The sequence below is a fragment of the Roseivivax sp. CAU 1753 genome (assembly GCF_054482575.1).
Genome location: NZ_JBTLRF010000005.1, coordinates 1 through 115,343, shown reverse-complemented (window position 1 = coordinate 115,343; position 115,343 = coordinate 1). Strand labels below are relative to the sequence as shown.

100 protein-coding genes, 2 tRNA genes and 1 other RNA gene (1 of these 103 running past the window's edge) are annotated in these 115,343 nt (G+C 65.2%); 46 read left to right on the top strand and 57 right to left on the bottom strand.

The genetic code is table 11. The features are described 5' to 3' along the window. The 6 genes from ACXYMN_RS12140 to ACXYMN_RS12115 form a co-directional block, all read left to right on the top strand. Nucleotides 1-102, top strand: the 3' portion of a protein-coding gene (locus ACXYMN_RS12140; RefSeq protein ID WP_459013937.1) for an Hpt domain-containing protein. 255 nt of this gene lie to the left of the window's left edge; 102 of the gene's 357 nt are visible here — the last part of the coding sequence; its start codon lies off the left edge, out of view; the stop codon is at nt 100-102. Further along, the gene (locus ACXYMN_RS12135; protein WP_459013935.1) at nt 95-1,600 is read left to right on the top strand and encodes a response regulator; all 1,506 of its coding nucleotides are present in this window, start codon (nt 95-97) and stop codon (nt 1,598-1,600) included. Before ACXYMN_RS12140 ends, ACXYMN_RS12135 begins: the two co-directional genes overlap by 8 nt. Nucleotides 1,601-1,604: 4 nt before the next feature. Further along, nucleotides 1,605-3,173 carry a response regulator gene (locus ACXYMN_RS12130; protein ID WP_459013934.1) on the top strand — a complete coding sequence of 523 codons (1,569 nt, stop codon included), beginning with the start codon at nt 1,605-1,607 and terminating at the stop codon, nt 3,171-3,173. 165 nt (nt 3,174-3,338) lie between these two features. Further along, nucleotides 3,339-4,544 (top strand): bifunctional helix-turn-helix transcriptional regulator/alpha/beta hydrolase, encoded by a 1,206-nt coding sequence (locus ACXYMN_RS12125; RefSeq protein WP_459013932.1) that lies wholly within the window; start codon nt 3,339-3,341, stop codon nt 4,542-4,544. 132 nt (nt 4,545-4,676) lie between these two features. Then, nucleotides 4,677-5,279: a WYL domain-containing protein gene (locus ACXYMN_RS12120; RefSeq protein ID WP_459013931.1), complete on the top strand. Its 603-nt coding sequence runs from the start codon at nt 4,677-4,679 to the stop codon at nt 5,277-5,279. A gap of 22 nt (nt 5,280-5,301) precedes the next feature. Continuing rightward, nucleotides 5,302-5,967, top strand: coding sequence for a hypothetical protein (locus ACXYMN_RS12115; protein WP_459013930.1), 666 nt, complete (start codon nt 5,302-5,304; stop codon nt 5,965-5,967). Between the two features lie 28 nt (nt 5,968-5,995). Here the strand turns inward: ACXYMN_RS12115 and ACXYMN_RS12110 are convergent, their stop codons facing one another. The 12 genes from ACXYMN_RS12110 to acuI all read right to left on the bottom strand — a co-directional run bounded on the left by ACXYMN_RS12110 (nt 5,996) and on the right by acuI (nt 19,996). Continuing rightward, the gene (locus tag ACXYMN_RS12110; protein WP_459013929.1) at nt 5,996-6,253 is read right to left on the bottom strand and encodes a hypothetical protein; all 258 of its coding nucleotides are present in this window, start codon (nt 6,251-6,253) and stop codon (nt 5,996-5,998) included. Nucleotides 6,254-6,415: 162 nt separating this feature from the next. Continuing rightward, nucleotides 6,416-7,030 carry a YcbK family protein gene (locus tag ACXYMN_RS12105; RefSeq protein WP_459013927.1) on the bottom strand — a complete coding sequence of 205 codons (615 nt, stop codon included), beginning with the start codon at nt 7,028-7,030 and terminating at the stop codon, nt 6,416-6,418. A 662-nt stretch (nt 7,031-7,692) separates the two neighbouring features. After that, nucleotides 7,693-7,782: transfer RNA gene (locus tag ACXYMN_RS12100), tRNA-Ser, on the bottom strand. A 159-nt stretch (nt 7,783-7,941) separates the two neighbouring features. Further along, entirely contained in the window at nt 7,942-8,661 is a 720-nt protein-coding gene (locus tag ACXYMN_RS12095; protein ID WP_459013926.1) for an alanyl-tRNA editing protein, read from the bottom strand. Nucleotides 8,662-8,674: 13 nt separating this feature from the next. Continuing rightward, a complete protein-coding gene (locus ACXYMN_RS12090; protein ID WP_459013924.1) occupies nt 8,675-11,182 on the bottom strand; it encodes a DUF3772 domain-containing protein in 2,508 nt (835 codons plus the stop codon). Next, nucleotides 11,179-12,207, bottom strand: a complete 1,029-nt coding sequence (locus ACXYMN_RS12085; RefSeq protein WP_459013923.1) for a cysteine synthase A — start codon at nt 12,205-12,207, stop codon at nt 11,179-11,181. Before ACXYMN_RS12085 ends, ACXYMN_RS12090 begins: the two co-directional genes overlap by 4 nt. A 62-nt stretch (nt 12,208-12,269) precedes the next feature. Continuing rightward, nucleotides 12,270-13,385 (bottom strand): gamma-glutamylcyclotransferase, encoded by a 1,116-nt coding sequence (locus tag ACXYMN_RS12080; protein WP_459013922.1) that lies wholly within the window; start codon nt 13,383-13,385, stop codon nt 12,270-12,272. 1 nt (nt 13,386) lies between these two features. Then, complete coding sequence (locus tag ACXYMN_RS12075) at nt 13,387-13,827, bottom strand: TrgA family protein (protein WP_459013921.1); 441 nt, start codon at nt 13,825-13,827, stop codon at nt 13,387-13,389. Nucleotides 13,828-13,834: 7 nt separating this feature from the next. Then, nucleotides 13,835-15,043 (bottom strand): class I SAM-dependent methyltransferase, encoded by a 1,209-nt coding sequence (locus ACXYMN_RS12070; protein WP_459013920.1) that lies wholly within the window; start codon nt 15,041-15,043, stop codon nt 13,835-13,837. Between the two features lie 106 nt (nt 15,044-15,149). After that, the gene (locus ACXYMN_RS12065) at nt 15,150-16,571 is read right to left on the bottom strand and encodes a cryptochrome/photolyase family protein (protein WP_459013919.1); all 1,422 of its coding nucleotides are present in this window, start codon (nt 16,569-16,571) and stop codon (nt 15,150-15,152) included. A 322-nt stretch (nt 16,572-16,893) separates the two neighbouring features. Beyond that, nucleotides 16,894-18,600 (bottom strand): BCCT family transporter, encoded by a 1,707-nt coding sequence (locus tag ACXYMN_RS12060; protein WP_459013918.1) that lies wholly within the window; start codon nt 18,598-18,600, stop codon nt 16,894-16,896. Nucleotides 18,601-19,003: 403 nt separating this feature from the next. After that, on the bottom strand, nt 19,004-19,996 hold the full coding sequence (gene acuI / locus ACXYMN_RS12055; RefSeq protein ID WP_459013916.1) for an acryloyl-CoA reductase: 993 nt from the start codon (nt 19,994-19,996) through the stop codon (nt 19,004-19,006). Between the two features lie 196 nt (nt 19,997-20,192). On the opposite strand from acuI, the gene ACXYMN_RS12050 reads away from it, so the two are divergent. The 8 genes from ACXYMN_RS12050 to ACXYMN_RS12015 all read left to right on the top strand — a co-directional run bounded on the left by ACXYMN_RS12050 (nt 20,193) and on the right by ACXYMN_RS12015 (nt 25,972). Beyond that, nucleotides 20,193-20,543 carry a DUF4345 family protein gene (locus ACXYMN_RS12050; protein WP_459013915.1) on the top strand — a complete coding sequence of 117 codons (351 nt, stop codon included), beginning with the start codon at nt 20,193-20,195 and terminating at the stop codon, nt 20,541-20,543. 188 nt (nt 20,544-20,731) lie between these two features. Further along, the gene (locus ACXYMN_RS12045) at nt 20,732-21,184 is read left to right on the top strand and encodes a DsrE family protein (RefSeq protein ID WP_459013914.1); all 453 of its coding nucleotides are present in this window, start codon (nt 20,732-20,734) and stop codon (nt 21,182-21,184) included. A gap of 26 nt (nt 21,185-21,210) precedes the next feature. After that, nucleotides 21,211-21,559: a transfer-messenger RNA gene (gene ssrA / locus ACXYMN_RS12040) on the top strand. Nucleotides 21,560-21,977: 418 nt separating this feature from the next. Next, the gene (chrA, locus tag ACXYMN_RS12035; RefSeq protein ID WP_459013913.1) at nt 21,978-23,216 is read left to right on the top strand and encodes a chromate efflux transporter; all 1,239 of its coding nucleotides are present in this window, start codon (nt 21,978-21,980) and stop codon (nt 23,214-23,216) included. 96 nt (nt 23,217-23,312) lie between these two features. Next, nucleotides 23,313-23,786: an SspB family protein gene (locus ACXYMN_RS12030; protein WP_459013912.1), complete on the top strand. Its 474-nt coding sequence runs from the start codon at nt 23,313-23,315 to the stop codon at nt 23,784-23,786. Nucleotides 23,787-24,032: 246 nt separating this feature from the next. Then, nucleotides 24,033-25,427: a class II fumarate hydratase gene (fumC, locus tag ACXYMN_RS12025; RefSeq protein WP_459013911.1), complete on the top strand. Its 1,395-nt coding sequence runs from the start codon at nt 24,033-24,035 to the stop codon at nt 25,425-25,427. A 147-nt stretch (nt 25,428-25,574) separates the two neighbouring features. Then, nucleotides 25,575-25,748 (top strand): DUF4169 family protein, encoded by a 174-nt coding sequence (locus ACXYMN_RS12020; RefSeq protein ID WP_459013910.1) that lies wholly within the window; start codon nt 25,575-25,577, stop codon nt 25,746-25,748. Next, entirely contained in the window at nt 25,745-25,972 is a 228-nt protein-coding gene (locus ACXYMN_RS12015; RefSeq protein WP_459013909.1) for a ribbon-helix-helix domain-containing protein, read from the top strand. Before ACXYMN_RS12020 ends, ACXYMN_RS12015 begins: the two co-directional genes overlap by 4 nt. Here ACXYMN_RS12015 and ACXYMN_RS12010 read toward each other — a convergent pair. After that, on the bottom strand, nt 25,962-26,675 hold the full coding sequence (locus ACXYMN_RS12010; protein ID WP_459013908.1) for an SIMPL domain-containing protein: 714 nt from the start codon (nt 26,673-26,675) through the stop codon (nt 25,962-25,964). The genes ACXYMN_RS12015 and ACXYMN_RS12010 overlap by 11 nt on opposite strands. Nucleotides 26,676-26,834: 159 nt before the next feature. On the opposite strand from ACXYMN_RS12010, the gene ACXYMN_RS12005 reads away from it, so the two are divergent. The 3 genes from ACXYMN_RS12005 to ACXYMN_RS11995 all read left to right on the top strand — a co-directional run bounded on the left by ACXYMN_RS12005 (nt 26,835) and on the right by ACXYMN_RS11995 (nt 32,662). After that, on the top strand, nt 26,835-29,951 hold the full coding sequence (locus ACXYMN_RS12005) for a hypothetical protein (RefSeq protein ID WP_459013907.1): 3,117 nt from the start codon (nt 26,835-26,837) through the stop codon (nt 29,949-29,951). 139 nt (nt 29,952-30,090) lie between these two features. Next, nucleotides 30,091-30,564 carry an Lrp/AsnC family transcriptional regulator gene (locus ACXYMN_RS12000; protein WP_459013906.1) on the top strand — a complete coding sequence of 158 codons (474 nt, stop codon included), beginning with the start codon at nt 30,091-30,093 and terminating at the stop codon, nt 30,562-30,564. A gap of 97 nt (nt 30,565-30,661) precedes the next feature. Further along, nucleotides 30,662-32,662 carry a monovalent cation:proton antiporter-2 (CPA2) family protein gene (locus tag ACXYMN_RS11995; protein ID WP_459013905.1) on the top strand — a complete coding sequence of 667 codons (2,001 nt, stop codon included), beginning with the start codon at nt 30,662-30,664 and terminating at the stop codon, nt 32,660-32,662. 82 nt (nt 32,663-32,744) lie between these two features. Here ACXYMN_RS11995 and ACXYMN_RS11990 read toward each other — a convergent pair whose 3' ends face one another. From ACXYMN_RS11990 to ACXYMN_RS11970, 5 genes are all read right to left on the bottom strand, one after another. Then, a complete protein-coding gene (locus ACXYMN_RS11990) occupies nt 32,745-33,254 on the bottom strand; it encodes a CarD family transcriptional regulator (RefSeq protein WP_459013904.1) in 510 nt (169 codons plus the stop codon). Nucleotides 33,255-33,549: 295 nt separating this feature from the next. Beyond that, nucleotides 33,550-33,888: a ferredoxin FdxA gene (gene fdxA / locus ACXYMN_RS11985; RefSeq protein ID WP_459013903.1), complete on the bottom strand. Its 339-nt coding sequence runs from the start codon at nt 33,886-33,888 to the stop codon at nt 33,550-33,552. Between the two features lie 50 nt (nt 33,889-33,938). Then, nucleotides 33,939-34,316 (bottom strand): RNA-binding S4 domain-containing protein, encoded by a 378-nt coding sequence (locus tag ACXYMN_RS11980; protein WP_459013902.1) that lies wholly within the window; start codon nt 34,314-34,316, stop codon nt 33,939-33,941. Between the two features lie 79 nt (nt 34,317-34,395). Beyond that, nucleotides 34,396-37,359, bottom strand: coding sequence for a helicase-related protein (locus tag ACXYMN_RS11975; protein WP_459013901.1), 2,964 nt, complete (start codon nt 37,357-37,359; stop codon nt 34,396-34,398). 24 nt (nt 37,360-37,383) lie between these two features. Continuing rightward, nucleotides 37,384-37,959 carry a tetratricopeptide repeat protein gene (locus ACXYMN_RS11970; protein ID WP_459013900.1) on the bottom strand — a complete coding sequence of 192 codons (576 nt, stop codon included), beginning with the start codon at nt 37,957-37,959 and terminating at the stop codon, nt 37,384-37,386. Between the two features lie 69 nt (nt 37,960-38,028). On the opposite strand from ACXYMN_RS11970, the gene ACXYMN_RS11965 reads away from it, so the two are divergent. The 6 genes from ACXYMN_RS11965 (at nt 38,029) to ACXYMN_RS11940 (ending at nt 44,987) form a co-directional block, all read left to right on the top strand. Beyond that, nucleotides 38,029-38,319 carry an SCP2 sterol-binding domain-containing protein gene (locus ACXYMN_RS11965; RefSeq protein ID WP_459013899.1) on the top strand — a complete coding sequence of 97 codons (291 nt, stop codon included), beginning with the start codon at nt 38,029-38,031 and terminating at the stop codon, nt 38,317-38,319. Beyond that, a complete protein-coding gene (locus ACXYMN_RS11960) occupies nt 38,319-39,293 on the top strand; it encodes an alpha/beta hydrolase (RefSeq protein ID WP_459013898.1) in 975 nt (324 codons plus the stop codon). Before ACXYMN_RS11965 ends, ACXYMN_RS11960 begins: the two co-directional genes overlap by 1 nt. Before the next feature lie 461 nt (nt 39,294-39,754). Beyond that, nucleotides 39,755-40,783 (top strand): ligase-associated DNA damage response exonuclease, encoded by a 1,029-nt coding sequence (locus ACXYMN_RS11955; RefSeq protein WP_459013897.1) that lies wholly within the window; start codon nt 39,755-39,757, stop codon nt 40,781-40,783. After that, complete coding sequence (locus ACXYMN_RS11950; RefSeq protein WP_459013896.1) at nt 40,780-42,378, top strand: ATP-dependent DNA ligase; 1,599 nt, start codon at nt 40,780-40,782, stop codon at nt 42,376-42,378. The genes ACXYMN_RS11955 and ACXYMN_RS11950 overlap by 4 nt, the downstream gene beginning before the upstream one ends. Before the next feature lie 216 nt (nt 42,379-42,594). Beyond that, nucleotides 42,595-44,406 (top strand): M3 family oligoendopeptidase, encoded by a 1,812-nt coding sequence (locus tag ACXYMN_RS11945; RefSeq protein WP_459013895.1) that lies wholly within the window; start codon nt 42,595-42,597, stop codon nt 44,404-44,406. A gap of 431 nt (nt 44,407-44,837) precedes the next feature. Then, nucleotides 44,838-44,987 carry a hypothetical protein gene (locus ACXYMN_RS11940; protein WP_459013894.1) on the top strand — a complete coding sequence of 50 codons (150 nt, stop codon included), beginning with the start codon at nt 44,838-44,840 and terminating at the stop codon, nt 44,985-44,987. Here the strand turns inward: ACXYMN_RS11940 and ACXYMN_RS11935 are convergent. After that, on the bottom strand, nt 44,980-45,249 hold the full coding sequence (locus ACXYMN_RS11935; protein ID WP_459013893.1) for a DksA/TraR family C4-type zinc finger protein: 270 nt from the start codon (nt 45,247-45,249) through the stop codon (nt 44,980-44,982). The two genes, ACXYMN_RS11940 and ACXYMN_RS11935, sit on opposite strands and share 8 nt — an antisense overlap. A 139-nt stretch (nt 45,250-45,388) precedes the next feature. Between ACXYMN_RS11935 and ACXYMN_RS11930 the strand changes: the two genes are divergently transcribed. Next, nucleotides 45,389-45,916, top strand: a complete 528-nt coding sequence (locus tag ACXYMN_RS11930; RefSeq protein WP_459013892.1) for a glutathione peroxidase — start codon at nt 45,389-45,391, stop codon at nt 45,914-45,916. Here the strand turns inward: ACXYMN_RS11930 and ACXYMN_RS11925 are convergent. From ACXYMN_RS11925 to ACXYMN_RS11895, 7 genes are all read right to left on the bottom strand, one after another. Next, nucleotides 45,897-46,142 carry a YdcH family protein gene (locus tag ACXYMN_RS11925; protein WP_459013891.1) on the bottom strand — a complete coding sequence of 82 codons (246 nt, stop codon included), beginning with the start codon at nt 46,140-46,142 and terminating at the stop codon, nt 45,897-45,899. The two genes, ACXYMN_RS11930 and ACXYMN_RS11925, sit on opposite strands and share 20 nt — an antisense overlap. A gap of 228 nt (nt 46,143-46,370) precedes the next feature. Further along, nucleotides 46,371-48,011, bottom strand: coding sequence for a choline dehydrogenase (gene betA, locus ACXYMN_RS11920; RefSeq protein WP_459013890.1), 1,641 nt, complete (start codon nt 48,009-48,011; stop codon nt 46,371-46,373). A gap of 119 nt (nt 48,012-48,130) precedes the next feature. Then, on the bottom strand, nt 48,131-49,597 hold the full coding sequence (gene betB, locus ACXYMN_RS11915) for a betaine-aldehyde dehydrogenase (protein WP_459013889.1): 1,467 nt from the start codon (nt 49,595-49,597) through the stop codon (nt 48,131-48,133). 2 nt (nt 49,598-49,599) lie between these two features. Beyond that, a complete protein-coding gene (betC, locus tag ACXYMN_RS11910) occupies nt 49,600-51,108 on the bottom strand; it encodes a choline-sulfatase (protein WP_459013888.1) in 1,509 nt (502 codons plus the stop codon). A gap of 162 nt (nt 51,109-51,270) precedes the next feature. Further along, nucleotides 51,271-51,468, bottom strand: a complete 198-nt coding sequence (locus ACXYMN_RS11905) for a hypothetical protein (RefSeq protein ID WP_459013887.1) — start codon at nt 51,466-51,468, stop codon at nt 51,271-51,273. Nucleotides 51,469-51,591: 123 nt separating this feature from the next. Beyond that, entirely contained in the window at nt 51,592-52,494 is a 903-nt protein-coding gene (locus tag ACXYMN_RS11900; protein ID WP_459013885.1) for a DMT family transporter, read from the bottom strand. Between the two features lie 45 nt (nt 52,495-52,539). After that, nucleotides 52,540-53,133: a LysE/ArgO family amino acid transporter gene (locus ACXYMN_RS11895; RefSeq protein WP_459013884.1), complete on the bottom strand. Its 594-nt coding sequence runs from the start codon at nt 53,131-53,133 to the stop codon at nt 52,540-52,542. A gap of 118 nt (nt 53,134-53,251) precedes the next feature. Between ACXYMN_RS11895 and ACXYMN_RS11890 the strand changes: the two genes are divergently transcribed. Beyond that, on the top strand, nt 53,252-53,992 hold the full coding sequence (locus ACXYMN_RS11890) for a YebC/PmpR family DNA-binding transcriptional regulator (RefSeq protein WP_459013882.1): 741 nt from the start codon (nt 53,252-53,254) through the stop codon (nt 53,990-53,992). A gap of 129 nt (nt 53,993-54,121) precedes the next feature. Here the strand turns inward: ACXYMN_RS11890 and ACXYMN_RS11885 are convergent, their stop codons facing one another. From ACXYMN_RS11885 to ACXYMN_RS11865, 5 genes are all read right to left on the bottom strand, one after another. Further along, a complete protein-coding gene (locus tag ACXYMN_RS11885; RefSeq protein WP_459013881.1) occupies nt 54,122-54,619 on the bottom strand; it encodes an asparaginase domain-containing protein in 498 nt (165 codons plus the stop codon). Between the two features lie 22 nt (nt 54,620-54,641). Beyond that, the gene (gene mltG / locus ACXYMN_RS11880; protein ID WP_459013880.1) at nt 54,642-55,799 is read right to left on the bottom strand and encodes an endolytic transglycosylase MltG; all 1,158 of its coding nucleotides are present in this window, start codon (nt 55,797-55,799) and stop codon (nt 54,642-54,644) included. Nucleotides 55,800-55,937: 138 nt separating this feature from the next. Then, complete coding sequence (fabF, locus tag ACXYMN_RS11875) at nt 55,938-57,197, bottom strand: beta-ketoacyl-ACP synthase II (protein WP_459013879.1); 1,260 nt, start codon at nt 57,195-57,197, stop codon at nt 55,938-55,940. 95 nt (nt 57,198-57,292) lie between these two features. Continuing rightward, a complete protein-coding gene (locus tag ACXYMN_RS11870) occupies nt 57,293-58,090 on the bottom strand; it encodes a glycosyl transferase (protein ID WP_459013878.1) in 798 nt (265 codons plus the stop codon). Nucleotides 58,091-58,289: 199 nt separating this feature from the next. After that, nucleotides 58,290-59,441, bottom strand: coding sequence for a hypothetical protein (locus ACXYMN_RS11865; protein WP_459013877.1), 1,152 nt, complete (start codon nt 59,439-59,441; stop codon nt 58,290-58,292). 441 nt (nt 59,442-59,882) lie between these two features. On the opposite strand from ACXYMN_RS11865, the gene ACXYMN_RS11860 reads away from it, so the two are divergent. Further along, nucleotides 59,883-63,767, top strand: a complete 3,885-nt coding sequence (locus tag ACXYMN_RS11860; RefSeq protein WP_459013876.1) for a hypothetical protein — start codon at nt 59,883-59,885, stop codon at nt 63,765-63,767. Nucleotides 63,768-63,785: 18 nt separating this feature from the next. Here ACXYMN_RS11860 and ACXYMN_RS11855 read toward each other — a convergent pair whose 3' ends face one another. The 4 genes from ACXYMN_RS11855 to ACXYMN_RS11840 all read right to left on the bottom strand — a co-directional run bounded on the left by ACXYMN_RS11855 (nt 63,786) and on the right by ACXYMN_RS11840 (nt 69,526). Further along, a complete protein-coding gene (locus ACXYMN_RS11855; protein WP_459013875.1) occupies nt 63,786-64,973 on the bottom strand; it encodes a hypothetical protein in 1,188 nt (395 codons plus the stop codon). A 156-nt stretch (nt 64,974-65,129) separates the two neighbouring features. Continuing rightward, nucleotides 65,130-66,758, bottom strand: coding sequence for a YecA family protein (locus tag ACXYMN_RS11850; protein ID WP_459013874.1), 1,629 nt, complete (start codon nt 66,756-66,758; stop codon nt 65,130-65,132). Then, nucleotides 66,755-67,549: a hypothetical protein gene (locus ACXYMN_RS11845; RefSeq protein WP_459013873.1), complete on the bottom strand. Its 795-nt coding sequence runs from the start codon at nt 67,547-67,549 to the stop codon at nt 66,755-66,757. The genes ACXYMN_RS11850 and ACXYMN_RS11845 overlap by 4 nt, the downstream gene beginning before the upstream one ends. A gap of 138 nt (nt 67,550-67,687) precedes the next feature. Beyond that, nucleotides 67,688-69,526 carry an ABC transporter ATP-binding protein gene (locus ACXYMN_RS11840; RefSeq protein WP_459013872.1) on the bottom strand — a complete coding sequence of 613 codons (1,839 nt, stop codon included), beginning with the start codon at nt 69,524-69,526 and terminating at the stop codon, nt 67,688-67,690. A gap of 321 nt (nt 69,527-69,847) precedes the next feature. Here ACXYMN_RS11840 and ACXYMN_RS11835 point away from each other — a divergent pair, with 321 nt between their 5' ends. From ACXYMN_RS11835 to ACXYMN_RS11820, 4 genes are all read left to right on the top strand, one after another. After that, nucleotides 69,848-71,545, top strand: coding sequence for a peptide ABC transporter substrate-binding protein (locus ACXYMN_RS11835; protein WP_459013871.1), 1,698 nt, complete (start codon nt 69,848-69,850; stop codon nt 71,543-71,545). Between the two features lie 104 nt (nt 71,546-71,649). Beyond that, the gene (locus ACXYMN_RS11830; RefSeq protein WP_459013869.1) at nt 71,650-72,687 is read left to right on the top strand and encodes an ABC transporter permease; all 1,038 of its coding nucleotides are present in this window, start codon (nt 71,650-71,652) and stop codon (nt 72,685-72,687) included. Then, nucleotides 72,680-73,660 (top strand): ABC transporter permease, encoded by a 981-nt coding sequence (locus ACXYMN_RS11825; protein WP_459013867.1) that lies wholly within the window; start codon nt 72,680-72,682, stop codon nt 73,658-73,660. Before ACXYMN_RS11830 ends, ACXYMN_RS11825 begins: the two co-directional genes overlap by 8 nt. Before the next feature lie 209 nt (nt 73,661-73,869). After that, the gene (locus ACXYMN_RS11820) at nt 73,870-74,922 is read left to right on the top strand and encodes a YeeE/YedE family protein (RefSeq protein ID WP_459013866.1); all 1,053 of its coding nucleotides are present in this window, start codon (nt 73,870-73,872) and stop codon (nt 74,920-74,922) included. Between the two features lie 170 nt (nt 74,923-75,092). On the opposite strand, the gene ACXYMN_RS11815 is transcribed toward ACXYMN_RS11820, so the two are convergent. From ACXYMN_RS11815 to ACXYMN_RS11800, 4 genes are all read right to left on the bottom strand, one after another. Continuing rightward, entirely contained in the window at nt 75,093-76,391 is a 1,299-nt protein-coding gene (locus ACXYMN_RS11815; RefSeq protein WP_459013865.1) for a DUF3422 family protein, read from the bottom strand. Nucleotides 76,392-76,665: 274 nt separating this feature from the next. Further along, on the bottom strand, nt 76,666-78,102 hold the full coding sequence (locus ACXYMN_RS11810; protein ID WP_459013864.1) for an NAD(P)(+) transhydrogenase (Re/Si-specific) subunit beta: 1,437 nt from the start codon (nt 78,100-78,102) through the stop codon (nt 76,666-76,668). Nucleotides 78,103-78,121: 19 nt separating this feature from the next. Beyond that, on the bottom strand, nt 78,122-79,696 hold the full coding sequence (locus ACXYMN_RS11805) for a Re/Si-specific NAD(P)(+) transhydrogenase subunit alpha (RefSeq protein WP_459013862.1): 1,575 nt from the start codon (nt 79,694-79,696) through the stop codon (nt 78,122-78,124). A gap of 123 nt (nt 79,697-79,819) precedes the next feature. After that, complete coding sequence (locus ACXYMN_RS11800; RefSeq protein WP_459013860.1) at nt 79,820-80,251, bottom strand: methyltransferase family protein; 432 nt, start codon at nt 80,249-80,251, stop codon at nt 79,820-79,822. Between the two features lie 301 nt (nt 80,252-80,552). Between ACXYMN_RS11800 and ACXYMN_RS11795 the strand changes: the two genes are divergently transcribed. Then, a complete protein-coding gene (locus tag ACXYMN_RS11795; RefSeq protein WP_459013859.1) occupies nt 80,553-81,305 on the top strand; it encodes an SDR family NAD(P)-dependent oxidoreductase in 753 nt (250 codons plus the stop codon). Between the two features lie 115 nt (nt 81,306-81,420). Here the strand turns inward: ACXYMN_RS11795 and ACXYMN_RS11790 are convergent, their stop codons facing one another. From ACXYMN_RS11790 to ACXYMN_RS11760, 7 genes are all read right to left on the bottom strand, one after another. Then, a complete protein-coding gene (locus tag ACXYMN_RS11790) occupies nt 81,421-82,197 on the bottom strand; it encodes a gamma-glutamyl-gamma-aminobutyrate hydrolase family protein (RefSeq protein ID WP_459013857.1) in 777 nt (258 codons plus the stop codon). A 66-nt stretch (nt 82,198-82,263) separates the two neighbouring features. After that, the gene (locus tag ACXYMN_RS11785; protein WP_459013856.1) at nt 82,264-82,692 is read right to left on the bottom strand and encodes a GlcG/HbpS family heme-binding protein; all 429 of its coding nucleotides are present in this window, start codon (nt 82,690-82,692) and stop codon (nt 82,264-82,266) included. 199 nt (nt 82,693-82,891) lie between these two features. Further along, nucleotides 82,892-85,042: a malate synthase G gene (locus ACXYMN_RS11780; protein ID WP_459013855.1), complete on the bottom strand. Its 2,151-nt coding sequence runs from the start codon at nt 85,040-85,042 to the stop codon at nt 82,892-82,894. A 90-nt stretch (nt 85,043-85,132) separates the two neighbouring features. After that, the gene (locus tag ACXYMN_RS11775) at nt 85,133-85,663 is read right to left on the bottom strand and encodes an adenine phosphoribosyltransferase (RefSeq protein WP_459013854.1); all 531 of its coding nucleotides are present in this window, start codon (nt 85,661-85,663) and stop codon (nt 85,133-85,135) included. 25 nt (nt 85,664-85,688) lie between these two features. Then, nucleotides 85,689-86,570, bottom strand: a complete 882-nt coding sequence (locus ACXYMN_RS11770) for an S-methyl-5'-thioadenosine phosphorylase (RefSeq protein WP_459013853.1) — start codon at nt 86,568-86,570, stop codon at nt 85,689-85,691. 494 nt (nt 86,571-87,064) lie between these two features. Further along, complete coding sequence (locus ACXYMN_RS11765; protein WP_459013852.1) at nt 87,065-87,814, bottom strand: EcsC family protein; 750 nt, start codon at nt 87,812-87,814, stop codon at nt 87,065-87,067. A 90-nt stretch (nt 87,815-87,904) separates the two neighbouring features. Then, the gene (locus ACXYMN_RS11760) at nt 87,905-88,390 is read right to left on the bottom strand and encodes a GNAT family N-acetyltransferase (protein WP_459013851.1); all 486 of its coding nucleotides are present in this window, start codon (nt 88,388-88,390) and stop codon (nt 87,905-87,907) included. A gap of 159 nt (nt 88,391-88,549) precedes the next feature. On the opposite strand from ACXYMN_RS11760, the gene ACXYMN_RS11755 reads away from it, so the two are divergent. Continuing rightward, complete coding sequence (locus ACXYMN_RS11755; protein WP_459013850.1) at nt 88,550-89,155, top strand: flavin reductase family protein; 606 nt, start codon at nt 88,550-88,552, stop codon at nt 89,153-89,155. Nucleotides 89,156-89,347: 192 nt separating this feature from the next. On the opposite strand, the gene ACXYMN_RS11750 is transcribed toward ACXYMN_RS11755, so the two are convergent. From ACXYMN_RS11750 to ACXYMN_RS11720, 7 genes are all read right to left on the bottom strand, one after another. After that, nucleotides 89,348-90,976 carry a SulP family inorganic anion transporter gene (locus tag ACXYMN_RS11750; RefSeq protein ID WP_459013849.1) on the bottom strand — a complete coding sequence of 543 codons (1,629 nt, stop codon included), beginning with the start codon at nt 90,974-90,976 and terminating at the stop codon, nt 89,348-89,350. Between the two features lie 250 nt (nt 90,977-91,226). Then, on the bottom strand, nt 91,227-93,464 hold the full coding sequence (ptsP, locus tag ACXYMN_RS11745) for a phosphoenolpyruvate--protein phosphotransferase (protein ID WP_459013847.1): 2,238 nt from the start codon (nt 93,462-93,464) through the stop codon (nt 91,227-91,229). A 148-nt stretch (nt 93,465-93,612) separates the two neighbouring features. Beyond that, complete coding sequence (locus tag ACXYMN_RS11740) at nt 93,613-94,848, bottom strand: aspartate kinase (protein WP_459013846.1); 1,236 nt, start codon at nt 94,846-94,848, stop codon at nt 93,613-93,615. A gap of 113 nt (nt 94,849-94,961) precedes the next feature. Beyond that, a complete protein-coding gene (locus ACXYMN_RS11735; RefSeq protein WP_459013845.1) occupies nt 94,962-95,132 on the bottom strand; it encodes a hypothetical protein in 171 nt (56 codons plus the stop codon). A 32-nt stretch (nt 95,133-95,164) separates the two neighbouring features. After that, nucleotides 95,165-95,620 (bottom strand): DUF1178 family protein, encoded by a 456-nt coding sequence (locus ACXYMN_RS11730; RefSeq protein WP_459013844.1) that lies wholly within the window; start codon nt 95,618-95,620, stop codon nt 95,165-95,167. A gap of 93 nt (nt 95,621-95,713) precedes the next feature. Next, nucleotides 95,714-96,934 (bottom strand): 3-deoxy-D-manno-octulosonic acid transferase, encoded by a 1,221-nt coding sequence (locus ACXYMN_RS11725; protein ID WP_459013843.1) that lies wholly within the window; start codon nt 96,932-96,934, stop codon nt 95,714-95,716. A 55-nt stretch (nt 96,935-96,989) separates the two neighbouring features. After that, nucleotides 96,990-98,141 (bottom strand): glycosyltransferase, encoded by a 1,152-nt coding sequence (locus ACXYMN_RS11720; RefSeq protein ID WP_459013842.1) that lies wholly within the window; start codon nt 98,139-98,141, stop codon nt 96,990-96,992. Nucleotides 98,142-98,605: 464 nt separating this feature from the next. On the opposite strand from ACXYMN_RS11720, the gene ACXYMN_RS11715 reads away from it, so the two are divergent. Then, a complete protein-coding gene (locus tag ACXYMN_RS11715; RefSeq protein ID WP_459013841.1) occupies nt 98,606-99,880 on the top strand; it encodes a hypothetical protein in 1,275 nt (424 codons plus the stop codon). Between the two features lie 150 nt (nt 99,881-100,030). Here ACXYMN_RS11715 and ACXYMN_RS11710 read toward each other — a convergent pair. Beyond that, a tRNA-Thr gene (locus ACXYMN_RS11710) sits at nt 100,031-100,105 on the bottom strand. 104 nt (nt 100,106-100,209) lie between these two features. On the opposite strand from ACXYMN_RS11710, the gene ACXYMN_RS11705 reads away from it, so the two are divergent. The 9 genes from ACXYMN_RS11705 to ACXYMN_RS11665 all read left to right on the top strand — a co-directional run bounded on the left by ACXYMN_RS11705 (nt 100,210) and on the right by ACXYMN_RS11665 (nt 106,521). After that, nucleotides 100,210-100,359: a hypothetical protein gene (locus ACXYMN_RS11705; RefSeq protein WP_459013840.1), complete on the top strand. Its 150-nt coding sequence runs from the start codon at nt 100,210-100,212 to the stop codon at nt 100,357-100,359. 4 nt (nt 100,360-100,363) lie between these two features. Further along, entirely contained in the window at nt 100,364-101,632 is a 1,269-nt protein-coding gene (gene murA / locus ACXYMN_RS11700; protein WP_459013839.1) for a UDP-N-acetylglucosamine 1-carboxyvinyltransferase, read from the top strand. Then, on the top strand, nt 101,629-102,090 hold the full coding sequence (locus ACXYMN_RS11695) for a DUF2948 family protein (protein WP_459013838.1): 462 nt from the start codon (nt 101,629-101,631) through the stop codon (nt 102,088-102,090). Before murA ends, ACXYMN_RS11695 begins: the two co-directional genes overlap by 4 nt. A gap of 151 nt (nt 102,091-102,241) precedes the next feature. After that, entirely contained in the window at nt 102,242-103,543 is a 1,302-nt protein-coding gene (gene hisD, locus ACXYMN_RS11690; protein ID WP_459013837.1) for a histidinol dehydrogenase, read from the top strand. Then, a complete protein-coding gene (locus ACXYMN_RS11685; RefSeq protein ID WP_459013836.1) occupies nt 103,540-104,430 on the top strand; it encodes a GIY-YIG nuclease family protein in 891 nt (296 codons plus the stop codon). Before hisD ends, ACXYMN_RS11685 begins: the two co-directional genes overlap by 4 nt. Nucleotides 104,431-104,617: 187 nt before the next feature. Next, nucleotides 104,618-105,097 carry a UPF0262 family protein gene (locus ACXYMN_RS11680; RefSeq protein WP_459013835.1) on the top strand — a complete coding sequence of 160 codons (480 nt, stop codon included), beginning with the start codon at nt 104,618-104,620 and terminating at the stop codon, nt 105,095-105,097. A 1-nt stretch (nt 105,098) separates the two neighbouring features. Then, the gene (locus tag ACXYMN_RS11675; protein ID WP_459013833.1) at nt 105,099-105,548 is read left to right on the top strand and encodes an arsenate-mycothiol transferase ArsC; all 450 of its coding nucleotides are present in this window, start codon (nt 105,099-105,101) and stop codon (nt 105,546-105,548) included. Further along, a complete protein-coding gene (locus ACXYMN_RS11670; protein WP_459013832.1) occupies nt 105,545-105,940 on the top strand; it encodes a ketosteroid isomerase-related protein in 396 nt (131 codons plus the stop codon). Before ACXYMN_RS11675 ends, ACXYMN_RS11670 begins: the two co-directional genes overlap by 4 nt. Next, the gene (locus tag ACXYMN_RS11665; RefSeq protein ID WP_459013831.1) at nt 105,940-106,521 is read left to right on the top strand and encodes a GNAT family N-acetyltransferase; all 582 of its coding nucleotides are present in this window, start codon (nt 105,940-105,942) and stop codon (nt 106,519-106,521) included. The genes ACXYMN_RS11670 and ACXYMN_RS11665 overlap by 1 nt, the downstream gene beginning before the upstream one ends. Nucleotides 106,522-106,568: 47 nt before the next feature. Here ACXYMN_RS11665 and ACXYMN_RS11660 read toward each other — a convergent pair whose 3' ends face one another. Together ACXYMN_RS11660 and ACXYMN_RS11655 are read right to left on the bottom strand one after the other, a co-directional pair. Then, nucleotides 106,569-106,712 carry a DUF2256 domain-containing protein gene (locus ACXYMN_RS11660; RefSeq protein WP_459013830.1) on the bottom strand — a complete coding sequence of 48 codons (144 nt, stop codon included), beginning with the start codon at nt 106,710-106,712 and terminating at the stop codon, nt 106,569-106,571. 63 nt (nt 106,713-106,775) lie between these two features. Next, on the bottom strand, nt 106,776-107,069 hold the full coding sequence (locus ACXYMN_RS11655; protein ID WP_459013829.1) for a hypothetical protein: 294 nt from the start codon (nt 107,067-107,069) through the stop codon (nt 106,776-106,778). Between the two features lie 153 nt (nt 107,070-107,222). Between ACXYMN_RS11655 and pepN the strand changes: the two genes are divergently transcribed. After that, nucleotides 107,223-109,805 carry an aminopeptidase N gene (gene pepN, locus ACXYMN_RS11650; protein WP_459013828.1) on the top strand — a complete coding sequence of 861 codons (2,583 nt, stop codon included), beginning with the start codon at nt 107,223-107,225 and terminating at the stop codon, nt 109,803-109,805. A 439-nt stretch (nt 109,806-110,244) separates the two neighbouring features. Next, the gene (locus ACXYMN_RS11645) at nt 110,245-111,120 is read left to right on the top strand and encodes a lysophospholipid acyltransferase family protein (RefSeq protein ID WP_459013827.1); all 876 of its coding nucleotides are present in this window, start codon (nt 110,245-110,247) and stop codon (nt 111,118-111,120) included. A gap of 118 nt (nt 111,121-111,238) precedes the next feature. On the opposite strand, the gene ACXYMN_RS11640 is transcribed toward ACXYMN_RS11645, so the two are convergent. Continuing rightward, nucleotides 111,239-111,865, bottom strand: a complete 627-nt coding sequence (locus ACXYMN_RS11640; protein ID WP_459013826.1) for a transglycosylase SLT domain-containing protein — start codon at nt 111,863-111,865, stop codon at nt 111,239-111,241. A gap of 392 nt (nt 111,866-112,257) precedes the next feature. Here ACXYMN_RS11640 and gatB point away from each other — a divergent pair, with 392 nt between their 5' ends. Together gatB and ACXYMN_RS11630 are read left to right on the top strand one after the other, a co-directional pair. Next, the gene (gene gatB / locus ACXYMN_RS11635) at nt 112,258-113,772 is read left to right on the top strand and encodes an Asp-tRNA(Asn)/Glu-tRNA(Gln) amidotransferase subunit GatB (protein WP_459013825.1); all 1,515 of its coding nucleotides are present in this window, start codon (nt 112,258-112,260) and stop codon (nt 113,770-113,772) included. A gap of 134 nt (nt 113,773-113,906) precedes the next feature. After that, a partial coding sequence (locus tag ACXYMN_RS11630) for a hypothetical protein (RefSeq protein WP_459013824.1) occupies nt 113,907-115,343 on the top strand: 1,437 nt, incomplete at its 3' end.

Sequence of the window (115,343 nt, the reverse complement as noted above, 5' to 3'; positions counted from 1 at the left end):
TCGGGCAACGTGACGAATTTTCCCGCACAACTCAGCCAGATTTCGGATGCCGCGGATACCGCCCTGTCCAACCTTGCCGCGCTTGATATCTCTGATGTCTGAGACCCGGTCCGCGCGAATACTGATCGTCGATGACAACCTCATCAAACGCAAGAAGATGCGGCTGGCGGTTGAAAACCTGGGATACCACTGTGAAACGGCCGAGGACGGGGCCGCCGGCCTGCGCACCATGCAGACAGGCGCGTTTGACGCAGTGCTTCTCGACATGTTGATGCCCGTGATGGACGGGTTCGAAGTACTCGAAACAATGATGTCCGACGACACGCTGCGCGATCTGCCGGTCATCGTCGTCTCTGACCTCGAAGGCGACACGAAGAGTGTGTCCGCCGCGATCGAAATGGGGGCAGAGGATTTCCTGCCGAAGAACTTCGACCCCGTGATCTTGAATGCACGCCTCAAGGCCTGCCTGCGGAAGAAGCAGTTCCGCGATCAGGAACTTGAATATTTTCGCCGGATCAATGCCTTGACCGATGCGGCCGAGCGGGTCGAGGCGGGCCGTTTCGACGCAGTCAGTCTGAACCTGGCCGAAGAGGCACGGAACAAGGATCCGATAGGCCGTCTGGCTCTGGTCTTTCATGGCATGGCCAGCGAGATCCATTCCCGCGAGGTCAAACTGCTGCGCCGCATCCAGACGTTGCAATGCAGTTTCATCCTGCTGATCTGCGGAGCGGGGGCCGGGTTGCTTCCGTCCCTGTCGCGCATGTCCGCGGGACTGGGCGCGAATCCGATCGGCATGGCCGTCTGGGTCGATGTGGCGGCGGCCGTCCTGTGCGGAATCGTGATCCTGTTCCGGGGCGGATTTCCAAGGCTGTCTCGCGGCGACGTGGCCTTTTTCATCGTCTGGGCCTTTGTCGTCGGCATCCTGCAGCATATCTCCATCTTTGTCTTTGCGGGCCATGTTGAGGCCACCTTCCTGACGCTGGTGTTGGCCCTGGAGGGGGTGATCGTCTTTTGCTTTGCCGCCGTCATGCGGCTCGAAAGGGCCGCGCCGCGACGGGTGGTTGGCCTGTTGGTCGGATTGGTCGGCGTCGGGGTCGGCCTGAATCAAAGGATGAATGGCGCAGGGATCGAGGCAAACATCTGGCTGTTCGCCGCGCTGTTGGCCCCGCTGCTGTATGCCTTTGAAACCATCGCCGTCGCCGCCAGGCGCCCGGACCATGTGGATCCGGTCTGTGCTGTCGGTATCATGTTCGGGTTCTCGGCGGTGATGGCCGCGGCCCTGAGTGTCACGACCGGCAACTTCATCGCGCCGGCGGCTTTGGCATCGCCCCTTGGGGGCCTCATCGCGATGCTGGCCCTTGTCACGGTGGTCGTGAATGTCAGCTTCTTCATCTTGCTCAAGCTTGGCGGCGGGGTGTTTACCAGCCAGAAAGCCTATGTCACGGCAATTGCCGGTGTGCTTTGGGGCATTCTTTTGTTGGGCGAGACCATGTCGCTGCTGGCATGGGCAGCCATCGCACTGGTCTTGATCGGGATGTACCTGGTGGAATCCAAGGCTTCGGACGGGCCGATCACGATCAAGCGCAAGTTTGAAGTCTGATGCCATGAACCCAGGCCGACCCGACCCAAAGGTCCTTGTCGTCGATGACACGGCTTTTAACCGCAAGAAACTGAAAGTGGCCTTGGCGGCCATCGGGTGTGATGCTGTCCTGGCCGAGAACGGTCAGGTGGCCCTGGATCTGATGCGCACCACAGGGTTCGATCTGGTCCTGCTGGACATCGTCATGCCGGTCAAGGACGGCTTCGAGGTGCTGCGCGAGGTGCGCGAGACCCCTGCCCTTGCCGAGGTACCGATCCTTGTCATCTCCTCGCTCGATCAGACCGACAGGATTGCCCTGGCGCTGGAGCTTGGCGCCATCGATTTTCTGCCGAAAATCGTCGCGCCGCAGATCTTCAAGGCGCGGGTTCTGGGCGCGATCGAGAAAAAGCAGCTGCGCGACTTCGAACTGTCATATTTCCAGGATGTGGGGCGGCTTACGGCTGCCGCCAACCTGATCCGCGCCGGTCAGACAGATCCCAAGACCCTGGACCTGGAAGCGGTCGCCCATAGGGGTGATGCGCTGGGAAATCTGGCACAGGTGTTCAGCGACCTTGCGGCATCGGTCTACCGGCGCGAAGTGGTGGCGCGACAACGGATCAATCTGCTGCAGGGTTGCCTGTTGCTGCTGATCATGGGGCTTAGCTGGGGGGCGGTTCCGGCATTGTCGAAGATCCTGATCGGCCCGACGGCGCTGAACCCGCTGGGTACAGCGGCCTGGGTCGCAGTTGTGACGGTTTTCGCGGTGGCCTGCGGTCTGGCCGCTCAGGGCATGCGTCCCCGGGCCACGCGATCCAAGGTCCGGTTCGGGCTGATCGCCGGTCTGTTTGCGGGCGTGTTGCCGCAAGTGGCCTTGTTCTGGGTGTCGAACCACGTTCCCGGTGTGGTGATTTCAAGCGCTTTGGCGCTTGAGTCGGTATTCGTCTTTTCAATCGCCGCAGCCATGCGGATCGAAAAGCCAAGTGCGGTCCGGCTGACGGGTCTTCTCTTTGGCCTGACGGCGGTGCTGCTGGTCATGTTCGGCACCGAGCGGACAGAGGATCTGGGCCCGCCGCTCTGGGTTCTGGCGGCGCTGATCGTGCCGCTCAGCTATGCCGTCGAGAGCATCCTCGTTGCGTCGATGCCCGAGGACCCCGCAACGTCTCCGTTCGAGCTGCTGTTCTTCATGATGTTCGGCTCTGCCTTTTGGGGATGGACGAGCGCCGTGTTGACCGGGTCAGTCCTGAGCCCGCTGTCGGCGGATCGATCTACCATCGCCCTGATCGCGACAATCGGGCTGATTTCTGCGGTCTCGAACGGATGCTACGTGTTTGCGATCCGAAAGATGGGCGCGGTCTTTGCCAGCCAGTACGTCTACGTCGCCACGATCCTGGGCGTCGGCTGGAGCATCCTGTTGCTGAACGAACGGCTGACCCTTTGGCTGTGCGCGGCATTGGGCTGCGTCATCTTCGGCATATTCATGGTGCGGCCCAAGGACACCCTGCAGTCGGAGCCCCCGGGCGCGCCGCCGGCGGACCCGGCGCCCGCGACGCCCGCCGCGATCGGTTCCGTCTGGGCAGACAGGACCGTGCGATGATGGACCGAGCGCTGACCCAATGCGCCGCAAAGCGCCGCCGCGATGGACGAAAGGCGCGGATTGCACTAGCTTTCTGCCAGATCTTCCCATTGTGGCGCATGGGCGCCTGCCGGATCGCTACCCGGCGGGGCGGAGCCAGTGACTCGACATGAGGGGGCCGCGACAGTGAGCAATCGGGAAAGCAGCGTTCCGCGGGTCGGCCGAGATCTGATTATCGACCGCATTTACGACGTCGCGCTGGAACCCGCGTTGCTGGACGATTTCATCGAGCTTTGGCACGACACCGATCTGTCGGCGCATTTTGCCGAAGGCGGCGCGGAAACGCCTGACGGAGAGGGCGACGCCTATCGGTCACATCTGGAACGTGCGCAAGGCATCATGCAGCTTGGTGAAAGCGCCCGCATCGATCTGGCGGAATATCTGCGCCCCTACAACAATCTTGCGGCCTTCGTGGTCGACAGATCGCTGTGGGTAAAAGCGACAAACCCGGGGGCGCAACAGGCCTTTGGGGCGACGACCGGAACAAGCCTGCATCAGCTGACCCTGCCGCCAGAACTGCGCGCAGCGCTGATCGGAACGATTCAGGAGATGATGCAGATCCAGGATGGGACGGAAAAGATCCTCAAGACGGACACCGCCACCAAGGGCAGCGCCATTCTCTTTCGCGTCATTCCGCTTGCGGACCGGGCAGAAGACGGGCCGCTTGCGCTTGTCGTGTCCACGCATTTTCATTGGCGCAAGGCTATCGGCGCCCTGCTGGGCGGCGTCTTCCAATTGACCGAGGCGGAACAGGACATCGTCCGGATGCTCGTCGCGGGTCAGGACACGAAATCCGTTGCCACGGATCGCGCGACCAGCGAAGGCACGGTGCGCGCGCAGATCAAATCCATCACGTCCAAGATGAACCTGCGATCCCAGACCGACATCGTGCGCTTTACCATGGCGCTCGGAGAATTCCCGAAAGGCGCCGAGGGCGAGAAAGAGAACGTCATCCTCGCGACCCCAACGGTGTCGGGAAACTGGCTGGAGGCGGAAGTCTGGAAACCGTTCCAGTCGCTGGCTCTGCCGGATGGCCGAAGGATGACTTATCACGACATGGGGCCACCCAACGGCAATCCGGCCGTTTTTTCCCACATGGGGTCCTGCATGGTGCGCTGGCCTCGTTCGATGCTGCGCCTTGCATTCGAGCTGGATTTGCGGGTGATCTGCCCGGTCCGGGCGGGGTACGGCCACAGCGATGGCCTGATCGCCACGGCCAACCCGATCAAGACCGCCAGCGAGGACACCGCTTTTTTGCTGGACAGCCTTGAGATTCAACGACTGCCTTATGTCGCGCAGGGATCCGATTTTCCCTTTGCCGTGGATCTTTAGGTCAGACGTCCCGGTCTGATCTCCGAGTTGCTGGGGTTCGGTGCCCGCCCCTGTTTGCCCGGCGGATTGCAGGTGAATGGCTCAGGGCGTTGGCAGAGATTTTTCCTGGCGAGTGCGCGACATGCCCCGCATATGGTGCAATTCGCCTCAAAGGCAGTGATGGCGATGTGCAAACAGATCGGCCCCGACGCCATGCTGCGCAAGTTGTGCAAGGAATCCCCCGCCGACCTCGCGCTTCTCGAAATCGAGGAAATGAACGAGGTTCAGGGCGCTGCGCCGCGTGTGATCGAGCCGCATGGCATGCTGCTGGGGCACCGCAGCTATCTCGTCGCACGCCAACCCTCGCGTGGAGAAGACATCCTGAACTTCCGCATGGATCGGATTCATGAAGCGGAGGTTCTGAACGAGAGCTTTCAGCTGGCCTCGGGTTTCTCCCTGGAGACCTATGCCGCTCAGGCGTTTGGTGTCTATCAAGACCCCGAACAATACGGCGAAGTCGTGTGGCGCTTTTCACCGGAAGCCGCTGAGCGTGCCGCCGAATTCCGTTTTCACCCGACCCAAGTTGTCGAGCCTCAGGACGATGGCAGCCTGATCGTCAGGTTCAAGGCGGCGGGCTGGCTGGAAATGGCATGGCACCTTTATCAATGGGGCGACACGGTGGAGGTGTTGGCGCCTGCGGGCTTGCGCGAATTGATTGCGGGCCACCAGAGGTCGGATTTCGACGCTCTGCCATGACGATATCGAACGGGAATTAAATATGAAAAACGGTCTTGATCATGCAGCCCTGAAAGCAAAACAACGCGCCATTCGCGAAGGTTTCCCCGAAACCATGGGGCTGCGCGCCCATCGCGCCATCAGTTGGATCGGTCGTGCCGAAGCCTGTGGCGAGGATGATGACGCGCGCTTCATTTTCCTGTGGATCGCATTCAACGCGGCCTATGCCGACGAGCAGGAGTTTCAGGCGGTCGCCCCGGGAGAACGCGCTGCTTTCGTCGAGTACTTTGGTCGGCTCGTGGCGCTTGATCAAGACCACCGCATCTACAAGGCGCTGTGGCAGCAGTTTTCTGGTCCTGTTCGGATGCTCATGGAAAATCGGTACGTCTTCAATCCTTTCTGGCAATACCACAATGGGATTGACGGGTTTGAGGATTGGGAGGATCGCTTCAAGACCTCAGCCCGCTCCTTTGCGCAGTCCTTCCAGGCCGGTGACACCGCACGCGTCCTGAGCTTCGTATTCGACCGGCTGTATGTTCTGCGCAATCAGCTCGTTCATGGCGGGTCGACCTGGAACAGCGGTGTGAACCGGGCGCAGGTTCGGGACGGCGCTGAGATCCTTGGGTTTCTGATGCCTGTATTCATCAACATCATGATGGACAACCCAAGTGAAAATTGGGGTAAACCGTTTTATCCCGTCGTCGAATAGGTCCGAAACTGACTAAGCTGATCACGTTTCAAGTGGATATGCACACCCGAGCCTGGTCCCTCATAGCAGCATAGTCCGCCATCATCTCGACAACGGCCGATCCGTCCGGCAGCATCGCCATTTCCCCGGCCGCCCGTGCCTGAAACTCCCTGCTGTATTCCACGACCGGCGGACATGCCGCCACGCCGACTGCTTCAAAACCCGCCGTCGCGCAGCCGGTCAACCAGCTCGCCCCGACCAAGAGGACGGCGAGCCGCAGCCTCCAGCATCCGACGTTGAATTTCATTGGCCTTCTCCCTGGTTTCAAGGCGTTCCGCCAGGCGACCGACGCGCTCACCGGTCCGGCGGATCGACTAAAGGAACAGGATGATGGCGAGGGCGATCGCACCGTAGTGCAGTGCGGCCCTCGCCCATGGAGTGGCGGCGATCCCGCCGAGAATGCTGGCGATCATCTCTGCCCCCGGCGCCAGTCATCAAGGCGCGCATAGATCGTGACCGCAATGCCAACCATCGCAACCGCAATGAACACCCAGCGAAGCGTGTCGAGATACGGGACGAGCGGAAGGATGGCCGTTTGGGTTTCGGTCAGGACGTTCTGCGCAACTTCGACCCCGGCCGCGCCCAATGTCGCGACACCGGCCGCCCCGCCACCTTTCATGGTTCGGCTCTGGGCCAGAACCTCCCGCGCGGGGGGCGTTTCCTCGGCGAAGGCCGTCGCCCGTACCGGGAAGCGTTCACCCCACTGTCGCGACGGGCCGAGGTCGACATGCATGAACCCTGAGCGCGGATAGAAGCCGAACCCAAGAAACCCCACTGCTCGTGCCGCCGCCTCGAAGGCCACCGGGACATGGTTTGTCATGGCGATGTCGAAGGCGGCGCCTTCCATGTGCTTTGAGCGTGTAGCGCCGCCGACGGCGCGGTTGTGCTCCGGGCTGCGATAGGCGGAGCGGACGATCAGTGGCTTGCCCAGCCGGTCGCGCAGCGCCTGCAGCTTGTCGAGCGCGGGCTCGTTGATCAGCAGTTTGCCGGTGCCGCGTGGGCTCCCTCTCTGCAGCGAATGCACCTCGGCCGTCCAACTCCTTAAGCGCGACGTGGAAGCCACCCAGCCCAGCGAAGAGGTCGACAAAATGGAATGCCTCTTCACTGGTTCCCATATTTTAGCCCCCTCCGTCTCTGCCTGATTGGGCGAGATTTCTCATCATTTGCTCAATAATCTACATAGCCCCACTTCATGTTGTATGTCCAACGGTCTGTTGATCAAAACGCAGACTTGACCACGTGAGATGCGGACAAAGATGTTTTTCTGGTTTCACGGCACGAGGCCAAGGCTTCCACGATACGCCGTTTTCAACTCGGTAGACTACTGGTCTAACGAAGGTTTGGAATCCGCGCTTACTTCTGATGCGGTGGAGTAGAAAATCCCGGCAACTTGATCGGCGCCGCCTGGTCAGTAAGTAGCGAACGTTCGATTTCGATTTCTTCTTGCCGAACGCCACCGACGTCGAAGTGCTCAGGTCATGGCTCCAGAAAATGCTTTATTGTCAGGGCTCTGAAAGAAATTCACCAAATGGGTGCAGTCATGAGGTTCGGAGAAAAGCCCGCCGAGAGAACGGGTTCTGCGCCGATTGCGGGCAAGGTGGTGTTCAGCCTGTTCGGCAAACCCCTTTGAAAACACGGTAAAATCCGGCCGCAGCCGGATCGGGAGAACGCTTTCGCGAAGGCAAGTGGCGGAGCGGAAGGGATTCGAACCCTCGAGACGGTCTCCCGCCTACACACTTTCCAGGCGTGCGCCTTCGACCACTCGGCCACCGCTCCGCGGACGCGTTTAGCGGAAAGGCGTGGCGGGGTGCAAGGGGCAGCGCCGTGGAAAATCGGCGAATTCTGTGCAGGTCAGCGTCGGGGCGACGTCGGGGCGGCGTCGGGCGGCATGTGGGGCGGTCTCCGGGGCAGCGTCCGACGCGGCGTCCGGGCGCGCTACGCGACCAGCGCGATGTGCACGCGGCGGTTCTGCCGGCCCTTGTTCTCGATCTCGCCCAGCCGCAGCGGACCGATCTCGCCTGTGGTGCGCACGTGGGTGCCGCCGCAGGGTTGCAGGTCGACCGTTTCCGCGTCGTCTCCGATCCTTACGAGGCGGATCCGCCCTGCCCCGCGCGGCGGCCGCACCGACAGCGTTTTCACCAGCCCCGGATTGGCATCCAGATCGGCGGCGTCGATCCACTCTTCGGTGACCGCAAGATCGCGCGCGATCAGCGCGTTGAGCGCGTCTTCCACCGCGTCCCTGTCCTCGGGCGGCTCGGGCATGGCGAAGTCGAGCCGTCCCTTGCCCGCGCCGATCTGCCCACCGGTCACCGGCAGCGGGATCACCACCGACAGCAGGTGCAGCGCCGTATGGATGCGCATATGCGCGTATCTGCGCGCCCAGTCGAGGCGCTGGGTCACCTCTGCCCCCTCGGGCGGCAGGGTCGCGGGTGCTGCGGGCACCAGGATCACGGTGTCCCGCGGCCCCTTGATCGCGGTGGCGATCTCGATCAAGCCGCCCACCCATTCGAGACTGCCGCTGTCGCCGGGCTGGCCGCCGCCGGTCGGGTAGAACACCGTGTCGGCGCAGATCACGCCGCCCTCCTCGGTCAGTCCGGTCACGCGGGTCCGCGCTTGGCGCAACTCCGGGTCGTCCCGGAACAGCAATCGGGTCATTCTTGCCGCCTCCTCAGTCTGCGTCCGCGTCCGCGTCGCCATCCGCATCGCCGTCGTCGTCGCGGCCCTTGCCGCCGCCGGTGCTGCGCGCCACGGCGCGATCGAGCGGGCCTTTCCCGGCCATGTCCCGCGGCGATTGCGTATCGGCGGCAAAGCCCGGGCGGTCTGCGTCGCCCTGCCCCGTCAGCGTCTCGGGGTTGCGCAGCCACAGATCGCGCTGCGGGATCGGGATGGCGATGCCTTCTTCGGCAAAGCGCTCCGCGATCTGGTGGTACATCTCGGTCTGCACCTCGAGTTTCTCGTTGATGTCGGTCAGGATCACCCGGATCTCGAACTCGATGCCATTCTCGCCAAAGCCCTGAAACAGGATGTAGGGCGCGGGGTTCATCAGCACCAGCGGATGCTCGCGGGCAATGCCAAGCAGCACCGAATGCACCTGCCGCGTGTCAGAACCGTAGGCCACCTTGACCGGCACGATCAGGCGACCCAGCGTGTTGCCGCGCGTGTAGTTGGTGACCGTGCCCGTCACCAGATCCGAGTTCGGCACGATGACGTCGAAGCGGTCGAAGGTCTCGATCCGGGTGGACCGGACCGAGATATCCTTGACGAAGCCCATGTTGTCGCCGACCGCGATCCAGTCGCCCTCGCCGATGGGCCTCTCGATCAGCAGGATGATGCCCGAGACGAAGTTCGACACGATGTTCTGCAGGCCAAAGCCGATGCCCACCGACAGCGCACCCGCGACAATGGCCAGCGATGACAGATCGATGCCCGCCGTGAAGAAGGCCAGCAGACCTGCGAAGAAGATGCCGACATACCCGACGCCCGCGACGATGGCGTTCTGACCTCCGATGTCCAGCTTGGTCTTCGGCAGCACCGCCGAGCGCAATCCGCTCTGCACGCCCCGGGTCAGCGCGAAGCCGATAAGGAACACCGCCAGGAAGGACAGGAAATCCGACGGCGAAATGACGCTATCGCCGATCTCGAAGCCGTTGAGAAAGGTCGCCCAAAGCTCGGTCAGGTCCGACACCCGCGCGCCCCAGATCAGCGCCAGCACCGGCATCGATGCCAGGATCAGCACGACGCCCGCGAAGACCGGGATCAGCGAATTGGTTTCCTGCGGCGGCTTGCCGGTCACCAGCTTGTAGAGGTCGCCGACAAAGCGCAGAAGCACCAGGATCGAGCCCGCCACCAGCATCGTCGCGATCATCGGGAAGGTCAGTTTCTGGGCCACCCGTTGCAGCCCCACCGCCGACGCCACCGGTGCGGCCAGCGCCGTCATGGTCAGCAGGCGGCCGAACACCCGCGCCACCCGCAGGCGGAAATGCATCGGGTCATGGTCGTCCTCGTTGCCGCTGTCGTTTTCCAGCCGCGCGCGGCGGAAGATGGTGCCCAGCCGGAACAGCAGCAGCGATGCGCTGGTGACGATGCAGAAGCTCAGCACCGCATTGGCCCCGTTGGAATAGGCATCCGCCCGCGACAGCAGCACCGTCAGCCCGCTCAGGATCATCAGGAACGACAAGGCCCCGAAGGAATAGCGCGCCTCGGTGCGCCGCGCCGCCTCGAGCGGCAACGTCGCCTCGTCGTCGTCGGGCGAAAAGGTCTGCAGCGCCAACCAGCGGATGAACACCACGATGCCCACCCAGACCGGCAGTTTCGCCAGCACCTGCTCGGCCCTTGGGCCGATGATCCCGGTCATCTGCACGCCAAGCGCGATCAGGATGATGCCGCCCAGCGGCAGGGCGATCATTCCCAGCGACGCAAGGAACCGCCAGACCCCGGTGCCGCGCCGCGCGGTGGTCCGGCGCAAATAGGATGTGCCACGTTCTGCCCAGGCCCGTCCGCGCGCCAGCAGGACAAAGCCGAACAGGCACATCGCCACCGCCAATGGCAGCCGTTCTTCCCGCTCGAGAAGCTCGTCCCATCTGATCTCCCGATCGGTCTCGGCGACGAAGGCCGCCATCGAGCCCACGACCGCGTCCGCCGCCTCGGTCCAGTGCGTCGGGTTGAAGGGCGACGGTCCGCGCCGGAACAGACGTTCCGCGGCCCGGGTGCGGATGGCGGTGTCGATTTCCTTGATGATGCCGTTGGCGCGGGTGAAGGCCTCGTCGGCGGCGACGATCGGGGCCTGCGCCGCGTTCAGTTGCCGGTTCAGCTCTTCGCGGCGATTGGCGATGTCCTGCGCTTCGGTCTTGCCCTCTTCGGGTGGCGGCCCAAGCGCATCGATCTGGCTTTGCAGCGTCGCGACGCGGGTCTTCTGCTCGGTCTGCTGCACATTGAAGCGGTCGCGAAAGGCCGCGACCTTGGCGCGCAGTTCCTCGAGGGTGGCGATCTCGGCGCCGCTCTCGGCCAGCGTCTCCTCGACGCGCGAGGCCACCTCGTCCCACTGTTCGAAGTTGATCTCGGGGCGCGTGCCGGACGACGCGGCAGCCCCTTCCGGCGGGGCCTGCGCGACCGCCGCCCCCGCCCAGATCAGCAGGATCGCGAACGCGTGGAGGCAGCGGGCCGCAAGGCGGCTCATACGTCCTCGAAGACGCCCGGGATCGACGCCGGCGCCCGGTCGAGCCAGGGCGGCAGCGGCAGCCCCTTGGCCATCAGGAAATCGGGATTGAACAGCTTGGACTGGTAGCGATTGCCGAAGTCGCACAGGATCGTGACGATGGTATGCCCCGGCCCCATTTCGCGTGCCATCCGCATCGCGCCCGCGACGTTGACCCCGGTCGAACCGCCCATCACCAGCCCTTCATGCTGCAGCAGGTCGAAGACGATGGGCAGCGCTTCGCCATCGGCGACGCGACAGACAAAATCCGGGGTAAAGCCTTCGAGGTTGGCGGTGATCCGCCCCTGCCCAATACCCTCGGTGATCGAGTCCCCGGGGTTGTCCTCGCCGGTAAAGATCTTGAAAAGCCCCGCGCCCTCGGGGTCGGCCAGACCGACCTTCACGCCCTTGGGTTGCAGCACCATGCCCACGCCCGCGACCGTCCCGCCCGACCCCGCGGCGCAGATGAACCCGTCGACGCGGCCGCTGGTCTGTTCCCAGATCTCGGGGCCCGTGGTCTCGATATGGGCCTGCCGGTTGGCGATGTTGTCGAACTGGTTGGCCCAGATCGCACCATGGGGTTCGGTCTTGGCCAGTTCCGCCGCCAGACGTCCGGAATAGCGCACGTAGTTGTTGGGGTTCTTGTAGGGCGCGGCCGGCACCTCGACCAGCTCGGCGCCCGCCAGCCGCAACATGTCCTTCTTTTCCTGGCTCTGCGTCTCGGGGATCACGATCACCGTCTTGAAGCCCATCGACGCGCCCACCAGCGCAAGCCCGATGCCGGTATTGCCCGCGGTGCCTTCGACGATGGTGCCGCCGGGCTCCAGCAGGCCGCGCTTGACCGCGTCGCGGATGATGAACAGCGCCGCACGATCCTTGACCGACTGGCCCGGGTTCATGAACTCGGCCTTGCCGTAGATGTGGCAGCCGGTGGCGTCGCTGGCCTGTCTCAGCCGGATCAGGGGGGTGCGACCGACCGCGTCGGCGAGGTCCTTGGCGATACGCATTGCGGCTCCTTCTCGATGTCCCGCTCGGTTGCCCATCGGTGTAGGGCGGCCTTGGCGGGAACTCAAGCGGATGCGCGCAGCCCGGCCCTTTCCCGCGCCAGCCACAGCAGCATCATGGCCAGCGGCCCGGCATTGATTTCACCCGTCTCGACCAGCGCCATGGCGCGGTCGAACCCGATGACGTGACTGCGGATATCCTCGTGCTCGTCATCCAGCCCGCCATGCATGACGTCCCGGTCTGACAGGTCCGCAAGCCCCAGGAAACAATGGAAAAATTCCGTCGAATAGCCGGGCGAGGCATAGACCTTCAGCATCGGGCGGATGTCGCGCAGGCTCAGATGCGCCTCTTCGACCGCCTCGCGCCGGGCCGCCTCGATGGGCGCTTCCCCGGCATCGACCAGCCCGGCCACAGGCTCCAGAACCCAGGGGCGCGGATCGTCGCGCATCAGCGGACCATAGCGGAACTGCTCGATCAACAGGACCTGGTCGGTGACCGGATCATAGGGCAGCACCAGCGCCGCATCGAAGGCGCAGAACGCCTCGCGGGTGACCTCTTCGGACTGGCCGCCGCGGAAATGCGGATACTGCACCGAAAAGCGGCGCAGACGGAAAAACCCGTCCCAGCCGCCCGGCGCATGGGCGAAACGGGCGATATCGGCCAGAGACATGGCGCTGCGCAACGTCGCCGGTGCCGCCTCCTGCGCCATCTGCCGCCCCCAGGCGCGGGCCGCGAAAACCGGCCAGAGCGCGTGTGCGTCCTCTGCCGTCTCGCGCCCGTGGCGGGCCATGATCTCGGCGGCGGCCCCGGTGGCGATGTCGCCCCAGCGCGCGGCCCAGTCGTCGATGTCGAACGGCGCATCGGGCTCGGGCGTGTGATCGGGAAAATAGACCCAGACCTCTTGCGGACCCTGCCCGGTGGTGACCGTGCGCGTCTCGGCACGGTAGCCAAAGCCCGCCTCGTAGAAATCCAGCCGCGCGGCCATCTCGGGGCCAACCTCGATCATCTGCCCGTGGGCCACATCGCCCGCCGCCCCGCGGATCACCGGATAGGCCGCGTTCTTGACCCAGTACACCGCATGATCGTCAAGCCGCGCCGGCGTCGTGTCCGCCGCGCCCCCGGCCACCACCGCAAACAGCGGCGCATGCCGCAGCGTTCCGTAAAGGAAATACCGGGTCACGTCAGCGCCAGTAGTGGCTTGAGATTTCGACCGCTATTCCGACGATGATCGCCCCCAGCACCAACAGGCCAAGCACGTTTGGCGTCAGCACGTAAGCGCCGTATTCGATGAAGTTGGCGATCGTGCTGTTGATCGCCTCGAAGATGTTGTCGAACTTCCGCTCCAGCGAATCCTCGACCATGGTGTTGACCGATTGCACAAACAGGCACGACAGCACCATCATCGTGGTGCCGGTGATGCCATTGGTGATCGCCGCCGACGTGCCGCCCCCGGCTCTGGCCCCGATCAGACGCCAGCCAAGAAAGAAGCCGACCAGTGCGTCGACCTCTGAAAACCAGCCGAAGACCGTGCTGGACGGCAACATCGGCTTGATCATTTCAGAGGCGGCATAGGCCAATGCCGCAAGCAACAAAGCCGCGACCAGTTTCGGTGCTGTTGGCATGACCCTCTCAACTCGGACGCTGCAACGTGATCTGCGTGACGTCGCAGTTTCCCGACGCGAATGTCGCGGCACAGGACGTCAGGTAGAAGTTCCACATGCGCCGGAAGCGATCGTCAAACCCCAATCGCTGCACCTCATCCCATTTTTCGTTGAACGTGTCGTGCCAGCGACGCAGGGTCTGCGAATAGCTCTCTCCGAACTCGACCGAACGGACGATGTCGAGGCCCGCGCGCCGGATCTCGTCGCGCAGCACCACCGGCGACGGCAACATGCCGCCCGGAAAGATGTATTTCTGGATGAAGTCCGGCCCGCGCTTGTAGACGTGCCAGCGGCGATGCTGGACGGTGATGATCTGCAGGGTTGCGTTGGCACCGGGCTTCAGGCGCTTCTTCACGGTGTCGAAATAGACCGGCCAGTATTTCTCGCCCACCGCCTCGAACATCTCGATCGACGCGATGCCGTCGTAGCTGCCGCGCTCGTCGCGGTAGTCCTGCAGCTTGAAATCGACCCGATCCTCGAGGCCCGCGCGGCGGATGCGGTCCCGGGCATAGTTGAACTGTTCCTCCGAAATGGTCAGCCCGGTCACCCGCAGCCCCCGCTCTTTCGCGGCATATTCGGCAAACCCGCCCCAGCCGCAGCCGATCTCGAGCACGTGATCCCCGGGCTTTGCCCCCATCTGGTCGATCATCGAGGCATATTTCTGCGTCTGCGCCCGTTCGAGGTCCTCCTGCCCGGTCTCGAACTTGGCCGAGGAATAGGTCATCGTGTCATCCAGCCAGAGCCCGTAGAAATCGTTGCCCAGATCGTAGTGATGCGAAATGTTCCTGCGCGCCTGCCGCTTCGAGTTGGACTGCCACCAGAAGCGCAGGTTTTCATACAGACGCACCAGCCCCATGCCGGGAAATCCGTCATAGATGTCCTCATTGTCCGCATGGACCAGATCCATGAAGCCCATCAGGTCCGGCGTCGACCACCAGCCGTCCAGATAGGCCTCGCAGAACCCCATGTCGCCCTCGCGGATCAGCCGGGCGAACAGATCGTCGTTATGCACCTGCAGAACCGCCACCGGACCGGGATTGCGGCCTTCGGCGCGAAACGTCCGCCCGTCGGGCAGCACGAAGTCGATGCGCCCGTTGTTCATCTCCCGGGCCATGGCAAAGACCTGCGGGAAATAGCGCGGCAGGTCCTGCTGGCCGGTTGTGTCGTCAAGGATCATGGCTCGGTCTCCGGTGTCACCCGCCGGGCACGCAGCGCCTTGGGTGATGAAATTCAATGATATGACGGGCGGATGCGTCCCCACAAGCCGGGCCCGCGCCCGCGGCCTAGAAGTCGCGGTTTTCATACGCCTCGAGCGCGCGCTTGCGGCCCTCGTCGGCCGCGACGATCGGCTCGGGGTAGTCATCCCCCGCCGACATCGGCCAGGACCGCGGGATCGCCTTGAAATAGCTCAGCGCGGTGTCGGGCGGGGTGTCCTGCCCCTCGGCGATCCAGCGGTTCACGTAGACCCGCTGCTTGTCGAAGCGGTCCAGCTGCGTCTCGGGGTTGAAGACCCGGAAATAGGGCGTCGCATCGGGGCCCGACCCCGCCGACCATTGCCAGCCCATCGCGTTCGAGGCCGGGTCCCAGTCGATCAGACAGTCCTCGAACCAGCGCTGCCCGATGCGCCAGTGGCACATCAGGTGCTTGCACAGATACGAGGCCACGATCATCCGGCCCCGGTTGTGCATCCGGCCCGTCACGTACATCTCGCGCATCGCCGCGTCGACGAAGGCCATGCCGGTACGCCCCTGCTTCCACGCCTTGACCTCGGCCAGTCGCTCGTCCTCGTTCCACGGAAAGGCGTTCCAGTCCTCGCGCCAGTTGTCGGTGGTGATGCGCGGCGTGTGCCACACCAGGTGATAGGCGAACTCGCGCCAGACCAGCTCTTTCAGAAAGGTCTCTGCCCCCGCCTTGCCCGCCGCGCGCGCCCGCACCCCGGCATGCCAGCACTGCGCCGGGGTGATCTCGCCCAGCGCCAGGTTCTCCGACAGGTTCGAGGTGCCGTCCTCGGCGGGCAGATCGCGGCCCGCGTCGTAATCGGCGACCTTGTGCGCCATGAAGACACCCAGCCGCGACTGCGCCGCCGCCTCGCCCAGCTGCACGTAGGGGCGCACCACCGCGGCCCCCCGGTCCATCGCCGCGCCAAGCGCCCAATCGCCCAGCGCATCGCTCCCGGGCCAGCTGTCCGGCGGCGCGATCGCCGCGGGCGCCGCCACCGGCTCTGCCACGTCGCGGTCCTTCACCGACCGCCAGAACGGCGTGTAGACCTTGTAATAGCCGCCCTGCTGGGTCTCGACGCTCCAGGGCTCGAACATCAGGTGCCCGCCGAAACTCTCGGCCCCGAGCCCCGCATCCTTCAGCCCCGACTTGACCCGCGTATCGCGCTCGACCGCGTCGGGGTCATAGGCCCGGGTCCAGTAGACCGCGCCCGCGCCGGTCTCGCGGGCCAGCGCCTGCAACACTTCCAGCGGCGGCCCCGCCCGCAAGACCAGCCGCGATCCCTTGTCCTCCAGCGCCGTGGCCAGCGCCCCCAGCCCCAGCCCCAGACGCCATTGCGGCGCGGTGCCAAGCCGGTCCACCAGGTCGTCGCGGATGAAAACCGGGATCACCGGGCGGCCGCTGTTCACCGCGGCGGTCAGCGCGGCATGATCCGACAGCCGCAGATCGCGACGATACCAGAGCAGGATGGGGGATACGTCGGACAAGGCGGCCTCTTCGGTCAGGGGGCATGCACGCACGGATCATACCGCACCGCAGGTTTGCCTTGCCAGACATAGCCCTGCGTCGCGAAGGTCAACCGGCTTGATGCCATTCGCCCCCTGGCACCGCGCCGCGGACCCGCATCGCTTCATCTTTCCCTAAAAACGCCCGGGGGGTGAATTGGCCGCCCGCGGCCAAGAGGGGGCCGGCAGCCCCCTTGCCCGCTCCCGGATCCGGCACGGATCCCGGGGCCAGACATGCATGCGGGGCCCCCCGGGGCCCCGCATTCGACATCCTCGAACGGCAACCTTGCCGGTGTTCCCGGGCTCAGTGCCTCTCGCTGCGCAGACCCTTGTAGATCGCGAAACACATGACCAGCAGCACGATGGTGAACGGCAGTCCGGTCGAGATCACCATCGCCTGCAACGACGACAGGCCGCCGCCCAGCAGCAGCGCGATGGCCACCGCCCCTTCCACCAGGCACCAGAACACCCGCTGCGGCACCGGCGCGTCGACCTTGCCGCCGGCGGTGATCGTGTCGATCACCAGGCTGCCCGAATCCGACGAGGTCACGAAGAAGACGATGACCAGGACGATGCCGATGAAGCTGGTGATCGAGGCCAGCGGCAGCGCCTCCAGCATGGCAAACAGCTGCAACTCCAGTGCCGCATCCTTCGCGGCGGTGTAGTTGTCGTTGACCACCTGGCTGATCGCGGTGCCGCCGAAGGTCGTCATCCACAGCACGCAGACAAGGCTCGGGATCAGCAGCACGCAGATGACGAACTCGCGCACCGTGCGCCCGCGCGACACCCGCGCGATGAACATGCCGACGAAGGGCGACCAGGAAATCCACCAGGCCCAGTAGAACGCGGTCCAGCCCTGCATGAAGTTGGTGTCCTGCCGCCCGAACGGGTTCGACAGCGCCAGCAGGTTGGTCAGATACGCCCACAGCCCCGAAAAGAAGCCGGTGACGATCTCGACCGTCGGGCCGACGAACAGCACGAAAAGCAGCAGCAGCGCCGCCAGTCCCATGTTGATCTCCGACAGCACCTTGACGCCGCCGTCGAGGCCGCGCAGCACCGAGACCAGCGCCACCAGCGTGATCACCGAAATCAGCACCACCAGAAGCGCGTTCGAATTGACCGCGCCGCTGTCCTCGGTGTTGCCGTAGGCGATCCCCCAGAGCGCGCGTGTGCCCTCTGCGGCGTCGCCCGACCCGAACAGCACCGTCAGCCCCGATGCCGCCTGCTGCGCGCCGATGCCCAACGATGTGGCCAGGCCGAACAGCGTCGCCAGCACCGCGATGGTGTCGATGACATGGCCGACCCAGCCCCAGACCGCCTCTCCGAAGATCGGATAGAAGGCCGAGCGGATCGAAAGCGGCAGGCCCTTGTTGTAGGAAAACAGCGCCAGCGCCAGCGCCACCACCGCGTAGATCGCCCAAGGGTGCAGACCCCAGTGAAAGATCGTCGCCGCCATGCCCAGCCGTGCCGCGGCCTCGGCGTCGCCGCCCGCAGCCCCCAGCGGGGCCCAGTCGGTGCGCGCCCCTGCCTCTCCGGCGGTGCCGCCCAGCGAGGACGAGAAATGCGACAGCGGCTCCGAGACGCCGTAGAACATCAGGCCGATGCCCATGCCCGCCGCGAACAGCATCGCGAACCAGCCGGGATAGGTGTAGTCCGGCGTCGCCTCGGTACCGCCCAGCCGGACCTTGCCCACGGGCAGCACGATCAGCGCCAGGCAGAACAGCACGAAGAAGTTGGCCGCGCTCAGAAACAGCCAGTCGAAGGTCGAGGTCAGCCACGGACGCAGCGCGCCGAAGACCGCCGCCGCCTGTTCGTCGAAGATCAGCGCGTAGAAGGTGAACAGCACCGTTCCCGCACCCGAGATCAGAAAGACCGGATTGTGGATATCGAACCCGATGGGGCCGATCGTGCCGTCGATATTGTCCTGTCCGATATCGTAATCGGTGTCGATCAGGTTGGTGTGTCCATCGGGCGTCGGTATGCCCTCCGCGACAATGTCGTCATTAGACATTTGGGAACTCCCTCTGTTTCCGTTCCTTGGCAGCGCTCGGCGTGTTCTGCGACGCCCGATGCCTGCCGTGTGACGCGGCCCGCCTCAGGCCGGGCCGGGCGGGACCTGCCCGTCAGAGCAGACCCCGGTGAAACCGGTCGGGACCGTCCGCATGCGACCTGTCGGCGTCACGATGCGATGCAAGCCCGGTTTCGTCCCGGTATCGTGCCGGTCGCGTGCCGTCTTCGTGCCGGTCGCGCACCGGTCGCGTGCCGTTTTCGTACCGGTCGCGTTCCGTTGCGACCCCGGTATCGTCCCGGTATCGTGTCGGTCGCGTGCCGGTGTCGTGGCTGATCCGGCAATGCGGCACCCCGCACGCGGTCCGCGCGCGGGGGCCCGCCTGAATGTGCCGAGCCTACCCGGCTCAGCCGCGCACGTCCACCAGCACCCGGCCCCGGACCTGGCCCTGCAGGATATCGTCGCCGAGCTTCGGCAGGTCCGCCAGGGTGGCGGGCTGGATCATCGCCTCGAGCTTGTCCATCGGCAGATCGCGCGCGATCCGCTTCCAGGCGCGCAGACGGTTGTCATAGGGCTGCATGACGCTGTCGATGCCCAGAAGGTTCACGCCGCGCAGCAGGAACGGCACCACCGTCGCGGGCAGGCCCGCGCCGCCGGCCAGCCCCACCGCCGCAACCGATGCGCCGTATTTCATCTGCCCCAGAACGCGCGCCAGCATGGCCCCGCCCACCGCATCGACGCAGCCCGCCCAGCGCTCTGCCTCGAGCGGGCGCTTGACGGTCTCGGCGATCTCTTCGCGCGGGACGATCTCGGTCGCGCCCAGATCGCGCAGGTAGTCGGCGCTTTCGGGCCGTCCGGTCACGCCCGCGACCTCATGGCCAAGCTTGGCCAGAATGGCGGTCGCGACCGACCCGACGCCGCCCGAGGCCCCGGTTACCAGAACCGGCCCCTGCCCGGGTTTCAGCCCGTGGTCCTCAAGCGCCATCACCGCCAGCATCGCGGTAAAGCCCGCCGTGCCCACCGCCATCGCCTGCTTGGTGCTCAGCCCCTCGGGCAGCGGCACCAGCCAGTCCGCCTTGACCCGCGCGCGTTCGGCATAGCCGCCCCAATGCACCTCGCCGACGCGCCAGCCGGTCAGCACGACACGGTCGCCGGGTTTGTAGCGGTCGTCGGTCGATGTCTCGACGGTGCCCGCGAAGTCGATCCCCGGAACATGCGGATAATTCCGTACAAGCCCGCCGCCCGGCCCGATGCACAGCCCGTCCTTGTAGTTCAGCGTCGAATACTCGACCGCCACGGTGACTTCGCCCTCGGGCAGGTCTTCAAGCGCGATCTCCTTGACCGCGGCGCTGGTCTTGCCGGTCTCTTCGTTCTTCTCGACAACGAGTGCCCTGAACATGACGTCCTCCCTTATCGTGTTTGCGTTCCGGATGGTTCATTCAAGATGGAGCTTCCGAAGTAACCCGTGCCGGTCGCAGCGACAATGGCCCAAACCCGGGACTTGTGTCGCGCGCCTCTCGTCACGGGCGACAACGGCGCTAGGTTGGCAGGCATAGCGGAAAAACAGCAAGCAAACAGCAAGCAAACGGTGGCCCATGATCGATCTCATCAACCTGACAATGGCCCTGGCCACCATCGCATTCGGCGCGTTCGGGCTGTTCGCGCCGGGCTACACGGCGCGGGTGCTCGACCTGGAATTCGGCGCGTCCGACATGGGCAAAAGCGAACTGCGCGCCTCTGCGGGCGGGCTGTTCATCGGTCTTGGCGTCGGTGCGATCCTGCTGGGCAACCCCATCGCCTACGCGATGATCGGGCTGGCCTATCTGGGCGCGGGAACCGGGCGGCTGGCGTCCAACCTGCTCGACGAGATGCCGCAACCGAAGGGCTGGGCGTTCTTCGCCTTCGAGGCGGTGTTCGCGGCCTGGCTGATCGGGGCCAATCTTTGAGCGCGTGCCGCCCCTCCCCAGGTCGCGATCACCGCGCGATCACCGCGCCATAACCCCGCCCGCACGACGACCCTAGCCCGCGCCGCCCCGGGCCATCTTTAAACATGAGAGTCTGGTGCATTAAACATAGACTGATGCGCATATTTCTATGTTAGTCTTGTCCCACTCGAAAAGGGAGGAGACCGACAATGACAAAATTCATCGCCGCGCTAAGCGCGCTTTTCTTCGTCATCGCAGGCCCGCTGATGGCCCAGCAAGACAACGGCTACGGCAAGCAGAAGGTCGTCTATCACATCAACTATAACGGTGGCGAAGGCGACAAGGCCTATCGCGGCGCGATGCGCAATATCCAGAACCACATCAACGCCGTGGGTGCCGAGAACATGGAGATCAAGGTCGTGCTGCATGGCAACGGGCTTGGCCTTCTGATGAGCGCCAAGGCCGACGAGACCTTGCAGACCCAGGTTGGCGGCCTGAAGTCGCAGAACGTGGACTTCGCGGTCTGCAACAACACCCTGCAGGGCCGCAAGATCAGCTATTCCGACGACCTCTACGACGTGTGGGAAGAAGACATCGTGCCTTCGGGCGTGGCCGAACTCTCGAAACTGCAACAGATGGGCTATACCTACATCAAACCCTGAGCCGGACAGCACCGCCGCCGGGAAACCGTCTTGAAATCCGGTGCCGGAATGTCCATGTTCCTACTGTCTCGCAAGGGACTATGGACATAAACGCGCTCGTAATAAGCGGATCGGACCCGGGGGCGGTACCCGGCGGCTCCACCAAATTTCCTTGTTGGGGGACCATGGGGCCGAAATAGGATCGACGAACGTCTAAAGGGGTTTGCTTTGTCTCGGTGAGGTACCACCGTTATCGGTCCGTAAAGCATAGTTGCCAACAACAATCATGCTCCGGTCGCCGTTGCTGCGTAAGCAGTAACAAGACCGAAACTTAAGTCCTGACCTCTAGCCAGGTCAGGCGGGGTTCGCAGGCACCTGGCAACAGAAGCCTGCACTTCATTCCCGCCTCTTCGCCCTGACGTGCCGCCCGCGCCCTCCGCCACACGTGCGCGCGCCGCGCTCCGCCCCCGCGCTCCGGCCCCGCGATCGGCGACCGGCAATCGGCAATTGACGCCACCGGCGCGGCCATGCTCTGTCCGGTGACGCATGCCCGTCCCACCGAGGAGCCCGCCTGATGTCCGCTGCCTTCGGCGATAGCGCCCCGCCGGTCTGCAAACCGGAAATGATCGGGCCAAAGACTGCGGTGAGCCGCAATTTCTAGACACTCAAAATCCAGCGACAGACGCAGGACCGGCGCATCCCCGCTGCCCGTACCCCCGGGTCCGGTCGCGCCCCCGTCCCTGACCCCTCGAAACGGCCCGTCTCAGCGCCGCGCCTGCCGCACCCGTCAACGTCCCGTCTTGGCCGTACAGCTATGCCCGCGCCCGGCCTGACCGACCTTGCCCGTGTCTTTCACCGCATCGGCTGGCTGTCCTTCGGCGGCCCCGCGGCCCAGATCGCGCTTCTGCACCGCGAACTGGTCGAGACCCGGGACTGGCTCGAGGAGCGCCGCTTTCTCGACGCGCTCAGCCTCTGCATGCTGTTGCCGGGCCCCGAGGCGATGCAGCTTGCAACCTATGCCGGATGGCGGCTCCACGGGGTGCGCGGCGGGCTGATCGCGGGCGGCCTCTTCGTGTTGCCGGGGGCCGCGGTCATCGCGGCGCTTGCGCTGACCTATGCCGCGCTTGGCACAGCCCCCGTCGCCGAGGCGCTGCTGCGCGGGGTGCAGGCGACGGTGATCGTGATCGTGGCGCAGGCGCTTTGGCGGCTGACCCGCAAGACCCTCCTCGGCGGTGCCCCGCTGGCGCTTGCCGCCTTCGCCTTTGTCGGCCTCTACGCGGCGCAGATCCCCTATCCGGCGCTGCTGGCGCTGGCCGCCGCAGTCGGGGCCTGGCTGTTCCGCACGCCGCTTGCCGACACCGTGCCCGCCCCCGTGCCCCGCATGGCGACCCCGACGCTTGTCATCGGCACGGCGCTCTGGCTCGCGCCGCTGGCGGTGCTCGCGCTGATCGACGCGCCCTTCCTGCTTGCCATTGCGGGCTTCTTCGCCAAGCTCGCCGTGCTCAGCTTTGGCGGAGCCTATGCCGCGCTGGCCTACATGGCGCAGGATGCCAGCTGGGTCACGCCCGCGGCGATGATCGACGCGCTGGGACTGGCCGAAACGACCCCCGGCCCGCTGGTCCTGGCGACGCAATTCGTGGCGATGGTCGCGGGGCACGGCGCCGGCGGCTGGCCCATCGCCCTTGCCGCCGGTCTGCTCACGCTCTGGATGATGTTCCTGCCGTCCTTCCTGTTCATCTTCGCGCTTGCCCCGCAGATCGACCGGCTGCGCCGCCTGCCTGCCCTGACCGGCGCGCTCACCGGTGTGACGGCGGCGGTGGTCGGGGTGATCCTCAATCTCGGCGTGTTTTTCGCGCTGCATGTGCTGTTCGCCCGGACCCGCTCCGCGACCCTCGGCCCTCTTGCAATCGAGGTTCCGGTCCTGTCCTCGCTGTCGCCCGGGGCGCTGGTTCTGGTGGCCGTCGCCGCCGCGCTGCTGCTGGGACGCCGGACCGGCATCCTGCCCGCGCTGATCGCGACGGCCACGCTTTCCGGCATCATGGCGCTGATCTGACCGGCGCTGTGCCCGGGTTTGCGATTTTGCGCCGGTCTGCCCCTTTTACTCCGCGCCGAATCCAATATGCTGGCCGGGTCACCCAAGGGAACCCATATGACCGGCGGCATCGATTACGGCAACCTCATGCACCGTGCCATGCGCGGCCTCATCCAGGAGGTCCTGAGCGACGTGGCCACCACCGGCCTGCCGGGTGAGCACCACTTCTTCATCACCTTCGACACCGGCCATCCGGATGTCGAACTCGCCGACTGGCTGTCCGACCGCTACCCGGGCGAGATGACGGTGGTCATGCAGCACTGGTTCGACGCGCTCGACGTAACCGACGAAGGCTTCTCGGTGACGCTCAATTTTGGCGATTCGCCCGAACGGCTGTACATCCCCTATGACGCGATCAAGACCTTCGTGGACCCGTCGGTCGAGTTTGGCCTGCGCTTCGAGACGCAGGAAAGCGACGACGACGACGATGCCGCCGATATCGCCCCGACCGACGACGCCGCGGGCGACGACGACGACGAGGCGGCCAAGAAAGACGCGGATGTCGTCAGCCTCGACAGCTTCCGCAAGTGATCCGGCACCGCCGGGCCGCGCGTTCCGGCCCTGCCGCGACGCACCTGCCCCCGGTCCTTCTCCTGCCCCCGGTCCTTCTCCTGCCCACGGTCCTTCTCCTGCCTGCCATCCCGCATCCCCGGACCTGCCCGCGCTGACCGCAGCCCCGGTCGCCCGCGCCGATCCGCCATTTCGACCTTTGCCTCCGCGCGCGACCGGGGTAGATGGCATACATACGTATACATTCCCCCGCGAAAGGATGGCTCCATGACCGCGACCCGCACCGAGACCGACAGCTTCGGCCCCCTTGAGGTTCCCGCCGAGAAATACTGGGGCGCGCAAACACAGCGCTCGATCATGAACTTCCCCATCGGCTGGGAACGCCAGCCGGTGCCGATCATCCGCGGCCTCGGCGCGATCAAGAAGGCCTGCGCGCTGACCAACGTGGAGCTGGGCGACATGGAGGCCGAGATCGGCCAGACCATCGCGGCGGCGGCGCAGGAAGTGATCGACGGCAAGTTCGACGACAACTTCCCGCTGGTGGTCTGGCAGACCGGCTCGGGCACGCAGTCCAACATGAACGCCAACGAGGTGATCTCGAACCGCGCGATCGAGATGCTGGGCGGCGAAATGGGCTCGAAGTCGCCGGTGCATCCCAACGATCACTGCAACATGGGCCAGTCCTCGAACGACACCTTTCCCACCGCCATGCATGTGGGCATCGCGCTTCAGGCCCGCGACGTGCTGCTGCCGGGCCTGCGCAAGCTGCACGCGGCGCTGGTCGCGAAATCCGGCGAGTTCGACCACATCATCAAGATCGGCCGCACCCACACGCAGGACGCCACGCCGCTGACGCTGGGCCAGGAATTTTCCGGCTACGCGCACCAGGTGGCCAAGGGTATCGCGCGCGTCGAGGCCTGCCTGCCGGACATCTACGAACTGGCCCAGGGCGGCACCGCGGTCGGCACCGGGCTGAACACCCGCACGGGCTGGGCCGAAAAGGTCGCCGCCCGCATCGCCGAGATCACCGGCCTGCCCTTCGTCACCGCCCCCAACAAGTTCGAGGCGCTGGCCGCCCATGACGCCATGGTGATGTTCTCGGGCGCGCTCAAGACCGTCGCCGCATCGCTCTTCAAGATCGCCAATGATATCCGGCTGTTGGGCTCCGGCCCGCGCTCGGGCCTGGGCGAGTTGATCCTGCCCGAAAACGAGCCCGGCTCCTCAATCATGCCCGGCAAGATCAACCCGACCCAGGCCGAAGCGCTGACCATGGTCTGCGCGCATGTGATGGGCAACGACGCGGCAGTGGGCTTTGCCGGCAGCCAGGGGCATTTCGAACTGAACGTCTACAACCCGATGATGAGCTACAACGTGCTGCAAAGCATGCAACTTCTGGGCGACAGCGCCTCGGCCTTCACCGACAACATGGTGTCGGGCATCCGCGCCAACGAAGTGCGGATCGGCGAGCTGATGCGCAATTCGCTGATGCTGGTGACGGCGCTCGCCCCGACCATCGGCTACGACAACGCCACCAAGGTCGCCAAGACCGCCCACAAGAACGGCACCACCCTGAAGGAAGAAGCCATCGCCCTGGGCTTCGTCGACGAGGCGACATTCGACGCGGTGGTCCGGCCGGAACAGATGATCGGTCCGAAAGACTAGGACGGGGGCGCGGGATGGCGGATCGCGCGCCGCGTATTTGGAAAATGGAAAGGCGGCAGGGCAGCGCGCTGTCCTGATGTCTTTCCATTTCGAAAATACGCAAATCCGCATCTGGCCAAACGCGCCGCGCTGGCTAGACTGCCGAGCATGGCCAAAGTCACCAACCTGAACCGTTTCCGCAAGTCCCGCGCGCGCGATGAAAAGCGCAAGACCGCTGACGAGAACGCGATCAGGTTCGGGCGGACGAAAGCCCGCAGGGGGCTTGAGGACGCCCGCGCCGACAAGGCCAGGCGCGACCTTGATGCGCACGAGCGCGAATGAGCGGTCGCCCGGTCAAGCGCTCTCTCACCCTGCGCGGCCATCGCACCTCGGTGTCTCTGGAAGACGCCTTCTGGCTGGAATTCCGCGACATCGCCCGCCGCGAGGGCAAGCCCGTCAATCGGCTGGCAACCGAGATCGATGCCGCGCGCGCCCTGGAGACCGGCCTCGCCTCGGCGATCCGGCTCTACGTGCTGGCAGACCTGCGGGCCCGGCTCAGGGAATGATCTCGAACACCATCCCGACCTGCGCGGAATATCCCGTCTCGCCCTGGGCCACCGGCACCGAATCCGCGGCCATGCGCATTTCCGCCATCGGCATCGGATAGGGCCGACCGCCGCCCTGTTCGGTGATCGACAGGACCTGGCCCAGCGTCACGCCCGCGGCCTCCGCGTAAAGCTCTGCCTTGCGCCGCGCGTCCGCCACCGCCCGTTTGCGGGCCTCGTCCAGCAGCGGCGTCTCGTCGGTCACGCCAAAGCTCAAACCGTCCAGCGTGTTGGCACCGTCGCCGGTGACCGCCCCCAGAATGTCGCCCAGCCGGTCGAGATCGCGCACCCGGACCGAGATCTGGTTCGAGGCCCGGAAACCGACAATCTCGGGCGGGCGACCGTCGTTGCGGTCATACCTGGTATAGACCGGATCCAGCGACAGACCCGAGGTCTGCATGTCGCGCGGGGCGATCTCGAACGCCGTGAGCCGTTCGAGGATACGCCCGGCCACTTCGGAGGTCGCGTCGAGCGCCGCCGTTGCCGTCTCTTCCTGCGCCATGACGCCAAGCCGGATCGTCGCCATGTCGGGCACGGCGGCGGCCTCGCCGGTTCCGGAAACGGACATACGCGCGCGGCTGTCCTCCTGCGCGAGACCGGGGCCCGCGGCCAGCAGCGACAGGGCGATGAGCGGACCGGCGAACGAGGTGACGAAACGACGCATGGGAACAACCTCCGGGACATGATGCGAATTATGCCGAGTGTTCCTGACAGGCGTCCGCGCTGCAAGCACCATTCGGCGGGTCGGCGCGTCTCTGCCTTAAATTGGCGCGACCTCAAGCGCGGACTCCCACGTCGTGGAAAGCGGTGTTAAAACACGGCCATGAAACCTGATTTCGCACTCAATCTGTCGTTCGACGGGATTACGCTGTTGCACCGGGTCCGGGGTGGCTGGGCCGCGCTGGACCAGGCTGGACTGGATGGCGACCTCGTCGCCGAAATGGCGCGCCTGCGTCACGCCGCATCCGACGCGGGTGCCGCCGACGGCGCGGTCAAGCTGATCATTCCCGATGACCAGATCAAGTTCCTCGACTGTCCCGCGCCGGATGCGGCGGCGGTGGACGAGGCCGCGCGTGCGGCGCTGGACGGCCAGACGCCCTATGAAGTCGACGAGTTGCGCATCGACGTGGCCCTGCGCGACGGTCGCATGCACGTCGCCGCGGTTGCACGCGAAACCCTGGAAGAGGCCGAGGCCTTCGCGCTCGAGCATGGTTTTGCGCCGGTGGGCTTTGTCGCCGCGCGGGGTGACGGGTTCGGTCGCGAGGTCGCGTTCGGAGCCGCGGACAGCTGGCAGGGCAAGCCGGCCAAGGCGGATTCCGCCCCGGTCCGGATCGTGCCGATGCCCGACCCAGTGCCAGACCCAGTGCCCGATCCGCAGCCAGAGCCGGATCCGCAGCCTGCGCCCGAGGTCGCGGCGCAGCCCGCAGATCGGTTCGCAGATCAATCCGAATCGCCCCCCGTGCCGGAACGCGCGCCCTCGGTCGGCGCGGCGTCGGCCACCGCGGCCCAAACCCGGCAGCCGGATACGACAGTCGCCCGTGACGCGTCGCCCGCCGGGGCGCTGACAACGGCCAAGGCTTCCGCCGCCCCGCCTTATCCGGTACGCGCGCGCCCGGCCGATCCACTGGCGCAGCCGCGCGGTCGCACACCGGTCGGACCCGCCGGGGCCCGGGCGACCGGCTCTGGCGGGCCGGATGCCGCGCCCGCCCTGGCCATGCCGGACACTGAACCAGACGCCGCGCCGGACGATTCACCCGACAACTTGCCCGACGACGCGCCCACCTTCGTGTCCATGCGGGCGCGCCGCGATGTTCCTCCGGCACCGAAGGCCCCGTCGGTCGATCTGCGCGCACCGGTCAGCGCGCCCGCGCCGCGCCTCTCGATCCGCCCGGTGGCCGCGGACCGAATCGGCAGCCCCGAAAGCCCGGACCCCGATGTGCTCGACAGCCTGACGCGCGAGCCGCCCGCGGCCCCCCCAGAGGTCGGCAGCGTCGCTGACACCGCCTCAGCCAAGGCCCCCGGCAAGGCACCTCCTGTGGCGGGCGTGTTCGCCAAGGCGGACAGCGATACAAGCGCCAGGCCGCGCAAGGATCGTATCCTCGGCAAGGTCGGCTTCGGCGCCGCGCAAATCCCGCCCGACGGGTCCGCGCCACCGGTGACCGCGCCGGTCGGGACGGCCATCGACAGTCCCGGTCTTGTCGCGGCAGCGGCGTCGGGTCTGACGAGCAAGGGTCCGGGCAGCGCGGGCCTGCGCCCCGGCATGGCGACCGACCCTGAGGCCACGCCGACCAGCGCCGCCGTGCCGACAGGCGCGTCCGCCCGGCCCGCCCCGGATTCCAAACCAAAACCGAAATCGAAGCTGCTGAGCGGGCTGTTCGCGGCCAAATCCAGGGCCCCGGTCGCCCCCTCGGATGCCGAGGCCAAGTCCAAATCCGACCTGGAAGCCGAACGGATGACCGTTTTCGGCGCGCGCCGGAAGGACAATTACGTCGGCGGCAAGCCCCGGTTCCTCGGGCTGATGCTGACCTCGCTTTTGTTGATCATCCTGCTGGGGGTGGCGGCCTGGGCGTCGGTCTTCCTCGAGGATGGGCTGGCGCGGCTGTTCCGCACCCCGCCGCCGACGGAACTGGCGGCGGTCCCGGACGACCCGCTGCCGGTTGTGCCTGTGGCGCCTGTGGCCTCCGTGCCCGCCCCCGTCGCCGCGCCAGAACCCGATGTCGCGGCCGAACCCATCGTCGCGCCCCCCGGCCCCATCGTCGCGACCCCCGGCCCCATCGTCGCGACCCCCGGCCCCATCGTCGCGTCCCCCGATCCCATCCTCGCGACCCCCGACCCGACAGAGCCGGTCCGCGAGGCCCGGCTGGTGCAGCCCGACCCCGACACCACCGCCGCCGCGCCCCTGCCCGGTCCGAGAGCCGCGCCGCCCCGCGGTCTGAATGCCGACGAGGCCGAGGCCACCTATGCGGCCACCGGCATCTGGCAACGCGCGCCCGAACCGCCGGTCGATATCCGCGAAAGCGACGCGGGCGACATCTATGTCGCGTCCATCGATCCCAACGTGCCGCAATTCGATGCCAACGCCCTGCCAATCGCCCCCATCGCGCGCGATCCGGCCTATGACGCGCCGCTGATCCCGGCCCCTGCGGGCACCGTCTTCGACCTTGACGAACGCGGCCTGGTGCGCGCGACCCCGGAAGGGGCCGTCAACCCCGACAGGGTGCGGATCTTCGCCGGGCTGCCGCCAGCGGTGCCGCCGCTGCGGGGCGATGACCTGCCCCCGGTGCTCGAGGCGATCCCGGAACGCGCCGACGGCACCCGCCCGATCACCACCGAGATCTTCCAGCGCTTGCAGCAATACAACACCTTCCGGCCCAATCCGCGCCCCGGGGATCTGCAGGAACAGAACGACCGCGCCAGCCTGACCGGGCTGTCGCGCCCGGAACTGGCCGAAATCAGCCCTGCGGTCCGCCCCGAGACGCAAAAGGCCGAGCTTGAAGAGGACATCACCGCGACGGCACAGGCTGTCGCGATCTCCGAGCGGCCGTCATCGCGCCCCGCCAACATGGAACGGCTGGTTGCGGCGGCACAGGCGCAGCAGGCGGCAGCGCAGGCGCAGGCCCCGAGGGCGCAGACGGCCTCGGCCTCCACCGCCCCGGCCCCGGTCGCGGCGCGCACCGTGGCCCCCAGCATTCCGTCGAATACCTCGGTCAGCAAGGCGGCGACCGAAAGCAACGCCATCAATCTGCGCAAGATCAACCTGATCGGCGTCTACGGCCAGCCGTCCAGCCGCCGCGCGCTGGTGCGGCTGTCGAACGGGCGCTATGTGAAGGTCGGGGTGGGCGACAGGCTCGATGGCGGGCGCGTCTCGGCCATCGGCGAGGACCAGCTGCGCTATACCAAGGGCGGGCGCAACGTGACCCTGGCCTTGCCGCGCGGCTAACCCCCGCTCCGCGCCCGGCGGGGTCAGGGCCGCCGCCCGCGCCGGTGCCGCAGGATTTGCCGCACCCCCGCCCGCTGCGACCCCGCCCGCCAAATGGAACCGGACCGAAAGCGCCAAGCGCGCGCGACGAGTTGAAATCATGCCAGATACCCGCATCGATCTAGACGACACCGACATCCGCCTGCTCGCGGCATTGCAGCAGGATGCCCACCTGACCGCCGAGACACTGGGCAGCCGCCTCAACCTTTCGGCCAGCCAGGCCGGTCGCCGCCGCCAGCGGCTCGAGAAGATCGGGGCGGTCCGCGCCTATACCGCGCAGCTCGACCCCGAGCGTCTGGGCCTTGCGGTGCAGGCCTTCATCCAGGTCAGTCTTGCCAGCCACGGCGCCGATCAGGCACGCGGCTTTGCCCGCCTCGTCGCCACCCGGACCGAGATCGTGTCGGCCTGGACCCTCACCGGCGAGGCCGACTACCTCTTGCGGGCCTATGCGCCCGACCTGCGCGGCCTGCACCGCCTGATCCATGACGTGCTGCTGCCGCATCCTTCGGTGGCACGGGTGCAAAGCCAGATCGTGATGGATCAGCTCAAGGCGGATGCACCCCTGCCGCTCTGACCCGAATCCGCCCCCGTGCGACAATTGCGACACGCGCGGCGCTTGCCCTTCCCCCTCGGGCACGCACAATAGCCCAAACCAAAGGAGCCGTTCGCCGATGGACGCATTTCTGTTCCAAGCCTCGATCTACCTGGCCGCCGCCGTCATCGCGGTGCCGATCGCGGCCAGGCTGGGGCTGGGGTCGGTCCTGGGCTACCTCGCCGCGGGGCTTGTGATCGGACCGATCTTCGGGCTTGTCACCGCCACCGAGGACCTGCAGCATTTCGCCGAGTTCGGTGTGGTGATGATGCTGTTTCTCATCGGGCTCGAGCTTGAGCCCCGCGCGCTCTGGGACATGCGCCACAAGCTGCTGGGCTTGGGCGGGCTTCAGGTCAGCCTGACCACGCTTGCGGTGATGGGGGCCGCGATGGCGATGGGGCTCGCCTGGCAGCAGGCGCTGGCGGTCGGCCTCATCTTCGCGCTGTCCTCGACCGCGATCGTGATGCAGACCCTGTCGGAAAAGCGCCTGATCCAGACCAATGGCGGGCGCTCGACCTTTTCGGTCCTGTTGACGCAGGATATCTTCGTCATCCCGATCCTGGTGCTGCTGCCGCTGCTGGCCATCGCCAGCCCCGCCCGGATCAGCCCCGATGGCTCGATCGACCGCACCCCTCCGGATGCCGCGCACCACACCATGAGCCTGGTCGAGGGCCTGCCCGGTTGGGGCGTGGCGCTGGTGACGCTGGGTGCCATCGCCGCGATCATCGTCGGCGGCTTCTACCTTGTCGGGCCGCTGTTCCGCTATATCCACCAGGCCCGCCTGCGCGAGATGTATACCGCCTTCGCGCTGCTGATCGTGCTGGGCATCGCCTTTCTGATGATCCTCGTGGGCCTGTCCCCGGCGCTAGGAACCTTCCTTGCCGGGGTGGTGCTGGCCAATTCCGAATTCCGGCACGAGCTTGAATCCGATATCGAGCCGTTCAAGGGCCTGCTTCTGGGCCTGTTCTTCATCACCGTCGGCGCCGGCATTTCCTTTGCCACCTTCTTTGCCGCGCCGCTGCTGATCCTCGGGCTGACCCTTGGGGTCATGGCGCTCAAGGGGGCGATCCTCTATGTGCTCGGGCGCGCTTTCGGGCTTAGGGGGGCGGATCGCTGGTTGTTCACGCTGGGCCTCGCGCAGGCCGGTGAATTCGGCTTTGTCCTGGTGTCTTTCTCGCTGCAACAGAACGTGCTGACCCAGGCGCTTGGCGAACGGATCCTGCTGATCGTGGCGCTGTCGATGCTGTTCACGCCGCTGGTCTTCATGGCCTATGAATTCCTCTCGGCCCGCATCAAGCGCGACGAAACCGCCTTCGAGGAGGACGAGATCGACGAAACCGCACCGGTCATCATCGCGGGCATCGGCCGCTTCGGGCAAATCGTCAACCGGATGCTGCAAAGCACCGGCTTTCCGACGGTGGTGATCGATCACGACATGGAAACGATCCAGACCATGCGGCGCTTCGGATTCAAGGGGTTCTTCGGCGATCCGACGCGCCCCGACCTGCTGCACGCGGCGGGCATCGATACCGCGCGCGTGCTCTGCGTGGCGCTGGACGACCCCAAGGCCACAACCAAGATCGTGTCCTACGCGCGCAGGCTGCGCGGCGACACGCTGCACATCGTCGCCCGCGCCCGCGACCGCACCCATGTCTACGAGCTATATCAGGCCGGGGCCGATGACATCGTCCGCGAAATGTTCGACAGCTCGCTGCGCGCCGGTCGCTATGTGCTTGAAAACATGGGCCTGACCGAGTTCGAAGCCTCTCAGGCGGAAAAGACCTTCTTCCATCACGACCGCATGACGGTGCGCGAATTGGCGCAGCACTGGAAACCGGGCGTGCCGTTCCACGAGAACGAACCCTATATCGCGCGGGCCAACGAGCTTGAGAAGGACCTCGAAACCGCGCTGCTTTCGGCGCTGGATTTTCAGCAGACCCGCAAGGCCGCGGCCAGTGCGGCAGGCGCAGACGGCACAGACGGCACAGACGGCACAGACGGCACAAACGCGCCGGACCAGACAGACGGGCCCGGCGCTTCCGGCACCCCGCCCGGCACCGTCGACAAGGTCAGCCCGTGAAAATGGCCGCCCCATGAAAAAGGCCGCGCCCGAACCGGGCACGGCCTGACTGTTTCACCGTCGCAGGGTCGCAGGGCAGACGTTACGCCGCGCGCGACACCAGCACGTCGTCGACCTGCTTGGCCGCCGCGACCTCGTCGCCACCGGACACGGCTGCGACTTCACGGGTCAGACGCTCGAGCGCGGCCTCGTAAAGCTGACGCTCGGAATAGCTCTGCTCGCGCTGATCGTCGCCGCGATGCAGGTCGCGCACCACCTCGGCGATCGAGATCAGATCGCCAGAGTTGATCTTCTGCTCGTATTCCTGCGCCCGGCGCGACCACATGGCCTTCTTGACCTTGGCTTTGCCCTTCAGCGTTTTCATCGCCTGGCTGACGACATCGGGCGACGACAGCGACCGCATGCCGACCTCGGTTGCCTTGTGCGTCGGCACGCGCAGGGTCATCTTGTCCTTCTCGAAGGAGATGACGAACAACTCAAGGGTGATGCCCGCGATTTCCTGTTCCTCGATCGACATGATCTGGCCGACGCCATGCGCCGGATAGACAACGTAGTCGTTGGGACGAAACTCGGACTTGTTTGACTTAGACATTCTGGTTCCTCACGCAGGGCGCGCATTCCAAGCCTTCCGGACCAAAACCCCCAGACGCAGAAAGAGAGCGGAAACGCGAATTTCCGTTCACTTCATGTCATCAAGGAGGTCACAGATGGATCGCAAGATCCAAATGCCGATATGGAGGCAGCGCTTTCATTGCCCTGATCATACCACAAAAATACACCCGTTCCCAGCGCCATGGACGGCGGGAACAATACGTTATGTGCCGGACAGTTACGCAGCGATCTTCATGCAAACCCGGCGCAACGGGGCGGGTTGCGGCGAATCGCCCTCAGCCGCCCTCGCCCGGCTTTTCCGAAAAGTACTTTTCGTACTTGCCCTCTTCGCCGTCGCGTTCCTCGGCCTCGGGCAGCGGGTCCTTCTTGGTGATGATGACCGGCCACATCTCGGAGTACTTGCGATTGAACTCTACCCATTTTTCGGCTTCCGGCTCGGTGTCCGGGCGGATCGCGTCAGCGGGGCATTCAGGCTCGCAGACGCCGCAATCGATGCATTCGTCCGGATGAATGACGAGCATGTTCTCGCCCTCGTAGAAACAGTCGACCGGGCAGACCTCGACGCAGTCGGTGTATTTGCAGCCGATGCAGGCGTCATTCACGATATAGGTCATGGGCAAGCGTCCGTTCTGGTGTCACGGCAGAGCTAGACCAAGCCCAACCATCATTCAAGCGCATCGCGGCGGGTTTGATCGAGAAGGCGGCGATCACGCTTGCTGGGCCGCCCGCCACCGTCAAAGCGCGGCACGTGCGGCACCGCCTCGCGCGGGCGGGCCTGCGGCGGGTCCAGATCGTCATACAGCAATTGCGCCTCGGGCGCGGGGCCGCGCCGCTGGCCCGGGGCCAGTACCCGGATGATGCGCACGTGATCGTCCTTGGGAAAGGTCAGAACGTCGCCCGGGGCCACCTGTGCGGCGGGCTTCGACACCGGCTGGCTGTTGATCCGTAGCCGGCCCGCCGACACGACCTTGGCGGCAAGGCTTCGGGTCTTGAAGAACCGCGCGTGCCAGAGCCACTTGTCGATGCGGATGCGGTCGGTCAAGGCCGCAATCCGCCTGCATGGCGCACCGCCTTGCCCCCGAGGGCCGTGTTCTGCCCTCCGGCCCCTGCGGGACCCGCGATCACGTCTTGCCCTTGAACCCCTGCAACGCGGCGGCGAAGGGGTTGTCCGGGTCGATCCTGTCCTTCTTGGCGGGCCGCGCCTCGAAGTTCTGCGGCTTTTGCGGCGCGGCACCCCGGGGGCCCTTGCCCTTGGGTTTGCCCTTGCCCTTGGGGGGACCGCCCCGGCCCCGGCCCGCGCCCTGACCTTTTCCCTGACCCTGCGGCTTGCCCTGCGCGCCGCCGCGTTGCCGGGTGCCCAGCCATGTGAAGGTATAGAACACCTCCATCTCGGGGCCGGCAATGGCGGTGTCCGGGGCCGTGCCGATGGGGGTTTCCGCATTCGGCATCTTGTCCACCGGTGCTTCGTCCTGCGGTTGCGCCGGTTCGGCGGCAATCGGGGCCACGCCGTGATCGGTGATCTGTTCGACCGCGTCTTCCGCCGTAACCGGGTCCGCGTCGGCCTCTCCGGTGATCGCACCGGGCGCAACCGCGTCGGGCTGACCTGCGTCAAAAACCGGCATATCCGCCGATGCCGCGCCGTCCGCCGGGGGCACCTCTGCCTCGCGCGCCGCGCCCTCGTCGGTCGGCACCACCTGATCGACGGCCTTCTGCTTGGTCCGCTCGCCCTTTTCGGCGCGGTATCCAAGACCTTCCATCAGATCGGCGAACTGCTCGAGCGTCAGGCCGGTGATCGACAGCATGTCGGCCTTGGCCTCGAAACCGCCGCGGCTGTCCTCGGTGCGCACCATGTCGGCCAGCCGTTCCAGCATGTCGATGCGGATCGCCCGTGCCCCGGCGCGCCGATAGCCCATCACCATGAACGCCGCGTCGCTTGTGCCCGCCGTCGCAGGCACCGTCACCAGACCCGGCGGCGGCGCTTCGGGGAAGACGTCATCGCCCTGCGCCAGGCTCCAGAGCACCAGACGCAACCGCGTCGGCGCGGGCTTCAGCAAGAGCGGCATGAACACCGTGAACTGGCCAAAGCGCAGCCCGTGCTTGCGCAGCGCGCCGCGCGCCTCCTGGTCCAGCGCCTTCACGTCGTCGGCCACCTGCGCGCGCGGCAGCACGCCCATCGCCTCGACCATGCGGAAGGCAAAGCCCTTGGCCAGACCCGTCAGCGTCTCGTCGCGCTGGATGTTGACCAGCGGTTCGAACAGGCTGGCGATCTTGCGGTCGATGAAATGCTGCAGACGCCGCTCGACCTTCTGACGCACATCCGCGCCCGCCTCGTCGTCGACAAAGGCCACGACCCTCGGCTTCAGCGCGTCGTCGCCCTTCTCGAGCTTGCCGACTGCCTCGGTGCCCCACATCAGGCCACCCTGTTCGGTATAATCGATCTCGGTATCGGGCGCATTGTAGAACCGGTCCGCGCGCAAATGAAAATGCGGTGCCAGGGCTTGCAACGACGCGGTCTTCAGCGTTTTCGCCTCCTGACCCTGCGCATCCTTGTCCTGACGGAATCGAAATCCTTCCAGGCGTCCGACGAATTCACCTTCGACGGTCACCTCACCTTTGTCGTTCACTTCGGCCAAAAGGGCCTCCTTTTGCTTCAACCGGCGAAGGAGGACACTCGTCCGCCGGTCAACGAATCGCTGCGTCAGCCGCTCATGAAGCGCATCCGACACCCTGTCTTCTACCGCCCGGGTGCGGTCGCGCCAATGCGTTTCGTCGCCAACCCAGCCCTTTCGCTGCGCGACATAGGTCCATGTGCGGATATACGCCAATCGTTTGGACAGCGTGTCGATGTCGCCTTCGGTCCGGTCGATCCGGTGCACCTGCCGCGCGAGGAAGTCGTCGGGCACCGCGCCCTTCTGGTGCAGATAGCCGAATATGACGTCCAGAAGGCCCGCATGTTCCGCATGGCTGATGCCGCGAAAGTCCGGGATCCGGCAGACATCCCACAACAGCTGCACCGACCGCGGGTCCGACGCCCGCGCCCGCACCTCGGCGCGCGTCGCCAGTTCCTTCAGCGCCTGCAGATCGTCCGCCTCTCGCGCCTTGACCAGCATCGGGTCGTCGGTGCCCACCTCGAGCGAGGCGACCAGCGCGTCGATCGAGCCGAAGGACAGCTTCGCGTTGCGCCAGTTCAGCTTGCGCAGCGGCGTGAAGCGGTGATTGCAGATCGCATCGACCGTGTCTTCGGACAGCGGCGGCGCCTCTCCGGTGACGCCGAAACTGCCATCGCTCATGCCGCGCCCGGCCCGGCCCGCGATCTGCGCCAGCTCGTTCGGCGCCAGCATCCGCATCCGCCGCCCGTCGAACTTGGTCAGCGATGAGAAAGCGACGTGATCGATGTCGAGGTTGAGGCCCATGCCGATGGCATCCGTCGCCACCAGATAGTCGACCTCGCCGTTCTGATAGAGTTCCACCTGCGCGTTGCGGGTGCGCGGGCTCAGCGCCCCCATCACCACCGCCGCACCGCCCTTCTGACGGCGCAGCAGCTCTGCAATGGCATATACATTCTCAACCGAAAACCCGACGATCGCCGATCTTGGCCGCAGTCTGCTTATCTTTTTCGAACCTGTATAGGTCAGTTGGCTCATCCGGTCGCGATGCATGAACTCGACGCCGGGGACCAGCTCCGCAATCGGTCCGCGCATGGTGTCGGCGCCCATGAACAACGTCTCGTGGGTGCCCCGCATGCGCAGCAGCCGGTCGGTAAAGACGTGCCCGCGCTCGGGGTCGGCGCAAAGCTGGATCTCGTCGATTGCGGCGAAGTCGGTGCCCATACCCTCGGGCATGGCCTCGACGGTGCAGACCCAATAGGCCGCCCGTGGCGGCACGATGCGCTCTTCTCCGGTGACCAATGCCACCACCCCCGGCCCCCGCGCCGCGACGATCTTGTCATAGACCTCGCGGGCCAGAAGCCGCAGCGGCAGGCCGATGATACCCGTGCGGTAGCCGAGCATCCGCTCGATCGCGTAGTGCGTCTTGCCCGTGTTCGTCGGGCCCAGCACGGCCGCGACGCGGGATTTCATTTCCATGAATGCGCCCTCTGCCGTCCCCGATCAGAGACGGGTTCCGTTTGCCGCGACATCGAGCCGCCGAAGCGCCTCTGTCACATCCTCGTCGAAGGGACGCAATGCCCCGGCTGCGGTAAAGGCGCGGTAGGCCAGTTCGGACCGGCCAAGCTGTTCGAGGATCGTGCCGAGGCCCTGCAGCGCGCCGAAGTGATTCGGATTGAGCGCCAGCGTGCGCTCCAGCGCATCCGCCGCCAGCCCGAGCCGTTCGTTCGCGTAATAGGCCTGCGCCAGCGTGTACCACCCCTCGGCGAAGTCGGGCGCATGGTCGGTCAGGGCCAAAAGATGATCCTCGGCATGGTCGAGCGCATTGATCTCGAGCGCGTCGCGGCCCCGCTTCAACAGCAGATCCATCGACGCGGACCCGGATTTCGACCATTCCAGCTGCACTTCACGCTCCAGCCGCTGTGCCTCGGCGGCGTCGGCGGCATCCGCCAGCGCGCGCATCAGTTCGGCGGCGCGGTCGCTTTCGGCCCCGGCATCGGTCTGCTGGGGTAAGGAATACATGACCAGCGCGACAAATGCCGCAACGATAGAATTGATCTTGAGGGCTGTCCTACTCATGGTGCCGAACAGATTAGCGCCCTGTTCGGGAAATGCCACCCGGACCGGATCACATGGAGGACAACGCGCATGAGCGATATCATCAACGAGGCTGTCGCGGCCCTGAACGAAAAGCTGGCCGGCCAGGACATCGGCGGCACCGCCAAGTTCGACATCCAGGGGGAAGGCGCTGTAATGATGGACGATTCCGGTGCGCGCGCCGCCGACGAGGAGGCCGACGTGACGATGACCGCAGACGCCGATACGTTCCGCCAGATCCTCGAGGGCGAGATGAACCCCACCGCCGCCTTCATGTCCGGCAAGCTGTCGATCGAGGGCGACATGGGCATGGCGATGAAGCTCGCGGGTGTGCTGGCCTGATGACCGAAGCAGCCCCCTTCCTCGCCGAACAGGCACAGGGTCCCGAGGGCGCTCATGCCGTCTGGATCCGGTCGGTCGATGACAAGCGGCTGCGTCTCGGGCACTATCCTGTGGGGGCGGGGCGGACCGTCAAGGGCACTGTCCTGCTGTTTCCCGGGCGCACCGAATACATCGAGAAATACGGGCGCACCGCGGCGGATCTTGCGGCGGGCGGCTATCACACGATCAGTGTCGACTGGCGCGGTCAGGGCCTGTCGGAGCGGCTTCTGGACGATCATCGCACCGGCCATGTCGACGTCTTCCACGACTACCAGCACGATGTCGACGCGGTGGTCGCCTGGGCCGAGTCCGCGGGCCTGCCGAAACCCTGGCACCTGATCGGTCACTCGATGGGCGGCTGCATCGGGTTGCGCGCCCTGGTCAACGACTTGCCTGTGGCCTCGGCGGTGTTTACCGGCCCGATGTGGGGCATCCGCATCTCTCCGGTGGCGCGCCCGGCCGCATGGGCGCTCAGCTGGAGCACGTCGCGCATGGGGCTCGGCCACACCATCGCGCCCGGCACTAAGCCCGAAAGCTATGTCGTCACCGAAGCCTTCGACACCAACATGCTGACCCGCGACCGCGACGCGTATGACTACATGCGCGCCCAGATCGCGGCAGAGCCGAAGCTGGCCCTCGGCGGCCCGTCCCTGCGCTGGCTCAACGAGGCGCTGCAGGAATGCCGTGCGCTGTCGCGCCTGCCCGCCCCCGATATCCCCTGCCTTACCTTTGTCGGCACCAATGAGCGGATCGTCGATCTGGCCCGGATCGAGGCGCGCATGCAGGCCTGGCCGCAAGGCCAGTTGATCCATATCCCCGGCGGCGAACACGAGGTGCTGATGGACACCCCCGAGGTTCGCGCCAGGATCATCGCCGAGGTGCTCGCGCTCTTCAACGATCTGGGCGAGGCCGCTGATCACGCCGCGACCGGTTGACCGCGATGGCTTGACCGGCCGACTGGCCAGGGCATGACCATGACGGACCGCCTGGCCACGCGTGGCTCCCGGCGCGTCCCGGATTGGCCAGTGCGCATCCGCAAAGCCCATTTGCCGCGGCAGCCCGACCGATCGCGATTGATCGAGGCGTGACCGCGACCGGCAGTCGGACCGCGCTTGGCCGAGGCACGCCCCGGAATGGCCAGGGCGCATCCGTACAAGTCCCATGGGCCAGAACGGGCAGGCCGATCGCGACGATCCGAGGCATGTCCGCAACGGATCGTCGGTTCGACGAACCGAGGCATGACCGCGACGGGTCGGTTGACCCGCCGTCCTGCCGACCGGCTCACCAACCGACCCGCCGGTCGCGATTGGCCAAGCCGCGATTGGCCCAGCCACTCCCGCGACTGACCTGCCGGCCGCGATTGGCCAAGCCACTCCCGCGCCCTATCTTTCCGCCCATGCATGACCCCGTCCTCACCTTCACCGATCGCGGCATTTACTGCCCCGCGGGCGATTTTCACATCGACCCCTGGCGGCCGGTGCCGCGCGCTCTGATCACCCACGGCCATGCGGATCACGCCCGCTCCGGTCACGCCAGCTATCTCGCGACCGAGGCAGCCGCCCCTGTCATGCGCTACCGCCTCGGCGATGTGCATCTCGAAACCATCGCCATGGGCGCATCCCTGCGTATCGGCGACGCCGATGTGTCGTTTCACCCGGCGGGCCATATCCCGGGCTCGGCGCAGATCCGCGTCGCGGTCGGCGGCGAGGTCTGGGTGGTCTCGGGCGACTACAAGGTCGCTCGGGACCGCCTGTCCGAACCCTTCGAGCCGGTGCGCTGCCACGCCTTCATCACCGAATGCACCTTCGGTCTGCCGGTCTTCAAATGGCGCCCCGAGGCCGAGGTCGCCGCCGAGATCAACGCCTGGTGGGCCACCAACGCCGCCGAGGGCCGTGCCTCGGTCCTCGGGGCCTATTCGTTGGGCAAGGCACAGCGCGTCCTGTCGCTCGTCGACCCCGAGATCGGCCCGATCCTGACCCACGGTGCCGTCGAGGCCACCAATGCGATCCTGCGCGATCAGGGTCTGCCCCTGCCCGCAACCACGCAGGTCACACCCGACCTTGACACGAAAAATCTTAAAAATCCGTTGATCGTCGCGCCGCCATCGGCGCTCGGCACGCCCTGGATGCGCCGTTTCGGCCCCGCAAGCCAATCCTTCGCCTCGGGCTGGATGGCCCTGCGCGGGGTGCGCCGCCGCCGCGCGATGGATCGGGGATTTGTGATTTCGGATCATGCGGATTGGGAGGATCTGCTCTGGGCGATCCGCGAAACCGGCTCGGAAAAGATATTTGCAACACATGGTTACACAGAGATCTTCACGCGATGGCTGAAGGCCGAGGGTTATGACGCCCATGTGCTCGCGACCGAGTTCGGATCGGAAGACGCCGATGAGGTCTCGCTTGAGACCGAAGAGGTGGCCCCGTGAAGGACTTCGCCGCCCTGTTCACCGCCATCGACCAGACCACCAAGACGACGCTCAAGACCCGCGCGCTGGCCGATTACTTCAGCCACGCGCCGGATGACGACAAGCTCTGGACCATCGCGCTCTTCTCGGGCCGCCGCCCGAAACGCGCGGTCAATACCACGCAACTGCGCAGCTGGGCCGCCGAACGCGCGGACATCCCCCTCTGGCTGCTCGAGGAAAGCTACCCCATCGTCGGCGATCTTGCCGAGACCATCGCGCTGGTGCTGCCGCCTGCCGAAGCGACCTCTGACAAATCGCTGACCCACTGGATAAATGAGCTTAAATCGCTCGCGCAGGTCGATCTGGACGATCGCAAGGCGCGGATCCTGGCCGCCTGGGACCAGCTTGACGCAACCGAACGCTTTCTCTTCAACAAGCTCATCACCGGCGGCTTCCGCATCGGTGTCAGCCAGAAGCTGATGACCCGCGCGCTGGCGCTGGCCACCGGTCAGGACGAGGCGGTGCTGGCCCACAAGCTCATGGGCAAATGGCTGCCCGGCGACATCACCTATTACGCCCTGATCGAAGCTGACGATCCCGCCGCCGACGCCTCGCGCCCCTATCCCTTCTACCTGGCCTACCAGCTTGACGATGGCCCCGAAGACCTCGGCCCGCCCGAGGATTGGCAAGCGGAATGGAAATGGGACGGCATCCGCGGCCAGGTCCTGCTGCGCGGCAACGATCACCATGTCTGGTCCCGCGGTGAAGACCTGATCACCGACCGCTTCCCCGAACTGGCCCGGCTGCGCGACTACCTGCCGGGCGGCACGGCGCTGGACGGCGAGATCGTGACCTGGGATGCAGACGCGGAAATGCCTATGTCCTTCAATACCTTGCAAGCCAGAATTGGCCGCAAGACGGTGCCGAAGAAGCTGCTGAAGGAGGCCCCGGTGATCCTTTTGGCCTACGACCTGCTCGAGGTCGACGGCACCGATCTGCGCGCCGCCCCCATGGCCGACCGCCGCGCGCGGCTCGATGCGATGCTCACGGGGCTGCCGCCCGAGGCTCCGGTGCGCCCTTCGCGCCTCATCGACTTCGCATCATGGGACGGGCTGGCCGAAACCCGCGCGGGGTCGCGCGACATGCGCGCCGAGGGGCTGATGCTGAAACGAAAGGACAGCCCGTACCTCTCGGGCCGCAAGAAGGGCGACTGGTGGAAATGGAAGCTCGATCCTTTGACCATCGATGCGGTGATGATCTATGCGCAACAGGGCCACGGGCGTCGCGCCAACCTGTTCACCGACTTCACCTTCGCGGTGCGCGACGGCGACGCGCTGGTGCCTTTCACCAAGGCCTATTCCGGCCTCACCGATGCCGAGTTCCGCCAAATCACTGCCTGGGTGCGCAAGAACACGCAGGCGCGTTTCGGCCCGGTCCGTCAGGTCACCCCCCAGCATGTGTTCGAGATCGCCTTCGAGGGTATCCACGAAAGCCCGCGGCACAAGTCCGGCGTCGCCCTGCGCTTTCCACGTATGTCGCGCTGGCGTCGGGACAAACCCCTGTCAGAAGCCAACACCCTGGACGATCTGAAAGCGATCCTCGCGGCTTACGGGTAGCCCCGCCCCGGCGGTGCGAATGCGTCACAGACGGTGTTTGCGTTTTTCTGGAAAGATGAAGCGAATTGGACAGCGCGCCACGGGCCATGCCGTGGCAATGGCCTGCCAGACCACCGCGCGCGGCCCGCATCCGCGCAAGAACGCGATCGCTGGCTCTTGAACCTGACCGCCGCGCGCGCCACGTTCTGCGCGACACATCCCCGAAGGAGAGCCCACATGACGATCCGCCCCGTTTTCGACGCCAATGCGACCCACGGGGGCAAGGACCTTGGCCCGCTGCCCGAATGGGACCTCTCGGACCTTTACGCCGACCCCGACGCGCCCGAGCTCAAGCGCGACCTCGACTGGCTTGAAGACGCATGCCGGAGTTTCGCCGCCGACTACGAAGGCCAGATCGACGGGCTCGACGCGGCGGGGTTCCTGACCATGATCGAGCGGCACGAGAAGATCGACAACATCGCGGGCCGCATCATGTCCTTCGCCGGGCTGCGCTACTACCAGCAGACCACCGCGGCGGAGCGTGCGAAATTCCTCTCGGATTGCCAGGAAAAGGTCACCGTATACACCACGCCTCTGGTGTTCTTTTCGTTGGAACTCAATCGCTTGGCGGACGACGCTTATGCAGCGCTGTTCGACGATGCGCGGCTCGCGCGCTACCGGCCCGCCTTCGACCGCATACGCGCGATGAAGCCCTACCAGCTGTCCGACGAACTGGAGAAGTTCCTGCATGACATGGGCGTTGTCGGCGATGCCTGGGAGCGGCTTTTCGACGAAACCATCGCCGGGCTCGAATTCGAGATCGACGGCGAAGCCATGGGCATCGAGGCCACGCTCAACAATCTGACCGAACAGGACCGCGCCACCCGCGAGGCCGCCGCGCGCGAACTGGCCCGCGTCTTCGGGGCCAATATCCGCACCTTTGCCCGCGTCCACAACACCCAGACGAAAGAGAAGGAAATCCTCGATCGCTGGCGTGGCATGCCCAGCCCGCAGACCGGGCGGCACCTGTCGAACGACGTCGAACCCGAAGTGGTCGAAGCGCTGCGCAACGCCGTGGTCGCCGCCTATCCGAAGCTGTCGCACCGCTACTACGCGCTCAAGCGCAAGTGGCTGGGGCTCGAGACGATGCAGGTCTGGGACCGCAACGCCCCCCTGCCGATGGAGACAACGCGCATCGTCAATTGGCAAGAGGCGCGCGAGACGGTGATGACCGCCTATGCCGAGTTCGACCCGGGGATGGCCAGTATCGCAGAGCCGTTCTTCACCAAGGGCTGGATCGACGCGGGCGTCAAACCCGGCAAGGCCCCCGGCGCTTTCGCCCATCCCACCGTCACCGACGTGCACCCTTACGTGATGCTCAACTATCTCGGAAAACCGCGCGACGTGATGACCCTGGCGCATGAGCTGGGCCACGGCGTCCACCAGGTCCTGGCAGCGGATCAGGGCGAGATGCTGGCCTCGACGCCGCTGACACTGGCCGAAACCGCGTCGGTCTTCGGCGAAATGCTGACCTTCCGTCGCATGCTGCGCAACGCCAAGGACGACGCCGAAAGGAAGGTCCTGCTGGCGGGCAAGGTCGAGGACATGATCAACACCGTCGTGCGCCAGATCGCGTTCTACGACTTCGAATGCAAGCTGCACGACGCCCGCCGCGGCGGCGAGCTGACGCCGGACGATATCAACGCGCTGTGGATGAGCGTGCAGGCCGAAAGCCTCGGGCCTGCCTTCGAATTCATGGACGGGTACGAGACCTTCTGGGCCTATATCCCGCATTTCGTGCACTCGCCCTTCTATGTCTACGCCTATGCTTTCGGCGACGGGCTGGTGAACGCGCTTTATGCCAATTACGAAGAGGCCCCCGAGGGCTTCCAGGAGAAGTACTTCGACATGCTGAAGGCGGGCGGGTCCAAGCACCACACCGACCTGCTCAAGCCCTTCGGCCTCGACGCCACCGATCCCGCCTTCTGGGACAAGGGGCTGTCGATGATCTCGGGCTTTATCGACGAGCTTGAGGCGATGGAGGACTGAGCTTCCGCCAGAATGGCCGCGCCAATCGCGCGCGCCGTTCTGCCGCCCTCGGCTCCTGCGCCAACAAACCCGCGCCGCGCCCCGGTCAAGGCGCGGCGCCAGGCCCCTTCATCTTTCCAAATAAACGCAAATCCGCCCCGGCCCGTCCGCGACAGGCCCGGGCCTTGCGCGCAAACTCAGGCCACGCGCGCCCTTGCCCGGCAGCCGCTCCAGCTCAGTCTCGACCCTACCGATCTCGTCGCGCTTGCCGGCAATCGCCGGGTTGCGCGCCTTGATATCGGCGCAGAACTTCGGTTTGCGAAAGGTCTGGCGCGGGTTGAAATGGGCCCGCAGCCGCGCGTGCTCGACCAGACCGCGGACGTCCGAGTTGCGGACCGTGTCGCCGACCTTCCGCGTCGAGACCCGCCCCCGTCGACAAAAGAAATGTTGCCTTGCCCCTGCAACTGCCTGCCTTTCCTGAGGTTTTCCTGCAAACCCGCAACAGCGTCCGGCCGGCGGGCAAGATCGCGCGGGGCAGTCGCGGCGCGGTCGTGGCGGTGCTGTTGCAAAAAGGGATCGCCTTGGTCCGCGCGGTTACTTGAGCTGACTGTCCTTGGACCCGCGCCGATTGACGCCGCCGCGCGGAGCGGCGCGGCCATCGCGTTCGGATTGGCATTCGATGCACAGCTTTACCCCCGGCAGCGCCAGACGGCGCTTTTCCGGGATCGCCTCGTCGCATTCGGCGCAATGGGTGCGGCTCTCGCCCACCGGGGCGCGGCGCGCCTTCATCCGCGCCAGCTCGTCGGCGATCGAGGCCTCGATCTGTTCGCCCACCGCGCCGTCGCGGCTCCATCCACCTGCCATCGGTCTGTCTCCGTTTCTCCCGCACCCGCCGCCCCGTCCAGAGGCCCGGGTCACGGTCGCGCAACGCCCTGCGTACATTGTGCCGGTTGACCCCGCGCAGCCCGCGCTATCTTGCCCTGCAAGACAGGAGATATTTCCGATGCGCGTTTTCGCAAGCCTCTTGACCCTGCTGCTGGGCACTTTGCCCGCAGCGGCGCTCGACTTTGCCTTCCCGTCCATCGACGGCGGCACACTGCACATGTCCGATTGGGAAGGTCGGCCCGTGCTCGTGGTCAATACCGCCTCGCGCTGCGCCTTCACCGGGCAATATGACGGGCTGCAGGCGCTCTATGATCGTTATCGCGACGCGGGCCTGATCGTGCTCGCGGTGCCGTCGGGCGACTTCCGGCAGGAACTCGGCAGCGACGACGCGGTCAAGGATTTCTGCGAACTGAATTTCGGCATCGACATGCCGATGACGACGATCACGTCGGTCCGCGGCGACGATGCGCACCCGTTCTACACGTGGTTGCGCGAGACCGCGAATTTCGAGCCCGCCTGGAATTTCAACAAGGTGCTGATCGGCCCCGAGGGCGCGGTGGTGGCCACCTATGGCGCCACCACCCGCCCCCTGAGCCAGTTGGTCACTGGCCGGATCGAGGCGTTGCTCAGCCCGCCACCTGGGTAAGGCGGGCGTAGATTTCGTCCTTCAGCGCCGCGCGCTGCTTGCGCTTGGCCACCTGTGTCGCATCGTCCACCGGGGTGATGTCGGTTTCGATCCGGTGGATCTCGGCATTGATCTCGCCATAGCTGTCGACGAGTTTCGCAAAATGCGCGTCCGACTGGCGCAGCTCGGAAATCCGGTCGCGGTGGCTGGGGAATTCCTCGGCAAGCTGGTGCGGGACATGGGTCATGATGTTGGCTCCTAGGGTTCGGGTCGCGGGCAACTTGCAACCAAGGGTCGCGCCCCGCCTTGATCGGGATCAAACCGCGCGGGTTTGTTGGCGCGACGCGTCCCATCCGGTAGCCCGGCCCGCAGAACGTTTTCGATGCCGGTGGTTTTCATGGATCGTTGGCGCGTGTCAAGTCGCCGCCAGACCCGCCCGCACCCTGCCCTGCACCCCGGCGGCCCCCGTTCCCGCCTAGCGCTGCGCCGTCTGCCACTGGGGATGCAGCCAGGGTTCGGCATTCTCCGCCGCCAGCCGCCGCCCCAGCACATGATCGGCGATCTTCTCGCCCACCATGATCGACGGGCCGTTCAGGTTGCCGTTGGTGATGCGCGGAAACACCGAGCTGTCCGCCACCCGCACCCCGGAAACCCCGATCACCCGACCCTCGGGATCGACCACAGCACCCGGATCGTCGGCGCGCCCCATCCGGCAGGTGCCGCAGGGATGATAGGCGCTCTCGGCATGGTCGCGCACGAAGGCGTCCAGTGCGGCGTCGTCCTGCACATCCGCGCCGGGCTGGATCTCGAAATCGACGAAGGGTTTGAAAGCATCCTGCGCGAAGATCTCGCGCGTCAGCCGGATGGCGCGGCGGAAATCGCGCCAGTCGTCGGGGTGGCTCATGTAGTTGAAGGCGATGCGCGGCGCGTCCTCGGGATCGGGCGACCTTAGCGTCACCGCGCCCCGCGATTGCGACCGCATCGGGCCCACATGCGCCTGAAAGCCGTGCCCCTCGGCGGCGGTCTTGCCGTCATAGCGCACCGCCAGCGGCAGGAAATGGTACTGCAGGTCGGGGTAATCGACACCCGCCGCGGACCGGATGAAGGCCGCGCTCTCGAACTGGTTCGATGCCCCCGGCCCGGTGCGGGTGAACAGCCAGCGCGCGCCCACATAGGCCTTGCCTGGCAGGTTCCAGTACCTGAACAGGCTGACCGGCTGGCTGGCCGCCATCTGGATATACAGCTCCAGGTGGTCCTGCAGGTTCCGCCCCACGCCCGGACGGTCGGCCACCACGTCGATGCCATGCGCCGCCAGATGCGCCCCCGGCCCGATCCCCGACTGCATCAGAAGCTTCGGCGAATTGAGCGATGACGCCGCCAGGATCACCTCGCGCGTGGCCGTCACCACCTCGAGGCCGCTGGCAAAGCGCACCTCGACGCCGCTGGCCCGCTTGCCTTCCATGACCACCCGCCGCGCGAGCCCGCGCACCAGCTCAACCCCCAGCTTCATCGCCGGGCGCAGATAGGCATTGGCCGCCGACCAACGCCTGCCGTTGCGGATCGTGGCTTCCATCGCGCCGAAGCCTTCCTGCTTCTCGCCGTTGTAATCCCCGGTCGCCTGGTACCCTGCCTGAAGTCCGGCCTCGACAAAGGCCCGCGTCAACGGATTGTCGCGCGGCCCCCGGCTGATATGCAGCGGCCCGTCGGTGCCGCGCCACCCGGCCTGACCGTCGCGCGCGGTCTCCATGCGCTTGAAATAGGGCAGCACATCCGTATAGCCCCAGCCATCCGCGCCCTGATCGCGCCAAAAGTCGAAGTCCTTCGCATGGCCGCGCACATAGACCATGCCATTGATCGAGGACGACCCGCCGATCACCTTGCCGCGCGGGGTCGCCAGCCTGCGGCCGCCCAGATGCGGCTCGGGCTCGCTCTCGTAGCCCCAGTCATAGCGCTTCATGTTCATCGGATAGGACAGCGCGCCCGGCATCTGGATGAACGGCCCGCCATCCCAGCCGCCATGCTCGATCACGATGACCGACCGGCCCGCCTCGGCCAGCCGGAAGGCCATGGCGCAGCCCGCGCTGCCCGCCCCCACGATCACGTATTCCGCCTGCATGTCTCGCTCCTTCGCGCGGTCCCGGCGCGGGTCAGGGATGGCCCTCCCGCGGCCACCGCGGTGCAAATTCCGGTTCCCGTCGCCGCCTCGAAGACGCCCGCCCGGGCGGATGAGAGGCCTCAGAACGGGGCCTCCACACGGCCCATCCGCACATAGACCGACTTCACCTGGCTGTAATGCTCCAGCGCCGCCTTGGCGTTCTCGCGTCCCACCCCCGACATCTTGACGCCGCCGAATGGCATCTCGACCGGCGCGTCGTTGTAGGAGTTGATGAAGCAGGTGCCCGCCTGCAACTGGCCGATCACCCGGTGCGCGCGGCTGATATCGCGGGTGAACACCCCCGCCGACAGCCCGAAGGGCGTGTCGTTGGCGCGCCGGATGGCCTCCGCCTCGGTCTCGAATTCGAACACCGCCAGCACCGGGCCAAAGATCTCCTCGCGGGCGATGGTCATCGCGTCGGTGACACCGTCGAACAGCGCCGGTGTGATCCAGTAGCCGTCCCGGTCCAGCCGCTTGCCGCCCGCGACCAGCCGGGCCCCTTCCGCCACACCCCTGGCGATATAGCCCTCGACGATCTCAAGCTGGCGGGCGCTGACCATCGGGCCGAAATTCGTGGCCTCGTCCAGCGGATCGCCGATCACCGCCCCATTCAGCCGTTCGGCCATGCGCGCGACGAAGCGGTCTTTCATCCCCTTCTGCACGAAGACCCGCGTGCCGTTGGAACAGATCTGCCCCGAGGAATAGAAATTCCCCAGGATCGCGCCACCGACCGCATCCTCGAGATCGGCATCGTCGAAGACCAGCATCGGCGACTTGCCCCCCAGCTCCATCGTCACGTGCTTGAGCTGCGCCGCCGCCGCCGCATAGACCTTCTGCCCGGTGGGCACCGAGCCGGTCAGCGACACCTTGTCGACGCGCGGATCGGTGGTCAGTGCCGCGCCGACCGGCCCCATGCCCTGTACCACGTTGAACAGCCCCGCGGGCAGTCCGGCCTCGTGCAGGATCTCGGCGACCTTGAGCGCGCAAAGCGGCGTGGTCTCGGATGGCTTGAAGATCATCGCGTTGCCGCAGGCCAGCGCCGGGGCCGCCTTCCAGCAGGCGATCTGCGTCGGATAGTTCCACGCGCCGATGCCGACGCAGACGCCCAGCGGCTCGCGGATCGTGTAGGCCCAGTCCGCGCCCAGCTGGATATGCTCACCGGTGATGCCCGCCGCGATGCCGCCGAAATATTCCAGCGCATCCGCGCCGCTCGTGGCATCCGCCACCAGCGTTTCCTGCAACGGCTTGCCGGTGTCGCGGGTTTCCAGCACCGACAGCGCGCGGTTGCGGTCGCGCAGGATCTGCGCCGCGCGGGTCAGCACCCGGCCCCTGTCGCGCGGCGACCATGTCGCCCAGTCCGCCTGCGCCCGTCGCGCCGAGGCGATGGCCTGTTCGATCACCGCATCGGTGGCCTGGTGCACCCGTGCGATCACCGCGCCGGTGGCGGGATAGATCACTTCGATCACATCGCCGCCCGTGTCCTCGACATAGGCCCCGTCGATGAAGTGGCTGGCTTGCGGCTGCGTGTCATAGATCGGATCGTCCATCGTCACTCTCCTCTCGGGAAGCGCTGCTTGGTCTCGACCTCGTTGAGGTCCATGTGGTTGCGCATGTAGCGCCGGGACGCATCCCGCAGCGGCTGGTAATCCCACGGATAATACCCGCCCTGCCGCAACGCGTCATAGACCACGAGCCTTCGCGCCTGGCTTTCGCGCACCTCGGCATCGAAGGCCTCCAGGTCCCAGCGCATCGCGGCTTCCCGGCGGAAGACCTCAAGCGTTTCCGCATGGGCCGGGTCGCCCGCCAAATCGGCCAACTCGTGCGGATCGGCCTCGATATCGAATAATTGCTCGGGGTCGAGCGCGCAATTGGTGTATTTCCACCGCCCCTGCCGCAGCGCGATCAGCGGCGAATACGACGCCTCGGCGGCGTATTCCATCGCCACCGGGGTCTTGCGCGCGCCGCCCTGCCCCAGCCGGACAAGGCTTTCGCCGGTGGTCCAGGGCATGACCTCATCCATCGACACCCCCGCCAGTTCGCAAAGCGTCGGGCAAAGATCGATGGTCGATACCGGCGTTTTCACAAGGCCCGGTGCCATATCCGGGGCCGCGATCATCAGCGGCACCCGCGACGACCCCTCGAAGAAGCTCATCTTGAACCACAGCCCGCGCTCGCCCAGCATGTCGCCGTGATCCGACACGAAGACCACGATGGCCTCCTGCCCCGTCCGGTCGAGCACGTCGAGAATGCCGCCAATCTTGGCGTCAAGATACGAGATGTTGGCGAAATAGGCGCGCCGCGCGCGGCGGATGTCGTCTTCGTGAATGTCAAAACCGCGCCAGTCGTTGGCGTCGAAAATGCGCTGCGAATGCGGGTCGTGCGCGGCATAGTCCAGCGCCGCCACCTCGGGCAGCAGATGGTCGCATGCCTCGTACAGGTCCCAGTATTTCCGCCGCGCCACGTAGGGGTCATGCGGATGGGTGAAGCTGACCGTCAGCATCCAGGGCCGGTCGTCCTGCCCGCGCGCCAGATCGTACAGCTTCTGCTCGGCCTCGAAGGCGACCGCGTCGTCATATTCCATCTGGTTGGTGATCTCGGCCACGCCCGCGCCGGTCACCGACCCCAGATTGTGATACCACCAGTCGATCCGCGTGCCCGGCGTGCGGTAATCCGGCGTCCAGCCGAAATCGGCCGGGTAGATATCCGTGGTCAGGCGCTGTTCGAAGCCGTGCAACTGGTCTGGCCCGACAAAATGCATCTTGCCCGCAAGGCAGGTCTGATAGCCCGCGCGGCGCAAATGGTGCGCATAGGTCGGAATCGAAGAGGCGAATTCCGCCGCGTTGTCATAGACGCCCGTCTCCGACGGCAGCGCCCCCGACATGAACGCCGCGCGGCCCGGCGCGCAAAGCGGCGAAGCGGTGTAGGCATTGGCAAACCGGGTCGACCGATCGGCCAGCGCGCGCAGATTGGGCGTGTGCAGCCAAGCGGACGGTCCGTCCGGAAACAGCGTTCCGGTCAGTTGATCAACCATCACCACAAGGATATTGGGCCGCGCCATACGCTCTCCTGCGAACACCGTGTCACAGAGAGGTAAATTGCCCTGATTGACTCGTCAATCAAATTCCCGGGGCGCCCACGCCCCCGGTGTCCGGCACCCAAAAAAACGCCCGGCGGCCAAATGGCTCCGGGCGTCAGGGTCCAGCAATATTCATGTGTGTTATCAGGCCTGTATCGTTCCAAGAATGCTCATCTGCGGCAGCCGCGCGACTTCATAGCCGATATCGGTCTTCCGCAGGTTGTAGCCAAAGCCGCGCATCCGGAACCGCCATTCGGTATCCGACAGCACCTTGGCCCGTTCGCCCAGGACGAAGCTGCGGATATCGTCGAAATTCTCGGTCAGTTTGTTATCTGCAAACATGGTGCATACTCCGTAAATCACCCGAGGACTTTTCCGTCCCCACGCTCCGAAGGTCACCCGCAAATGCGGCGAAAAGTTGCCGGAGCCGTGATCTTATCTGGAACGGAAACAGTTAATTTCCGGTCAATTCTTTGTTTCATGTGTATGCGGCATGATCGGTCGCGCGGCGCGGCGCGATTCCCGCCAAGTGATGAAGCTGACGGCGGCGATGATCAGCGTGCCACCGGCGATCACGAAGGGGTCCGGCGGCTCTGCGAAGAACACCGCGCCGATGATCACCGACCAGACCAGCTGCAGAAAGATCACCGGCTGGGTCACCGTGACCGGGGCGGCGGCAAAGGCCAGCGTCATGGTGAAATGCCCCGCCGTGGCAAAGAACGCCACCGCGAAAAGCACCGCCAGATCGGCCCGCGTCGGGGTCACCCAGTCCAGCAGCGCCAGCGGCAAGAGCCCGATGGTCACCGACACCGACAGGATCGCCACCACCACCGTCGCGGGCACCTCGTCCGACATGATCTTGGCGATCAGGTAGCTGCCGGCAAACACCGAGGCGGTGACCATCATCGCCAGATGGCCGGGATCGAGCGCCCGGAATCCCGGTCTCAGGATCACCGCCGCGCCGACCAGCGCCACGACGATCGCGGTCTGGCGCAGCAGCGCGATCCGCTCTTTCAGCAACACCACCGCCAGCACGCTGACGAAGACCGGCGTGAGGTAGTTCATCGCCGTGACCTCGGCCAGCGGGATGCGGGTCATCGCGAAGAACCAGAACGCCACGCCGACCGTGTGCAGCGCGCCGCGCAGCGCAAACAGCCGCCATTGCCGCGGGCTGAGCCGGACCGCCGACAGCGGACGCCACAGCGGGATCAGGAAGACCAGCCCCAGCAGATAGCGCAGAAACGCGCTCTCGGCGGCGGGGATGCGCCCGCCAAGGGTTTTGACAAGGGCGGTGACCATCACGAAGCACAGGCCCGTCACGATCATCCAGAGGATGCCCTGAAGCGGGCGCTGCGCTCTCTCGCTCATGGGCGGCATCAAGCGCGCCGGTCGGCCCGATTGCAAGGGGTCGGCTCAGGCAGAAACAAGCGACACCGCAATTGCATACATGGTCAGTCCGATCACCACGTCGAGCACCCGCCAGGCCCGCGGCCGGGCAAAGACCGGGGCCAGCGCCCGCGCGCCGTAGCCCAGCGAAAAGAAGAACACGAAGGACGCCGTCATCGCCCCCAGCGCGAAATGCAGCTGGCTGGGATACTGCGCCGAGATTGCCCCCAGCAGCACCACCGTATCGAGGTAGACATGCGGGTTGAGCCAGGTCAGCGCGAGGCAGGTCAGAAGCGACGCGCGCAGCGACGGGGCCGCCTGGCCCGCCTGCATCGCGTGCCCGCCGCGCCACGCCGACCAGAGCGCGCGGCTGCCATACCAGACCAGGAACGCCGCCCCGAAGAGCCGCATCGCGCCCTCGAGCCAGGGCGCGCGGTCGACCAGCGCGCCGAAGCCCGCCACCCCGGCGGCGATCAGCGCCGCGTCCGACAGCGCGCAGGCCAGCACCACCGGCAGCACATGCTGACGCATCAGCCCCTGCCGCAGAACGAAAGCGTTCTGCGCGCCGATGGCAAGGATCAGGGAAAAGCCGAGCGTGAAGCCCGCGATGGCAGATTGCATGGTGCCATGGATGGCGCGCGCGGCCCCCGGATGCAAGTCCGCCCTTGGGCTTGCCCCCGCCCCTCGACCTCCCCTATAGAGCGGCTGACCTTTCAGACAGGCTTGAGTGAGGCAGATCATGGCCGGCCATTCCAAATGGGCGAATATCCAGCACCGCAAGGGACGGCAGGACGCCGCCCGTTCGAAGCTTTTCTCGAAGCTCTCGAAGGAAATCACCGTCGCTGCCAAGATGGGCGACCCGGACCCCGAGAAGAACCCGCGCCTGCGGCTCGCGGTCAAGGAAGCCAAGTCGCAATCCGTGCCCAAGGACGTGATCGACCGCGCCATCAAGAAGGCCACCGGCGGCGACAGCGAAGCCTATGAGGAGATCCGCTACGAGGGCTACGGGCCGGGCGGCGTCGCGGTGATCGTCGAGGCGATGACCGATAACCGCAACCGCACCGCGTCGACCGTGCGCTCGACCTTCGGCAAGCATGGCGGCAACCTCGGCGAGACCGGGTCCGTCGCCTTCATGTTCGAACGCAAGGGCGAGGTGATCTATCCCGTCGATGCGGGCGACGCCGACGCGGTGATGATGGCGGCGATCGAGGCCGGGGCCGAGGATGTGGAAAGCTCCGAGGATGGCCATGTGATCTGGTGCGCCGATACGGATCTCAACGAAGTGTCGGGCGCGCTCGAGGCGCAGCTGGGCGAATCCGAGACGACGCGGCTGGTGTGGAAGCCCGCCACCACCACGGAGCTCGATCTCGACGGGCTGCAATCGCTGATGAAGCTGGTCGATGCGCTGGAAGACGATGACGACGTGCAGCGGGTGACGACGAACTTCGAAGCCTCCGACGCGGTCATGGCCCAGCTTTGAGCCGTCTGGCCGGCGGGTCGGTCGGTGCGAGGGGCCAGCCCCTCGCGCTCCCCGGAGTATTTTCGGTCCGATCGTGAACAAGGTCCGGGATTCGGAAGGCGCTGCCCCGCACCGGATGCTTGGCCTCGGTCAGGTGTCGAAGCGTCCCTGATCGACGTTCTTGTCAAGCGCCTCTGCCGCGAAGACCCGACCGTTCATCACCCCCCAGACGCCCGCGCCCAGGATCTGTGCCGCCACCACCGCGCCGCCGAGGTTGAAGTCGCCGTCCGACGCATGGAAGGAAAACGGCCGCATCGCGCCGGTCAGCACCACGGTCTTGCCGTGGCCCGCGAGCCGGGGCGCAAGGGCGCGCGCGGTCACGCCCATGGTGCCGGTGCCATGGGTGATCACGATGGCGTCTTCGGGCGCGCCCAGCACCGCTTCGGCGATGGCGCTGCGGTCGGCATCGTCGAAGTCCAAAGAATCCTTCAGCATCAGGGTCTCGACCGTCGGGAAGTGGCAGCGCGCGATCCGCAGCATCTCGGGCAGATGGGTCGTGCCGTCCTCGGCAAAGGCCAGGCCTTCGCCCGCAGCGTCGTGCACCTTGTCGAGGGTGCCGCCGGTCACGAGGATCCGCACAGGCGTCATCGGGTGCCCCGGTGTCGCGCGGTCACTGGCCCGCACGCTCTGCTTCGATCTGTCGCCAGCGCGCGACGTTCTCGTTATGCTCTGCCAGGGTCTCGGCGAAGGCATGTCCGCCGGTGCCGTCGGCCACGAAGAAGATGTATTCGGTGGTGTCGGGGTTGAGCGCCGCGCGGATCGACGCGCGGCCCGGATTGGCGATCGGCGTCGGCGGCAGACCGGTGATCACGTAGGTGTTGTAGGGTGTCTCGGCGCGCAGTTCGGACTGGCGGATGCCGCGGCCCAGCACACCCTCGCCGCCGGTGATGCCGTAGATTACCGTGGGGTCGGTCTGCAGCCGCATACCCTGCTCCAGCCGGTTGGTGAAGACCGAGGCCACTTGCGGGCGCTCTTCGGGGACACCGGTTTCCTTTTCGACGATCGAGGCGAGGATCAGCGCTTCGGTGGGGCTTTCGACCGCGACATTGTCGGCGCGGTTGGCCCATTCCTCGGAGAGGATGATATCCTGCGCCCGGCGCATCCGTTCGATCAGGCTGGCGCGGGTATCGCCGACCGCGACCTCGTAGCTGTCGGGCGCCAGAGAGCCTTCCGCCGGGACGTCGACGGTGCCTTCCAGCACATCGACCGCGTTCAGCTTGTCGATCACCTGCCAGCTGGTCACCCCCTCGGCGACCGCGACGCGGTAGCGCGTATCGGGGCGGCCGCGCACCGAGGTGTAGACCTCGGGCACCTCGGCATCGGCGACGCTGGGATCGAACTCGGCAATCTCGACGAAGCGCCCGGTGGCGGGGTCCAGTTCGCGGACCTCGACCTCGGCGGCGTTCACGCCGATGCGGTAGATCACTTCGGTGCCGCAGGTGGAGGCACCGCCCCGGGTGACGATATCGACGATCTCGCGCATCGATGCGCCCTCGGGCACCAGGTAGCTGCCCGCCTTCAGGTCCTGGGTCTTGTCGGCGTAATCCGCGCCCAGCCGGAACAGCGTGCCCGAGGACACCGCCCCCTGCGCGGCCAGATTGTCCGACACGCGGCTCATGTTGGTGCCGCGCGGCACCTCGAGGCAGATCGGTTCGGACAGCGGACCGGCGGAGTCGTATTGCGATTGTGCCCAGATCAGCATGCCGCCGAAAAGGAAAACGGCGACGACCAGGAAGGTCAGCGCGTTCGAGGCGATGTTGCGCCACATGTTTTGTGCCCTGCTCTCTTAACTCTCAAGCGCGCGAGGGGCCTGCCCGCGCGCGCCTGTCATCATTGTCTGTCAATTCGGCCCGGGGGAAGCCCGGTAGCCGATGCTGTGCGCGAAAACCGGCTTCGCGCGCGAAAATCAGCCGACCCTCGAGAAGACCACGCTGGCATTGGTGCCGCCGAACCCGAAAGAGTTCGACAGGGCGTGGACGATCTCGCGCTCGACCTTGGCATTTGCCGCGAGGTCCACCTTAGTGTCGACCGCGACGGTGTCGAGGTTGATGGTCGGCGGTGCCACCTGGTCGCGGATCGCGAGGATCGAGAAGATCGCCTCGATCGCGCCCGCCGCCCCCAGCAGGTGCCCGGTGGCCGACTTGGTCGACGACATGGTGACCTTGCCCGCCGCATCGCCCATCATCCGCTCGACCGCGCCCAGTTCGATCACATCCGCCATGGTCGAGGTGCCATGCGCGTTGATGTAGTCGATATCGGCGGGCGCGATCCCGGCGTTCTTCAGCGCCGCGCGCATCGACCGCTCGCCGCCCTCGCCGGTCTCGGAGGGGGCGGTGATGTGGTAGGCGTCGCCCGACAGCCCATAACCCGTCACCTCGGCATAGATCGTCGCCCCCCGCGCCACCGCGTGGTCGTATTCCTCAAGCACCACGACGCCCGCGCCCTCGCCCATCACGAAGCCGTCGCGGTCCGCGTCATAGGGGCGGCTGGCGGTTTCAGGCGCGTCGGCGCGCTTGGTCGACAGCGCCTTGCAGGCGTTGAAACCCGCGATGCCGATCTCGGAGATGGCGGCCTCTGCCCCGCCCGCGATCATCACATCGGCGTCGCCGTGCTGGATCAGCCGCGAGGCGTCGCCGATGGCATGCGCGCCGGTGGAGCACGCCGTCACCACCGCGTGGTTCGGGCCCTTGAAGCCGTACTTGATCGACACCTGGCCCGAGATCAGGTTGATCAGCGCGCCCGGGATAAAGAACGGCGACACCCGGCGCGGGCCCTTGTCGCGGATCAGAAGCGCGGTCTCGGCGATGGAGTTCAGCCCGCCGATGCCCGACCCGATCATCACGCCGGTGCGCAGGCGGTCTTCCTCGTCCTCGGGGGTCCAGCCGGCCATCTGCACCGCCTGTTCCGCCGCGGCGATGCCATACAGGATGAAGTCGTCCACCTTGCGGCGGTCCTTCGGGGCCATCCAGTCGTCGGGGTTGAACGTGCCCTCCGTCCCGTCGCCCCAGATCACCTCGCAGGCATAGGTCGTGGCCAGGTTCGAGGCGTCGAACTTGGTGATCGCCCCCGCGCCCGATTGCCCCGCGAGGATGCGGCTCCAGCTTTCCTCGACCCCCGTGGCAAGCGGTGTGACAAGGCCCATTCCGGTGACGACAACGCGACGCATATGCTGCCCTTTTCGTTGGCAAAACTTTCAGGGATCGCTCTTAACCCGCGCTCCGCGATGGGGCAAGGGCGTGCCCACGCCGCGCTGCGGCAGGATCATGCCCAGTCGGGGCCAAGATCCGCCGCCGCCCGCAGGATCCAGTGATCGCGCAGCCAGGCACAGGGCTTTGAATAGCGGATCAGCGACCCGCGATAGCCGTCGATCGCCTCGTCCATCTTCGGATGGCCGTGAAAACACACCACGCGCGCGGCCTCGGGCAACCTCGGCGGGCGCAGGTAATTGCCCGGGAACGGGTTGCAGTCATACTTGAACGACACCACCAGATCTTCGGGGATATAGCTGAACACGCCCCGCTCCATCGCCTTGTGGCTGGTATAGCGCTGCTCGGACCCGCGCGCGGCCTCGACCACCTTGTAGGGGTCCGCCGCCAGATCGTCGTAAAGAAACCCGTGCCGCGCCGGGTCGTAGCGAAAGACCGACCCGTGTCCGGTGGGCCGCCCCTTGCGCTTTTCGGTCCAGTCGTGGCGCATCGCCACGGTGCCGGGGGCCAGATCGAGGATCGGGGTCAGATCGCCGGTGATCACCACGTCGAGGTCGAAGCCCAGCACCGGCCCGTCGAGATCCGGGATCAGCCCCGCGCGAAACAGCGAGGTCTTGCGCATCGCCCCCTGCCGGTTCGCCACCGCCAGCGCGCGGTCCATCTCGGCGCGGAACGGCTCTTCGGGCAGGTCCAGCACCTCGATATCGGGATGCATCCCGCGCGCATCGTCGGTCATGCACATGAAGCGCACCGGCCGCCCAAGGTTCCGCCGCACGCCGGAATAGAGCCGGTTGACATATTCCGGCCCGAACAGCGTGCCCCACTTGATACAGATGATGTTGGCTTGGGTCATGGGGGGGGTTTAGCGGAGGGTGGCGGGCGGGGGAAGGTCCAGTCGCTCGCGGCCCATTGCCGACCTTCGACAAATGTTCATGATGCTGCAGCCGCAGCCCGCATTCCGGACATTCGCTGCAATAGCGAATCCCGAGATCTTCGTAATCACATGTCGCAGGTTGCGGAGGCACTCCCCGCAACCTCCAATCTCGTGGTCGTTATTCAGTCGACATCTTTGTCAGCCCTTGGCTGGCGTAGGCTTTGAGCATCATTTCCGTGTACTTAACGGTGCTTTTGGTGTGCTCACCCAACCCTGGCCAAGCAAAGGGCAACTCCCGCAGACAAAGCTCCTGATCAACACTTATCCCAAGTTGAGCCGCAACAGCGAGTGCTGAAACAGGTTCCTTGTGCTCCGGCCAAAGGTCTTCATCAAAAGTGATGCATACATCGTTGTCATCATGAACAAAGATATCGGCGAATAGAGCACCCAGCCGCTCGCTCACATTCGATGCATCCTCAACGAGAGCGCTTCGTATCAGGAGAGTCACCTTTTCTGCATCGAGTTCCAGTTTCAGTCGTGTATCCGCAATATCGACCACTAGCTCGGGCCTCCCCTGCTTCTCATTGTCAGCAAATGGCTTTGGCTGTGCATCAAGCTCTTCAAGCCACCAAGGACTTTCGAAAATATTGAGAGGAGACGCGTCACAACGTGGGCAATGCCAAAGACTCCTGGCAATCTGATCGCCAGTTATCGAAGTGTCGCAATGCAAGCAGAACCACTTATCTGCCTCAGACCCGTTTAAGGGATGACGGACAAGACCGTCTTTGTCTGGCTTTGTAGAACGTCTTGGCCAATCTGATGCTATTCCCGCACGAACCTGTTCCGCTCGTTTGATTGCGATGCCGAGCACTTCTTGCTGAAAAGCGGCTTCGTAGACTGGAGCCTCATGCTCAATCTGTTTTGCGATCTCTAGGAGAGGTTCCCCGTTTGGAGCTTCAGGCACATGAAGGTGCCAACCTGCCCCATGCATATGAACGTCGCCCATTGAAGCTGAGATAGAGTATTCGTGCCCATCAATGGTGCCGTGTTCAACATCTGTCTCGAAGACTGAGTCGCCAATAAATGACCCAGAACGAGGTCCACCAGCTTCATCGCCGGGCAGCGCTTCAATAAGCAATCTTTCAACGGCAGAAACATGCTCCTTTGTTGGGGTCCATCCGGCTCTATGTGCCTTGGTAACGTCGTTCCAGTGTGAAAAGCCCAATACTTCGGCAACCGTATCACGCGCTTTGTGGAGAGGTACCTGTCGAGCTCGCGCGTAGCGCTTGGACAGTTCTTTCAGTTTTTTTAGATAGTACGTCGGTTTCATGATCCATATCCGAACTGGATCCGAAAAGGTGCCCGCTGCTTATCGGACCCTGCCAACGGCATGGTATCCAAAAAAATCTATTCGCGTTGCTTTGCTTCGCATGGCGGACACACCGGCCTACGCGCTAGGCCAAGTGCATGATTGCCTGCTCGACCAAAAAGGTCAACCGGCATGTTCTACTCTCTGAGCGTGTTTGCCAATGCCACAGTGCAGCTTTGCCAAAGTGGACGTTGGTCTGAGTTGCTGTCATCGGAAAACTTCGAACTGAACACTGTTTTCTCAGCGGCCCCTCGATAGCAGTGGTAAGAGTAAACGAAAAATACTATCGTTCCCTTCCGCAGCCCGGCGCACATCAGATGAAATAACTATCGCTGAAACTCGGCTTGGCGAAGTTCTTGCAACTGAAACGCGACACAACGAGCAGCAAGTGATTTCGCAAAAATGAACGAAGACGATGACGTATTTAAGCTGATTTCAGACTTCATCAAAGGCAAGTCTGGCCGTCCTGACATGAGTGCTGCGCAGCTATCGGTGACGGGCAAGCTAAACACTGACGAAATCACAATGCCACAGTTGAGCAGGGACTACGGTGATTTCGCAGCAGAATACCCTGTAGTCACTCGGGCTATGAAGCACTGTTCACTTAGTTCTTGCCTGGCATGTTTTGGCGCGATGCTGACACTGCCTGAGTTCCAGTCTAACAATCGACGGCTTGAAATCCTTATCCACCTCGCGCTTATGTTCGCGCGGGGCCGGGTTGCATTAACTCCGGGAAAGGCCTCCGCTTGGTTTAACCAACTTGATGAAGGCACATGTGGCCGCGTGGAAGATCCTGCAGAGGATGTTTTCGTTGCTCCGGTTACGCTCTCGTCAGAATCCTTTCTGGTTTTCGAAGGCACCGCGGAAGGAAACGCATTTCAAACACAGGTTTTCCTGAATGCATTAGATGATATGCCCGATCGTGGAGCCTATCTCGCTTTAAAAAACTCGGTGCGGGCGATCTTGAGAGTATCTCAGACGATGGCTGAGCGAGTTGGCGTTGATGAGTTCCTCGTTGGGAACACAGTACCAGCTTCCAAAATTGGAAAGCCGGGCGCTGAAGTCTGGTCACAGCTGATGAAGAACGTCACCTTTTCGTTCGATGAGCTGGATGAAATTGGTGTCACAAGGCAAGAGCTACAGCCATTCATCATTCATGAAGATACCTTTGAGTTGTTAGACAAGCTCCAACCTGGTCACACCCCCGTCGAGGCGCATCCGGTTTATGAGACAAAGAAAGGTCTGATATTTTTTGCGCCAAGCGTCATAGGCTTGGCAATCCGCCATTTCATCATTGAGCAATGTATTGAAGCAGACATGCAAGAGGTTTTGCACGCCTCAATTGCAAATGCATATACACGTCTTTTCTCATCAGAGCCATTTTTGGGGGATACTCGACTTACGCCTCAACTTGCAAAACATGCTGGTCTATATGTGTCTCATGCCACGAAAGAAATCGACTCTGGCAGATACCTTCACGTTGTCTTCCTGGTCGATAGCTTCGACGGCTATGACGACGGCACTTTTGCAGGACACAACGACTTCGACAAGACGGCCGATTTTGTAAGACGCGCCATAGAGGAAGCACATAGCAAGGTTTCGGAAAGAGCGGGATATCGGGAGGCAATCACCCTTGTCATCGGCTGTGGCTGGGGGCGCGGATTTGGGTTTGGTTTGCATGAACTACCAGCAAACTGGCGCATTGAGATGATACCTGCCTTTGACGCTTTCACTTTGTCGCGTCTCCCTTCGTTTTCGCCATTGGAGATATTCCGTGTTTTGGATGCAAAGCGCTGCGCCGAAGCGATGGGTATCGAAATTCTAAATGCTAACGGATTACTGAACTTGTACGCGTGGATGAAGGAGAACCACGGGCATATTATTCCACATGAAAAGCTTCAGGACGATTTTCTGGATACTCCCGGAGGAAGCTTTCTTCATCTACCGATTAACTCAAATCTGAACCTGCGTCAGAGAGCAAATCTTGGCGCGCACATAAAAACGCTCAGACGTCCCGATGGAACGCTCTCGCGATTTAGGCGGAACAGTGGGACGCCGAGATACGGCACCGATGAGCTATCCCCCTTTTACGTTGACCTTGAAGGTATCGGCGGCGACTTGTGGAGATCAGTCTATCTAGGAAAAAAGGGAGCCTATTGGATTGAGGGCCGTGTCCCGCAAGGCACGGACGCTTCACTGAGCTACCACATGCTTGCGATGGTGATGCACTGGAGCGAGCAGGTTTTCCGACATTTGGATGAAGCAGTGATCACGGAAAACCTCAATGTCTGCCTTGAGGCCTTATTTGACGACCATGAAATGCCCATCGAGTCTACGACCATCCCCGATGAGAAGGAGATATCTAGCCTAGTAAGTGCGCAACCGATCGAAATAGCGGGATATACTGCTGCCAGAATTCAATTGCATGAGGGATATCTCCTCTCGGCGCAACGTCACGATAATCTCGGAGAACGGATCGTTGTCCGTGCAATGGTTTCCAGTATTCTTGGTCAGCTACAAGGCGCTCTTGGTGACGCGCAGACCGAGGATTTTGTAAGCGCCGTGATGCCCTCTGAGCATGCGAGGCATTTTCATGGCTTTACCGTACCAAACGTCCGAGATTTCGTTAGGGACGACCTGCCAAATTCAGTCGTCAAAATCACATCTCTGGATGATGCGCAGTCGCGCCTTGGTTTAGGTTGGAAGTGCCGTGACCCTTCGCAGGGCCTGTACATCAATGGACTTGAGGACTGCAAAACTTATCTACGCCAGCTGGTTCTTGCAGTTGTGAACGAACTTAAGGGCTCTCTTTCCGGATTTAACCGCTTTGAGACGATCTACGCCCTGCTTCTAAACCATGAAGCTGCGATGAAAGAATTTGAAACTTGGAGAAGAACCTTCGCTTCGGTGAATGCTCTGAGTACCATCGAGGGGGGTGCGACGGCTGAGGCGTCGGAATCGATTGCCAAACTGAATGCTGCGAGCATGGCTTCGAGACTGGTTGTGGAAGCTGCCGTATCAGAGTGCCCGCTTGAGGCTGGTTTGACCCCGGGGCGGTACGATCTCGCCCAACTTATGTCACGGGCCGCACTGCTTCATCACCTCGGAGGCTACTCGGTTGCTATGGAAGCAGGGATGATGCCTGCGGAGATAAAGATATCACCTGCAGGCGACGTAATGATGAATCATTCCTTCTCAGACAATATCATCACACCTTTTGGACAGAGCTTTCAGTCGCAGGCGTTACGCGATGCCGCTGATGCCTACGTCGAAAACTATGCTCAGCCAGGGGCTTCGGCAGATGATCACTCGAAATCGGACAAATTGGAGTTGGACGAGATGTTCGAACAGGCGTGGTTTGATGAATATGGTTCTTCCATTGACGAGATAGCAGCGATTATCGGCGGATTCGAGGCAATCGCACACACTGATCGGAAGGCAGTGATACCAATGCTGCTCTCCGAGCTAATAACACGTTTGGCAACCGACACGGGGCTAGAAGAAGAGCGTTTAAGAGTGTGCGTAGAACCGTTCCTCTTCACGCCGAGAGCATCATGGAACGATGTGCCGAAAGGTTTCGAGGAGTCGAGCTGGCACCCTTGGCGGTTCCAGCGCCAACTTTCAATAGTCTCACGACCGATTATCCAACTAGACACGGATGAAGATCCAACCTGCCTTATTGCTCCGGCAATGACATATATGCACATCCTGAAGTTCGTCTCCGATGCACGCCTCGGTGATTTTGATCAGAAATTCTTTCGTGCTGGCGGAAGCATGTTCAAGTGGATGGGCAGGATCAATGGCAGTGAGGGAGAGGAATTTAATAAATCGGTGGCCTCTGAGTTTCATCGCTGCGGTTGGGAGGCCAAGGCGAACCTGTCAGATGGGCAGATTTTCTCTCGTCCGAAGAAGCAGGGCTTTGGTGATGTCGATGTCTTGGCTTGGAACCAAGACCAGAGACGCGTGCTGATCGTCGAGTGCAAGGACCTTTCCTTCGCCAAAACCATGGGTGAAATTGCGTGGCAGCTGAGTAAGTACAAGGGCGAGATAAAGCCCAACGGACAACCCGACCTTCTTCGAAAGCATCTGAACCGCTGCGAAGAAATTGAAGAAAACCGCCAAGCGCTTTCGATGTTTGTCGGCTTCGAGGTGAGCACTATAGACCGGATTCTGCTCATGAGCCAAGCGACCCCCCTGCAGTTTGCGAAGTTTGGAGAGGAGAACAGCGTCGCCGTAGTAACGTTTCGGGAGATCGAACCGACTTTCGGCAGCGAAAGAAACGGTTGAGAGGCAACCATTAGTGATCTAGTGCGGAACGGATTTGAGCTCACCAGCGCTTTCCATGATTTCGCTCATTGCGGAAAACGTATTTGAAAGGCCATCAACGAGCTTTTCATAGATGTCAAAGAGCGATGCATCTGGTTCTAGCCCAAGGCGTCGTGTCACGGACTCCAGCTGAGGTGGATTTGATCCTGGCGTCAAATGCGAGTAGGCAACACGGAGGTCGTAGAGCACATAAAGCGGCGACATAATCGCCGCGACCTCTTTGCTTGATGCCATTGTTTCCAATATGGTCTGCAAACGCTTCAAACTCCCGGGCCCCAGAGCTTTCACTCCAAGGCTCTTTATGACTCTTTCGAGTGCAGCGTTATCCAGGGATTCCAAATAGACCTTGTTCAAGGTGTCAGCTACGTGACGCCGCTCTTTCGGAGTATCCACGACCGGCGGAGTGAAGGATAGCGCAAGATCATACGCTTCCGCCTCGAGGTGACCAAGTGCAACACCAAACCTAGCGAAGCTCTTATTCAGGAATTCAGAACGAAGGCGGAATAGTTCTTCCTCCTTGGCAAGTTCGGTGAACTTCACTTCTATCTGACCATCATAGAATTCGCTGCCTAGCGAATGATCTGAAGGAATGTTCTCTGAGCGCAGGTAATACTGCTCATTCTCGGGCAGCTTAGCGATATCTCCGAGCCACATGACGATATGACCGTGACGATTGAGACCAAAGCTTATGCTCTCCTCCTGAGTGTCAATCGATCCGTAGGTCGTTGATGCAAATTTCACGCTGTAGTCAGGAGAGTTGTCGTACTTCAGTAGCACACTGCGATTGAAAAACACTGGCTGCAGGAACCCTTCATCAAAGGAACGGTACAAACCAGGGATGTAGAAATAATCGTCCGGGTCAAAGAGAAAAGGTACATTGGTGAACCCGAATTTTTCGGTATGTTTCCGCCTTTTGACGCTGACCACTTTCGATGATCGCTCAAAAGCCTCTTTGTGGAGATTCACTATCGCAAAGCGTGAACCGTCCGGAAGCTGTTCATGGCCGCATTGTGGGCACCTTAGTACCGGTAGACCGCAAATTTTTATGGCGACTCCAGAGACAGTTTCATTGAAGTCGATAAATGAAAGTTCGGTGTGTGCATTGCAGTTGTCGCAATAGATCCGCTGAGGTACGCCGTCTTTGGGGATAATATCACTGATTTCCATAGTTCATCCGCCTATAAAGAACCATGCCGCACCGGCCAAAAACGGGTGTTCCGCAGTAGGCGAAAGCAAAGGACCTCTTGAATTCTCCTTTGCGGGGCAAAAATACCTCACAGAGGGCAGCAGTCAGAATGACATGACCAACCATATACTGCCCTCTTAGCGGCCGTGACATTTTTTGTATTTTTCACCACTGCCGCAAGGACACGGCTCATTTCGGCCCGTTTTCTTGGCCTTGAATGGCGCGGCGCTTTGGTCTGAATGGTTGAGCATCATTTTCCTGGCAGGTTGCGCCATTCGGGAGGCATCTTCGTATATGTGGGCATTTTCGGTAGTTCGCGACGTGGGAATGTGGACTTCAAATGATTTTGCTTCATGGTAAGTCCCATCGGCACTCACCTCCGCGAAAATACCTACGACGTTTTTAGCCTCTAGGGCCACTGCAACTGCGCTGGCTTTGCTGGTCACCTGTGCCCAATCCACTTGCTTTCTGAATTGCTGAAGCCAGACGAAGAGTGGGTCGCCATCACCGCCCAATGAAAAGTAGCGAAATGGGTGCTCGTTCAGGGTCTTCCGAAGATCGACCAGCATTTTTGCGAGATTGTTCTTGCCGTCACCCCCGAAATCGCGGATATGACTTTCCGCTGAAAGCCACCCGCTTGCTCGAGTGGCATCAATGGCGTCAAGAAGATTTAATACCTCAAGCGGGATATCCTGCGTTGGAAGCGCTTTGGTCTCCCAGTTTTCTCCTTCAAAGCACTTGTCAACGATCTCACTCATTCCATCCCACAAGACCATGCTGGCGTTGCCGTTTTTGAGCTGTTCAGCCAAATCGTGATCAAATCGATTTTTTGTCAGGTAAGCGCCAAGATGGTCGAATTCATCGAAGAGATGAGCACGGCGCATCCCAGCAACGGATTGCCGAACCTCCAGGTAGTGGGCAAAACAACCTGGCGTGGGTAAGAACCGCTTGAGCACGAATAAGTCGTCAATTGACAGCGAAATGAAAGCATGCTGCCCAAGCAACGGTTCGACTTGCGGCAGTTCCTTGCAGAATGTTGCGAGAGGCGAGAACGACTCTACGGTAAGTCCAATTGGCAACAGCACGCGATAGTCTGAGCGGCGAACACGTCCCCGTTCTTCGTACTTACCGGCGATACGTTGATAAAGCGGCACTTCGTCTGCAGAACTAAGGTAACGAAAGAAACGGTCGCATTGCTGATACGCCTTGAGCACCAAGTCTTGTACGGACTGAGCGTGGCGACCGAAATCTAGCGCAGGTGACGCTATGGTTGCAGCAGCTCCTGCTTTTGCTTCAACCAAAATAAGCACATCATCAATCAGGACTAGCGTGTCGTTTTCGGACCACTGCTTGGTAGCCGGATCCTTGTAATAGACTTCCTGAAGCACTTTGGCGCCTGGGAGTTGGGAAGAGAGAATATCGGCGAACGCTGCTTCGCTCATCAATTTTTGCCGATCTTCAAAGGTTTTCTTGTAGTCTGGTTTTCGTTGAAGAAGATTGAAGAGGAGCGCTCGATACCCTGCATCACGGGCGAAGCAAGGGTCCACGGCGTAGTAGTCAGATCCTAGTTGTACCAAAGGTTTTTTCCGGGCAGGCAGTGTCCGGTAGGGTGTTCCCGCGAAGTCGCCAGCAGCGAAAAACTCCGTTTCTTCTCCGCGACTGTAGGCCAAATCCGCCAGTAGAACCTGCGGGAGTTTGGTGTGACGGCTTACGTTGGCAATGCCACCCCGAAACATATCATCTATCGCTTGACCGGTGGCGTTCAATTGGTCTGCATTTTCTTTCCCCACGCTTCCATGATGTCTTCCAGAGGCTTTTCATTTGTATCTGCAAAAGCCTGCGCCGCTTGAAATTGCTTCATCATCTCTGAAATGGCGTTGGCATGCCCGGATCGTGTGGCATTGGCCATCGCTTGGAAGCCTTCGGCGATATCGTCTGCACCAACACCGTAGACCTCTTTCAGAACATCATCATGCGCTGCCAAGACGTAGCGGTAAAACTCCCCCTCTAAGACTTGGTAACGGTTTCCGCGCAACATGACCCACGTAGACTTTGCGCGAAATTCGATATCGGCTGTGTCAGGGCCGAATACGCCGGTCTTAGTTCCCGCTGATGAGACCATGGCGAAGAGCATCGCTTGCTCTCGCAATTTTCGGCTGAGTTGATACAGCTCGACGCACTTAGGTTCATCGAACTTCATGTCGTCGGGAGCAGACTCAGATGCAAGTACCGCGTGTACGTATTCAAGCAGAAATTGATTCTGGTTGATGAGGTCCTCTGGGCCATCGGCTCCAGGTTGTTCCTCGTCAGCAACCCCATCGTCTCCCATCGCTTTCAGCGTGTTCTGAGCGTAGATGTAGCCAAGTAGATCATGCGGAGGCATTGCCACTATCATTTCACGCATGTTGGCGGCAGTGGTCTGCATTTCTTTCAGAAGAGCGGCTTCAGCCTCTTTTCGTTCTTTTTCGTCCATCAAAAAGTTCACCGGTTGTATTGAAGAGGCAATTGAAAGAATTGGCACGCGTCGGTTTTGGATCTTGGCAAAATCCAGCGCCAAATGAAACGACTTAAGGGACTACTCGTGCCGCTCGTGGGTCGCCTTTGTACAAGAAGCTCTTATCGCCTTAGAAGAAGGTCCGCTTCTCCGCGGAGTTATCTGCGATTGGCAACTGCAGCGAAGGTCGGCTTCCCGCCCTCAATACCCCGACTCCGACACCAGCACCTTATGCCCCGGCCCTACCTCCTTGTACACATTTGCCACCGGCTCATACCCCACCGGATGAATGGGCGACGGGATCGGTTTGAAGTTCAGGTCGCGCTCTGACTTGCGGCGCGTGGGGTCGGCGATGGGCACCGCTTTCATCAGCGCCTGGGTATAGGGGTGCTGTGGGTCTTCAAAGACCTCGCGGCGGGGGCCAAGCTCCACGATGCGGCCCAGATACATCACGCCGACGTAATGCGACACCCGCTCGACCACCGCCATGTCGTGCGAAATGAACAGGAACGACAGCCCCATCTCGGCCTGCAATTCCATCATCAGGTTCAGCACCTGCGCCTGCACCGACACATCCAGCGCCGATACCGCCTCGTCCGCGACGATCAGCTTGGGGTTCAGCGCCAGCGCCCGGGCGATGGCGATGCGCTGGCGCTGGCCGCCCGACAATTCGTGCGGATAGCGCTGCATGAAGCTGCGCGGCAACTCGACCCGGTCGAACAGGTTCGCCACCTTGTCGCGGATGCCGTCGCGGCCCAGCCCCAGCCCGCCATAATTGTGCAACGGTTCGGCCACCTGATCGGACAGCTGCATCTGCGGGTTGAGCGACGCGAACGGGTCCTGAAAGATCATCTGCATGTCCTGCCGCGCCCAGCGCAACTCGGACGGCGACAGCGCCATGATGTCGGTGCCGTCCAGATCGACCTTGCCCGACAGGGGCTCTACCAGCCGCAGCAGCGACCGCCCCGCCGTCGACTTGCCGCAGCCCGATTCGCCCACCAGGCTCAGCGTCTGGCCCCGGTTGATGGTGAAGGACAGATCCTCGACCGCGTGCACATTGGCCACCGTGCGGCGGAAGAACCCGCCCTGCACCGGAAACCGCGTGGTCAGCCCCTCGACCGTCAGCAGCACCTCGTTGGTGCCCGGGATCGGCGACAGGTCCTGGTCGTCGCGCCCCACCAGCTTCATCGGCGCGGGGTTGTCGGTGCCCGTCATCTCGCCCAGCTTCGGCACGGCGGCCAGCAGCGCCTGGGTATAGGGATGCTGCGGGGCCGCGAAAATGTCGGCGACCGGGCCTTCCTCGACCTTCATGCCGCGGAACATCACCACCACGCGGTCGGCCATCTGCGCCACCACCGCCATGTCATGGGTGATGAACATCACCGCCGTGCCCGTCTCGCGCTTGAGCCGGTCGATCAGCGCCAGGATTTCCGCCTGGATGGTCACGTCAAGCGCGGTGGTCGGCTCGTCCGCGATCAGCAGGCGCGGCTTGCAGGCCAGCGCCATGGCGATCACCACCCGCTGCCGCATGCCGCCGGACAATTCGTGCGGATATTGCTTCAACCGCCGCTCCGGTTCGGGGATGCGGACCTGCTGCATCAGTTCCAGCGCCCGTGCGGCGGCCTCGTCGCGCGACATGCCGCGATGCACCCGCAGCCCCTCGGTCAATTGCCGCTCGACGGTGAAGACCGGGTTCAGCGCGGTCATCGGCTCCTGAAAGATCATGCCGATCTCGTTGCCCCGGATGGTGCGCATCAGGCCCTGCTCGGCGCTGGCAAGGTCCAGCGCGCCGCCCTCCTTGCGGTCGAAGATCAGCGTGCCGCCCGCGATATCGCCGCCGGAAAACTCGATCAGCCGCATCAGCGACAGCGACGAGACGGACTTGCCCGACCCCGACTCGCCCACCACGCAGACCGTCTCTCCGGGGTTGATGGTGAACGACACGTCCTTCACACCGGCCACGGTTCCGGCCTTGGTCTGGAACTCGACGCGAAGATTGTCGATCCGAACGATCGGTCCGGTCTCGGCGGTATCGAGCATGGGGGTGTTCCTTCGGGATTGTGCAGTGACCGCCAAGCCTAGGGAGAGAGGCGCGCGGCTGTCAAACCACAAGCCGTGTGGCGCGGCGAAAAATCCCGGCGCGCCGCCCCGGCAGGCGTTGGCGCCGCCCCGGCAGGCGTTGGCGCCGCCCCGGCAGGCGTTGGCGCCGCGATCATGACTGCCATAAAGGTCGCAAGGGTTGCATTTTGTCCGGCTTCGGTTTTCGATACCGCATTGCCCGGTGCATGGCAGTGCCGGTGCTTCGGTCAGATAACAAAAAAGCCCGGTGACATATCCGGAACCAACTTTGGAGAGACATCCATGAAACTCAGAACCCTGCTCATGGGGGCGGTGGCGGCCTCGGCATTTGCGCCCGCCGCCTTCGCCGAGCGCGGATCCGACGGCCAGGTCAACATCATCTACTGGCAGGCCCCGTCGATCATGAACCCCTACCTCTCGGGCGGTACCAAGGACGTCGAGGCGGCCAGCCTCGTGATCGAGCCGCTGGCGCGCTACAACGAGATGGGCGAACTGGTGCCCTGGCTCGTGGACGAGATCCCCACCGTCGACAATGGCGGCGTGTCCGAGGATCTGACCCAGATCACATGGAAGCTCACACCCGGCCTGAAATGGTCCGACGGCACCGATGTCACCTCTGCGGATGTGCAGTTCACCTATGAATACTGCACCGACCCCGATGGCGGCTGCGCGCAGCTGACCAAATTCGAAGGCGTGACCTCGGTCGAGACCCCGGATGCCCAAACCGTCGTGGTGACGTTCAACCAGCCGACGCCGAACCCCTATGGTCCCTTCGTCGGCGGCGAAAGCCCGATCATCCAGAAGGCCCAGTTCGAGAATTGCAAAGGGGCCGCGGCCTCGACCTGCACCGAACAGAACTTCAACCCGCACGGCACCGGCGGCTTTGTCGTCGCCGAGTTCAAGCCCAACGACGTGATCACCCTCGAGGCGAACACGCATTACCGCGACCCGGCCAAGCCCGCGTTCCAGACGATCAACTTCAAGGGCGGCGGCGACGCCACGGCGGCGGGCCGCGCAGTGATGGAAACCGGCGAGTTTGACTATGCCTGGAACCTGCAGCTGGCCCCCGACGTCATCGCGGCGATGGAAGCGGGCGGCAAGGGCACGCCGGTGGCGGGCTTCGGTCCGCTGGTCGAGCGGATCATGCTCAACCACACCAACCCCGACCCGGCGCTTGGCCCGGACGAACGTTCGGTGGTGCGTCCGCATCCGTTCCTTCAGGACCCCGCGGTCTACCAGGCGATGTCTATGGCCATCGACCGTCCGCTGCTGGTCGAGGTGGGCTACGGCAAGGCCGGCAAGGTCACCTGCAACTGGGTGCCCGCACCCGAAGCGTTCAACTCCGACAGCATGACCTGCGACACCCAGGACATCGCGGGCGCCAACGCGCTGCTGGATGAGGCCGGCATCGTCGACAGCGACGGCGACGGCATCCGCGAAAAGGATGGCGTGCCGCTGTCGATTGTCTACCAGTCGTCGACCAACGCGGTCCGTCAGGACTTCCAGGCGCTGATCAAGCAGTGGTGGTCCGAGATCGGCATCGAAACCGAGTTGCGCAACATCGACAGCTCGGTGTTCTTCGGCGGCGATCCGGGCAGCCCGGACACCTTCCAGAAGTTCTATGCCGACGTCGAGATGTACGCCAACACCTTCAACGGCACCGATCCGCAGGCCTATCTGGGCAACGCGCTCTGCGACAAGGCTCCGCGTCCCGAAACCCAGTGGCAGGGCGAAAACATCTCGCGCTTCTGCATGGAGGAATACGACGCGCTGCATGCCAAGCTGTCGAACACCGCCGACTTGGCCGAACGGTCGCGCATCGGGCGCGAGCTGAACGACATGGCGGTGCAGAACGGCGCGATGATCCCGCTGGTGCACCGTGGCCGTCTCTCGGCCCACGCCAACAGCCTTGGCGGCGTCAAGCTCAATGTCTGGGACAGCGAGCTGTGGAACGTGGCCGACTGGTACCGGATGGACTGATCGACATCTGGCGCGGGGTGTCATGCCCCGCGCCTCACCCCGTCAGGGCGGGTTCCGGCCCGCCCTGCCTGACCTCCCCGTCCCAGTGATCGGTCGCACCTCTCATGCTCACCTTCACCATTCGCCGACTCCTGCTGTCGATCCCGACGCTGCTGTTCATCAGCTTCGTGATCTTCATGCTGCTGCAACTGGCCCCCGGCGACCCGATGGCGCAGGTGCCGCTGACCGTCCCGGCCGAGGTCAAACAGAAGATGCGCGAGGCGCTCGGCCTCGGTGAGCCGCCGCTGGTGCAGTACTGGAAATGGATCGTCCAGGTCTTCTGGATCGAACCCAAGGTGCTGATCGACTACCTGACCAATTCCTCGACGCTGCTGGGCTGGCTGCCCGATACGTCGCTCTACAACGGCGAGCTGCGGGTGATCTCGTGGCAGACCCGCTCGCCGGTGATGGACATCGTGATCCAGCGGATCCCGCAGACCATGTGGGTGGTCGGACTGGCCTACCTCGTGGGGGTGCTGATTTCCCTGCCGATCGGGGTCTATTCGGCCTACCGGCAATATTCGGTCTTCGATCAGGCCGGCACCTTCGTGACGATGATCGGCTTCTCGATCCCGCCGTTCTTCACCGGCCCGCTGCTGATCGTGATCTTCTCGGTCTATCTGGGCTGGTTCCCGTCGATCTACGACACCACCCACGAGGTCACCGACTGGGCCAGCTTCCAGGTCCAGATCAAGCAGATGATCATGCCGGTGATGGTGCTGGCGCTGCAGACCACGGCGCAGATCAGCCGCTACATGCGCGCCTCCATGCTCGACAACCTCGGCGCGGATTACGTCCGCACCGCTCGGGCCAAGGGCCTGTCCGAGGCGGTGGTCGTCAATGTCCACGTGCTGCGCAACTCGATGATCCCCGTTGTCACCGTGATCGCGCTGGGGGTGCCCGCCATCTTCGGCGGCGCCATCATCACCGAGAACGTCTTCAAGGTGAACGGCATCGGCCAGCTTCTGATCACCGCGCTCTTCGCCAACGATCTGCCGATGGTGATGACGCTGACATTCATTTTCGCCTTCCTCATCGTGATGTTCAATCTCGTCGCCGATGTGCTCTACGGCGTGCTCGACCCGAGGATCCGCTATGACTGAACCGGTCCCCGCCTCCCCCGCAGCCATCGAAGCGCTGAAGGACGAAGGTCCGACCACGCCGCCGCACAGCAAGTCGCGCGACGTCTGGAACCAGTTCAAGAAGCACAAGGGGGCCATGGTCGGCGGCGGCTTTCTGGCCTTCATCACCCTCGCGGTGCTGCTCGGCCCCTATATCTGGACGCTCGATCCGCAGAAACTCGACATCCGAAACAAGGACCTGCGCCCGATCTACACGGCCCTCTGGGACGCCGCGGCCAAGACCACCTGGGCGCATCCCTTCGGCACCGACAACCTCGGGCGCGACCAGCTGGCGCAGATGATCTCGGGCGGGCGGGCCTCGATGGCGGTAGGCTGGGCGGCGATGATCCTGTCGCTGGTGATCGGCACCGCGGTCGGCGTCGTGGCGGGCTATTTCAAGCGCGTCGACGGGCTCTTGATGCGGATGACGGACCTGTTCCTGTCGCTGCCGATCCTGCCGCTGCTGCTGGTGGCGGTGACCCTGTTCCGCCAGCCCCTGCGCGCCAATTTCGGCCCCGAGGGCGGCATGTTCATCCTGATCGTGACAATCATCGGCATCACCTCGTGGATGCCGACGGCGCGGATCGTGCGCGGCGACGTGCTGGCGCTGAAGCAGCGCGAGTTCATCCTTGCGGCGCAGTCCATCGGCACCACCAGCGCCAAGATCATCCGCCGCCACCTGCTGCCCAACGTGCTGTCGCCGATCATGGTCTCGGCGACGCTGGGCCTGGCCACCGCGATCATCACCGAATCGGCTCTGTCCTTCCTGGGCGTGGGCTTTCCGTCGGACTTCCCGACCTGGGGCAAGATGCTGGCCGACGCGGTGCCGCGCATGTCCGAGTTCCCCGAGCGGGTGCTGCTGCCCGGCATCGCCATCTCGCTGACGGTGCTGTCGGTGAACTACCTCGGCGACGGGCTGCGCGACGCGCTCGACCCGCGTATCCGGGGCCGCTGAGCGGAAAATAAGGACGGCTGCGGCGTGCCCGACGCGGCAGGCGACAACGGCGTTGCCGCGTGGCGGACCGCCCCGGGCAGATCTTCCCGCCACACCGCCCGTTGGCGGGAAACGGTTCCGCGAACACCCGGGCAACGGGCGGGTGCCGTTCTTGATCCGGGGCCGTTTATGCGTCACCTGAGGCAAAATTTCCCTCACGAGGTGGCGTCATGTTCGCAGATCTTGGTTTTGAAACCCTCACCGCACCGCAAGTGGCGGTCTTCTTCGGCCTGGCCCTCGGCCTTGTCTTCGGCGTCCTGGCCGAGATCACCCGCTTCTGCTTCCGCCGCGCGCTGGTAGGCGAAGACCGTCGCGCTGCCGCCGGTGTCTGGTTCGCGGCGCTGGCCACGGCGCTGCTCGGCACGCAGGCGGCCATCGCCACCGGCTATCTCGACTTCGACGCGCACCGCTTCATGTCCGGCGATCTGCCGATCGTGGCGATCCTCGTGGGTGGCCTGCTGTTCGGCGCGGGCATGGTGCTGACGCGCGGCTGCGTGTCGCGCCTGACGGTCCTGACCGCGGGCGGCAACCTGCGCGGGCTGTTCGTGCTGATGGTGTTCGCGCTGGTCGCCCACGCGACGCTCAAGGGCGTGCTGGCCCCGGTCCGCACAACGCTGGGGGCGACGACCGTGTCGCTGGGCGAGACCGTGTCGCTGGCCGCCCTGCCCGGCGGTGCCGCGCTCTGGACCGCGCTGATCGCGGTCGCCGCGCTGGCCATCGCCGCCCGTTCGGGCGCGCGCCCGCTGCATCTCGTGCTCGCGGCGGCCCTTGGCCTTCTCGTCCCGGCAGGCTGGGTCGGCACCGGCTTCGTGCTGTTCGACGATTTCGACCCGGTCGCGCTGGAAAGCCTGTCCTTCACCGCGCCCTGGGCCGACACGCTGTTCTTTACGCTGGCCTCGACCTCGATCCCGGCGGGCTTCGGCACCGGCCTGATCGGCGGCGTGCTGGCCGGCGCGCTGGTCTCTTCGCTGATCGCGGGCCGCTTCGCCTGGCAAAGCTTCGAAAGCCCGGCCCAGACCGGCCGTTACGGGCTTGGCGCGGTGCTGATGGGCATGGGCGGCGTGCTGGCCGGCGGCTGCACCATCGGCGCGGGCCTGGCCGGTGTGCCGACGCTGTCCGTGGCCGCGATCCTGGCGCTGGTGGCCATCGCCCTGGGCGCGTTTGCCATGCAGGCGGTGCTGGGCCGCGCGGTTCCGGGCCGGGTGCTGCATCCTGCCGAGTAACCGGACCATCGGCCGGACGGCATGGGCATCGCTGCCCGCGTCACGGCCCGATCGCGGCCCGCGTCCCCGGGCCGCACCCGACGCCCGCCCGCCCCAACGGGTGGGCGTCCTCGCATCCGCTTGCCCCTGACCCCTGTCACGCTGGGCCCGATCTCTGCCGCGCCGCTGGCCTAAAGATCCGGCCCCTGCTTTTCCATCCGCAGCCGGATGCGCCGGATCAAGGTCCATACCAGCGCCACCACCGGGATCGTCACCGCCGCCGTCAGCAGCCCGCGCGACAGGCCCAGCACATCGCCCACCGGATAGAGCAGATAGGCCACCAGCGAGACCGCGTAATAGCTGATCGCGACCACCGACAGCCCCTCGACCGTGTGCTGCAGGCGCAGTTGCATGTCGGCCCGCTGGTTCATCGACTCGAGCAGTTTCTGGTTCTGCGCCGACCGTTCGACCTCGACCCGCGTGCGCAGCAATTCGCCCGCCCGCATCGCCCGCTCGGCCATCGCGCCAAGCCGCCGTTCGGTGGCCTTGACCGTGCGCATCGCCGGATCGTAGCGCCGGGTCATGAACTCGTGAAAGGTCTGCCGCCCTTGCCAGCGCGTCTCGCGCAGCACCTCGATGCGTTGCCCGACGATGGCCTCGTAGGCCCCCGTCGCCCCCAGCCGGAACGAGGTCTGCGCCGACAGGCTTTCCAGTTCAGCCGACACCGACAAGAGCGCCTTCAGCGTGTCCTCTGCGGGGCCGTCGCCATGGGTCATGGCCTCCATCAGGTGGCTCAACTCGGTGTCCAGATCCGCCATCCTCGGACCCAGCGATTTCAGCCGCGTGAAGCCCAGCATCGACATCGCCTTGTAGGTCTCGATCTCGCAAAGCCGCTGCACGATGCGGCCCACGCGCCGTTCCCCCACATGCGGGCGGGTGAAGACCGCAAAGCGCATGTGCCCCGCCGGATCGATGCGGAAATCGCCCGCGATCACCGCCTCGTCGTCGATCACCGAGGACACGGCGACGCTTTCGGACACGAACCACTCCCTGAGCTGGTCCTCGACATTGTCATCCTCGGGCCGCGCGCAGCACCGGATCAACGCCGAGGTCACCCGCACGCCGGGTGCCGCGTCCAGCCATTCGCTCGGGAACACCTCGAAATCGGTCGGATCGAAGGGCCGGTCGGTGAGCCCGTCCATGAACACCGTGTAGGTCACGAACTCGGTGTGCTGCTCCCACTTGAGCATGTGCTGCCCGATGCGGGTCTGGTAATGCGTGGCCCCCGGCTGCGGATGCGCGGTGCCATAGCGGTCCAGAAGGTCGGTCAGGTGCGTGACGTCAAGCGACCGGTCCCGCGATGCCGCCGCCTTTGGCTGCTTGATCGCCAGATAGGCGGCGCGACAGGGCGGCTCCAGGGCCGGAAAGGGTCGCGCGTGCAACTCGTTGGCCAGCTTGTAGCGAAGGGGATGGTCCTGGATCGGCGGCATGGGCAGGGCTTTCCGTAGGGGTCCGTCGGGGGTGAAGTCGGCTGTGGTCGTCGGTTGCACACCGCTTAGACCGGATTGCCGGTGCCGCAAAGGGATTTTTTGATCATTTTCAATGCCTTGCGGGAATACGACGGTATACCGAACCGGGCATCGGCCAGCCTATCCCAATAAAACCAGACGTTTGCGCGGCGCGTGCGCCCCGGGCGATCCCCCCCAAAAACGCAAGACGCCCCGGCGTTTCCACCGGGGCGCGTCGCGTGTCTGTGTGTCCGGGTCAGGACAGCTTGGTCAGCAACTCGCTGATGGTGGCCTTCGCGTCGCCATAGAACATCCGGGTATTGTCCTTGAAGAACAACGGGTTCTCGATGCCCGAATACCCCGTGCCCTGGCCGCGCTTGCAGACGAAGACGGTCTTGGCCTTCCACACCTCCAGCACCGGCATGCCCGCGATGGGCGAGTTCGGGTCGTCCTGTGCCGCCGGATTGACGATGTCGTTCGAGCCGATGACGATAACCACGTCCGTCGATGGCAGATCGTCGTTGATCTCGTCCATCTCGAGCACGATATCATAGGGCACCTTGGCCTCGGCCAGAAGCACGTTCATGTGCCCCGGCAGACGCCCCGCCACGGGGTGAATGGCGAAGCGCACGGTCTTGCCGTCCGCCCGCAGCCTCTTGGTCAATTCCGACACCGCGTTCTGCGCCTGCGCCACCGCCATGCCGTAGCCCGGCACGATCACCACGCTGTCCGCATCCTCGAGCGCCTGCGCCACGCCGTCGGCGTCGATGGCGACCTGCTCGCCCTCGACCTCCTGCGCCGGCCCCTGGCTGCCGCCAAAGCCGCCCAGGATCACCGACACGAAGCTGCGGTTCATCGCCTTGCACATGATGTAGGACAGGATCGCACCGGACGAGCCGACCAGCGCGCCGGTGACAATCAAGAGATCGTTGCCCAGGGTAAAGCCGATGGCCGAGGCCGCCCAGCCCGAATAGGAGTTCAGCATCGACACCACCACCGGCATGTCGGCGCCGCCGATGCCCATGATCAGGTGATAGCCGATGAAGAAGGCCAGCAGCGACAGCAGGAACAGCGACCAGAAGCCCGCGCCGTTGACATAGAAGATCAGCAGCAGCAGCGATCCCGCCGCGGCGGCGGCGTTCAGCATGTGACCGCCCGGCAGCTTCTGCGCCGCCGACGTCACCTTGCCCGACAGCTTGCCGAAGGCCACGATCGAGCCGGTGAAGGTAACCGCGCCGATCCAGACCCCCAGCGAGGTTTCGACCTTCAGGATGGCGATCTCGGTCGCCGTCTTCTTGGCCAGAAGCGCCGCGAAGCCGGTCAGCGACTTGACCTCTTCGATGCCCATCTCGGCGACGCGGGACAGCTCGATATGCGCGTTATAGCCGATGAAGACCGCCGCCAGACCCACGAAAGAGTGCAGCGCCGCCACCAGTTGCGGCATCTCGGTCATCTCGACCTTGCCCGCCACGTAGTGACCGGCGAAAGACCCGATGGCGACCGCGACCAGGATGATCAACAGGTTCGATACACCCGGCCCGAACACCGTCGCCACAACCGCGAAGGCCATGCCGATGATGCCGTACCAGATGGCCCGCTTGGCGCTTTCCTGCCCCGAAAGGCCGCCCAGCGCGAGGATGAAAAGGACTGTCGCCGCGATGTAGGCGGCGGATACGATTCCGATAGACAACATGTTTTCTACCTCCGCCCGATCAGGATTTCTGGAACATGGCAAGCATCCGGCGTGTCACCAGGAAGCCGCCAACGATGTTGATCGACGCGATCAGGATCGACACGAAGCTCAGCAGGATCACCAGGAACGACCCCGACCCCACCTGCAACAGCGCACCGACGATGATGATTCCCGAAATGGCGTTGGTGATCGCCATCAGCGGCGTGTGCAGCGAATGGCTGACATTCCAGATCACCTGGAAGCCGATGAAACATGCCAGCACGAAGACGATGAAGTGGCTCATGAAGCTGGCGGGCGCGAAGATGCCGACGATCAGCATCAACAGCGCGCCGCTGCCCAGCAGGATCGCCTGCGACTTGGTCTGCGCCTTGAAGGCGGCCAGTTCCCTGCCGCGCTTTTCCTCGGGCGTCAGCGCCTTTTCCTTGGGCTTGGGCTTTTGCGCCGCGATCGCCTTGGTCTTGGGCGGCGGCGGCGGGAAGGTCACCTCCTTGGCGTGGGTGACGGTCGCGCCGCGGATCACGTCATCCTCCATGTTGTGCTTGACCTGGCCATCCTTGTCGGGGGTCAGATCCGTCATCATGTGGCGAATGTTGGTGGCGTAGAGCATCGACGACTGCTTGGCCATCCGGCTCGGGAAGTCGGTATAGCCGATGATCGTGACGCCGTTCTCGGTGACGATCTTTTCGTCCTTCTGGGTCAGCTTGCAGTTGCCGCCCTTCTCGGCGGCAAGGTCGATGATCACCGATCCGGGCTTCATCGCCTCGACCATGTCGCGGGTCCACAGCTCGGGCGCCTCGCGGTTGGGGATCAGCGCCGTGGTGATGACGATGTCCACCTCCGGGGCCAATTCGCGGAACTTGGCCAGCTGCGCCTCGCGGAACTCCGGGCTCGACGGGGATGCGTAGCCGCCGCTTTCCGCGCCGTCCGCCTGATCTTCCTCGAAATCGAGGTAGACGAACTCCGCGCCCATGGATTCGACCTGCTCGGCCACTTCGGGCCGGACGTCGAAGGCCAGCGTGATCGCGCCCAGCGATGTCGACGTGCCGATCGCGGCAAGCCCCGCGACGCCCGCGCCCACGACCAGCACCTTGGCCGGCGGCACCTTGCCCGCGGCGGTCACCTGCCCGGTGAAGAAGCGGCCGAAGTTGTTGCCCGCCTCGATCACCGCGCGGTAGCCCGCGATATTGGCCATCGACGACAGCGCGTCCATCTTCTGCGCGCGGCTGATCCGCGGCACCATGTCCATCGCGATGACCGACGCGCCCTTTTCGGCGGCGGTCTTCATCAGCGCCTCGTTCTGGCCCGGCCAGAAGAACGAAATCAACAGCTTGCCGTCGCTCAGACGCGCGACCTCGGCGTCGGTGGGCGGCTGCACCTTGGCAATGACGTCGGCCCCCTGCCAGAGCGCGTCGACCGTGTCGACGACCTCGACCCCGGCGGCTGCGTAATCGGCATCGGGAAATCCGGCCTTCATGCCCGCGCCGGTCTCGATGGCGCAGTCATAGCCCAGCTTTTGCAGCATCTTGGCGCTGTCGGGTGTCATCGCGACCCGCGCTTCGCCCTCCATCGCCTCTTTTGGCGTACCAATCTTCACGGTCTCAGGTCCCCTTTCGATCGAACGGTTTTCATCTTGCACACGGATGTTCGGCAGCAGGATTACCCTGCCGCCTTTCCGGTCACAACCTTGTGGGCGCAAAGACCACAGGTCGCGGCAAGTTTAAAGCCATCTTTTCACTTGTTGCGAATAGGTATCGAATTCAGCAAGAAACGTATCGCGCAACCGGTTCTCTTCGCCAAGGATAAACCGCCGCGTGATGATCTGGACAAAAACCGGTACCAGCACCAACCCCACCAGCGACCCCCAGTAAAGCGCGGCCCCCGCCAGCAGCAGCGTGTCCGCCAGGTAGATCGGATTGCGGGTCTTGGCGAAGATGCCGGTGCGAATGAACGCGGCGGGCGCCTCGCGCGGAATGATGGTGGTGCGCGCGCGGCGAAACTCCCACACCGCCAGCGCCATGAGCACCGCCCCAAGCGCCGCCAAGATCGCCCCCGATATGCGCAGCGGCGGCAACGGCCCCAGATCGCGGGCAAGGTAGGCCACGACCAGCGCCGCGGCCAGCCAGACAGGCGGCATGTCGATCCATTTCATGGCGGGTATCCGGGTCAGCTTGGCGATTCCCCGCAACCTGCCCGAGACCCCGCGCACAGGCAAGGCGCACAGGCAAGGCGGGCGGGCAAGGCGGGCGGGCAAGGCGGGCGGGCAAGGTCGGGGCACGGCGCACAGGCAAGGCGGGCGGTAAAGCCATCTTGTCGGCCCCTGCCCGGCCCCCTAGGCTGACCCCCGCAGCCCCGGCCCACACCCGGGGCACTCGGCAATTCAGCTACCCCGGGGCACCCGGCAACTCAGCCACCCCGGCAGCCGGGACACCCCGCGCGCAAGGAGGACGGACATGCACCTTTCGGGCAGACACGCACTGGTCACCGGCGGCGGCACCGGCATCGGCCTGGCCATCGCCCGCGCGCTGGCGGACGCGGGCGCAGAGGTCACCATCACCGGACGGCGCGCCGATGTGCTGACGGACGCCGAGGGCCCGCGCATCACCGGCCTTGCCATGGATGTCGCCGATGAGGCCTCGGTGGTGGACGGCGTCGCTGCCGCGGTCGCCGCCCGTGGCCCGGTGCAGATCTGCGTCGCCAATGCCGGCATCGCCGAGGGCCGGGCCCTGCACAAGACCGACCTGGCCTTCTGGCGGCAGATGATGGCGATCAACCTCGACGGCTGTTACCTGACGATCCGCGAATGCCTGGGCACGATGCGCCAGACCGACTGGGGCCGGGTGATCGCGGTCTCCTCGATCGCCGGTCTGCGCGGACTCAAGGGCGCGCCCGCCTATACCTCCTCGAAACACGGCATGATCGGGCTGATCCGGGGGCTCGCGGCGGATTTCGCGGGCAAGCCCATCACCTTCAACGCGCTCTGCCCGGCCTATGTGGACACCGACATCGTGTCGTCGAACGTCACCCGGATCATGGCGCGCACAGGCATGTCCGAGGCCGACGCCACCCAGGCCATGGTCGGGGTCAACCCGCATGGCCGCCTCGTCACGCCCGCGGAGGTGGCCGAGGCGGCACTGTTCCTCTGCGCGCAACATTCCGGCAGCATCAACGGCCAGGCGATCCAGGTGGCCGGCGGCGAGGTCTGATCCGCCCCCGTGCCCCCCGTGCCCCCCGTGCCCCCACCGCCCCGGGCGCGTGTTGCCCCGGACCCGATCCGGGGCCTCAAATCTCACCGCCCGGGGGGCCACACCGCACCGGCCCTCACGCCGACGCCTGCGCCGCCCGCGCCTTGCCGACCTTCCAGTCGCGCGCCGCCGCGCCGAACGCCTCGAACAGCGGCCGCGACACCGGATCGTTGCCCGCCTGCCATTCGGGATGCCACTGCACCGCCAGCGCAAACCCGCGCGCCCCCTCGACATAAAGCGCCTCCGGTGTGCCGTCGGGCGCGTGGCCGTCGATCACCACGCTGGCGCCCGGCGTCTTGATGCCCTGGCCGTGCAGCGTGTTGGTCATCACCTCCCGGGCACCGAGCAGGCGGTGGAACACCCCGCCCTCGGTAAAGCTCACCTTGTGGCGCAGCGCGAACTTCTCCTCCAGCGTGCCGTCGGGCGGCATCCGGTGGTTCATCCGCCCCGGCAGGTCGCGGATCTCCGGATAGAGCGTCCCGCCCAGCGCCACGTTGACCTCCTGAAACCCCCGGCAGACGCCGAAGATCGGCTGTCCCCGCGCCACGCAGGCCCGCACCAGCGGCAGCGCGATGGCATCGCGATCGCGGTCGAACGCCCCGTGCGCCTCGGTCGCGGGCTCGCCGTATTCCTCGGGGTGCACGTTGGGCCGCCCTCCGGTCAGCAGGAACCCGTCGCAGGCCTCCAGCAATTCGTCCACCGACACCATGCGCGGATCGGCGGGGATCAGCAGCGGCAGCGCATCGGCCACCAGCGCCACCGCCTCGGAATTCATCAATCCCGCCGCATGGGTCTGGTACTCATCGTTGATGAGGTGATGATTGGTGACAATTCCGATCACTGGTCGGGCCATGCGCCCCCCTTGCTGCACATCCGGACCGCCCCGCTCACGTGCCGGGCGCGAACCGGGATGAAAATCTCAGATCTCGGCGATCAGCCCGACCGCCTCGATGGCCGCCTTCGCCGCCGCCGCGTCGTTGTCCGAACTGTCCCCGGTGATCCCCACCGCCGCCAGCAGACGCCCCTTGGCGTCGCGCACCAGCACTCCGCCCGGCACCGGCACCAGCCTGCCGCCGAACGCGCCGTTGGCGGCGGCAACGAAATAGGCCTGCTCTTCGGCGCGCTTCATCTGCGCCGTACCCGCCATCCCGAGCATCACCGCCCCGTAGGCCTTGGCCTGGGCGATCTGGAACCGCCCCGGGCTGGCCCCGTCGCCGCGCTCGAAGGCCTGGATATTGCCGCCGGCATCCAGCACGATCACCGACAGGGGCTTCATCCCCGCCGCCTTGCCATGCTCCAGCGCCTTGCGGATGATGGTGCGCGCACGGCGCAACGAAATCTCGGCCATCGGTCTCATTCCCTCTCTCTGCCCGGCGCGGCCAGGCCCTTCGCCCGCCGCAACCGGATCCAGTCACGCCCGACCCGACACCCTTCAAGCCGCGTCGCGCCGCTTCACGATCGGACCGGAAATACTCCGGGGGTGTGGGGGCAGCGCCCCCACCCGGGGTTCGGCCAGGGGCCAGACCCCGGCGCCGATCATCCCGCCCTCACAGCCCTGCCGCCTTCAACTCCAGCCTGCGGCGATGCAATACCGGCTCGGTATAGCCCGACGGCTGCTCGCGGCCCTGGAACACCAGGTCGCAGGCCGCCTGAAAGGCGATGCCGTCGAAATCCGGGGCCATCGGGCGATAGGCCGGATCGCCCGCGTTCTGCTCATCCACCACCCTGGCCATGCGCTGCATGATCTCCATCACCTCGTTCCTCGAGACGATGTCGTGATGCAGCCAGTTGGCGATGTGCTGGGCCGAGATGCGGCAGGTCGCGCGGTCCTCCATCAGGCCCACATCGTTGATGTCGGGCACCTTGGAACAGCCGACCCCCTGGTCGATCCAGCGCACCACATAGCCCAGAATCCCCTGGGCGTTGTTCTCGACCTCGCGGCGCACCTGGTCGGGGGTCCACTTGCGGAACGCCGCCAGCGGGATCGACAGCACCGCATCCACCTGCGCGTAATTCTCGGATTTCATCATCTGCGCCTGCAAGCCCATCACGTCGACCTTGTGATAATGCAGCGCATGCAGCGTCGCGGCGGTGGGCGACGGCACCCAGGCGCAATTCGCCCCCGACTTCGGATGCGCGATCTTGGTCTCGAGCATCGCCGCCATGCGGTCGGGCATCGCCCACATGCCCTTGCCGATCTGCGCCCGCCCCGACAGCCCGCATTTCAGACCGATATCGACGTTGCGGGTCTCGTAGCCGTCGATCCACTTCTGCCGCTTGATGTAATCCTTGCGGCTGAACGGCCCGGCCTCCATCGAGGTGTGGATCTCGTCTCCGGTGCGGTCGAGAAAACCGGTATTGATGAAGGCCACCCGCGATTTTGCCGCCCGGATGCATTCCTTGAGGTTCACCGACGTGCGCCGTTCCTCGTCCATGATGCCGATCTTGACGGTGTTCGGCGGCAGATCCAGCAGTGCCTCGACCCGGGCAAAGATCCGGTCCGCGAAGGCCACCTCTTCGGGGCCGTGCATCTTCGGCTTGACCACATAGACCGACCCCGTGACCGAGTTGCGCGGGCCTTGCGTCTTGGCCAGGTCGTGCCGCGCGATCATCACGGTGATCATCGCGTCCAACAGCCCCTCGTAGACCTCGTGGCCCTCGGCATCGAGGATCGCGGGGTTGGTCATCAGATGGCCGACATTGCGCACCAGCATCAGCGCGCGGCCCTTGACGGTGATCTCGCCGCCACCGGGCGCGGTATAGCTTTGGTCGGGGTGAAGCCTGCGGGTCACGGTCCTGCCGCCCTTCTCGACCTCCTCGGCCAGATCGCCCTGCATCAGCCCCAGCCAGTTGCGATAGGCTTGCGTCTTGTCCGCGCCATCGACGCAGGCGACGGAATCCTCGCAATCCATGATCGCCGAGACGGCGCTTTCCAGCCGCACATCCGCCAGCCCGGCGCGATCCCTTGCGCCGATGAAATGCGTGCGATCGAAGACCATCTCCACATGCAGGCCGTTATTGCGCAGCAGGATCGCGTCCGGGGCCTTGGGATGGCCGCGATAGCCCACGAAGGCCTGCGGGTTCTCGAGTGGCAAGTCGTCGACCAGCAGCGCGCCCTTGCTCACGTGATAGCGCCGCGCGTCGGAATGCGACAGCCCCGCCACCGGAAAGGTCTCGTCAAGAAACAGCCGCGCGCGCGCCACCACCCGGGCCCCGCGGCCGCGCTCATAGCCGCCCTCGGGCGGCGCGGAGCCCATCGCATCGGTGCCGTACAGGCTGTCGTAAAGACTGCCCCACCGGGCATTGGCGGCGTTCAGCGCGTAGCGCGCATTGGTGATCGGCACGACCAGCTGCGGCCCCGGCACATGGGCGATCTCGGGATCGGTATTCTCGGTCTCGATCTGGAAATCCGGCCCCTCGGGCAACAGATAGCCGATCTCGGACAGGAACGCCTTGTAGGCCTCGTGGTCATGCGGCTGGTTGGCCCGCGCGCGGTGCCAGGCGTCGATCTGCGATTGCAGCTTTTCGCGCGTCTGCAAGAGGTCGCGATTGACCGGGGTCATCTCTTCGATCAGCGCGCCGAGGCCGGACCAGAAATCCTCGGCCTCGATGCCGCTGCCGGGCAGCGCCTCGGTCTCGATGAAGTCGCACAGGATCCTGTCGACCTGCAGCCCCAGTCGCTCAACGCGTTCAACCATGCCCGTTCTCCCCGCCTTGTATACATAAGTCGACCGATGATCTAGAAGAACACCGCGCCCTTGGCAACGCGGGCATCGCAGCGCGCATCCTCAATCCCCCGCATAGGAACACAGCGCGTGCACCTCCATGCCCAGCGCCTCCAGCTTCCTGCGCCCGCCAAGATCCGGCAGATCGACGATGAAGGCGCAGCCGATGATCTCGGCCCCGAGCCGCTCGCACAGCTTGATCCCGGCCTCCGCGGTGCCGCCCGTGGCCAGCAGATCGTCGACCAGCAGCACCTGCTCGCCGGGGCGCAGCGCGTCGTCATGTATCTCGACCACCGCCTCGCCGTATTCCAGCGTGTAGCGTTCCGAAATCACCGCCCCCGGCAGCTTGCCCTTCTTGCGGATCGGCACGAATCCCGCCGACAGCTGGTGCGCCACCGCCCCGCCCAGGATGAAGCCCCGCGCCTCGAGCCCGACAACCTTGTCGAAACGCAACCCCGCATAGGGATGCAGCAACTGGTCGATCGCCATGCGAAACCCGCGCGGATCGGCGAACAGCGTGGTGACATCGCGGAACATGATCCCCTCATGCGGGAAATCGGCGATGGTGCGGATATAATCCTCGACCTTCTTCATCGGGCTTGGGCCTTTCACGTCTGGATCAGGATGAGGCGCGCAGGACACGTCCTGCCACGGCATCGAGCTTGTCCACAAGCCCCGCATCGCGCGCCCCCGCATGGGTGATGATCGCATGATCGAGCGCCCGGTCACAGCCGCAGGGGCACGGAACCGGCCGGTCGGCCATATCCGCAGGCAGGCCCCGCACCAGCGCCTTGGCATGGGCCGCATTGGCCCCGAGAACGCGGACCACGTCGGCCACGTCGACCGCGTCATGGTCGGGATGCCAGCAGTCGTAATCGGTCACCATCGCCACCGAGGCATAGCAGATCTCGGCCTCCCGGGCGAGTTTCGCCTCGGGCAGGTTGGTCATGCCGATGACGTCCGCGCCCCACCCTTCGCGATACAGCCTGCTTTCCGCATAGGTCGAGAATTGCGGCCCTTCCATCGCCAGATAGGTGCCACCGTCATGCACCCGGACGCCGGTCCGCTGCGCCGCCCGCGTGGCGATCTCCGACAGCCGCGCGCAGACCGGATGGGCCATCGAGACATGCGCAACGCAGCCCTGTCCGAAGAACGAGGTCTGCCGCGTGAAGGTGCGGTCGATATACTGGCGCACGATGACAAAATCGCCCGGCGCCATGGCGTCCCGGAACGACCCGCAGGCCGACACCGACACAAGGTCGGTCACCCCCAGCCGCTTCAGCGCGTCGATATTGGCGCGGTAGGGCACATCCGAGGGCGCATGCACATGGCCGCGCCCGTGCCGTGGCAGAAAGGCCATGGGCAGGCCGTCCAGCGTGCCGGTCAGGATGTCGTCAGACGGCGGCCCCCAGGGCGTCGCCACCGGGACCCACTCCGCGGCGTCCAGACCGTCGATGTCATAGACACCCGATCCGCCGATAATGCCAAGCCGTGCGACCATCCCCTGTCCTTCGCCTGCGTCCCGCGCATCGAAACAGCTTGGCCGCGGCTTGGCAATGGCCGCGCCATGCCGAACCGCCCGCCGCGCGCGCGCCCCGCCAGGCCCGGCCCGATGCCAGCAGCGGGCCAGACGCCTGCCCCGCCAAGACAATGCCCGCCCCGTCACGCCACCCTGCACGCGCCCTGCAAATCAGCGCCCGCCGCCGCGCACCGGTGCCCGCCCGCCCAGACCGGTCGCGATCCGTCCCAAGCGGTCCGCCGCCATCACATCCCGCCACGAAAAACCCCCGCAGACGACGAGGCGCCAGCGGGGGTCATGAGGGCACCACGAGGGGCCAGAGGGGCCACAAGGGCCCCGGTAGACTGCCACATGCATAAAACCGGCATTCTGCCCGTCAGGCACGGCGCGTTCTGCTGCCATGCCGCGCATGCGGTCCGGACGTTTCACGACCGTTGCCTGTGGTTCTGCCGCATTAACCTTAAGAAAGGGTGAACTCAGCGACGCCTGACCGCCACACGCAGCGCCTCGACCAGCACCTCTCGCGGCTGGCCCGACCGTTCGGACAGGCGCTTGAGGCCGAAATGCACATGCGCCATTTCCTGATAATAACTGGTATAGGCATAGTTCGTGGCCGCCCCCGCCGCCGCCCCCAGGACCGGGATCGTCTGCGCCGCGAGCTTCTGGCCCATCACCGTCGCAAGGCGCGGGGCCACCCGCGCGATGATGCCGTGCACCGTGGCTCCGGTCAGCGTCACCCGCGCCGACAGAAAGGCCATGTCGGCCCCGTCATCGGCCTCGAGCGGACCGGCAGAGCCGAAGACCAGCAGGCATTCCTTGGCGATCTCGGGATCGTCCGGGTCAAAGCCGTGCTCGGCCGCGATGCCCTGGATCGCCCGCAGCAGCACCGTGGTCGTCACCGGCAACTCGGCCAGTGCCGTCGGCAGGCCGCCCGCGCCACCCGCCGCCCCCATCGCGGTCGCCAGCGCCGTGTTCAGCCAGCTTTGCTGGTCCGGCACCACCCCGCGCGATCCCGACGCCGCCCGCATCGCGCTTTCAAGCGCCCGCAGCGTCGCGGCCTCGAGCCGGATCTTGATCCGGTCGGGCAACCGCTCGAGCAGGTTTTCGGCCTGCCCGCCCAGAATATTGAGAACCTGAAGGCCGACACCCCCGGCCCGGCGGTGCCGCCTGGCCAGGGCCGCGATGTCGGTGTCGATCTGGACGGGAACGAGGTCTGTGCGTGTCATGGGCCATAAGATCGGCGCTCGGGCCGCAGCTTTCAAGCCGCCCGGATCACCGGACCCGTAGTCAGGTCGCGCGGGTCACTGGACCCGCAGTCAGGTTGCGCGGGTCACCGGACCCGCGATCCCGTCCCATGCACCGGGCGTCAGCGCCCGCCACAGCACCCGGTCGGGGTTGGTCGGGCGCGGCATCTCGATGCCCTCGGCGCGGGAAAAGCCGAAGCGGCTGTAATAGGGCGCGTCGCCCACCAGCAGGATGCGCGGGCAGATCCCGCGCGCGCGCTCCAGACTGTCGCGGATCAGCGCGCCGCCCAGCCCCTCGCCCTGTGCCGTCGGGTGCACCGCAACCGGGCCCAGCAGCAGCACCGCCTGCCCCGCGACCTGCACCGGCCAGTAGCGAATCGCGCCGCCGACCTGGCCGCCCTCCTCGGCGCGCGCCACCCGGCACAACGCCGCGACCGGCGCCACGCCTTCGCGCAACCGGTAGGACGACAGCGCCTGCCGACCCGGCGCGAAGCCGAGATCGAACAGCGCCTCGACCTCCCACCAGTCGGCCGGCTGTTCCTGACCGAGGATATACACGCGCGCGCTCCGTCCAAATGCTTCGCCGGTGTCCGCCTAGCACGCGGCTTTTGCGGCGGCAAACAGCAGGCTTGCCCTTGCCGTCGGCGCGGCGGTCCGGTCTATCTGGCCGCATGCGGGACGGACCGGCCCCGCCTGCCCGATCAAAGGAGAGACGCCATGTTCTACCGCCCCGAAGACGGCCACGGCCTGCCGCACAACCCGTTCAACGCCGTCGTCACACCACGCCCGATCGGCTGGATCTCGACGCGCGGCGCGGACGGGTCCGAGAACCTCGCGCCCTATTCGTTCTTCAACGCCGTGGCCTACGAGCCGCCGCAGGTCATGTTCGCCTCGACCTCGGCCAAGCCCGACCGGGGCGACACCAAGGACAGCGTCGCCAATATCCGCGACACCGGTGTGTTCTGCGTCAACATCGTGGAATACGCGATGCGCGACGTCATGAACCGGACCTCGGGGCCCTGGGACAAGGACACCGACGAGTTCACTCTTGCGGGGATCGATCGCGCCGAATGCGACACCATCGCCTGTTCCCGCGTGGCCGCCGCCCCCGCCAATCTCGAATGCAAGCTGACGCAGATCGTGCAGTTGCCCGGAGCGGCGAATTTCGCGGTCTTCGGAGAGGTGACGGGCGTGCATCTGCGCGACGACTGCCTGGTCGACGGGGAGTTCGACGTGCTGCGCTACAACCCGCTGACCCGCATGGGTTACCGCGACTATTCCGTCATCCGCGAGAAGTTCGCCCTCAAGCGCCCCGGCGAATGACCGGGGGCCATAGGGCGACCGGATGCGGCGCGATGGCGGGGCGCGGGCACAGGGGGGCGCTGCCCCCCCTTCGGCCCCGGGGGCCGAATTCCCCCCCGGCGTATTTTGCAAATGGAAAGGCGGGGCTGCGGTGGTCCGTATGGGACAGGGCCGACAAGTGGCCCTGTCGCGTCTGACCCCGTCTGCCCGCGCCTAGTGGCCGCCGATGATGCCGGTGCGCACGCCGTAATCCACCGCGATGCCGTAGTCGGGGTCGTCATCCGCCTCGACCACGAGGTGACCGGATTTCTGCAGCAGCCAATGGCAATCGCGCGACAGGTGGCGCAGTTCGATCCGCTTGCCCTCGGCCTCGTACTTGCCGGCCACCGCCTCGATGGCCTGCAGCGCCGACTGGTCGGCGACGCGGCTTTCGGCGAAGTCGACGATGACCAGGCTGGGGTCTTGCTCGGGGTTGAACAGTTCGTTGAAGCCGTCCGCCGAGCCGAAGAACAGCGGTCCGTGGACCTGGTAGACCTTGGCGCCTTCGGGGGTGATGTAGGTCTTGGCCGAGATCCGGCGCGCGTTGGTCCAGGCATATTCCAGCGCCGAGGCGATGACGCCCACCACCACCGCCACGGCGAGGTCCTCGAGCACGGTGACCACGGTCACCAGCAGGATCACGAAGGCGTCCATCTTGGGCACCCGGGTCAGGATCTTCAGCGAGTTCCAGGCGAAGGTGCCGATCACCACCATGAACATCACGCCGACAAGGGCCGCGAGCGGAATAAGCTCGATCAGCGGCGAGGCGAAGAGGATGAAGACCAACAGGAACAGCGCCGCGGCGATGGCCGCGATGCGTGTGCGCCCGCCGGATTTCACGTTGATCATCGACTGGCCGATCATCGCGCAGCCGCCCATGCCGCCGAAAAAGCCGGTCACCGTGTTGGCCACGCCCTGGGCCACGCATTCCTGGCTGGCGCCGCCGCGCTGGCCGGTCATCTCGCCCACGAGGTTGAGCGTCAGCAGGCTTTCGATCAGGCCGATGGCGGCCAGGATCACGGCATAGGGCAGGATGATCTCGAGGGTTTCGAAGGTCAGCGGCACGGCGGGGATGTGGAAGGCCGGCAGCCCGCCCTGGATCGAGGCCAGGTCCCCGACCCGCGGCACGTTGACCCCGAAGGCGATGACGATGGCGGCGGTCACCGCGATGCCCACCAGCGGCGCGGGCACCACCTTGGTCAGGCGCGGCAAGAGCCAGATCACCGCCATGGTCAGGCCGACAAGGCCCAGCATCGGCAGCATCTGCGCCATCGGCAGCCAGTCCCCGCCCGAGGCCCCGTGGCCCGTGGCCTCGGCGGTGCCGGGCACCTGGAACTGGGTCAGCTGCGCAAGGAAGATCACGATCGCCAGCCCGTTGACGAAACCCAGCATCACCGGATGCGGCACCAGCCGGATGAACTTGCCCCAGCCCAGCGCCCCGGCGCTGATCTGCAGGATGCCCATCAGCACCACGGTGGCAAAGAGGTACTCGACGCCGTGTTCGGCCACCAGCGCCACCATCACCACCGCCAGTGCCCCGGTCGCGCCCGAGATCATCCCCGGCCGTCCGCCGATGAAGGCGGTGATCAGCCCGACGATGAAAGCGGCATAGAGCCCGACCAGGGGATGCACCCCGGCCACGAAGGCGAAGGCCACCGCTTCGGGCACCAGCGCCAGCGCCACGGTCAGGCCCGACAGGAACTCGGTCTTGATCTGCCCGAGGGTCAGCTTGTCCTTGGGCAGGATCGACAGGTCGGCGGACGAGATGTTCTCGGCAAAGCGCGCCAGGAGAGCTCGGGGCATGGCGGGGTCTCTTTTCGGTCGTTGAAATCTTTGCGTAAGCCTGCGCGGGTACCGGGTTTTGCCAGGCGGCGAAACCGCAGCGCGCGGGAAACGGGTATGAATGCGGCGCATAACATAGCAAACGGGGCGTGCAAAGCGCCACGACGGTGCGCGGCGCCGGTCCTGGTCGTCTGCCGCGGTCTCCGTGGCGCCTGAGACGACCAATGCCGTCCGAAGCCCCGCTCCGCCCCGCCCCCTATCCGGCCCGGCCCTAGTCCAGCGTGCGCAAGTATTCCATCACCGGGCCGCGCGCGGACTGGTGGCCGTCGTGGCACGCGTTCTCGATGACCGCGCGCAGCTCGTCGAGCCGCACCCGCATCATCAGGTGCTTGACCGGTCCGATCGAGGCGGGCCGCATCGACAGGGTGCGCAGACCGACCGCCGCGAGGCAGAGCGCCTCGATCGGGCGGCCCGCATCCTCGCCGCAGAAGGACAGCGGCGTGCCGGATATGCGGCAGCGTTCGACGATGTTCTCGATGAAGGTCAGGAACGAACAGTTCAGCGTGTCGTAGCGGCGGCGCACGCGTTCGTTCTCGCGGTCGGCGGCAAAGAAGAACTGCTTGAGATCGTTGCCGCCGATCGACAGGAAATCGACCTCGTCGAAGAACTGCCGCGGGGCGAAGGCCAGGCTCGGCGTCTCGAGCATGGCCCCGACCTCGATATGTTCGGGCACCGCATGGCCCAGGCGTTCCTCGCGGGCGATGGTCTTGTCGACCTCGGCGCGGGCGGCGCGGTATTCGTCGAATTGCGCGACAAAGGGGAACATCAGGGTCAGCGGACGACCATTGGCGGCGCGGAACAGCGCCTGCAGCTGCATCCGCATGATGCCGGGCTTGTCGAGCCCCACCCGGATCGCGCGCCAGCCCAGCGCCGGGTTCGGCTCGTCGTTGGGCTTCATGTAGGGCAGCACCTTGTCCGAGCCGATGTCGAGGGTGCGGAAATTGACCCGCTTGCCATGGGCGGCGTCCAGCACGCGCGCATAAAGCGCCGCAAGCTCGGTGCGGCGCGGCATCTGGTTGCGCACCAGGAATTGCAGTTCGGTGCGGAACAACCCCACCCCTTCGGCCCCCGACCCGTCGAGGCTGGGCAGGTCGGCCATCAGGCCCGCGTTCATGTTCAGGTGCACGCGGGTGCCGCAGGCGGTGACGCAATCGACATCGCGGATCGACGCGTAGCGCTCCAGCGCCTTGGCCTGCATCGCCATCTTGTCGCGGAACGCCCCCACGACCGTCTCGTCCGGGCGCAGGTGCACGATGCCCTGATCGCCGTCGACCATCAGGTGGTCGCCGTTCAGCGCCTCGGTGGTGATGTTGCCCGCATGGATCACCAGCGGGATCGCCAGCGCCCGGGCGACAATGGCCGCGTGGCTGCCGACAGAGCCTTCCTCGAGCACCACGCCGCGCAGACGCCGGCCGTATTCCAGCAACTCGCCGGGGCCGATGTTGCGGGCCAGCAGGATCGGATCGTCGGGCATCTCGGCGCCGGTCTCGGCGCCCTGGCCGGTCAGGATGCGCAACAGCTTGTTCGACAAATCGTCGAGGTCCTGAAGCCGTTCGCGCAGGTAGCTGTCGGTGGCAACGCTCATCCGCGCGCGGGCGTTGGACTGCTGCTTCTCGACCGCCGATTCCGCCGACAGGCCACGGTCGATGTCCTCTTCCATGCGGCGGATCCAGCCCTTGGAGCCCGCGAACATGCGATAGGCTTGCAGCACGGCGCGTTGCTCGGGGTCGTCCGCCGAGGCCAGAAGGTCGTCGACCGACACCTGCAGCGCGATCACCGCCTCGGCCAGGCGCGCGCGTTCCGTCTGCGGGTCGTCGGCCACGAGGTTGGTGACCACGACGCGGGGTTCGTGCAGCCAGACATGGCCCTCGGCGGCGCCTTCCTGCCCGGTGGTGCCCCGGATCAGACGTGGCTCGGTGTGGCGGGCCTGCAGCGCCGCGCCCTCGCCCACGAAGGCGCCAAGCTCGGCCATCTCGGCCAGCACCATCGCCACCACTTCCAGCGCGTAGACCTCATCGGCGGAAAACTCGCGCGCATCCTTCGACTGCACCACGAGAACGCCCAGCTTTTCGCCCAGACGCTGGATCGGCACCCCGAGGAAGGACGAAAAGATCTCCTCGCCGGTTTCGGGCATGTAGCGGAAGCCCGGCGCCGACGGCGCGTCGGCGGCGTTCACCACCTTGCCGGTGCGGGCCACGCGCCCCACCAGGCCTTCGCCCATGCGCATCCGGGTTTGGTGCACGGCCTCGGGCTTGAGGCCATGGGTCGCGCACAGCTCGAGCGTGTCGCGATCGCGGAACAGGTAGACCGAGCACACGTCGGTGCCGGTGGAATCGGCGGTCAGATGGGTGATCTTGTCCAGGCGCGCCTGACCGGCGGCCTCTTCTGCCATGGTATCGCGCAGACGGCGCAGTAGTTTCCGGCTCTCGCTTTCTTCGCGTTCCGGCATGGGCAAGTCCAATTCTGAAATTCAATGTCGACTATAGACGACACCGCCCCCTCCGTGGAAGAGGGCTTCCCTTATAGGTTGTCGCATAAAAACCTTTCGCACGCGAAAGGTGTTAACGTGCAATTAAATCTAGCGAATAGTGACCGGTTCAGGCTTTTTCAAGTTCGAAGGTATCATGCAGCGCCTGCACCGCTAATTCCATGTATTTCCGGTCGACCAGCACCGAGATCTTGATCTCGGACGTGGTGATCACCTTGATGTTGATGCCTTCCGCCGCCAGCGTCTCGAACATCCGCGCGGCCACGCCCGCATGGCTGCGCATGCCGATGCCCACCACCGACACCTTGCAGACCCCGGTATCGGCGACCAGATCGTGAAAGTTGATGTGCCCTGCGGCCTTGGCGTCGTCCATCGCCTTCTGCGCCCGTTTCACATGGTCGACGGGGCAGGAGAACGTCATGTCGGTGCGCCCGTCATCCGAGATGTTCTGCACGATCATGTCGACGTTCACCCCGGCCTCGGCCAGCGGCATGAAGATCGCCGCGGCGATGCCCGGGCGGTCGGCGACCGACACCAGCGTCATCTTTGCCTCGTCGCGGGAATGGGCCACACCGGCCACAACTTTGCTTTCCATGATGTCCTCCTCGTCGCAGACCAGCGTGCCTGCCGTGTCCGATGGTTCCTCGAAGCTCGACAACACCCGCAGCTTCACCTTGTAGCGCATCGCCAGTTCGACCGACCGGGTCTGCAGCACCTTGGCCCCGAGCGAGGCCAGTTCGAGCATTTCCTCGAAAGCGATGCGGTCGAGCTTGCGGGCCTTTTCGCAGACCCGCGGATCGGTAGTGTAGACGCCGTCGACGTCGGTATAGATGTCGCAGCGGTCCGCCTTGAAGGCCGCCGCGAAGGCCACCGCCGTGGTGTCCGACCCGCCGCGCCCCAGCGTGGTGATCCGGCCCTCGGGCGACAGGCCCTGGAAGCCCGCCACCACCGCGACGCGCATGCCCTCGCCGAACTTGGCGGTAATGTTGTCGGTCGGGATGTCGACGATCCGCGCCGCGCCATGCGCCGAGGTGGTCTTCAGCGGCACCTGCCAGCCCTGCCAGGACCGCGCGGGCACGTCCATTTCCTGCAAGGTCAGCGCCATCAGACCGGCGGTCACGTTTTCGCCCGAGGACACGACCGCATCGTATTCGCGGGCATCGTAGAACGGAGAGGTTTCGCCGACGAAGCCCACAAGCTTGTTGGTCTCGCCCGACATCGCCGACACGATGACGATGACGTCATAGCCCTTGGCGACCTCGACGCCGACACGTTTCGCCGCCCGCCGGATGCGGTCGAGCGTGGCGACGGAGGTACCGCCGAACTTCATCACGAGAACGGGCATCGCGCGCCTCCCGGTTGCTGCTGGGTGCCGTGTAATCGCGCGACCTGCCGCGCGCAAGAGCGCGCACGCGGTCCCGATCGCCGCAATCCGCGCAGGGCCGGAGTGGGGCCGGATCAGCGGTAATCGACGGCGCGCAGGCCCGACAGGTTCAGGTGCGTCTCGGCCCCGGGCACGATGTCGGTGTTCTGCGCCGCGACCGCCTGCCAGCCCGCCGCGCCGCGCCGGGTGGCCCATGCGGCGGCGAAGGCGCGGGGGAAATCCCGGGGCGTGGCGGGCAGGCTCATGCCCGGTCTGTCCGGGGAACCGGGCGCACGCGTCAGTTGCTTTTGCGCGACGGCGTGAAGGGCAAGGCGGCGACGGCGACGCCGTCCTCGGCCAGCTTGCGCGCCTCGTCCGCGCGCGCCTCGCCCCAGATCGGGCGCGCGGGCATGTCGCCGTCATGCATGGCGCGGGCCTCGGTGGCGAAGTTGCGCCCGACATACCGGTGGTTCTTTTCCACATGCGCCCGCAGCGCGGCGAGCGCCTGTTCGGCCGGGCTTGCCGGTTGCGACAGGGGCCGGTCGGACGGGGATGGCCGGGGCGCGCCGGCGGCATCACCGGTATTCTGCGACTTCGAGACCGAGGGGGCCATGAGCCCCTTTTCGACCCGGTCCGAGCCGCAGACAGCGCAGGTGACAAGCCCCTGCGCCTGCAGGGTGTCGAAGGCAGAGGCCGATTTGAACCAGCTGTCGAAGCTGTGCCCGTCGGCGCATTTCAGCGTGTAACTGATCATCCGTTCGCCCAAAGCATCTGTTCTTTACCTATGCTATCCGGCGACATGTTCAAGCGTCCTGCAATGATGGCGGCATCGCCCCGGTCGGCCCCTTCAGCGCGCCGCGTCGGGGGCAAGCTGCGTCAGGATCGCGGCCATCAGCGCGTCGAAACCGGCCTCAACGCGCAGGGCCGCGCGCCCGGCGGCCCCCAGACGGGTCTGCGCCGCGGGAGCCGACAGATCGTCGAGGGCGCGGGCCAGCGTGGCGGCGTCGCGGACCCGGATCGCCGCGTGCTCTGCGTGCAGCAGGGCGAAGGGCCGCGCGAAATTGATCACATCCGGTCCGTGCAGGATCGCCGATCCGAACCAAGCGGGCTCGAACGGGGTGTGGCCGCCGCGGTCGGTCAGCGTGCCGCCGACAAGGACCCGGCCCGCAAGCTGATACCAGAGCGGCATCTCGCCCATGGTGTCGGCCAGCAGCACCTCGGCCCCGGCTTCGCCCCGCGACCGGCGCGACACGGACAGCCCCGCCGCCGCAAGCTCTGCCGCGACCGCGTCGGCGCGACGGGGGTGGCGCGGCGCGATGATCAGGCGCAGGCCCGGCGCAAGCGCGCGAGCCGCGAGATGGGCCGCGATCACCACCGACTCTTCGCCCTTGTGGGTCGAGGCCGCGAGCCATGTGGTGGCGCGGGGATAGGCCTTGGCAAGCGCGGGCGACGGGACCAGATCCGGGTCGGGCACATAGAGCGCCTTGAGATCGGTGACCGGCCCCGCGGCGGAGACGGGCAGGCCCAGCGCCACGAACCGCGACGCAGAGCCCGCGTCCTGCGCCGCGAGCAGGTCGACATTGGCAAGCATGGACCGGGCCAGCGCGGGAAACCGGCCCCAGATGCGCGCCGATTTTTCGGTCAGACGCCCGCCCAGCACGATCACCGGGCCAGGGATGCGCGCCAGCCGGTTGGGCCAAAGCTCGGACTCCAGGGTGATATGCGCGGTGACACCCCAGCCCCGGACAAAGCGCGCGACCGCCCAGCCGAGATCGAGCGGCGCGAGGGTGGCCGCCAGACCCATGGACCGCGCCAGCGTCACGCCGGTGTCGGTGTTGCAGGTCACCACGATGGCACGGGCGGGCTGCGCCGCCTGCAGGGCGTCGATGACCGGGCGGGCCGAGGCCAGTTCGCCGTTCGAGGCCGCATGCAGCCAGATCCGCGCGCGCCCGTCAGCGGGGCCGCCACCGCCCAGACGCGCGGAGACCGCCACCCGCCCCTGCCGCAGCAGGGTCCGGACCAGAACGACGCCGGAAAACAGCGAGATGAGAAGGCGATACAGCAGCATGGTCGTCCGAAAAGGCAGATCGCCTCCCTATCCTGCCCGGCGCGGGCTGTGAAGGTCAGAGGGGCCGGGCTTCGGGGCGCAGGGTGTCGAGAATCGTGTTTTCGAGCTTTTTCAGAAGATTGTCGTTGTCGAACCGGTCTTCGGCCACGGCGCGTGCGCGGGCCGCCATCGCGGCGCGGTCGGGCGCGGTCATCGCGGTGTGGATCGCGCGGGTGAAGGCCGGGCCGTCATGCTCGTCGACGAGATAGCCGGTTTCGCCCTCGTCGATGGCCTCGGGGATGCCGGCATGCCGGGTCGAGACGGTGATGCACCCGGCGGCCATGGCTTCCTGGATCGCGGTGGGAAGGCCTTCGGTGTTGCCGTCCCTGGCGGTGACGGAGTGCTGCAGGAAAAACTCGGTGGTGGCGAGCTTTTCGCGCACGAAATCATGGGGTTGCGCACCATGGAAGGTGACCTTTCCGGCCACGTCAAGCATTCTGGCGAGGTCTTGCGCGGGTTCCAGCAGCGGGCCGTCGCCGACCAGGTCGAGCCGCGCGTCGGGCAGATCGCGGGTCGCCTCGGCGAAAGATCGCAGGGTCGTCAGAGGGGCCTTCTTTTCCACGAAGCGCCCCACCGCAAGGCAGGACAGGGGGCGGGTGATACCGGGTGCGAAGCGGCGCACATCGACGCCCGAAGGGATCACGTGAGCGTTGGCATGGCGCACGCCGTGCGCGGCCAGGTTGTCGAGCAGGAATTGCGACACCGAGATCACCCCCGCAAGGCGCGGCATCATCAACCGGTAGGCGGCCTGCATGCGCGGCGGGCGCAGGGATTTCGAAGCATCGGTGCCGCGAAAATACGAAAAGATCGGGATGCCCAGTTCGTTCGCGAGAGGGGCCAGAGCGAGCGCCTGGGTGCCGAACTCGGCTAGGATCACCTCGACCTTCTGATCGGTGAGAAACGCCGCGAGGGCCGCCTTCTGTGCGCCGAAGGGCAGCCGCGTGGTCTTGTGTCGGTGGCGGTTCCAGAGGGTCCAGAACGGCGCTTGCAGGATGTCTTGGAGGGGCGGTTTTGCACGCCGCTCGAAGATCGGTTTGCCATGCGCGTCGTCGCCGTTGAAGCGCCCTGCAACAACCACCGTATCGCCACCGAAAAGATGGGCGATATGGCGGTTGATGAAGGTTTCACCGGGAACGTGGTAGTCGCTGGTTCCGATGGCTGCGCGCATCGTGGTGCCTTTGGCTGTGGTGCAAAGGGCTTAGCAACCGACCGGGTCGCAGGCAAGGCACCTGCCGACAAGGTCGGGACCGCAGCTGTTCACCTGCGCGCCAAGGTCACAGCACGAACTGGACGATGGCCAGAACGATGACGATGAGACCGACGAGGTAAATGATATTGCGCATGACGAAACCTTCCTGAGTTTTACTTTACATCTACCCAATGCCGGAACGCGCATTCGGTTCCCGAATTCGTGAACCGGCGGGCGGGGGATGGACGCGGACCTTCAGCAACCCGGCGCGCCGAGCGTGTCAGCAACACGCGATTGGATCGGTCGGCCTGGTGGCTTTTCGCTGCAGGCGCGCAGCATCCCGGATCGACCGGAGACAGAATTTTCTTGGAGATTCACCTTTCGTCCCATAGCCTCGCAGGCCCACACCCGATGGAGCATGTTCGCTGACGGGAGACAGAGCCATGCCATATCTTGCCAGAATCGCCGCCAACCTGGCTGTCGCTGCACTCGGGCTTGGTCTTGCCCTGCCCGGACCAGCGGTTGCCAGAGATCTGAAGATTGATCTTGGCGATACGACGCCGGCGCTTTCTGCGGGCCAGTGGATCGCGTCCTGCGAGGAGATCGACAAGGACGCCTTCAATGACATCGGCCGCGGCGAGTGCTGGAAATGCCCGGATGGCACGATCCGTAATCTGAACGCGGTGAACAAGGGCAAGGCGTGCACCAAGCCCGGCAGGACGGTGCACGCGCCCGCCACCATCAAGAAGACGCCGATCTTGAAAAAATGCGCCAGCGGGTACAAGCGCGACCCGCTGCTCGGCTGCTACCAGTGCCCGGATGGCTATGGGCGAAACCTGCGCGCCGTCGATGACGACAGGGCCTGTTCCAAGCACATCAAAGCCACGACTGTCGCGGCGGAACTGGTCGCCGGCAAGGGATGGAAAGGCTGCCCGGGCGCGTCCTGGCGGCACGGTCTGACCAAGAGTTGCTATACCTGCCCCGATGGGTATGGCCGCAATCTGAACATCGGCGAGGACCCCTCGAAGTTTCAGGCATGCACCCGTGTCACGACAACCGAAGACGCCGCCGCGAAGGCGCGCGCCGAGGAGTTGTTAAAAAGGTTCTCGGGCGCGGAACAACGGCTGGCCGCGACGCTGAAGTCGTTCAGCGAGCGCGACGGGGGCGACGCCCGTGTCCCGGTCGTCGTCACCGGGCAGTCCGAAGCCGACCGCGACCGCATCCAGCTGATGAAGGACCAGATCGAGACCGAGAAAGAGGCCGAATCCGGCCTCGATACCATCACCCTGACGCGCACCATCGAAGGCTCGTTCGTCGCTGGCGCCGGCACGGCATGGGGCTTTTCCATGGTCGAGAACGACGCCGAGGACGGGTATGTATGCCACAAGATTTCGCAATCCGTGTTCATCGCCGGCTTTACCTTTGGCGCGTCCGTGGGCTGGGAACTGAGCGGATTCACCGGCACGATCGACGATGTCGCGGGCGAGTCCAACGGCTATCAGTTTGGCGCAGGCGTCTTCGCCGGGATCGCGGTGGGCGGCTTTTGGGCGGTCGATTCCGAAAACGACGATGTCGGCATAACGGCCGCGTTCTTCCGCGGCGGCGACGCGGCAATGATCTCTGTCACGGACGCATACGTACACGGCTGGACGGAGGATTTCGGCGGCGTCGACTGCGAAAAGCTGACCTGGGGCGAGGACTGGGAGCGGGTGCGCTAGGGCTTCGACCCCAAAACAACAGCCTGCGCACTGAACCGGCGGACGCGTTTGCTTGTCCGAGATGTGACACGAGCCTGCGCCAGCGGCGCGGGCGTCTGTCGAGACCGGTCATCGTGGCCTGTGCTGATTTCCGGTCGAAAAGCCGTATGGTGGTGCTGCTGGAGAGAATTGAACTCTCGACCTCTCCCTTACCAAGGGAGTGCTCTACCTCTGAGCTACAGCAGCGCCGGGTCGCCGTGGTGCGCGACGTGGCGGGTCTCTACTGGCAAAAAACCGGCGGCGCAAGCACTTATCTGGACCCTTTTTGCCCGCTGCGCTAGAGAGCGGGGATGGAGCAGAAACGCACATCTCCGAAACCCCGCGATGCAGGCCGCGAAGACCGGCTGAAAGCCGCGCTCAAGGCCAATCTGGCGCGCCGCAAGCGCCAGGCCAGGGCGCGCGACGGGGTCGAGGAAGACGCGGACAAGGACAAGGATTGAGAGCATGGATTCCATCGTCGTCACCGGAGGTGGCCCGCTTTCGGGCCAGATTCCCATCGCCGGGGCCAAGAATGCGTGCCTCACCCTGATGCCCGCGACGCTGTTGTCGGAAGAGCCGCTGACGCTGACCAACGCGCCGAGGCTGTCGGATATCCGCACCATGACGGCGCTGTTGCAGTCGCTGGGGGCCGAGGTGTCGTCGCTGCAGGATGGCCATGTGCTGGCGCTGTCGAGCCATGACATCAACAACCACAAGGCCGATTACGACATCGTCCGCAAGATGCGCGCCTCGATCCTGGTACTGGGGCCGATGCTGGCGCGCGACGGCCACGCGGTAGTGTCGCTGCCCGGCGGCTGCGCCATCGGGGCGCGGCCTGTCGATCTGCATCTGCGCGCGCTGGAGGCGATGGGGGCCGAGCTGGAGTTGCGCGACGGCTACGTGCACGCCAAGGCCCCGGGCGGGCTGAAGGGCGGCATCGTCGAGTTCCCGCTGGTGTCGGTGGGTGCCACCGAGAACGCGCTGATGGCCGCGACGCTGGCCAAGGGCACAACCGTTTTGAAGAACGCCGCGCGCGAGCCCGAGATCGTGGACCTGGCCGATTGCCTGCGCCGCATGGGGGCGCAGATCGACGGCGATGGCACCGAGACCATCACCATCCAGGGCGTCGACCGGCTGGGCGGGGCCACGCACCGCGTCGTCACCGACCGGATCGAGCTGGGCACCTACATGCTGGCCCCGGCGATCTGCGGCGGCGAGGTCGAGTGTCTGGGCGGCGAGATGCGCCTGGTCGAGGCCTTCTGCGAACGGCTCGATGCGGCGGGGGTGGCGGTCGAAGAGACCGAGAAGGGTCTGAAAGTGGCGCGCAAGAACGGGCGCGTGCGCGCCGTCGATGTCACCACCGCCCCCTTCCCGGGCTTTCCGACGGACCTGCAGGCGCAGATGATGGCGCTGCTCTGCACCGCCGAGGGCACCAGCGTGCTGGAAGAGCGGATCTTCGAGAACCGCTTCATGCATGCGCCGGAACTGATCCGGATGGGGGCCCATATCGACGTGCATGGCGGCACCGCGAGGGTCACCGGGGTCGAGAAGCTGAAAGGCGCACCGGTCATGGCGACCGACCTGCGCGCCAGCGTTTCGCTGATCCTGGCGGGGCTTGCCGCCGAGGGCGAGACCCATATCAACCGGGTCTATCACCTCGATCGCGGCTATGAGCATGTGGTGGCCAAGCTGTCGGGCGTCGGCGCGAAGATCGAAAGGATCAAGGAAACATGAGCCAGGATGCACGATTCGAGGATGCCGATTCCCGTCCGCTGAACCTGGGCGCGATGGATCCGGACGATCTGGCGGTGCTGTCGGCGCTGGTGCAGGACGCGGTCTTGCCCGCGACCGAAATCACCTTTTCCCGACGGGACCGGCGGCTGGCGCTGTTGGTGAACCGGCTGCGCCGCGAGGACCGCCGCGCCGAGGTCGAGCGGGTGCAATCGCTGCTGATGGTGGAAAACGTCGACCGCGTCGCCACCCAGGGGGTCACGCGCGGCGATGCCGACACGGTTCTGCAGATCCTTGCGATCACCTTTACGCCCGGGGCGGAGGTCGGCGGCCATGTGGAGATCACGCTGGCGGGCGACGGCGCGATCCGGGCCGAGGTTGAGGCGCTGGAACTGCGCGTCAAGGATGTAACCCGGCCCTACCTGGCCCCCTCGGGCAAGCGACCGGCGCATCCGAAGTAAGGCGGCGGCCCGTCGCGCATGACGGGGGCAGAGGACGGCGCGCCCCTGCCCCGAGCTGGCCCATGCGCCGGGCGGTGCGGCCCCCTGCCCCGGTTGCGCCGCGCGTCGATCCGGCTAGAACGCCGGTCAGGATCAACGAAAGGTCGCCCCCATGCCCGTCTTTCTGAACATGCGCGATGACGGTTTCGAGGCCGCGTTCGGCGCGCTTCTGACCGCCAAGCGCGAGGACAGCCCCGATGTCGACGATACCGTCGCGGCGATCATCGCGGATGTGCGGGCGCGCGGCGATGCCGCCCTGCTCGAATATACCGCGACCTTCGACCGGCTGGTGCTGACCGCGGACCGGCTGGCGGTGTCGCGCGCCGAGGTCGATGCCGAGATCGCCAAGGTCGGCCCCGAGGATCGTGCCGCGCTGGAATTGGCGGCGGCGCGCATCCGGGCCTATCACCAACGCCAATTGCCCGAGGATGCGCATTGGACCGACGAGACCGGGGCCGAGTTGGGCTGGCGCTGGACGCCGGTGTCGGCGGCGGGACTTTACGTGCCGGGCGGCATCGCGTCCTATCCGTCGTCGGTGCTGATGAACGCGGTGCCCGCGAAGGTGGCGGGCGTCGACCGGCTGGCGATCACGGTGCCGACGCCCGACGGTATCGTCAACCCGCTGGTCTTGCTGGCGGCCCGGCTGGCGGGTGTCGACGAGATCTACCGCATCGGCGGCGCGCAGGCGATCGCGGCGCTGGCCTACGGCACCGAGACGATCCCCGCCGTCGACAAGATCACCGGGCCGGGCAACGCCTTCGTCGCCGCCGCCAAGCGCCGGGTGTTCGGGCGTGTGGGCATCGACATGATCGCCGGGCCGTCCGAGATCCTGGTGATCGCCGATGGCGACACCGACCCGGACTGGATCGCGCTCGACCTGCTGAGCCAGGCCGAGCATGACGAAAGCGCGCAAAGCATCCTGATCACCACCGACGCCGATTTCGGCAAGGCGGTCGCGGACGCGGTCGATGCGCGGCTGAAGACGCTGGCGCGGCGCGCGGTGGCGGGCGCGTCCTGGCGCGACTATGGCGCGGTGATCGTCGTCGACAGCCTTGACGCGGCGGCGCGCCTGTCGAACCGGATCGCGCCCGAGCATCTGGAACTGTGCGTTGCGGACCCCGACGCGCTGTCGCGGCAGATCACCCATGCGGGTGCGATCTTTCTGGGGCACTGGACCCCCGAGGCGATCGGCGATTACGTCGGCGGGCCGAACCATGTGCTGCCAACGGCCCGATCGGCGCGGTTTTCGTCGGGGCTGTCGGTGATGGATTTCGTCAAGCGCACGACGCTGGCGCGGATGACCCCGGACAGCCTGCGCGCCATTGGCCCCGCCGCAGAACGGCTGGCCGCATCCGAAAGCCTCGAGGCGCACGGGCTGTCGGTGACCGCCCGGCTGGAGACGCTGAACAGATGAGCCCTCAACCTGGAAAATCGCTCGAATTGTTCTTCGTGGACGGAGATCCGGAGGGATTGTTGACCGCTGAGGTATTTGGATGGACCGGACACATCATTCGCTTGCCACGACTTCGGATGAAAACCGGCCTCGGCTTGCCGGAGACAGGCCATACAGGCGTATACCTGTTGTTGGGATATAGCGACGACCGGGAAAAACTCTATATTGGAGAAGCGGAAAGCGTAGGAAAACGGATTCGCGATCACGACGCGGCGAAAGAATGGTGGCAGACGGCAACATTGATCACGACGTCTTCCGACGCCCTTCACAAAGCCCACGTGAAATACTTGGAAAGCCGACTGGTGGAAGAGGCAAAAAACGCTGGCGCGGCGGAACTCGAGAACGGGAACATTCCGCCAAGGTCGTCACTCAACCGCGCGGCGGTGGCGAATATGGAAAGCTTCTTAGATACAATTCTGATGATATTGCCAGCGTTGGGCGTGTCTGTCTTCCAAAGTGGTCGCAAGCCTGCACCCGAAATAAAATTCGACGAAGACCCAGCAATCATCTTCCACCTGTCGACCCCAAGGAACGGGGTAGTAGGGAAGGCAAAGCTGGTCGGCTCGAACTTCGTGGTTTTGACCGGATCCACGGCGAGACGCAGTTGGGCTGGCAAGGGCGACCACGATGTCGGTTACCAGCGCCTTCACGAAAAACTGTTGCGAACAGGTGTAATGCGACCGACGGACACGCATGCGATCTTTCAGGAAGACTACGCCTTCAACTCACCCTCTGCCGCCGCTTCCGTGTTGAACGGCAGACCTGCAAACGGGCGCATCGAGTGGCACCTGCCAAACAGCGGCAAAACTTTCGGCGAATGGGAACAGGATAATATTTCCGCCGGTTAGCAGGTTTGCACGATCGCGGGCGCATGCGGGGCGCGCGGTCCTGCCGGGCGGATAGGGGTCAAAGTGTTGTCGAAGCGCGCCAATGCCCGGCAAGAAACCCCGTGGTCCGTAGAACCGTTTCGCCCGGCATTGCCCGGCCTGATCTTTGGCGTTACGGCTTGCTGCAAATGACCCGGGTGCTCCGACCATGAGCCATATTTCCAAGATCGCGCTGGATGACGCGAACCTGCCGCCGCCGACGCCCGAGATCGAGCAGGAGCGACGGGTGGCGATGTTCGACCTGATGGAGCAGAACACCTTCGTGCTGCCCCGCCGTGACGATATCGACCCGCCCAAGGGCCCCTATGTTCTGGCGCTGGCGATCCGCGACAAGCGGCTGGTGTTCGACGTGAAGACCGAAAGCGGCAAGGACGCGGCGGAGTTCCATCTGTCGCTGTCGCCCTTCCGGCAGGTGGTCAAGGACTACTTCCAGATCTGCAAAAGCTATTTCGACGCGGTGAAATCGCTGCCGCCCAGCCAGATCGAGACCATCGACATGGCCCGGCGCGGCATTCACAACGAAGGCGCGCGGATCTTGCAGGACCGGCTTGAGAACAAGGCCCGGATCGACGACGACACCGCGCGGCGCCTGTTCACGTTGGTCTGCGTCCTGCAACCCGGAGGCTGACTTGCCTGAATCGTTGCCGCGATCGGTGCTGTTCTGCTGCGACCACAACGCCGTTCGGTCCCCCATGGCCGAGGGGCTGATGAAGCAGCTTTATGGCACCGGCACCTATGTGCAGTCGGTGGGCGTGCTGAGCGATCTGGACGTGGACGGCTTTGCCATCGCGGTCTGCCAGGAACTCGGCGTCGAGCTGTCGCGCCACACCACCCGCACCTTCGAGGAACTGGAGGCGATGGGCGAGGCGCTGTCGGGGTTCGACCTGATCGTGGCGATGTCGAGCGCGGCGAACCGGCAGGCGCTGGACCTGACGCGGCTGTTCAACCTGACGGTGGAATACTGGCCGGTGCTCGATCCCACCGGGATCGGCGAGACGCGGGAGGTCAAGCTCGAGGCCTATCGACAGACCCGCGACCAGATCCGCAACCACATGACACAGAAATGGGGCACACCGTGAGCCAGTCCACCCTGACCCGCTATTACGACGCCTTCAACCGCGGCGACATCGACGCGATGCTGGATTGCCTGACGGACGAGGTCGCGCATTACGTCAACGAGGGTGCGGTGCGCATCGGCAAGGCGCGGTTTCGCGCGTTCTGCGACCACATGGCGCGCTGTTATGACGAAAAGCTGACCGAGATGGTGTTGTTCGAAGCCGAGGGTGGCAGCCGGGCGGCGGCGGAATTCATGGTCAACGGCACCTATCTGCATACCGATGCGGGCCTGCCCGATGCGCGGGGCCAGACCTACCGGCTGCCCGCGGGGGCGTTCTTTTCGCTCGAGGGCGGCAAGATCAGCCGCGTGGTGACCTATTACAACCTGTCGGACTGGATCAGGCAGGTGTCGTGATGCGGGTGCGGACGGTTCAGGGCGACGCCCGGGCGGCGGCGCTTGACGGGGTGGCGGCGCTGCGGATCGCGCTGTTTCGGGAATTCCCCTATCTCTATGACGGCGACGCGGCCTATGAGCGCGCGTATCTGCAACCCTATATCGACAGTCGCGATGCCGTCGTGATCGGCGCCTATGACGGTGACCGGCTTGTCGGGGCCGCGACCGGCACGCCGATGGAGGACCATGCCGAGGCCTTCGCGGCGGCCTTTGCCAATACCGGCCATGACCTGTCGACGATGTTCTACTGCGCGGAATCGCTGTTGTTGCCGGAGTACCGGGGCCAGCGGATCGGGCATCTGTTCTTCGACATGCGAGAGGAGCATGCCCGGGCGCTGGGGCGCACGCAGTCGTGTTTCTGCAGCGTGCTGCGCCCCGAGACGCATCCGCTGCGGCCCGCCGATTACCGGTCGCACACCGCCTTCTGGCGTCAGCGCGGCTATGTGCCGCTGCCGGGGGTGGTGGCGTCGTTCCGATGGAAGGATGTGGACCAGGACACCGAGACGCAGCACGACATGCAGTTCTGGGCGCGAGAACTGTAGGCGCCGGGGCGCTTGTGGGCCGGTGACACGCTAGGCCGCGCCAAAGGTCAGGGGCGCGCGCGGCGGCAGCGGTCCGAGCAGTAGCGCACGGCGTCCCAGACATCGGCCCATTTGTGACGCCATGTGAACGGCTTGCCGCACGTGGCGCAAAGCTTGGTCGGCAGATCGGATTTCTTGCGCATTCTGGCCATTGCGGGCCTCACGTGACGACGAGAGCAGGCTGCGGCAGGCGGGGTGCCCCGCCCGCACAGGGATCAGTTGCCGTCCGTGCCGGTGGCAGAGACGGTGCCGGTGGCATTGCCGCCCGGCGCGTAGGTGTCGGCCTCGTAGCCTTCGAGGGTGCTGGCCTCGGTTTCGCCCTCGACCATGGAAGAGCCCGCGCTGTCGTCACCGGCAACGCCCGCTTCGTCATTGCCCGAGGTGACCACCACGTAGATCGCGAACAGCGTCAGAAGTCCGACCCCGTAGACGATGCTGGCCTTGATGCCAAAGAGCGACGGGGCGTGCTTTTTCTCTTGGATCTTCACGTTGGTGTCGGGTGCGGACATCTTGGACTTCCTTGTTATCTGTAACATCTGTGCGTGTCCCGCGGGGCCGATTGCTCCTTTGGGTTCGAGGGATTAACACGCGGACAAAGCTGGCGGTTCCTGCGACATTTTGGTTTGCAGTCGGTGGCGCGATCAAAACAGGAGTGTCGAGGCGTGACAGACAACAGCCCGCAGACCGTTTACCTCAAGGATTACAAGCCCTTCGGCTACCGGGTCGAAGAGGTGCATCTGAGTTTCAAACTGGACCCCAAGGCCACGCGCGTGACCAGCCGCATCCGGTTTGCGCCCGATCCGGACGCGCCGGAGCGGCGGTTTTTCCTGCATGGCGAGGATCTGACGCTGATCTCGGCGCGCATCGACGGGGCCCGGGTCTCGCCCGAGGTGACGGCGGAAGGACTGGTCTGCGAGGTGCCCGACGCGCCCTTCCTCTGGGAGGCCGAGGTCGAGATCGCACCGGCGGACAATACCGCGCTCGAGGGGCTCTACATGTCGAACGGCATGTACTGCACCCAATGCGAGGCCGAGGGGTTTCGCAAGATCACTTTCTACCCGGACCGGCCCGACGTGATGAGCGTCTTCACGGTGCGGATCGAGGGCGATCTGCCGGTGCTCTTGTCCAACGGCAACCCGCAAAGCGCGGGCGACGGCTGGGCCGAGTGGCACGACCCCTGGCCGAAACCGGCCTATCTGTTCGCGCTGGTGGCGGGCGATCTGGTGGCGCATTCGGATCATTTCACCACCGCGTCGGGACGCGATGTGGACCTCAACCTCTGGGTGCGGCACGGCGACGAGGGCAAATGCGCCTTCGGCATGGAGGCGCTGAAGAAATCCATGCGCTGGGACGAGGAGGTCTACGGACGGGAATACGATCTCGACGTGTTCAACATCGTCGCGGTGGACGATTTCAACATGGGCGCGATGGAGAACAAGGGGCTGAACGTGTTCAACTCCTCGGCGGTGCTGGCCAGCCCCGAGACCGCGACGGATGCCAATTTCGAGCGCATCGAGGCGATCATCGCGCATGAGTATTTCCATAACTGGACCGGCAACCGGATTACCTGCCGCGACTGGTTCCAGCTGTGCCTGAAAGAGGGGCTGACGGTGTTTCGCGACAGCCAGTTCACCGCGGACATGCGGTCCGCCCCGGTGAAGCGGATCTCGGACGTGATCGACCTGCGCGCGCGGCAGTTCCCCGAGGACCAGGGGCCGCTGGCGCACCCGGTGCGGCCCGAGAGTTTCCAGGAGATCAACAATTTCTACACCGCCACGATCTATGAAAAGGGCGCCGAGGTGATCGGCATGCTCAAGCGGCTGGTGGGGGACGCGGCCTATGCCAAGGCGCTGGCGCTATATTTCGACCGCCATGACGGGCAGGCCTGCACCATCGAGGACTGGCTGCGGGTGTTCGAGGATGTGACGGGGCGCGACCTGACGCAGTTCAAGCTGTGGTATTCACAGGCGGGCACGCCGCGGCTGTCGGTGGAAGAGACCTGGACACCGGGCGCGGGTGGCGCGGGTTCCGCGGGTGGCGGCACCTATACGCTGAGCTTCCGACAGCACATCCCGCCGACCCCGGGTCAGGACCGGAAGTCCCCGCAGGTGCTGCCGATCGCGGTGGGCCTGCTGAACGCCAACGGCGACGAGGTGGTCGCGACCACCCTGCTGGAGATGACCGAGCAAGCCCAGAGCTTCACCTTCGAGGGTCTGGCGGACCGGCCCGTCCCCTCGATCCTGCGCGGGTTTTCGGCGCCGGTCGTGCTGGACCGCGAGACCAGCCGCGAAGAGCGCGCCTTCCTGCTGGCCCATGACACCGATCCGTTCAACCGCTGGGAGGCCGGGCGGCAACTGGCGCGCGAAAGCCTAGTCGCCCAGATCACCCAGGGCGCCGCGCCGGATGCCGCCTATATCGACGGCGTCCGGGCAGTGTTGCGCGACGACACGCTGGACCCGGCGTTCCGGGCGCTGATGCTGGCGGCCCCGACCCAGTCCGAACTGGCGCAGGTGCTGCACGAGCGCGGCACCACCCCCGACCCGGACGCGATCTTTGCCGCGACCGAGGCGCTGGCCCGGGCCAAGGCCGAGGCGCTGGCGCCGATGCTCGATGCGCTGGCCCGCGCCTGCACCGTCTCCGGGCCCTATGCGCCCGATGCCGAACAGGTGGGCAAGCGGTCGCTCGGCGCGGCGGTCCTGGGCATGCAGACCCGGCTCGATGGCGGGCGCACCGCAGAGGCGCAGTTCGCCGGGGCCGACAACATGACGTTGCAGCTGGCGGCCTTGGGCTGCCTCGTGAAGGCCGGGAAGGACGCCGAGGCGCTGGCCGACTTCGCGGCGCAATGGCAGCACGACCGGCTGGTCATGGACAAGTGGTTCGGATTGCAGATCGCCGCCACCGCACCCCGGAACGCCCTGCCCCGGGCCGAGGCGCTGACCGCGCATCCGCTGTTCGATCTGAAGAACCCCAACCGGTTCCGGGCGGTGCTGGGGGCCTTTGCGATGAACCACGCAGGGTTCCACCGCGCCGATGGCAAGGGCTACGATTTCCTGGCGGACTGGCTGATCCAGCTTGATCGCATGAACCCGCAGACGACCGCGCGCATGTGTGCGCCGTTCCAGACCTGGACGCGCTATGACGCGGACCGCCGCGACAAAATGCGCGCGGCGATGCGACGGATTGCCGATCAGCCGGGTCTGAGCCGCGACACGACCGAAATGATCACGCGGCTGCTGGCGGGTTGAGCAGGTCGGAGTCTGGCCCGGATTGGGGCTGGGGTCTGGCCAAGAGCCTGGCAAGGAGTCTGGGCGAAGTCTTCGGCCGGTCCGGGCGGGTCCGGGCAACTCGGGGGCCGGATCGGAGCGGGGGCAGTGGACCGCACGGTGCCTGCTGCGGCGCGGGGGTTGCGGGGGCGGGCGGCGCTGCCCCCGCCCCGTAACCCGGGACACAGCCTGCAAAAATTGCAGGGCCGCGGCTTGACGACCGGACGGGGATCGCCGATTTTTCGGGAACCGGACCGCGTCTGGCGCGTTGAGATTGAAAATGTGCGCATTTGACAGGGCGCACTTGACTGGAACGTTCGGCAAGGATGCGCCGGTTCGCGTCGCAGCTCAGACCTTCCCTTCACGCGAATGGCATGCGATGGGAAGATAACGTGACCGAGGACACGGGATACCGGGTGCCATGAAGGACCGCATCGACCCCCTGATCGCAGAGCGCGCGCCGTGGCTGTTCAGCGACCGACTTGGCACCCGCCATGCCCGGCGGATCCTGAACCTGTTGCTGGGCTATCGCAAGACGCTGGCGCTGGCGGACCAGTTCAAGGACATGCCTTCGGCAGAGTTCATGACCATCCTGGGCGACATGCTGGCCCGCGACGTCGAGGTGACGGGCCTTGGCCATATTCCGCGCAACGGACCGGCGCTTCTGGTGGCGAACCATCCCACCGGCATCGCCGACGGGATCATCCTGTTTCACCTGCTGCACACCATCCGCCCCGATCTTTATGTCTTCGCGAACCACGACATCCTGCGGGTCATGCCGCAGATGGAGGACATGATCGCACCGGTCGAGTGGCGCAAGGAACGGCGCAGCCACGGCAAGACGCGCGAGACCATGGCCTATACCCGGCAGGCGGTGACGGACGGGCGGCTGGGGATCATCTTTCCGTCCGGACGGCTGGCGCAGCGGCGCGGGCTGTCGCTGCACGAGCGCGAATGGATGCCCTCGGCGGCGATGCTGGCACGCAAGTTCGAACTGCCGGTTATTCCGCTGAACATCCGGGCGCGCAATTCGGTGCTGTTCTACATGTTCGACCTGATCCACCCGACACTGCGGGACATCACGCTGTTCCACGAGACGCTAAACAAGGCGCGCCAGCCCTACCGCGTCACCATCGGAGAGCCGATCTCGGCGGCGGCGCTGCCACAGAAATCCGAAGCCGGCATCGACATGCTGCGCCGCGCCACGCTGGCCCTGGGGGGTCCGCGCGCGCCGGCGGTGTCGCTCTTGGACAATTCGCGGCGTCCGTCCTGGCTGAAGGCGCTGAAAGCGACCTGAGCCATGATGCGTCAGGCCCCGGCGAACGGGCGGCGGGGTCTGCGGGTTCGGTGGTGTCTGCGGGTTCGGTGGATTCTGTGCATTCGGGCGTTCTGAGCGTTCTGAGCGTTCTGTGCACTCAGGTCAGATTGCGGGGGCGCTCTTTCGGGCGGGTGGCGATCAGCGGCTTGCAATAGCTCTGCTTGCGGGACCAGGCCATCATGTCGTTGCGTTTCTTGCGCGAATGGAACGGCCCCCAATCGGCGGCGACCCCGCGCATGCCCCGGCTGACAACGCCGTCGCGCGCCACGGTGCGCGCCATGATGCGCAATCCACACGACAGGTTGGCGGGCCCGTGCATGAGCGCCTCGCCGGTGCCCGCCCGGCAGCTGTAAAGCCGCGCGGTCGAGGGCAGGATCTGCAACAGCCCGTACCAACGCCCGCCGCCACCGACGACGCGCGGGCGGTAGGTGCTTTCGTGCTTTGCCAGCGACGAGACCAGCCCGACCCAGAAGGCTTCACGCTCGGCGCGCTTGGCGTCGGGATAGGCCGGGCACCAGTCCTGGATGTCGGCGGGCACCATCTCGGGCAGATCGTCGGCGTGACCCCGCAGCGCCGACAGCGCCGACCGGGTCCAGATCGCCGAGCGCCCCGAGGTGCCCCAGCGCGCGGGCGGCAGCGGTTCGCGGGCGACGGGGCGCAGCGATGTCGCCACCGCCTGAGGGGTATCGTTCGGGAAGGTATCGAGCGGCAGGGACCGCGCCACCGGGTACACTGCATCGAGAGGCGTTTGCTCGGCGGCGAGGGGCGATGCGAAGACGGCCTTTTGCTTTGCGGCGAGAGGCGGCGCAAAGACGGCTGTTTGCTCCGCCGCGAGCGGAGACGCGAGGACGCAAAGCGCCGTGAGGCAGAACCGAGCGAGCATGGGGCGGAGAATTGCCCGAGGCCGCGCTGCGGCGCAAGCCTGTCGTCGTTCGAAGGGCCGCAATGGGCGGCAATCCGCAGACGGGCCGCAGTCGGGCCGCAGATGGGCCGCAGACGGGCGGGGGCGCGGGGCGCGCGACGGGGCGCGCAATGGGCCGGATGCAGCGCCCCTCTTGCCCCGCCTGCGGTGCTCGCCTAAACCCGGCCCCGACCCGAGTGGAAAAGGACGCAGGCATGCTCGATCTCACGTTTGAGGCCCCGAAGCCCAAGGTTATCGCCGGAGCAAAGCACGACTGGGAACTGGTGATCGGCATGGAGGTGCACGCGCAGGTGGCCTCGAAATCGAAGCTGTTTTCCGGCGCCTCGACCCAATTCGGCGCGGAGCCCAACTCCAACGTCGCCTTCGTCGATGCGGCGATGCCCGGGATGCTGCCCGTCATCAACGAGTTCTGCGTCGAGCAGGCGGTGCGCACGGGGCTGGGTCTGAACGCGCAGATCAACCTGCGCTCGGCCTTTGACCGGAAGAACTATTTCTACCCGGACCTGCCGCAGGGTTACCAGATTTCGCAGCTTTATCATCCGCTTGTGGGCGAAGGCGAAGTGATCGTCGACATCGAGCCGGGCATCGCCCGCCGCGTCCGGATCGAGCGCATCCACATGGAACAGGACGCGGGCAAGTCGATCCATGACATGGACCCGGCGATGTCCTTCGTCGATCTGAACCGCACCGGCGTCGCGCTGATGGAGATCGTTTCGCGCCCCGACATTCGCGGCCCCGAGGAAGCGGCGGCCTATGTGGTCAAGCTGCGCCAGATCCTGCGCTACCTCGGCACCTGCGACGGCAACATGCAGAACGGCAACCTGCGGGCGGATGTGAACGTGTCGGTCTGCCGCCCGGGCGCGCATGAGAAGTACATGGAAACACAAGATTTTTCGCATCTGGGCACGCGCTGCGAAATCAAGAACATGAACTCCATGCGCTTCATCCAGGCCGCCATCGACTATGAGGCGCGCCGCCAGATCGGCATTCTGGAAGCGGGCGGAGAGATCACCCAGGAGACGCGGCTTTACGATGCCGACAAGGGCGAGACCCGCTCGATGCGGTCCAAGGAGGAGGCGCATGACTACCGCTACTTCCCCGATCCCGACCTCTTGCCGCTGGAGATCGAGCAGGCCTGGGTCGATGACATCGCGGCCCGCCTGCCGGAACTGCCCGACGCCAAGAAGGCGCGCTTTGTCAAGGACTTCGGCCTGTCGGAATACGACGCCTCGGTGCTGACGGCGGATCTGGCCAACGCGGTCTATTTCGAAGCGGTCGTGGCCGATGCGGGCGACGGCAAGATGGCGGCGAACTGGGTCATCAACGAGCTGTTCGGCCGGCTGAAAAAGGACGAATGCGGCATCGAGGACAGCCCCGTGTCGCCCGCGCAACTGGCCGAACTGGTGGCGCTGATCCACAAGGGCGACATTTCGGGCAAGATCGCCAAGGACGTCTTCGAGATCGTCTATACCGAGGGCGGCAATCCGGCGCAGATCGTCGAGGAAAAGGGGCTGAAGCAGGTCACCGACACCGGCGCCATCGAGGCCGCGGTGGACGCGGTGATCGCCGACAATCCCGCGCAGGTCGAGAAGGCCAAGGCCAACCCCAAGCTCGCGGGCTGGTTCGTGGGCCAGGTGATGAAGGCCACCGGCGGCAAGGCCAACCCCAAGGCCGTGAACGAGATCGTGGCGGCGAAGCTGGGGCTGTAGACCCGGCCTCACCGGCCCTTCCCCCCTGCCCCGGACACGATCCGGGGCCTTACCGGGCCGCCTGCCCCGCGCGCCGGTTGCCATGCCCCCCTGCGCCGCCTAACCTGCGGATAAGTCAGGTGTTCGGGGGCGGCGTGAGTACAATCGAGAAAGTCGGCACGCAGGCGGGTGCCACCTGTGTCGGGGCCATCGCGGTGGCGCTTGGCGATCCGGCGGGGGCCAGCCTTGCCGCGACCGGCGCGCTTGGGCTGATGGCGATTGCGCTGTCCGAACGATTGGGCAGCGTCGACCGGGCCTGCACGCGCGGCAAGGCTGCTGCGATGGCAGCGCTCGAAACCTCCGGAGACTTCCGCGACATGAACCTGACGCGGGTGGAGGCCCTGCTTGCCATCGACGCCTCGGCGCTGTCACGCGATGACCTCATCGCGACCAGCCGCGCGCAAGACACGGCAGAGGCCATGGCCGCGCTGCTGGTGGCGCGCGTGGCCTTCGACGGCGACAGCCCGGCGGACCGGATGGCGGTGCGCCTTGCCCTCGACGCGGCGATGCAGGCCTGCGAAAAGAGCCCGGATTTCAGGACCGAACTCCGCGACGTCCGGCTGGCCGATGTGCAGGCTGAAGTTCTGACGCTGCGCCAGACGACGGCCACCAAGACCGACCTTTCGGCGATGGAAGCGCGCATGCTGGCCGCCATCGACGCGCAAGGGTCCGATAGTCCTGCGCGCAAAATGCTCAAAGAGCGTGAAAAACTGGTCATGGCCTTGGCGGAACGTTACGCCGAAGGCAGCCCCGATGACTTCGACAGCGCCATGCGCGGCCTGGAACACGCGCTTGACATCGCGGCCACCCGCGCGCCGGGCGGCAACCTTGACGCCGAGATCGGCGCGATCATGGCCGAGGTTGACCGGCTGAACGACGCAGGCGACATCGAGGCAGGCGTGGCCGCCCTGTCGCGGGCGCGCGCAGAGATGCGCGACGATGAGCAACGGCGCGCCGCCGCCTACCTGGCCGTCCTCGACCGGTCGGTCGATCAGGCGGTTCTGGCACGCGATGTGTCCGGGGCAGCGGAACTGGTAACGGAAAAAATCGCGCGCGAAACCCCGGATCCGGCCGCCCGCTTCGCTGCCCTGCGCAAGGCGCAGGACGCGTGGTACGTGGCCGGGCGCGACAAAGGGTTGCGCTTTGATCTGGAAGTGTCGATCGCGCTGGCCCGAAGCCAGCTTTTGCAGGCGAAAGACGCGGATCAGAAGGGGGCGACCCAGAACGATCTGGGCATCGCCCTTCAGACCCTTGGCGCGCGCGAAAGCGGCACGGCGCGGCTGGAGGAGGCCGTCACCGCCTATCGCGACGCCCTGCAGGAAGTCACCCGCGACCGCGTGCCGCTGGACTGGGCCGGGACCCAGAACAATCTCGGCAACGCCCTTCGGACCCTTGGCGCGCGCGAAAGCGGCACGGCGCGGCTGGAGGAGGCCGTCATCGCCTATCGCGACGCCTTGCAGGAACGCACCCGCGACCGCGTGCCGCTGGACTGGGCCATGACCCAGAACAATCTCGGCAACGCCCTTCAGACC

Coding starts and splice junctions, on each gene's coding strand:
- ACXYMN_RS12135 (WP_459013935.1), top strand. CDS start 95: ATGTCTGAGACCCGGTCCGCGCGAATACTGATCGTCGATGACAACCTC.
- ACXYMN_RS12130 (WP_459013934.1), top strand. CDS start 1,605: ATGAACCCAGGCCGACCCGACCCAAAGGTCCTTGTCGTCGATGACACG.
- ACXYMN_RS12120 (WP_459013931.1), top strand. CDS start 4,677: ATGGTGCAATTCGCCTCAAAGGCAGTGATGGCGATGTGCAAACAGATC.
- ACXYMN_RS12115 (WP_459013930.1), top strand. CDS start 5,302: ATGAAAAACGGTCTTGATCATGCAGCCCTGAAAGCAAAACAACGCGCC.
- ACXYMN_RS12110 (WP_459013929.1), bottom strand. CDS start 6,253: ATGAAATTCAACGTCGGATGCTGGAGGCTGCGGCTCGCCGTCCTCTTG.
- ACXYMN_RS12095 (WP_459013926.1), bottom strand. CDS start 8,661: ATGACCCGATTGCTGTTCCGGGACGACCCGGAGTTGCGCCAAGCGCGG.
- ACXYMN_RS12090 (WP_459013924.1), bottom strand. CDS start 11,182: ATGAGCCGCCTTGCGGCCCGCTGCCTCCACGCGTTCGCGATCCTGCTG.
- ACXYMN_RS12085 (WP_459013923.1), bottom strand. CDS start 12,207: ATGCGTATCGCCAAGGACCTCGCCGACGCGGTCGGTCGCACCCCCCTG.
- ACXYMN_RS12075 (WP_459013921.1), bottom strand. CDS start 13,827: ATGCCAACAGCACCGAAACTGGTCGCGGCTTTGTTGCTTGCGGCATTG.
- ACXYMN_RS12070 (WP_459013920.1), bottom strand. CDS start 15,043: ATGATCCTTGACGACACAACCGGCCAGCAGGACCTGCCGCGCTATTTC.
- ACXYMN_RS12060 (WP_459013918.1), bottom strand. CDS start 18,600: ATGTCTAATGACGACATTGTCGCGGAGGGCATACCGACGCCCGATGGA.
- acuI (WP_459013916.1), bottom strand. CDS start 19,996: ATGTTCAGGGCACTCGTTGTCGAGAAGAACGAAGAGACCGGCAAGACC.
- ACXYMN_RS12050 (WP_459013915.1), top strand. CDS start 20,193: ATGATCGATCTCATCAACCTGACAATGGCCCTGGCCACCATCGCATTC.
- ACXYMN_RS12045 (WP_459013914.1), top strand. CDS start 20,732: ATGACAAAATTCATCGCCGCGCTAAGCGCGCTTTTCTTCGTCATCGCA.
- chrA (WP_459013913.1), top strand. CDS start 21,978: ATGCCCGCGCCCGGCCTGACCGACCTTGCCCGTGTCTTTCACCGCATC.
- ACXYMN_RS12030 (WP_459013912.1), top strand. CDS start 23,313: ATGACCGGCGGCATCGATTACGGCAACCTCATGCACCGTGCCATGCGC.
- fumC (WP_459013911.1), top strand. CDS start 24,033: ATGACCGCGACCCGCACCGAGACCGACAGCTTCGGCCCCCTTGAGGTT.
- ACXYMN_RS12020 (WP_459013910.1), top strand. CDS start 25,575: ATGGCCAAAGTCACCAACCTGAACCGTTTCCGCAAGTCCCGCGCGCGC.
- ACXYMN_RS12015 (WP_459013909.1), top strand. CDS start 25,745: ATGAGCGGTCGCCCGGTCAAGCGCTCTCTCACCCTGCGCGGCCATCGC.
- ACXYMN_RS12010 (WP_459013908.1), bottom strand. CDS start 26,675: ATGCGTCGTTTCGTCACCTCGTTCGCCGGTCCGCTCATCGCCCTGTCG.
- ACXYMN_RS12005 (WP_459013907.1), top strand. CDS start 26,835: ATGAAACCTGATTTCGCACTCAATCTGTCGTTCGACGGGATTACGCTG.
- ACXYMN_RS12000 (WP_459013906.1), top strand. CDS start 30,091: ATGCCAGATACCCGCATCGATCTAGACGACACCGACATCCGCCTGCTC.
- ACXYMN_RS11995 (WP_459013905.1), top strand. CDS start 30,662: ATGGACGCATTTCTGTTCCAAGCCTCGATCTACCTGGCCGCCGCCGTC.
- ACXYMN_RS11990 (WP_459013904.1), bottom strand. CDS start 33,254: ATGTCTAAGTCAAACAAGTCCGAGTTTCGTCCCAACGACTACGTTGTC.
- fdxA (WP_459013903.1), bottom strand. CDS start 33,888: ATGACCTATATCGTGAATGACGCCTGCATCGGCTGCAAATACACCGAC.
- ACXYMN_RS11975 (WP_459013901.1), bottom strand. CDS start 37,359: ATGGAAATGAAATCCCGCGTCGCGGCCGTGCTGGGCCCGACGAACACG.
- ACXYMN_RS11970 (WP_459013900.1), bottom strand. CDS start 37,959: ATGAGTAGGACAGCCCTCAAGATCAATTCTATCGTTGCGGCATTTGTC.
- ACXYMN_RS11965 (WP_459013899.1), top strand. CDS start 38,029: ATGAGCGATATCATCAACGAGGCTGTCGCGGCCCTGAACGAAAAGCTG.
- ACXYMN_RS11960 (WP_459013898.1), top strand. CDS start 38,319: ATGACCGAAGCAGCCCCCTTCCTCGCCGAACAGGCACAGGGTCCCGAG.
- ACXYMN_RS11955 (WP_459013897.1), top strand. CDS start 39,755: ATGCATGACCCCGTCCTCACCTTCACCGATCGCGGCATTTACTGCCCC.
- ACXYMN_RS11945 (WP_459013895.1), top strand. CDS start 42,595: ATGACGATCCGCCCCGTTTTCGACGCCAATGCGACCCACGGGGGCAAG.
- ACXYMN_RS11935 (WP_459013893.1), bottom strand. CDS start 45,249: ATGGCAGGTGGATGGAGCCGCGACGGCGCGGTGGGCGAACAGATCGAG.
- ACXYMN_RS11930 (WP_459013892.1), top strand. CDS start 45,389: ATGCGCGTTTTCGCAAGCCTCTTGACCCTGCTGCTGGGCACTTTGCCC.
- ACXYMN_RS11925 (WP_459013891.1), bottom strand. CDS start 46,142: ATGACCCATGTCCCGCACCAGCTTGCCGAGGAATTCCCCAGCCACCGC.
- betA (WP_459013890.1), bottom strand. CDS start 48,011: ATGCAGGCGGAATACGTGATCGTGGGGGCGGGCAGCGCGGGCTGCGCC.
- betB (WP_459013889.1), bottom strand. CDS start 49,597: ATGGACGATCCGATCTATGACACGCAGCCGCAAGCCAGCCACTTCATC.
- betC (WP_459013888.1), bottom strand. CDS start 51,108: ATGGCGCGGCCCAATATCCTTGTGGTGATGGTTGATCAACTGACCGGA.
- ACXYMN_RS11905 (WP_459013887.1), bottom strand. CDS start 51,468: ATGTTTGCAGATAACAAACTGACCGAGAATTTCGACGATATCCGCAGC.
- ACXYMN_RS11900 (WP_459013885.1), bottom strand. CDS start 52,494: ATGAGCGAGAGAGCGCAGCGCCCGCTTCAGGGCATCCTCTGGATGATC.
- ACXYMN_RS11895 (WP_459013884.1), bottom strand. CDS start 53,133: ATGCAATCTGCCATCGCGGGCTTCACGCTCGGCTTTTCCCTGATCCTT.
- ACXYMN_RS11890 (WP_459013882.1), top strand. CDS start 53,252: ATGGCCGGCCATTCCAAATGGGCGAATATCCAGCACCGCAAGGGACGG.
- ACXYMN_RS11885 (WP_459013881.1), bottom strand. CDS start 54,619: ATGACGCCTGTGCGGATCCTCGTGACCGGCGGCACCCTCGACAAGGTG.
- mltG (WP_459013880.1), bottom strand. CDS start 55,799: ATGTGGCGCAACATCGCCTCGAACGCGCTGACCTTCCTGGTCGTCGCC.
- fabF (WP_459013879.1), bottom strand. CDS start 57,197: ATGCGTCGCGTTGTCGTCACCGGAATGGGCCTTGTCACACCGCTTGCC.
- ACXYMN_RS11870 (WP_459013878.1), bottom strand. CDS start 58,090: ATGACCCAAGCCAACATCATCTGTATCAAGTGGGGCACGCTGTTCGGG.
- ACXYMN_RS11865 (WP_459013877.1), bottom strand. CDS start 59,441: ATGAAACCGACGTACTATCTAAAAAAACTGAAAGAACTGTCCAAGCGC.
- ACXYMN_RS11860 (WP_459013876.1), top strand. CDS start 59,883: ATGAACGAAGACGATGACGTATTTAAGCTGATTTCAGACTTCATCAAA.
- ACXYMN_RS11855 (WP_459013875.1), bottom strand. CDS start 64,973: ATGGAAATCAGTGATATTATCCCCAAAGACGGCGTACCTCAGCGGATC.
- ACXYMN_RS11840 (WP_459013872.1), bottom strand. CDS start 69,526: ATGCTCGATACCGCCGAGACCGGACCGATCGTTCGGATCGACAATCTT.
- ACXYMN_RS11835 (WP_459013871.1), top strand. CDS start 69,848: ATGAAACTCAGAACCCTGCTCATGGGGGCGGTGGCGGCCTCGGCATTT.
- ACXYMN_RS11830 (WP_459013869.1), top strand. CDS start 71,650: ATGCTCACCTTCACCATTCGCCGACTCCTGCTGTCGATCCCGACGCTG.
- ACXYMN_RS11825 (WP_459013867.1), top strand. CDS start 72,680: ATGACTGAACCGGTCCCCGCCTCCCCCGCAGCCATCGAAGCGCTGAAG.
- ACXYMN_RS11820 (WP_459013866.1), top strand. CDS start 73,870: ATGTTCGCAGATCTTGGTTTTGAAACCCTCACCGCACCGCAAGTGGCG.
- ACXYMN_RS11815 (WP_459013865.1), bottom strand. CDS start 76,391: ATGCCGCCGATCCAGGACCATCCCCTTCGCTACAAGCTGGCCAACGAG.
- ACXYMN_RS11810 (WP_459013864.1), bottom strand. CDS start 78,102: ATGTTGTCTATCGGAATCGTATCCGCCGCCTACATCGCGGCGACAGTC.
- ACXYMN_RS11800 (WP_459013860.1), bottom strand. CDS start 80,251: ATGAAATGGATCGACATGCCGCCTGTCTGGCTGGCCGCGGCGCTGGTC.
- ACXYMN_RS11795 (WP_459013859.1), top strand. CDS start 80,553: ATGCACCTTTCGGGCAGACACGCACTGGTCACCGGCGGCGGCACCGGC.
- ACXYMN_RS11790 (WP_459013857.1), bottom strand. CDS start 82,197: ATGGCCCGACCAGTGATCGGAATTGTCACCAATCATCACCTCATCAAC.
- ACXYMN_RS11785 (WP_459013856.1), bottom strand. CDS start 82,692: ATGGCCGAGATTTCGTTGCGCCGTGCGCGCACCATCATCCGCAAGGCG.
- ACXYMN_RS11780 (WP_459013855.1), bottom strand. CDS start 85,042: ATGGTTGAACGCGTTGAGCGACTGGGGCTGCAGGTCGACAGGATCCTG.
- ACXYMN_RS11775 (WP_459013854.1), bottom strand. CDS start 85,663: ATGAAGAAGGTCGAGGATTATATCCGCACCATCGCCGATTTCCCGCAT.
- ACXYMN_RS11770 (WP_459013853.1), bottom strand. CDS start 86,570: ATGGTCGCACGGCTTGGCATTATCGGCGGATCGGGTGTCTATGACATC.
- ACXYMN_RS11765 (WP_459013852.1), bottom strand. CDS start 87,814: ATGACACGCACAGACCTCGTTCCCGTCCAGATCGACACCGACATCGCG.
- ACXYMN_RS11755 (WP_459013850.1), top strand. CDS start 88,550: ATGTTCTACCGCCCCGAAGACGGCCACGGCCTGCCGCACAACCCGTTC.
- ACXYMN_RS11750 (WP_459013849.1), bottom strand. CDS start 90,976: ATGCCCCGAGCTCTCCTGGCGCGCTTTGCCGAGAACATCTCGTCCGCC.
- ptsP (WP_459013847.1), bottom strand. CDS start 93,464: ATGCCGGAACGCGAAGAAAGCGAGAGCCGGAAACTACTGCGCCGTCTG.
- ACXYMN_RS11740 (WP_459013846.1), bottom strand. CDS start 94,848: ATGCCCGTTCTCGTGATGAAGTTCGGCGGTACCTCCGTCGCCACGCTC.
- ACXYMN_RS11735 (WP_459013845.1), bottom strand. CDS start 95,132: ATGAGCCTGCCCGCCACGCCCCGGGATTTCCCCCGCGCCTTCGCCGCC.
- ACXYMN_RS11730 (WP_459013844.1), bottom strand. CDS start 95,620: ATGATCAGTTACACGCTGAAATGCGCCGACGGGCACAGCTTCGACAGC.
- ACXYMN_RS11725 (WP_459013843.1), bottom strand. CDS start 96,934: ATGCTGCTGTATCGCCTTCTCATCTCGCTGTTTTCCGGCGTCGTTCTG.
- ACXYMN_RS11720 (WP_459013842.1), bottom strand. CDS start 98,141: ATGCGCGCAGCCATCGGAACCAGCGACTACCACGTTCCCGGTGAAACC.
- ACXYMN_RS11715 (WP_459013841.1), top strand. CDS start 98,606: ATGCCATATCTTGCCAGAATCGCCGCCAACCTGGCTGTCGCTGCACTC.
- ACXYMN_RS11705 (WP_459013840.1), top strand. CDS start 100,210: ATGGAGCAGAAACGCACATCTCCGAAACCCCGCGATGCAGGCCGCGAA.
- murA (WP_459013839.1), top strand. CDS start 100,364: ATGGATTCCATCGTCGTCACCGGAGGTGGCCCGCTTTCGGGCCAGATT.
- ACXYMN_RS11695 (WP_459013838.1), top strand. CDS start 101,629: ATGAGCCAGGATGCACGATTCGAGGATGCCGATTCCCGTCCGCTGAAC.
- hisD (WP_459013837.1), top strand. CDS start 102,242: ATGCCCGTCTTTCTGAACATGCGCGATGACGGTTTCGAGGCCGCGTTC.
- ACXYMN_RS11685 (WP_459013836.1), top strand. CDS start 103,540: ATGAGCCCTCAACCTGGAAAATCGCTCGAATTGTTCTTCGTGGACGGA.
- ACXYMN_RS11680 (WP_459013835.1), top strand. CDS start 104,618: ATGAGCCATATTTCCAAGATCGCGCTGGATGACGCGAACCTGCCGCCG.
- ACXYMN_RS11665 (WP_459013831.1), top strand. CDS start 105,940: ATGCGGGTGCGGACGGTTCAGGGCGACGCCCGGGCGGCGGCGCTTGAC.
- ACXYMN_RS11660 (WP_459013830.1), bottom strand. CDS start 106,712: ATGGCCAGAATGCGCAAGAAATCCGATCTGCCGACCAAGCTTTGCGCC.
- ACXYMN_RS11655 (WP_459013829.1), bottom strand. CDS start 107,069: ATGTCCGCACCCGACACCAACGTGAAGATCCAAGAGAAAAAGCACGCC.
- ACXYMN_RS11645 (WP_459013827.1), top strand. CDS start 110,245: ATGAAGGACCGCATCGACCCCCTGATCGCAGAGCGCGCGCCGTGGCTG.
- gatB (WP_459013825.1), top strand. CDS start 112,258: ATGCTCGATCTCACGTTTGAGGCCCCGAAGCCCAAGGTTATCGCCGGA.